This is a genomic window from Limnobaculum allomyrinae, from assembly GCF_016649425.1.
In the GTDB taxonomy this organism is placed as follows: domain Bacteria; phylum Pseudomonadota; class Gammaproteobacteria; order Enterobacterales; family Enterobacteriaceae; genus Limnobaculum; species Limnobaculum allomyrinae.
In genome coordinates this window covers 542,603-657,945 of record NZ_JADRCR010000002.1, presented here as the reverse complement: position 1 = coordinate 657,945, position 115,343 = coordinate 542,603, and the positions used below count along the sequence as shown (strand labels likewise).

The window sequence follows — 115,343 nt, the reverse complement described above, 5'->3', positions numbered from 1 at the left end:
TCATCATCCATAATTTCTCGCTCCATCGTTTACATACTCACCGATATTCCCGGATAGATTAGAGCCAAAATACTCATGCGGTATTTGGTGTGTAAACTCCGATTTATCAACGGCATTGACCTGTTTTTCTCTGGCCTCAAAGTACTGAGGATGTAATTGTATTAAAGGGGAGAGTACTTGTGACCCATTATGCCGCACCTTTATTGCTTATTTTAATAAGATTGCAATGCATCTAAATCACCTTCCAATACCCCGCCTTTGTCGAACCTACCCGTTCAAGCAATTTCAACTGTTGCAAGGTCTTAATATGACGCTCAACTGTTCTGGTGCTAACTTGCAATTTTTCTGCGACCATCGGTACCGTCATCGTTGGGTTTTGTTCTAATACGTAAAAGATCTGACCAGCGACTTTATGTAGAGCAATCGGCTCATTTTCTCCCGACATTTCTCCCGACACTTCTCCCGACACTTCTCCCGACATTTTGTCACTATTACTATTAATCCCCTCTTTCAATGCCCCAGCCATCACCCTTAACATGAAATCAATAAAGCAGGTACAGTCACTGGCCTTGTCAGCCTCACCCAATACGCGATAGTAGTCATTTTGTTGTTTTTGAATCAGCGTCTCAACGGGCAACCATGCCAACTCTGGTCGCCATTCACTCAGTATTACCGTTTGCCATAGCCTACCCATTCGGCCATTGCCATCCGAGAATGGATGAATAAATTCAAGCTCATAGTGAAAAATGCAACTTTTAATCAGCGGATGAATATCTGCGCTTGTTAACCAATCAAAAAGAGAGGTCATTAATCTGGGTATCTGGCTAGCCGGTGGCGCCATATGAATTAACTGCTTGTCACGATAAATACCCACATTGCCGTTACGCCATTGGCCTGAATAATCAACTAATCCTTGCATAAGCAATTTATGCGCTTCGAGAAAGTGTTCAATCTGGCCACTATGCCAGTAGGGCAACCGTTCATAGGCAAGAATTGCATTACGTACTTCCTGAATATCTTTAGCAGGGCCTAATACCTGTTTCCCATCCATAATGGCCGTTACCTGTTCAGTAGACAGGCTATTATGTTCAATAGCTAACGATGCCTGAATGGTACGAATACGATTTTCTCTACGCAGTTGTGGAGAGACAAGTTTGTCTTTGGCTGACCAATAACCTAATAACTCACTAATTTCCGCTACCGAGTTAAGTACTGGGGATGTGATTGTATAAAGGGGAGAGTACTTCTGGCCCATTATGCCGCACCTTTATTGCTTATTTTAATAAGATTGCAATACATTCAAATCACCTCTCCATTTTTGCAATAATTATGAGTACTTCTGACATACTTAATATAAATAGCCATTTCCCTTGGTATGCCTCGAAATTACTGGTGTCCTACATTAATGTATTGCCTTGTACGAATAGTACGACTCAAATCATAAGGCGTCCAGTTGGGTATACCAGGCACTTATCTCGTTTCACATGAATTCAACTCTATAGGCTTATTTTTTAAATAACCTGAGCCTTAGTCATTGCTATTACAAGTGAATTTTGCGGGAAGCTTCCAATTATTAGCTGTATGCGTTTGCTCATAACTGGGCTAGTATAGCGGCAGGAAATTTTTGACGTCGGTAGCCCACAAGAAACTCGTAGTCCTGTATTCTCACCTGCACTTTATGGGATTAAATGATTTTTAGTGAAACCATAATCGATATTAAATTCAATAGATTAAACAGACCAATCATATGAGTAATAGTGCAAATTTAGATTCCCATACTCCCATGATGCATTGGTGTGTAAGTATTGATTATTAATGATTTTTATAAAAATAAATTAAAAACCTATAATTCAACCTACACTTATATAGTTGATTGATTTGTATCCTGTTATTGTTCCGCTGTATTTTGAGAATCCAAATTAACCGTTCTATAAAATATTACATAGCCACATACAAAGTGACTGTATAGTAAAAATCACAAACCAGCCTATACATCAACTAAGTTTCAATCGAGATAAACATGATCTATCTCGCAGAATTGGCTTCTCCTATAATGGTTCGAAAGTATCTAGATTAGCCTAGGAGGCTTGTTCCCTGCTAAGTAACAACATGAAAATGGCAGTGATGAGGCTAAAAACTTGGTGGCTGATATTGCTATAAAACCGTATCTGGCAAGAAGTAAAGTTGAATCAGACTATGATATACCAACGCTCACTGTTAATAATATTAGGACACAAAAACATAATTCTAAGTTAGACATTTATACATGTGCAGCTGATATCAAGTTTACATATGCAATAAAGTCAATGTTCAACAAGGTTCGGCACATCACATATACCATTCAGAAAACGGATGATGGTAATAGCGAGTTTTATATTAACGTTTATGGTTTGTAGTTCCAACAAGTAGGCCAATGACTGCTATCATCGACACTAGCTTATATCATTATTTATGGCTAATGAATATATGAATCACATCGCCCCTTGATGTAAGTAAATATTATTTTATTTAAATAGGTGGCCAGAAAAATTTGATACATGAGTGTTATTTTCAATAATTTTTAGCCATTTTCACCTAAATAATCTAGATATTATTAATATGTTTTCCAACTATTTTTTAAATAATACAGACTTACTTAACAAACTAGTTCGCTCAGAAGAACTGAACTAAAGTTCAGTTCTTTTTTGCTAACAATTATGGGAAAATCGCCATGAAAATACTTAATTGAAAATAAATAACATTAATCATTAAAAACAATAAATTATAAAAAGAAAGACAGGAGATGTCATTCAATAAATTAGAGTACACACACTGAACAATTTACGTCTTTATTAAAAATTTAAAAATAAAAAGAGTATGAAATATGAAAATAGTGAGTTTTACAGGAAAAGGAGTTTATGAATTTCTTGATTTCAACATTACATTTAATCAAGATATGAATTTTCTTGTTGGAGGAAATGGCTCAGGAAAAACGACAGCACTTATGTTAATTAATGCATTAACATCCCCAAACATTAAAGATCTTTGTTTAACCGAATTTGAAAACATCACTTTAACCTTAGAGAATTCTCAGAGTAAAATTTCTATTAGTTGTTATGAAGTAAAAAATGAAAACAATATAAAAGAAAAAAGATTAAGAGTGAATAAAGTATCAAAACTAACCATATCACCACCCAAAATTACAATAGATGATTCGTTAGAAATAAATTTACCAAAAGTCCCTAAAGATTATGATTTTTCAGAAAATGAATTTGAATCAAAGTTTACTAATAAAATTTTTGAAAGTTACCTAATTGAAAATAATGATTCAGACGTACTAACAATTATAAGATCTCTCCCAAAATTTATATTTTTAGGGTTAGAAAGAAGAGCTTTTTTATACGACAATTATTTTGATAACGCTTATAACGAAAGAAGTAGATATATCCATCACTCAAAGAGGAAACCAATAAGTGGAAATTTAGGTGTTAGTCTTATGGAGGCCGAATTACTAGTTCAGGAGTCTTATAGACGAGCAAGGAATATTGAAGCTAGATATATTGAAAAATTAAAAGACAACATTCTTACTTCCGCATTTAGATATATACCTTTTCATGAAAATATTACTCTGCACACTCATGGTGAAGCAATTGAAGAAAAAGGCATTTTACTTGATCGCGAACAAGAAATTCGTGATGCACTAAGTAAGCTAGGTGTTGAAAATAAAGCACTGCAAACTAACATTGAAAATTTCTTTAAAAATCTAAGAGAACTTTTTAATAAAAAAGGTACCATTGATAATACACTATTCAATATTGAACTATTAATTAATAGTAACCAGATTGCTTTTATTGAAGAACTAGTAAAAATAATTGACTCACATAAAGAAAAGATAGATAAACTATTTTTTGATATGCAAAACTTCACTAAAACCCTAAACGGATTTTATTCAGAAACAAAGAAGTCTTTATCATTAGATACTGTGGGGCATATGGAAATATCTAAGCCTAATGGCTCTAAGACATCTATTGAAGCATTATCCTCTGGTGAACGACAACTATTAATAATTTTCGCTAGTGTGTTCTTTAACAAAAACAAATCATCCGCACCAGTATTCATTATTGATGAACCTGAACTATCACTACATTTAAGGTGGCAATTAATGCTTACTAAACTCTTAAATGAATCAAATAATAGCGTTCAGTTTATTTTAGCAACTCACTCACCCGAAATAATTGGTGATTTAAAAGATAAATCAATTAAGTGCAGATGATAATTATGGATATCGAGACCTTAGATTTAGATTTACCGACAAGAAGTAGTGCAGCCAAACTAGCTATGTCTGTTTTTTTTGAAGAGTTTAATGATATTGATATTTTTATAGAAGATACGGAAAGAGGTTATGAAAAGATATTTTATGAAATTATCAGCCGAGTATTTGAAGGGGAATATTTTATATCAAAAATATTCCCACTGGGAGGTCGAAAATCAGTAATTGATGCATGCGCCAAATCAAATAAAATAGAAAAAAACAGAAAAGAGCTATACATCATTGATGGTGACTTATATCTAATGTGTGGAGAACATGAAGATATAAATATCAAAGGGCTCTTCACACTACCTTTTTATTGCATAGAAAATATTTTAATTGATATTGAGTCTATATATAATATTCTTAATATGGAGTGCCCTAATTGCCTCAAAGACGAACTAATAGAAAAATTCTCATATAACAACTGGTTTAAAAATAACATACCTTTATTAACTGAATTATTTATTGAGTATGCCATATCATTTAAACTTAACCCAGCGCAGCAGACTGTATCTAATAAGGTACGTTGTTTTGTATCGGGAAATGATGGAAATTTAGATAAAGAGAAAGTAAAATTAAAAATAGAAGAAATAAAAAAATCAACCATTAATCAAACCTCTATAGATATTTATAATAACACGAAGGACGTTATAGAGAAAAAACTAACGGGTAATCATCATCACGACATTAACTTTATTTCTGCTAAAGATTATTTAATCCCATTAATTTTCATGAGAATTAAAATGATTACAGATTCTAAACGAGATAATATAAGACTAAAACTAGCCCTTGCAACTCAATGTAATATTGATTCAATAAAGCATTGTAAAGATTATATCCTCAACGCATAGCTGAATGTTAAACTACTATTTTACATTATTTTCAACTACTATCGGAAGCCATGTAAAACGATCCAACTGGTGTATACAGATTTATAAAACAATAAGCATGTATACATCAAACATAAAGATATGATACGCACTTCTATTGCTCAATCCACATTTGATGCTATTGATATAATATAGATACCACTGTGTCGCTAGCCACTGATACAAGAATGAATTAAGCAAGAATAAATCCATTTTCTCGATCAACGGTAAAACTTCCGCTATGACAATTAGGTAATTACAAATTGAAAAATAGCGATAATGAAAGGTCTTTATGCCCTAAACTACGAATATTGAATTCACTTTCACAGCTTAGCTCAAATCATTCTACAATCACTGTAATAAACATTCGATGCAGAGCTACTTATCCCTAATTAATTAGAAAGCGACAACGTAGCCAGATGAAAATAGATTCAGAGACAGACCATAACATCAAACAAGACAACCATCCAAATAATCCGCCCACTTCTGCAACCACTTCTTGCACTCAGCGTCATAGCTATACAAATCATATGTGCCTTCAATTCCCTTTCTTGAATGGCCTAAAACTGCCTCTGCAACTTCACTTGGGCATTGTAAGCGTGATAACCCTGTACGAACCGTTCGACGTAAATCATGCGGAGACCAATGAGCTATATCCAACATTTGCCCTGTTTGACGTAGCCGCCATGCATTCTCGGTAAGATATTTTTGCTGAATAGGTAGTTTAGATGCCTGTGATTCAAATAAGTACTTACCAGAAGATAAACGCAACGCTGTCAAAAATGCTATTGTCTGACTGGGCAACTGAACATAACGCTCCATTCCATTCTTAGTTTCTTTCAGGTGAATAGTGCCCTTCTCAAGATCAACATCTTCCCATGCCATATTACACACTTCACCCGTTCGGCAACCGGTCCATAATGTTAAGCGCAATACATTTTTGATCGTTGTTGTATACTCTGAACCCGGCAACCATTTAAGAAATACCGTCAATTCTTTTTCATTTAGAACCCGAATACCACGCTGGCTCGTAACCCTAATTTTTGGTTTGACTCAGACTAGATTTAGCTAATAATGCGGGATTAGCAAAGCTATCATCAAAGTAACCTAAACCAATAGCAAACTCATAGGCAGATGAAAACTCCTTCAGCAGATTTCCCGCTTGTACATTAGCCCCTCGTTCAATTACTCCCATCACTAAATCAACGACATCCTTACGAGTAATTTGAGACGCAACTCTATGCCTTAGCTTTTCCCCTGCATCGTTTTGAAGTGTACGGCGAACCTCTGATTGCCCCTTCCTTTTACGTGCACTAGGGATAATTTTGCCATCATTGCTTTTGCGGTCTTCAATACGCTGAGTCAAATAAAGCTCAATGAGATCTTTTACTGTAAAAATAGGTTCCTGTGATATTTTATTTTCATCTAATCGTTGCTGTTTTTCAGCTTTTCGTTCAGTTGATGGACAACGCCCCTCTCGCCTTGCGTTTTTCAGTTCATGTAGCTTAGTCATTGCTATTACAAGTGAATTTTGCGGGAAGCTTCCAATTATTAGCTGTATGCGTTTGCTCATAACTGGGCTAGTATAGCGGCAGGAAATTTTTGACGTCGGTAGCCCACAAGAAACTCGTAGTCCTGTATTCTCACCTGCACTTTATGGGATTAAATGATTTTTAGTGAAACCATAATCGATATTAAATTCAATAGATTAAACAGACCAATCATATGAGTAATAGTGCAAATTTAGATTCCCACACTCCCATGATGCAACAGTATCTGAAGCTGAAAGCTCAGCACCCTCAGATTTTACTGTTCTATCGTATGGGGGACTTTTACGAGCTGTTTTATGATGATGCCAAGCGTGCCTCCCAGCTGTTAGATATTTCGCTGACCAAACGGGGAGCGTCTGCCGGTGAGCCAATTCCTATGGCGGGCGTACCTCATCATGCGGTAGAAAACTATCTGGCGAAGCTGGTACAGTTAGGTGAGTCGGTTGCTATCTGTGAACAGATCGGTGATCCGGCCACCAGCAAAGGGCCGGTAGAACGTAAAGTGGTACGTATTGTTACTCCGGGTACCGTGAGTGATGAAGCACTGTTGCAGGAACGTCAGGATAATCTGTTAGCTGCTATCTGGCAGGAAGGCGCACAGTTTGGCTATGCCACTCTGGACATCAGCTCAGGGCGCTTTCAGGTTTCCGAACCCGTGGATAAAGAAACCATGGCGGCAGAAATTCAGCGCACCAACCCGGCGGAATTACTTTACCCGGAAGATTTTGCCTCCATGGAGCTTATCGACCAGCGCCATGGCCTGCGCCGTCGACCGCTGTGGGAGTTTGAATTAGATACAGCTCGCCAGCAGCTTAATCTGCAGTTTGGTACCAAAGACTTGAATGGTTTTGGCGTAGAGAAATCAATACGCGCCCTGCGTGCAGCTGGTTGCCTGCTGCAGTATGTAAAAGATACTCAACGCACTTCTCTGCCCCATATTCGCGGTATAACACTGGAGCGCCAGCAGGATGGCATCATTCTTGATGCGGCTACTCGCCGCAATCTGGAACTGACAATTAATCTGTCAGGTGGTACAGAAAATACGCTGGCAGCCATTCTTGACCATGCGGTAACACCAATGGGCAGCCGGATGCTTAAACGTTGGATTCATGCACCAACGCGCAATATTGAACTACTGCGTAACCGTCAGTCGGCTATCAATGAATTACAAGGTTACTACACCGATATTCAACCTTACTTGCGTAATATTGGCGATTTAGAACGTATTCTGGCTCGTCTGGCACTGCGTACCGCCCGCCCACGCGATCTGGCTCGTATGCGCTATGCATTTCAACAATTGCCGGATATCCATCATGTTCTGGCACCGCTGGACTCCGGCTATATTCAGACGCTAAAAAATCAAATTAGCCAGTTCGATGAGTTACAGGCATTATTAGAACGCGCCATTATCGAATCACCTCCGGTATTAATCCGTGACGGTGGCGTCATTGCTCCCGGTTACCATGCCGAGCTGGATGAATGGCGAGCTTTAGCCGATGGCGCAACTGATTACCTCGATCGTCTGGAGATTCGCGAACGGGAAAAACTTGGGCTGGATACGCTAAAAGTTGGCTTTAATGCGGTTCACGGCTATTACATTCAGGTTAGCCGCGGTCAGAGTCATTTAGTACCAATTAATTACGTTCGTCGCCAGACACTAAAAAATGCCGAGCGTTATATCATCCCTGAGCTCAAAGAGTACGAAGACAAAGTACTGACTTCTAAGGGCAAATCGCTGGCCTTAGAAAAGAGCCTGTATGATGAACTGTTCGATCTGCTGTTACCACACCTTGAAGCACTACAACAAAGTGCTTCTGCGCTGGCCGAATTGGACGTGCTGTGTAACCTGTCTGAACGTGCTTATAGCCTTAACTACGTATGTCCACAGTTAACCGATAAACCGGGTATCTCCATCACCGGTGGCCGCCACCCGGTGGTTGAACAGGTGCTAAACGAGCCCTTTATTGCTAACCCGCTACAGTTATCACCACAGCGTAGAATGCTGATAGTTACCGGCCCCAATATGGGCGGTAAAAGCACCTATATGCGTCAGGCAGCATTGATTGTGTTGATGGCCCATATTGGCAGTTTTGTTCCCGCAGAAAGTGCCACCATTGGCCCGGTCGATCGTATCTTTACGCGTATTGGTGCCGCTGACGATCTGGCTTCTGGCCGTTCAACCTTTATGGTTGAAATGACAGAAACGGCTAATATTCTGCATAACGCAACGGAACAAAGCCTGATTCTGATGGATGAAATCGGTCGTGGTACCTCCACTTACGATGGTCTTTCGCTGGCATGGAGCTGTGCTGAAAATCTGGCAAATAAAATCAAGGCCATGACCCTGTTCGCCACCCACTATTTTGAACTGACTACTCTGCCTGAACGTATGGAAGGGGTGGAAAACATTCATCTGGATGCGGTTGAACATGGCGACACCATCGCCTTTATGCACAGCGTACAGCCTGGCGCCGCCAGTAAAAGTTACGGGCTGGCGGTTGCCGCGCTGGCAGGTGTTCCGAAAGATGTGATTAAACGTGCCAGACAAAAGCTGAAAGAACTGGAGTCGCTGTCAATTAACGCGGCTAACAGCACCGCGGAAGGCTCACAGATGGCGCTGATTACCGTTGAAGAAACATCACCGGCGGTAGAAGCACTGGAAAATCTGGATCCGGATACTCTATCGCCTAAACAGGCGCTGGAATGGATCTACCGGTTAAAAGATCTGGTCTGATACTTCCCTTCCTGAACGTAAAAAGCCGGTCAATATCTCCATTGACCGGCTTATGCATCACAGCCAATACCACTATTTACTTCACCGTCTCACGCCCTGTATGAAACTGTATAATCTCATCAAGCGTCGGCGCTTTATCCTTATTGGTTTGGCTTTCGCTATCCCATAATTTCGCCAGGCTGATAGCCTGACCGCAGTGAATAAATGCCTCTTCAATATCAACCACAATCACACATTTCACTTTTTTACCGGTATCAGTAAAAAACTCACACAGAGAAGGATCAATAGAAATTGTCGCTTTACCATTAACACGAAATGTTTCGTTATAGCCTGGCACTAAAAATGTTAAGCCAACCTGTGGATTCTCAATAATATTTTGCAGGCCGTCTAAACGGTTATTACCGGCATAGTCAGGGATTAATAGCGTTTTCTCCCCTACGGTTTTTACAAAGCCCGGATATCCACCTTTAGGTGATGCATCCACACCGTTTTTACCCACCGTAGCCAGCACAAAAAACGGTGACATGGCGATCAGTTTCTGACCATAAGGCGCCAGAAAATCAATCTGCTTTTTCACCACAATTTCATGTGGCATATCGTAGTGTTCACGCAGTTGCTGCTGAGAAGAGACCACGTGTTCAGGTTTTATATACATAATACTATCTCTGCAAAGTAAGCCAGTAAGTCCCGGTTAACTTAACGGGAAGAAACCGTTGATTCATTTCATCCATAGTTTGTTGCGGATCGATATCCTGATATAGCTCTGGCTGGATCCATTTTGCCATCACTTCGGCGCCAACAATGTTAAACGGTGAACCGGAAAAATAGTTCCAGAAGCCATGTACCCGACCATTTTTAACCGCATCAAAAGTATTAATTCCTTTCTGCTCCACCAGCGCTTTTAACTGACGCTGGCTTAATGCCATGTCCACACTGGTACCCAATGGCAGAGCTTTTTCAGGGTCGACAGCTGAATGACCGGTCGCAATATAGACCTGCGGATTTTTCTGGATTAGATACTCAAGACTCAGTAACCCACCATTAGCGGTTGGAAACTTATCGGCGCCCACGTTTTCGCCTTTAAACAGCGAAATATATTCACCAAGTCCACCGGAACCACTACTCCAACAACACTCCCACATACCGGGATAAGCATGAAGCAGCACTCGCGGGTGCTGTAGCTGAGCGCTATCAAGACGGGAAGTTAATTGCTCCATATGGCTTTGATAGAAGGTTATCAATTCTTCAGCTTTCGCTTCGCGATCTAACACCTGCCCCAACACACGCATAGAAGGAACCGTATTTTTTAGCGGTGACTGGTAGTAATCGATAAACACTACCGGAATGTTGCTTTTATTTAACAGTGCTATCAGAGATTGAGAACGTGGAGCCTGCCATGCTTCGAAAATGACTAAATCCGGAGATAACGACAAAATAGTTTCTAAAGACAGTTCATCACCGCTGCCGCTACCAATAGTCTTCAACGTGGAAAGTTTGGGAAATGTCTTCTGAAAAAGTTGGTAAGTGGCAATATCAAATTTCTTCAGTTCACTTCCCCAGCCAACCAAAAATGACGTTGGATCTTCATGGGCAAATGATAAAGCAACAAAACTATAGCCTGATGCCAGAACCACACGTTGTGGCTTTTTATTGATAACGACCTGATTACCTAACACATCAGTCACTGTTTTTGGCCACTCTGCTGCGCTGACCGTCGAAATACTGAAAATCAGTACTAACATCAGCTTTAACAAGCTTTTGCTCATCGAATTCTAAAACCTTTTATATCAAAAATAACAACGGTTAATAGCCTAACCCATTTGAAAACCGGTCGATCATACCACCGCCAATAACTATAGCTCAGAAATAATGATAACTATTCGCAATATATTAGCTTAATGCGCGTTATATCACTGGTTTAAAACTATTCATCCCGCTTCTTATGGTTTCAATTGACATAAACACACAAAAGAAAAGAGAATACGCATGATAAGTATTCTCATTTTAAAAAACATGCATCAGGATACCCCATCTATGAACAACTCGGTTGCACCGAATAGCCCGGCTTACAAGCCATTGGCTTATGCTATTTTACTTAGTCTGGCGGCGGTTTCTCCTGCTATGGCTGAAGAAACTACGAATAAAAAAGAGACTGACGGTAATGAAACTCTGGTTGTCACCGGCAGTAATACAGCGATGAAAATGGATACCCCCGCGGCTGAAACGCCAAGGTCGGTATCAGAAGTCACAGAACAAGATATTAAAGACCGTAGCGCAAAAAAAATTGATGAAGCACTACGCTATAGCGCAGGTATCCAAACCGGTCAGTATGGCGCGGATAATCGTACCGACTGGTTAATCATTCGGGGCTTCGAATGGGCACCTTATCAAAATGGCCTGGCGAGCATTTATAATGAAGCGGGATTCTACTCCTGGCATCAGGAAACCTACGGTATAGAGCGCATAGATGCTCTTAAAGGCCCAGCCTCAATGTTGTATGGTCAAAACCCACCGGGCGGTTTGGTAAACATCATCACCAAACACCCTACCCGTTTAAAGCAGGGTGAAATTGACGTTGCCTACGGTTCAGACGATTACCGCCACTTTGGCATCGATACTTCAGGCCCCGTCAACGACGAAGGTAACGTACTTTATCGCTTTGTTGGCTTTGCCAAGAAAGATAATGGTCCGGTAGATGGCGCATCCAGCGAGCGTTACTACTTCGCGCCAAGCATGTCGATTGATTTCAACGATAAAACAAGCCTGACCCTGCTTACCAGCTATATGAAAGATAACACCAACCCAACGAGCGGCTTTAAGCTGCCATACGGTACGTTGCAAAACACGCCGTTCGGTAAGGTGGATAAAGATACCAGTTTTGGTGAGCCGGGCTACAGCGTTGGCGACTCAGAACAGTTCAACATCAGCTATGAACTAAGTCACATGTTCAACGATACCTGGACATTTAAGCAAAACGGCTCTTACAGCTATCTTAACCTGCTGTTACGTAACGTTTACGGTTCCTATATGCTTGATGACCGTAACGTTCAACGCGGCCTGACCTATCGTGACGGTAGCGCGCAAAACTATGCTATCGACAACCGGTTAGTGGGTAACTGGACGTCAGATCGTTTTGAAAATACCTTGCTGCTGGGTACTGACTACTCAACCATTAACTCACGCGGTACCGATGGTAATATCTATAGTTTCGGCAGTCCGCTGGATGTCTTTAACCCGGTTTACGGTAACTACACGCCTGCCAGCGATGACGAACTGTTTGGTCACCACACCAAGCGCTTTCAGACGGGGCTATATGTTCAAAACCAGCTGAAGTTTGATGACAAATGGCTATTACTGCTTGGCGGTCGTTATGATAAAGCGCGTTCCAGCGATATCATCTCAAACGCTGGCGCAAACAGTAATACGGTTGATAGCCGCATCGATATGGATGACCATAAGTACACCAAAAGTGCGGGTTTGATGTATCTGTCTGACAATGGCCTAAACCCGTACATCAGCTACTCAGAATCTTTCCAACCGCTGTCCGGACGTGATGGCCGAAACAAGCCTTATGAACCGCAAACGGGACAACAAACCGAAATCGGTGTTAAGTATGTACCGGCAGGTTTCAACGGCTACTTTAATGCGGCCGCGTTTGAAATGTATCAAAAGAACATTTTGACGACCTCAAACGACCCAACCATTAACTATGCTCAGGTTCAAACAGGAATGGCGCGTTCTCGCGGTCTGGAACTGGAAGCCGTGGGTTACGTCACCGATTCCCTTCAGCTTCACGCCAACTATACGCTAAACCGTGTAGAAACCATTCGTTCCGGCGATAGCGATGAGATTGGTAATCGCCTGCCGTTAACACCGCTGCACATGGCTTCCCTGTGGGCAAACTACTCCTTTAATGGAAAACTTGAAGGATTAACCATAGGTTCAGGCGTTCGCTATATTGGCAGTACTTACGGCGATAAGACCAACGATAAAGATCTGAAAGTTCCGGCTTACACGCTGTGGGATGCCATGGTTCGCTATGACATCAATAAAGAGTGGCAAGTACAGGTTAACGCCAGCAACCTGACGGATACCAATTATGTGAGTGGTTGTAACTACTGGTGTTACTACGGTGAAGGCCGTAACGTTACCGCTAAAGTTAACTACCACTGGTAATTACGGGTATTTATCAATGCAAAATGGCCCTGAGTTTTAAATCAGGGCCATTTTTTTATTCAATTTCATCAGCCATCAAGGGGCTACTGCTTCCGCACACTTAGCTCTCGATTCAATAATCTGGCATTCGACTGCTACCCCATAATAATTCGACTTCATGGAAGGACTTCCATCAGCCGGGGAAATTTTCGGTGCAAATGTCTTTAAGTAATTAACCAATACCACATCATCAAAATTGGCACAGCTTTCAACTTGTTTAACGAATGTATTTATCTTTATGCTGTCTACCACTGAGCCAACAACCCGCTCTGAAACGTATTTAGTGAAAAAACCATCAAATAGCTTATCCGTGCACTCTTGAATGTCTGTTTCTGCCATTTTGACTTCTTGCCCACGGATAACCGCACCCTGCTTAATTAACCTGTCGCGAAGACTTCCCTGACTCCGACCCAGCGCAGAAACACCGAGATCATCTTTAAGGTTAATATCAGCCCCTAATCGTATTAGTGCCTCAACATTTTCAGGCTTTTTCGCTTCTACTGCTGACATCAGCGGTGTTTTGCCACGCGGAGTCTGATAGTTAATTTCAGCACCATGATGAATCAATAGCTCAATAGTGTCAGGAGTGGCATCACGAGCAGCGACAAATAATGGCGGCTCTCCACCTTTATGGGTGCTATTAACGTTAGCCCCATGTGAAATAAGCAATCGGGTATAGTCAATATTTTGATTATAAAAAGAGTGAATAAGCGGGGTTGTACCATACCCTGTCGGTGCATTAACATCAGCTCCGGCATTCATCAGGAGCGTCATAATATTGGTGTCATATTCCCGGGTAATGGCATAGTCCAGCGCAGTGCTGCCTTCATGATCTTTGATATCAACTTTAGCGTTGGCATCAAGCAGAACCTTAACTGCGTTAATATCCGGCTTCGGATATAGACTATAGTTACCGTCGGATACCAGCATTTCACTCTCATCCGACAATGGCTTGGTTCGCAGGCTTTCGATAGTTTTACGATCTTCTAAAATAGCGTTATGGCTTCCAAGCGCTATCATCAATGGTGTACTGCCATCAGGACACTGAAGGTTTACGTCACTTTTAGCTGCAATCAACATCTTAAGTAGCTCAGGTTGATTATCTACGCCAATCCCCAGCATCAGTGCCGTTACCCCGGAAGTCGTTTTTTGATGAGGATTAGCTTTGCGGTCTAACAGCAGTTTCACCACATCTTCTCGTCTCGCCTGAGCCGCTATCATTAAGCAGCTAATACCTTGAGGTGAAACACTATTGATTTTAATTCCCTGATCCAGAGCGGCTGAAATTTCGCTCAGTTGTCCGTTCAGACACTGTGATAAAAAATGATGAGTTTGTTGAGGGGTCTGTTGCTCATCGCAGCCACTAAGTAGCAACAATCCGGTTGAGATACAGAAAAGACGAATACGATTCAACATATAAGCACCCTATCCATGGTGATAATTTGTCTGAAGGGAATCAATATTGATCAGTCTAACCGATCCAGATAAAAAAACACCCGTGTATAAACACAGGTGTTGTTTCGAGATTTAGCAACGATTATTCCTGAAACAGAGCCTCAATATTCAGACCTTGTTTCACCAGAATCTCACGCAGTTGGCTCAGCCCTTCTACCTGAATTTGACGAACGCGTTCACGGGTTAACCCAATTTCTGCGCCGACATCTTCCAGAGTAGCCGCTTCATAACCTAACAGGCCGAAACGACGCGCTAATACTTCCCGCTGCTTTGGATTCAGTTCAAATAACCATTTAACGATGCTCTGCTTAATATCATTATCCTGAGTGGTATATTCAGGATCATTGTTATTTTCATCCGGTAGGATGTCTAACAATGCGCTATCTGATTCACCATTTAATGGAGAATCCACAGAAGTCACACGTTCATTAAGACGTAGCACCCGACTAACATCACCTACTGATTTATCCAGTTGAAGTGCAATATCTTCCGCACGCGGCTCGTGATCCAGCTTTTGGGAAAGTTCACGGGCAGTACGCAAATAGACGTTCAGCTCTTTAACAATATGAATCGGCAAGCGGATAGTTCTGGTCTGATTCATGATGGCACGTTCAATAGTCTGACGAATCCACCAGGTTGCATAAGTAGAGAAACGGAATCCTCTTTCAGGATCAAACTTTTCTACCGCACGAATAAGACCCAGATTGCCCTCTTCGATAAGATCAAGCAGTGCAAGACCGCGATTGTTATACCGACGAGCAATTTTGACAACCAAACGCAGGTTACTTTCTATCATACGACTGCGGGCTGCGGCATCGCCACGTAATGCCCGCCGTGCAAAATAGACTTCTTCCTGAGCGGTTAATAAAGGTGAAAAACCAATTTCTCCGAGATACAGCTGTGTCGCATCCAGCACATGTTGAGTCACATCTTGTGAAAGCAGTATGTCATCCGTGGAGCTATCTTCTTCGACGCTATCCAGTTGAGCTTTTTCGTCGAACTCCGTGGGTTCATTTTCATCGAAATCGGCATTTTCAGGCCATTCGTTGACTTTCAGCGTATTGGAACTCATTTTTGTTTTCCTACCTGTAAATTGCGACAATCAGGCAGGAAAACATCTCCTGCCCAGTTAACGCTGCGGCAAATGCTGCAGCGGGTTGACGGACTTGCCCTTATAGCGGATTTCGAAGTGCAATCTCACAGAGCTGGTGCCCGTACTCCCCATTGTTGCTATTTTTTGACCTGCTTTGACCTCTTGTTGCTCAGCCACGAGCATTGAGTCATTGTGTGCATACGCACTCAGATAGTCATCATTATGTTTGATGATGATCAAATTGCCATATCCACGTAGTGCATTGCCTGCATAGACAACTCGCCCATCGGCGGCTGCCAGTACCGACTGACCACGAGACCCTGCAATATCGATCCCTTTGTTACCCCCTTCTGAAGTGGAAAAGTTCTCTATCACTTTTCCTTCAGTCGGCCAACGCCAGCGAACATTTGAGGTACTGCTACTACTTGCCGTTGCCGGAGTCGTTGCTGTACTGGTCGCTGCCGTCGTCGTCCCTGCCGTTGTCGCAGTTGGTAACGTTTTATCAACATTTTGTTTACTACTTGAGGCAGTGTACGCGCCTGAATTTGTAGAATCAACACTTGTTGTAGGATTTTGATTAGAAGTCACAGATGAGACGGACGCCCCATTATTGCTGGTTCCAGCCAATGTTCCGCCAGTATTGATGCCACCGCCAACGTTTAAGGTCTGACCAGCTGATAAAGCATAAGGTTCTGAAATGTTATTTTTTTGTGCCAGTTCACGATAATCATTACCGGTAATCCAGGCGATATAGAATAAAGTATCTCCACGAGAGACAGTATAGGTTGGCCCCCCGTTATAAGAACCTTTTGGAATATCTGAGTAGCTACGGTTATAAACAATACGATCGCCGGAAGTAGCAACCTGATTGCTGGCGGCCTTGTTCTGATTAAACGGATTGCCGCTACCCTGAGCAGAGGTATTTGCCGTAGATGTTGCCGGAGCCAGTTCCTGTCCTTCAGTATAAACAATATTAGGACGGCTGGTATCCATTGCCATTGTCGTCGCTGACCCAGAGGTTTTTGCTGGCGTTGAGGTGGAAGCGGTAGAATAGGTTCCGCTGCTATTATTAATAGAAGTAATTGGAGCAGGTTTTGTTGGCTCACTACTACAACCAATCAGTAACATACTTATTGCTGCGCCTATTGTTATACGCCGATACATCATCATCGGGCTTCCTTTATTCATGCTTCCCCCACCGTGTAGCAGAATCAAAACTGATAATATCCATGATTACTCCGTTAATAGCGGAATAAACCTGCCATAAATATGGCGACTTAAAATTAGGTAAATCTGACACTGCCATTGCTGAAAACCATCAGGATCGCAGCAGATAACGTCACTTTTATGCGACTTATACTACTAACAACTCTCGAATAAAGACAGATAGTTATAAATTGGACACTAAATTGATATCTAACGTCAAACAAGAATAGATAAATTTACCTATCTCTACATATGGTTCAGGCCAGTTCCCCTTTAACCATAGGAACAAAACGCACCATTTCAATAGTATCAACCATAAACTTATCACCATAGCGTTGAACCAGTTGCAACAGTTGAGACTGACGCTGTTCCCCCACAGGCAACACCAATCGACCACCGTCAGCCAGCTGTGTCATCAGGGATGGCGGAATTTCATCCGGGGCAGCGGTAACAATAATCGCTTCAAAAGGCCCACGAATCGGCCAGCCTTCCCAGCCATCACCGTGACGGGTTGATACATTATGCAGATCCAACTGTTTCAGGCGCCGCTTCGCCTGCCATTGCAGGCTCTTAATACGCTCAACGGAATAGACATGTTGTGCCAGATTGGCCAACACTGCCGTCTGATAGCCTGAACCCGTGCCAATCTCCAGCACTTTAGAATTTGCGGTTAATTTCAGCAATTCAGTCATTTTAGCCACCATATAGGGCTGAGATATCGTCTGCCCGGCACCTATTGGTAGTGCGGTATTGTCATAAGCCTGATGAGACAGCGCTTCATCAATAAACAGTTCGCGCGGAACGGATGCTATGGCCTGCAGAACCCGTTCATCACGGATCCCTTGCCCGACAAGCTGCTTCAGCAATGTCTGCATACGTTTACTAGGCATTCTCAGGTAACCTTGGTTTGCAATAGCCATTGATTAATTACATCTTGTGCTGCATATGCGGTTAAATCAACCTGCAATGGTGTAATGGATACATACCCCTGTTCAACCGCTGCAAAATCGGTGTCAGCCCCCGCATCATCCTTCTCTCCCGGTGGACCAATCCAGTAAATATCATGTCCTCTGGGATCCTGCTGACAGATAACTTGATCTGCCGGATGGCGCTTACCACAGCGCGTGACTTTAAATCCTTTGATATCACTCAGGGGTAAATCCGGCACATTAACATTCAAAATACGATTAGTACGCAACGGCTCTTGTTCCAACATCCGCAATAATCTGCAGGTCATTATTGCTGCGGTTTCAAAATGTTGGTTTCCCACCAGAGAAACTGCTAACGCCGGTAGTCCTAAATGACGCCCTTCCATAGCTGCCGCTACCGTTCCGGAGTAAATGACATCATCGCCGAGGTTTGCTCCTGAGTTGATGCCAGATACCACGATATCCGGACGCGGTACCATTAACGCATTAACCCCCAGATAGACACAGTCGGTGGGTGTACCTCGAACCGAGATATCCCCCTGTGACTGAGTATGAATGCGTATCGGTAATTCCAGCGTTAACGCATTGGAAGAGCCGCTACAGTTACGATCTGGCGCAACAACCTGTACCTGAGCAAACTGCCGCAGATGTTCAGCTAATATCTGTATGCCTGGCGCAGAAATGCCGTCGTCATTGCTCAGAAGTATTCTCATTATCAATGCTGCCCACAGCCCTTAAATCAATATGAGTGATAGATATTCCGTCGCTCAATGCGCCAGAAACCATGTATCACCATTAACACAAGTTTGATTATAACCACTTCTGCATGCACAGGAAAACCTGACAACCCCATTCAATCACGCTTTCTTTCGACATTCGTCTCAGGATGGCGATAAATCATGCAAACTATCATCAATGAAACAATTAACTGTTATCCAGTCTGAACTAAACTATAACCACAATATCCAAATGGCTGCCATTTCTTATTATCACCTTGTCAGACAATCTGACGGAGCAACGCTATGAGTATTGTCAGTAAGTTACGCTGCCGTGGGCTTACCTTTGTTTTGATAACCACGCTGTTTTTTACTCTGTTGCAAAACGCTCTGGCATTAACTGCATTCTGGCATGCTATTGCTGAGACCGGGCGCCAACACTGGCTATTTATGGCAACGGTTCCGGTTACGCTATTTTGCGCATTAAATATTGTATTTAGCTTACTGCTGCTCCCCTGGCTACGTAAGCCACTGGTTATCATCCTGCTATTGGGTGGAGCCTACGTTAATTACGTCATGTACAGCTTTAATGTCGTTATCGATCGCAATATGATGCAAAACGCTTTAGAGACCGATTATCAAGAGATCATGGCGCTGATAACCCCCAAGATGATGCTATGGATATTGCTGTTGGGTGTATTGCCTTCGGTTTTAGTCATCGCGGTAAAAATTCAGCCAGCACAACATTGGCTAAAGGCCGCAGGAAAAAGATTGGCGAATATTGCTCTTTCACTGCTGGTCATTTTGATTATCGCTTTCTTTTTCTATAAAGACTATGCGCCCTTAATTCGTAATCATCCTCATCTGGTCAAGATGCTGGTACCCACCAACTACATTTCCGGCTTAACCAGCGCTCTCAAACGGGAAGTAGAAAGTCGTCAGCCCTTAGTTGATATCGGTATGGATGCACGAGAAGGTTCAGTGATTAAGCAAGAACCTAAAAAAACGCTGGTCATTCTGGTGGTGGGGGAAACGGCCCGGGCTGCTAATTTTTCATTAGGTGGTTATTCGCGAGAGACCAATCCTAAGTTAAAGCAAAATAATATTATCTATTTCCCTCACACCACCTCTTGCGGTACAGAGACAGCGGTTTCCGTACCCTGCATGTTTTCCGATATGACCCGCAAAGAGTATGACGCGGTAAAAGCAGCCCATCAGGAAGGGTTAATGGATATTGTTGCCAGAGCCAAAGTGAGCGTATTGTGGCGGGAAAACGATGGTGGGTGTAAAGGAGCTTGTGACCGTATTCCCCATCAGGATATGACCCAGCTAAAACCAGATGGCCTATGCCACAATGGCAGCTGTTATGATGATGCACTCCTGAGCAAATTGGATAACTATATTAACGGCCTGACAAACGATGGGCTGATTGTACTACATCAAATGGGCAGCCATGGCCCGGCCTATTTCGAGCGCTATCCCGCGGAATATCGGCAATTCACGCCAACCTGTGACAGCAATCAGATACAGGATTGCGACCATCAGTCGCTGATTAATACCTACGACAACACTCTGCTCTATACTGATGCCATGCTGGATAAAACCCTCAGCCTGCTTAAAAGTCACCAGCAGAAATTCGCTACCGCACTGGTTTATCTTTCCGATCATGGCGAATCATTGGGTGAAAAAGGCTTATATTTGCATGGAACGCCTTACTTACTGGCTCCCGATGAACAAACTCATATCCCCTTTTTGATGTGGATGTCAGATGACTATAAAAAAGATTACCAAATAGACAGCGGTTGTCTGGAAAATAAAGCACAGCAGCAGGCGTTTTCACAGGATAATTTATTCCACACTATCCTGGGAATGCTGGATATTAAGACTCAGGAATATAAATCTGAACTGGATATTTTACAGGGATGTAGAGCGAGGGAATAAAAAAGCCATCGGGATCGCCTCGCGATGGCTACCTATATTATTCTTCCGGTATATCTTCACTGGCCACGGTTAACATCAGTTCTCGCACCACGCTGGTAGCAAAGCTACCAGCCGGTAACCAAAAGCTGACCGATACCGTAGCGTCATCCAGCCATTGCCATGCCATTTGCTGAGGTTGAACCAGAATCGCCCGGCGAGCAGGTTCAACCCGTTCGCGTTTCACCAGTGAAAACAACGTCTGGTCATCAACCAATACCTGTTGTTCAAAAGTCTGCGCTTCCAACTGAGTTCCCAGTTCCCCATCACCGGGCAATGGAGCCGTCACTCTCAACTCACCAACATTTAACCGCTGTTGTAAAGATTCAAGCTCTTCAGGTTGAGCCACAAACCAGCTTCCCCGACCTGCCAGTTGCATGGCATCACCAGGCATCACTTGCCGATGTAAAGATTGTGCAATTCGTTGACTGGCTACGTGGTTAAACATTGCACTGCGCGCTGCTGAAAGATAAAAGCTACGTTTATTACGCTCTTTTACGCTAATTTCATTGTTAGACCAGCGCTCAGCCATCACTAAATTATTACCCTGACGACCAAAGCGTTGTTCACCAAAATAGTTGGCAGCACCGGACTGCTGGATTTTTTGTAAACGGGATTCAACATCATCTTTCAGACTGATATCCCGTAAAACTAATTGAAAGAAGTTTCCTTTAAGGGTACCAATGCGGAGCTTGCGACGATGGCGCGTCACTTTCAGGACTTCACAGCCTTCCAGAGCAAAAGCATTAAAATCAGGCGTATCTTTACCCGGCATTTGCAGGCAGAACCACTGTTCGGTTACCGCATGACGATCTTTAAGCCCTGCATAACTCACCACCCGACCTGATACTTTCGCAAAACGCGCCAGATTATCAGCCACGAATTGAGTGTTACAGCCGGTTTTCCGCAGATAGACCAGTACATGCTCACCGTCACCATCGGGCTCAAACCCCAGATCTTCTCTCACGCAAAAGTCCTGTGGTGACTTTTTGAGTACGCCGGTTGCTGATGGTTCGCCGTATAACCAGGATAATGACATCATTCCACTGCTCACGCCTTAACCAACAGCGCTACCGCTTCACAGGCTATACCCTCTTTACGACCGGTGAAACCGAGTTGTTCTGTGGTGGTTGCTTTGACGTTAACCTGCTCCATATGGCAACCTAAATCTTCGGCAATATTCACACGCATTTGTGGAATATGAGGCGCCATTTTAGGCGACTGAGCAATAATAGTGACATCAACATTACCAATCACATATCCCTTCGCCTTAACCTGACGAAAAGCTTCCCGCAGTAGCTCTCGACTATCAGCACCTTTATAAGCTTGATCGGTATCAGGAAACAGTTTGCCAATATCCCCCAGCGCCGCGGCGCCCAACAGAGCATCCGTCAATGCGTGCAGTGCCACATCACCATCAGAATGAGCCAGTAAACCAAACTCATAAGGGATGCGAACCCCACCAATAATCAGCGGGCCTTCGCCGCCAAATTTATGTACGTCAAAACCATGACCAATACGCATCAGCCACTCTCCTGTCTATTATTGGTGTGTAAGATAGAATGTTGCCAGCGCCAGATCTTCAGGGCGGGTAACTTTAATATTGTCTGAACGGCCCGATACCAGCAGTGGATGAAAACCACAATGCTCTAAAGCCGAAGCCTCGTCGGTTAATACTGCGCCTTCTTGCTGTGCCCGAACCATGCATTCAAACAGCAGCTCCAGCGGGAACATTTGTGGCGTTAAAGCATGCCAAAGGCCGTTACGATCTACTGTATTAGCAATGGCAGTTTTATCAACCACCGCGCGTTTCATGGTATCTCTAACCGGCATGGCTAAAATACCGCCCTGTTTTACTGGCAATACTGATTGAATCAGCTTATCTAAATCGTCGTAGCTCAGGCATGGGCGAGCGGCATCATGTACCAAAACCCAATCCGCCTGTAAAGTTTTAGCCTGAGTCAAACCAGCTAATACCGAATCAGAACGCTCTGCCCCACCAACCACCACTAAAACTCGTGGATCTTGCGCTACCGGTAGCTGAGCAAAGGTATTATCGTTAGGATTTAACGCCACAATCACCTGACGGATAGCGGCATGGGATAACAAGGTATGAATAGCGTATTCGATGATCGTCTGTTGACCGATAGTAAGATACTGTTTAGGGCAATCAGCCTGCATACGACTGCCGATACCCGCAGCAGGCAGTATGGCAACAATATCCGGATAACATGACGTGGAGGAAGAATGAGCCTGCGTCACTACTTTTTACCGCCTTGCGCTGGCTGAGACTGTTCAGGAATAATTCGGTAGAAACTCTCCCCCGGTTTAATCATTCCCAGTTCATTACGGGCACGTTCTTCAATGGCCTCCTGGCCACCTTTCAGATCGTTAATCTCTGCAAATAACCGCGCATTACGAGACTTTAATTTGGCATTATTATCTTGTTGTACTGCCAAGTCTTCTTCTACACGGGCATGATCGTGCATGCCGTTTTTACCCAGCCACAGGGAGTACTGCAACCAGCCAATAAGTACAATTAATAACAGCGTAAGTTTTTTCATCCCGCCCCCTAAAAACCGGCTAATCATCCCATAACTCAAGGCCAGACTCCATACAGAAATGGGATAAAACTGAACTTATCGCGTTCCCGGCTTTAACATTCCCTGTGTTGAAAGAAAGTGTTGTAACTGATTTTGATTCGGTAATGCCGCCCACGCTCCCTTATGGGTGGTCGACAACGCCCCGCAGGCGCTGGCCTGACTGATAATCTGGCTCAGCGTTTCAGGAGACTCGTTTTTTTGCCCCGGAATGCCAAAGCGGGCGATACCCGCCAGTAGTCCAGCCATAAAAGCATCGCCGGCTCCGGTAGTATCCACACTCGTTACTGCATAGCTGTTAAATAGGTGAATAGTATTTTGGCATAAAACCAGACACCCCTGTTTGCCTCGGGTAATTACCACTAACGCTGCGGGAAAATCCTTTAATCGTCCTAATGCCTCAGGCCAGTTATCGTCAGCACACTGAGTTAACCAAAACAGTTCTTCCTCTGACAACTTAAGTACATCAGTCTTAGTGCAATATTCAGCAATAATCTGGTGCATTTCCTGTTTATCCGCCCACATCTGAGCGCGCAGATTAAGGTCAAAACTCACTATGCCACCCTGCTGTTTAACCTGCCGTGTGATGTTTAGCAGAGAATCCCGACAGACTTTTCCCGTCAGGGCTAATGAGCAGGTATGTAAAATGGCAGCAGACGTATCGGGTAAGGTGTTTAAAGAGAGAAATTGATCTGCCGAAGGGCTAACTAAAAAAGTAAAACTACGCTCACCGCTGGCAGCTAAATCGACAATAACTGTACTGGTTTTATAACGGTCATCCTGCTCAATACACTGACAATCAACCCCTTCCCGCGCCAGCGATTCAGCCATAAAACGCCCAAATGGATCCTTCCCTATCCGCCCGATAAAGCCTGATGGATACCCTAAACGAGCAATCCCTACCGCCACATTCGCCGGAGCACCGCCAGCACAGGCCTGATATTGCATATTTTCCAGCGGTAACAGATCCACGACTACGTCACCTAATGACCAGATTTTTATCATATTGAATATTGATTGTTATAAATAGCTGGGGGTAGTTTAACTGAAATTTAGTTTCGAGTAAGTTTCGTCCACTAACAGTGTAGTGTCTGAATTAATAATCGTGCGAATGGCCGAGCAGAGCCGGAATACTCGCCTCATCCGTGAGGTTCGACCCTTTGGGCCAGCACTTCGTGCTGTTCAACATTGCTCCTGCAAGTTTGTCCTACGTCGCTGCGCTTCGCCAAACATCCATGTTTGGCATGCTACCCTCTTTCAGTTGTCAGCTGAATTCCAGTGCTCAATGAGTGAGAAGGTCAAGAAACAAAACAGCATCGTTCCCTATTCGTATAGTAGACGAAACTTACTCCACGGCAGAGATAAAACACACCCTCAACTAAACAGACAAAACCTTGCTTAAGAACGCCTTGGTTCTGTCATTCGATGGTGCCGTAAACAATTTCTCCGGAACGTCTTCTTCCTGAATAATCCCCTGATCGATAAAGATAACCCGGTCAGCAACATCTCTGGCAAATCCCATCTCGTGGGTCACCACTACCATGGTCATACCTTCGTGAGCCAGCGTTTTCATTACCGCCAACACTTCACCCACCAGCTCGGGGTCGAGCGCTGAAGTAGGTTCATCGAATAGCATCACTTTTGGTTCCATTGCCAGCGCACGGGCGATGGCTACACGCTGCTGCTGTCCACCGGATAACTGGCTTGGATAAGCATCAATTTTATCGATCAATCCGACTTTCTGTAGCAGCTGTTCTGCGCGTTTTATTGCTTCTGCTTTGGATAATTTTTTCACATCCATCGGCGCCAGAATCAAATTCTCCAGTACCGTCATATGAGGGAACAGGTTAAAACGCTGAAACACCATACCTACGCTTTCACGCAGTTTATTTAAATCGGTTTTACGGTCATGAACCTCATAGCCATCAATAGTAATTTCGCCACCGCTCATCTCTTCCAACGCGTTCATACAGCGCAGAAAAGTACTTTTACCTGAACCTGAAGGGCCAATGATACAAACCACTTCATTGGCAGCAATATCACAGGAGATACCGCGTAAAACATGTGTTTTATCAAATTGTTTTTGTAAATTACGAATCTTAATCACTTCGGCCTAACCTCTTTTCCATATGCCTTACCATCAGGGAAAGTAAGAATGTAATCACCCAATAAACAACCGAGATTGTCAGATAGGGTTCCCAGTAGCTGGCGTAGGCACCAGAAACAGTACGGGCGGCATAGGCCAGATCGGCAAGTCCGATGGCGGATGCCAGAGAAGAGTCTTTAACAATAGCAATGGCGTTGTTACCCAACGGTGGCAGCATACGGCGAAATGCCTGCGGCAGAATAATCTTGCGCATGGTTTTGCCATAGCTCATCCCCAGCGAACGGGCCGCCTCCATCTGTCCGCGATCGATAGACTGAATACCGGCACGGAAAATTTCGGAAACATAAGCACCGGCATTAAGGGTAATCGCCACTACGCAAGAGAGAAACGCACCGTATTCCGACCGTAACATGCGGGCGAAATCCACTGACATGATGCCACTGCTAACCAGTAAACCATCGCGAGGATTGATCAGCAGAGGGATCAAGGCAAAGTGCACCACCATGATCTGAACAAACAGCGGAGTCCCTCGAAAAGCACTGACATAAATTTTAACTGGCCACTGCACGAAAATATGCAACAGGCGATTCAAACCGCGATTGCGGGGCGCCTGTGCCGTACCGCCTAACCCGAGAATTAATCCCCAGGTTACACCGAGTATCACACAGATAATGGTACACTTGATGGTCATCCATGCGCCCTCAGCAAACAGCGGGGCATACTCCTGGATTATCTCCCAGCGAAATCCTGACATAAAAATGAATCCGTTATAGAAAAACATTCAGGGCGAATAATCGCCCTGAACGGAATATCTGTGAAAAAATTACTCGGCAGGTAATACCGGTACGTTGCTGTCAAACCACTTCTGATAGATGGTAGCGTAAGTGCCATCAGCAATGATTTTCTTCAGACCAGAATTGATCTTATTGCGTAACTCTTCGTTGCCTTTCGCCACGGCAATACCAAAGAATTGACGTTCAAATTTGTCATCAGCAACCAGAGCGAACTCTTTTTCCGGGTGATTTTTGATATAGAACTTGGCAACACCCACATCACCTACTGCGGCATCAATACCATCTTCATACAGTTCTTGCAGCATCAGTGGGGTATTGTCAAAACGCTTAATCGAAGTGCTGTTCTTACCCAATACTTCTGATACCACAATATCGCCGGTACTGGAGTTAACTACGCCTACCTTCAGTGGCTTCAGTTCAGCAATAGACTTAATATCTTTACCTTTTGGTATCACGATAGCCTGTTCAGCAGGAAAGTATGGTGCTGAAAAATCAACCATTTGCTTACGCTTATCGGTAATCGTGATACCCGAAATAATAATGTCACGATCGCCACTGCCTAACGTAGCGAAAATCCCTTCCCACGGTGTATTCACCAGCTTGATATTGAAATTCTCGGCTTTAGCAATTGCACTGATGATATCGATATCAAATCCTTCCAGCTCTTTTTTACTATTTTCGAATTCGAAAGGACGATAAGTACCACCAGAACCTACAACGTAAGTTGGCTCTGCTGCATTGGCAACAGGCAGTGTACACAGGGCTGCCGCCAGGCATACACCAAAAATAGAAAGACGTTTAAACATTTGCGCATCCTTTATTATTGCATGGGGAACTGTGAAATTATGCATGAAAAGCGCATAAAAATACACTGGATATACAATGGTTATGTAAATAAATAAGATTTACGTCTATTTTCCTGATATGGCAGAAAATTCCGCTAAATATCATTAATAATTTAACAAAAAAATCACATCACAATCCGCATAACTAATTATTTTGTATAACATTTAATCAAGTATTCGATATAGAACCATATTAATACCAGAAGCGTGATCTCAAGCAGCTATGTTATTTGATCAAAGTCAAATGTTGATAAAACAGAATTAATAGATAATCGGGAACTATTTACCACCATCATTATTTCTTAATGGAAGCATTAATATGTCTAATGAACAGTCACTTTCAGAACAGCCGGAGCAAGAAAAGCCGGAGCAATTTAAAGTAGGCATTGGCGCCTATATTTCACTGATTTTCGCCATGGTGTTCTTCTCTGGCCTGCTGGGAGGAAAAGAATGGTGGTCGGTATTTGATTTCACTACTCTTAATGGTGCTTTTGGTAAAGTTGCGTCTAACGTAACTGAAGCTGATGGTGCATTAAATGTCGCAAAAAGTACCTTCCGTGGTACTGGCGGTGGCGGCGCAATGGATGGATTTTTATTCGCTTTTGGCCTGATTCCATCCGTCATGTTTGCATTAGGCATGATCAACGTGCTGGAACACTACGGTGCTTTGGACGCTGCCCGTAAACTGTTAACGCCGCTATTACGCCCTCTGTTAGGTATTCCTGGCTCTACTGGCCTGGCTATTATTGGTAGCCTGCAAAGTACTGACGTTGGTGCGTCATTAACGCGTTCTCTGGTTGATGAAGGTCAACTTAACGAAAAAGAGAAAGACCTGATTACCATGTTCCAGTTTTCTGCTGGCGCAATGATTACCAACTTCTTCTCATCAGGCGCCGTATTATTCACCCTGATGAATGCTGATAACACACCGGCAGTACCGGCATCTATCGGTCTGTGTATTTGTGTCATGTTCGTTATGAAAATTGTTGGAGCCAATATCTTCCGACTCTATCTCGCGCTGACCACCAAAAAAGAAACCGCAGCCGCTAACTAATAACGAATACAGCTCAAATTTTAAGGATATCAATATTATGTCAAACGTAAGCAAACCGATGATTACCGATGTATTTGTTGCCGGCGCACGTAAAGGTTGGGGCATTGCAACTTCCAGTACCCTGCCAAACGTATTAATGGCATTCGTGATTATTAAAGCGCTGGAGATTACCGGCGCTCTGAAAGGATTAGGTTATATCTTCGCGCCACTGATGAACCTGTTTGGTCTACCTGGCGAAGCAGCTGCCGTGTTAATTGGTGGTTGGATGTCAATGGGCGGCGGTATTGGTGTTGCCGTTAGTCTGTATGCTAATGGTACGTTAAGCGGTGAACATCTGGCGATTCTGGCTCCGGCAATTTATCTGATGGGTTCTCAAATCCAGTATGCAGGCCGTATTCTTGGGGTTATTGGTACTAAAGCCAGTAAGATCCCTGTGATGATTATTATTTCTGTCATCAACGCCTTTATCGCTATGTTCCTGATGAAATTATTTATTGCCTGATTCTAACCCTTCACGCCCCTTTTTCGGGGTAAGACCAGACGCAGCGCGCTCTGAGAAATAAGGATGCACCATGCAGTTAAACCAATATTTAGATGAATTACGTCCGCTGGTTAATATTGATTGTGGAACGCAAACCACCGACGGTGTTGCTGTTGTAGCCGGTCTGATGGAGAAAAAATATAAGGATTTAGGCTGGCATGCAGAAATTGTTGATTTAGGTAAAGCGGTTGGCCCGGGTGTATTTGCGACGAATAAACCAGGTGCCACTCAGTTTGATGTATTGTTGATTGGTCATATGGACACGGTATTCCCACCGGGAACTGCGGCTGAACGTCCAATGTCTACGGATGCTACTCGTTTATATGGCCCGGGTGCGGCAGATATGAAATCAGGCCTGCTAAATATTCTGTGGGCTATTCGCGCATTAGATGACAAGGATGTGGAAAGGTTATCCATTGCCGTGGCGATGAATCCCGATGAAGAAACCGGTTCTGTATATTCCCACGAATGGCTGGGTAAATATGCTAAACAGAGTCGCTATGTGCTGGTTGCCGAGGCAGCACGCGCTGATGGCTCTCTGGTTAAAGCCCGCAAAGGTATGGCACGTTACAACATTGATTTCCACGGGCGTGCAGCTCACGCAGGTAATGCACCGGAAAAAGGTCGTTCAGCCATTACCGAATTGGCTAACTGGATTTTAGCAATTAACCAATTAGGTAATGCAGAAGCCGGTACCACACTCAACGTAGGTATCGTTAAAGGTGGTGATGCAGCCAATATCGTTCCGGATAAAGCTCAGGCGGTAATTGATGTGCGTTTCTGGGATAACAATGAGTATCACCGCATTGATAAAGCTATCAATGAGATGAGCAAAAAAGCCTATGTCGCAGACGTTACCTCCACCGTTACCGAAATGGCTCATACTCCGGCAATGTCTCCTTCTGCAGAAACAGAAAAACTGATGACATTAGTTGAACGTTGCGGTGAGGAAGAAGGTATTCCGGTGAAATGGCAGGCTGTGGGCGGTGGCTCTGATGCTAACCATACGGCAGCATTAGGCGTTCCTTCGCTGGATGGTTTTGGCCCTATCGGTGCCGACTTCCATAGCCCGGCGGAATATGTTGAGTTAGAGAGTATTATTCCGCGGATCAAGTTGCTGAGTCGCATTATTAAGTCACTGTGATAGTTTCTTCGCTTTGATCCTAAAACCGCCCTTTGGGTAACACCGTTCACTTAAGATGTTTTGAGTGAACGGGATACTGGTTTTTTGATATTCGAACGGTCCTTTCTTTGGGCCGTTTTCTTTTTCCGGCAAGATAAATGGTTTCATGTTCTTCCTCATTTTTCTCGACTTCATCGGGATTGCTCCCGGTTTGTCCAATGAGCACCAGATTAATTCATCCTGTATGAGCCGCATCGCCATCACGCAGTTTAACCTTCCGGCGTGGTTTTGCGAGGCGCATTCCAGATCCATATTACGCCGTGCTTACTACAGCAAAACCGCTTGCCGTTCATTATCGATAGCGGTATCTTTCCCCCGCGCCTGCAAAATCAGGCGTCAGGGTTAGCCTCCTGAAATCCTTCATCGACGACACAAGGCGCGTCTGCGCTTTTTTTGTGTCGTGCGCACGGCCATACCTCAATGGCGGGCCGGGCGGGGGCGTCGCAAGACGCGCCGGTGTCGATGAGGCCGGTAAGGCTAACCCCGCCCGGTTCCACCACCCGTGAGATTAGCCTCTCCGCTGGCGGTAATAAATATTACTCATCGGAGGTTGTCCTATGGCTACAACGCTCACCCAAACATCCCCCCTCTCCAAAACCCAGCGCCGCTACACAATAGGCTATGTACCCAATCGAGGCGATGCCAGTACACCCTTGCTTAATCTTAGCGGAAAATGGCTAAGAGAAGCCGGATTCAATACCGACACCAGTGTCACCGTGAAAATCACCGAAGGCTGCATTGTGCTTATTCCTGATAATGACGAAGTGAAGGAACTGCGAGAACAACTGAAGCAAGTCAAACTGGCTGTGAAGGTGATGAAGCAGGAACTGGTGTAGCAGGTTTGAGTTTTCCCCAAAAAGCAACATGATCCATATTACCTTTGTGCTCAGTCGGAAAACCATCTGTACCTGAGTTCAGAGTACGTCGGACCTAAACTCCCCAGAGGCCGTTATGAAACATCTTACGGTGTTTCACCCTTCGATTAACTTCTATAAATGATACAGCCGCCCTTTGGGCGGCTGTATGTTAAACATCTTCTATTAGCTATATGTCGGCAATATATTAAACGTCGATAGTATATGCGCCAGCATGGTGATCACCCCAAAGACGATTACGACATATATTAATGGAGTTCCACCCCAGGTGCGGAACATTGGGTTACCGAACTTCTCGCGCGAAGCTTTCGCCAGCAGGCCGGGAACGATGATAGCCCATACCGCAAACGCCAGTCCCGCATAACCGATGGCATACAAGAAGCCGTTTGGATAGATGGAACACAGTAGCGCCGGAGGAACATAGGTAACTAATGCTGTCTTCGCTCTGCCGCCGTTGTCATCCTTAAACTTACACAGGTCAGCAATGTAGTCGAACAGACCCAGCGTTGCGCCCAGCATAGAACTGGCAACCGCAAAGTTAGCAAAGAATGTCAGGATCACATCCATCGATGCACTGTTAAGAATCGCCCCCATGGCAGTGATAAAGACGTCAATGTTTCCACCCTGAGCAATAATGGGTCTAAAGTCTGCCCGGGAGATATTTCCCATGGTGCAATATAACCAGAAGACATACAGAAACAGCGCAAATAAGGTTCCGATTAATATGCAGGAAACAATGCGTTTTGGATCTTTACCATAGTGTTTTACCAGGCTGGGTACGTTGCCGTGGAAGCCAAATGAAACAATACAGAAAGGCAATGTCATTAACAGGAAAGGTAAATAGCTGGTTCCTTCCGGCGCCATAACGTCCATCAGGTTATCGACCTGAACATAACCCAGCAGGCTGGCGAACGTCATAAAGAAAGCGATAAATTTACCTAACAGCAAGATAGTGGTAATACGCCCTACCGCCGTTGAGCTCCACCAGACAATAAATGCCACAATAATGGTAAATATCACACCGGTAATACGGGAAGAGATTCCAATGGTGAAATACTGAGTTAATGTTTGGGATATAACCGCAGCACTTCCTGAAATATAGGCGTAGGCAAGAATATATAAAACGAAAGCAAAAGTAATGTTGGTTGCAATATTCCAGAATCGACCTAATAGATCTTTTGTTAATGTGTCGAAACTGGCACCAATATGATAATTAAGGTTGGCTTCTAACAGCATAAAGCCAGCCATTATCATAATAAAACAGGTAACGGCAAGGATACCAATTGACCAGGAGAACCAAACCCCGGACATGGCTACAGGTAAAGAGAACATTCCGGCACCAACAACGGTCGCCGTGGTGATCATCGCTCCACCAATAACCGACTTCTTTTTAACCTGAGCAGACCCCTGAGCCTCTACGCTGACCGTCATAATTGATTCCTTTAATTAAAATTCTAAGTGGGAAAAACATATTAATGACCTGTGACTGATCCAGACTTTTAGAGTCTTTCATTCCGCAGAATGAAAGACTCTTTGATGGTTAATTTATGATTTGCTCAATAAGAACCTTATTTGAGAGGCTCAAATCTTGCGGTAAAGAAGCGCAGGAACTTCGGCTCGTATACCATATCCAATCCTTTGATCTTCTCTCTGTTTTTGTACAGATGAATCACAGAATCAGCGACCACATCCAGGTGAGCGTAGGTATAAACGCGGCGAGGAATAGTCAGACGCACCAGCTCCAGCTTAGGTGTATGGTTCTTACCGGTTTTCTTATCGCGTCCCGCAGAGATAATCCCGCGTTCCATACTGCGTACGCCGGAGTCAATGTACAGTTCAGCCGCTAAAGACTGAGCCGGGAACTGATCCTGAGGTACATGTGGCAGGAAAGCTTTTGCATCCAGGAACACCGCGTGACCACCAACTGGTTTTACAATGGGTACACCGGCGGCTTCCAGCTTGTCTGCCAGATAGCGACACTGAGCAATGCGGTGATGAATGTACGCATAATCAACAGACTCAACGATACCGCGAGCCATCGCTTCCATATCACGACCAGCCAGACCACCGTAAGAAGGCATACCTTCATACAGAACAACCAGTTCGCTGGCTTTCTGATACAAGGTGTCATCGTTCATACATAAGAAGCCACCGATGTTCACCAGACAGTCTTTTTTACCGCTCATGGTACAACCGTCAGAGTAGCTCATCATCTCTTTCAGGATGGCGGCAATAGTGACGTCTTTATATTCTGGCTCACGATCTTTGATGAAATAAGCGTTTTCAACGCAACGTGTCGCATCATACATCACCAGAATTTTGTTTTTACGGCACAGCTTACTCACTTCACGCATGTTAGCCATACTGACCGGCTGACCACCCGCCAGATTTACAGTGACCGCCAGACAAACATAAGGGATGCGGTCTGCACCAACTTCGTTAATCAGTTTTTCCAGTTTGGAGATATCAATGTTGCCTTTAAACGGCAGCTCTTTTTGAGAGTCATGCGCTTCATCAATAATGATATCAACGAAAGTCGCGCCGTTTCTCTCCTGATGAGCACGGGTAGTGGTGAAATACATGTTACCCGGTACATAATCTCCCTCTTTAATCAACAGAGATGAAAGCAGGTTTTCTGCACCACGCCCCTGGTGAGTAGGTACCACGTGCTTGTAACCGTAATATTCACTGACAACGTCTTGCAGATGATAGAAGTTTGCACTGCCTGAGTAGGCTTCATCACCTAACATCATACCGGCCCACTGATTATCACTCATGGCAGTGGTGCCGCTATCGGTTAACAGGTCGATATAAGTCTGTTTGGATTGAAGTAAAAATGTATTATATCCTGCATCTTTAATATATTGAATTCGCTGTTCGCGAGTAGTCATTGCAATTGGTTCAACAACTTTAATTTTATAAGGTTCAGCTGGGTATGACATTATACTTTCCTCATTTGTGATTTTATTAATTCAGGCTTTTTCGGACTCCTTCATTCTTACTTTTAAATATCTTTTTGCAATACCAGCACCCGATTGATAAAAATCATCATCTGTAATCTTATTATTACGAGTGTTATATTTATTACACTCATCGTTTAATCAGGCATACAATTTAATTCGTAGCCTGAACAAACTCATTAATGTGACAGGACTCAAGTTTTATATTCAAGATCTATGTTGAATTACATTCTGAACATCGAAGTGGAGCGAATAATCAGATGTACATTTATATTTACAGCTCAACTTAATTTAATTGATTTTAAATTATCATTTAAAATCAATAAGAAAAAATAACATAACTATCATTATTAAAAGATGAGACTCAGGTCAATTGACTTATCAGATCTAACGTGATTATCTCGCGGGGCGAAATCTTTATACTGGTAAATATGGAACAAAGAAAATAAAAACACGCTTATAGCAATATGAAAATAAAAAACAAACCTTTCATAAAGTTAAATAGAAGAAGGTATTAATTATGAATAATAAATATAAACAGAGAAGCTGCCTTGATTTATTTAATAACAAAAACCTAACATTCATTTTTAAAGCAGAAAGAAAGGTCGTTTTAAAAAAGAACCGACAATAATAAAAAAATTAACCGCGTTAAATTTAGCCAGAGTAAATATAATGTTTTAATGTCAAAAACAATGAGGGTTATCTGCTATCAGTCACTTAAAAGAATTGGATACATTCAGAGATTACCTCACCATGGCAACCTACCCCGCTTTTTAGTAATATATCGCCGAAATTATTATCAGAGGCGATTATGGTAACCACATTATTTAAAGACTTTACTTTTGAAGCCGCACATCGGTTGCCAAATGTTCCCGAAGGCCATAAGTGTTCCCGTCTGCACGGGCACTCTTTTGTGGTCAGGATAGAAGTTACCGGTGAAGTTAACCCAATTACCGGTTGGGTAATGGACTTTTCTGAAATCAAAGCCGCTTTTAAGCCCATACTGGACCGTTTAGATCACTACTACCTGAACGATATCCCCGGACTGGAAAACCCCACCAGCGAAGTTTTAGCCCACTGGATTTGGCAACAGCTTAAACCAGGGCTTCCGTTGTTGAGTGGGGTTAGGGTGAAGGAGACCTGTAGTGCTGGGTGTGTGTATAAAGGGGAGTGATCCTCTATTCAGGCAACCCGTTTGATTCAGATTAAGTGATGTTGAATTTAAAGTGCTATTGAGTTTGGAGTATGTTTCGGCCATATCAGTATCGTGTTTGAATTGACATTTGTGATCGGCCGAGCAGGGGCATTATGGCGAATGCCCCTGCACCCCGCGCCTTTCGCACAGGAATTCAGGTCGCTTAGGCGACTTCCTTCCTCCTTCGTTTGGCCTTAACGCACCGGCACAGAGCCGCTCCCGGCGTCGCTGTGCCTCGCCCCGCATCCATGCGGGGCGTGCTGGCCTCTCTCAGTCGTCAGCTGAATTCAAGTGCTCATAGGAAAGATCAAGACCAAGGGCAGGAACTAACTATTATTCAATCCCTAAATATTTATGTGTCTGCATCGACAACCGCCAGTTGCGTTCAATACAGGTCTTAATACAAAGCTCGGTCGCCCTCGGGTTTTGACTAATCGGCTGTAGCGCTATCACTCGTTTCTTATCATCTGACAGCGTGGCTAACAGCTCATCTAACTGTTCAATGTCCCGCTCGCGAGCCACCGGATGTTTTATTTCATCTGCCCTTATCAAGGCCTGAGGTATAACATTCAATCCACCACGCATATCAACTTTAGGGGAAACCGTTACCCAGGTATTCGTCGAACACATCACCGGTTGAGTGCCGCTGGTTTCAATCTGACACTGAAAACCATGCTGCTCCAGTAAACTGGTAAGTGGTAGTAAATCATAAAGGCAGGGTTCACCACCGGTAATCACTACGTGGCGTGCCGTATAATACGGCTGCTGCAAAATCGACAGCAGTTGTGAAACACTGGCTTCTCCCCAACTATCGCTTTCCTGAGTTTTTGCCAGGATGTCATTCATTGATTGCTGACGATCGGCAATCTTCTCCCATGTGTGTTTAGTATCACACCAGCTACAGCCAACCGGACAGGCCTGCAAACGAATAAAAATAGCGGGAACGCCGGTGAAGAACCCCTCACCCTGTAAGGTTTGAAATAACTCATTAACGGGATATGACATTTTTCTCTCGAAGACTTTCTTTCAGACGGTACAACTAAAAACAAAAATCCCGTATTGATATCAACCAATACGGGACTTCATTAAGCTACAGGAGGATTAAAAATTAACCCTGACCTTTCACTTCTTTTAAGCCGTGGAACGGAGCACGGTCACCCAGCGCTTCTTCGATACGGATTAATTGGTTGTACTTAGCAACACGGTCAGAACGGCTCATAGAACCCGTTTTGATTTGACCAGCAGCAGTACCTACCGCTAAATCAGCGATAGTTGCATCTTCAGTTTCGCCTGAACGGTGAGAAATAACCGCAGTATAACCCGCATCTTTAGCCATTTTGATAGCAGCTAAAGTTTCGGTCAGAGAACCGATTTGGTTAAATTTGATCAGGATAGAGTTAGCGATACCTTTCTCGATACCCTCTTTCAGGATCTTGGTGTTAGTTACGAACAGATCGTCACCAACCAGTTGGATTTTGTCACCCATCACTTTAGTCTGGTAAGCAAAGCCGTCCCAGTCTGATTCGTCTAAACCATCTTCGATAGAAACGATTGGATATTGCTTAGTCAGCTCTTCCAGATAGTGAGTGAACTCTTGAGAAGTGAAGGTTTTACCTTCGCCTTTCAGCTCATAGTTGCCAGTTTCTTTGTTATAGAACTCAGAAGCTGCACAGTCCATCGCCAAAGTCACATCTTTACCCAGTACATAACCTGCTTGTTCTACGGCTTCTTTAATTGCAGCCAGTGCAGCAGCATTAGACTCCAGGTTAGGCGCATAACCACCTTCGTCACCAACTGCAGTGCTCATGCCTTTAGACTTCAGAACTTTCGCCAGGTTGTGGAATACTTCAGAACCGATACGTACCGCTTCTTTCAGAGTTTTAGCGCCGATTGGCTGAATCATAAACTCTTGAATATCAACGTTGTTATCAGCGTGCTCACCACCGTTGATGATGTTCATCATTGGTAATGGCATAGAGAATTTGCCCGGGGTACCGTTCAGTTCAGCAATGTGCTCAAATAAAGGCATGCCTTTTGATGCTGCCGCTGTTTTAGCAGCTGCTAAAGAAACTGCCAGAATCGCGTTAGCACCGAATTTAGATTTGTTTTCAGTGCCATCTAAGTCGATCATGATCTTATCGATGTTAGCCTGATCTTTTGCATCTTTACCAATAACAGCTTGTGCAATTGGGCCGTTTACTGCAGCAACAGCTTTCAGTACACCTTTACCCATATAACGTGCTTTATCGCCGTCACGCAGTTCCAGAGCTTCGCGGGAACCTGTAGAAGCACCTGATGGCGCAGCAGCCAGACCTACAAAACCGCCTTCTAAATGAACTTCAGCTTCAACAGTGGGATTGCCACGAGAGTCGATAATTTCACGACCGAGCACTTTAACGATTTTGGACATTCGGTTTTCCTCAGTACAAGTTGATTAAACTACAAACTGTAGATTGCGACACCTCATTGCGTCGCACACTCTGGCCTGATGTATCGATAAACGCATGTCTGAACATGTTGCGTTTACAACCCGTAATCAGGCCGGGCTTACTGAATACTTTTAATACTATTACTGACCGCTTAGTCTGCCTGACGCTTCTGGTACTCACCAGCCGCCTTCACAAAACCGGCAAACAGTGGGTGGCCATCACGCGGAGTTGATGTGAACTCCGGGTGGAACTGACTGGCAACAAACCATGGATGATCAGGCAGTTCAATAATTTCCACCAGTTTATGGTCAGCGGAACGCCCTGCTACAAGTAACCCTGCTGCTTCAATCTGCGGCAGCAGCATATTGTTCACTTCATAGCGATGGCGATGACGTTCTGTAATTGTTGGTGAACCGTACAGTTCACGTACCAGGCTGCCTTCAGTTAAATGACATAACTGGCTGCCTAAACGCATGGTTCCACCTAAATCGCTCTCTTCTGTGCGAACTTCAACATTCCCCTCTTCATCACGCCATTCAGTGATCAGCGCAATAACCGGGTACTTACAGTCTGGCACAAATTCGGTCGAGTTAGCATCGGGCATGCCAACAACATTACGTGCAAACTCCATCAACGCTACCTGCATGCCTAAACAGATACCCAGATAAGGGATCTTATTCTCACGAGCATAGCGGGCGGCAGTGATTTTGCCTTCCACACCGCGGTAGCCGAAACCACCGGGAACCAGAATCGCATCAAGACCAGACAGAACTTCTTCACCTCTGACCTCAACATCCTGCGAATCGATTAGCTTTATATTAACGCTGAATCGATTCTTCAGTCCACCATGCTTTAATGCTTCGATGACAGATTTATAAGCATCCGGCAATTCTACGTACTTACCGACCATGCCAATAGTGACTTCGCGGGTAGGATTCGACTCTTCATAAATCACCTGTTCCCACTCAGATAAGTTGGCTTCAGGAAGATCGAAACGGAAGCGTTTACAGATGAATTCATCCAGCCCTTGCGATTTCAACAACGCAGGGATTTTATAAATAGAATCAACATCTTTTAGAGAGATAACGGCCTTTTCAGGCACGTTACAGAACAGGGCTATTTTAGCCCGCTCGTTGGCAGGAACAGCGCGATCGGAACGACATACCAGAATGTCTGGTTGAATACCGATAGAGAGTAATTCTTTTACTGAATGCTGGGTTGGTTTAGTTTTCACTTCACCTGAAGCCGCCATGTATGGCACCAGTGTCAAATGCATAAACAGTGTGTGCTCACGACCCACTTCAACCGCTAACTGGCGAATAGCTTCCAGGAACGGTAGTGATTCAATATCACCAACGGTGCCGCCCACTTCAACCAAAGCCACATCATGGCCTTCTGCACCCGCAATAACGCGTTCTTTAATTGCATTAGTGATATGAGGAATAACCTGAACGGTTGCTCCCAGATAGTCACCACGACGCTCTTTGCGTAATACATCGGAATAAATACGACCGGTCGTAAAGTTATTACGGCGGGTCATTTTAGTGCGGATAAAACGTTCGTAATGGCCCAAATCCAGATCGGTTTCTGCGCCGTCTTCGGTGACAAATACTTCACCGTGTTGAATTGGGCTCATGGTACCCGGATCGAGGTTAATGTAAGGATCCAGCTTCATCATAGTGACGTTTAAGCCACGAGCTTCAAGGATAGCGGCCAGAGAGGCTGCTGCAATACCTTTACCGAGTGAGGATACAACCCCGCCTGTCACAAATATATAATTAGTTGTCATGCTGAACCTGAAGGTTAGGTTTAAAAGACTAAAATGGAGGTACTAGGACGGGAAAGTAGTATACCAGACCCTTTCCCTCACAACAAACGCTGAAATCAGATAGTGAAAATTAATCTATTTCTCTGTCTGATTTTCCAGGCTTTTTACCTGTTGCCATGCTGCTTCCATTTCATCCAGCGATGCTTGCTCCATCGATTTTCCAGATTGAGCAACCAATTGTTCTACCTGACGGAAACGACGTTCAAATTTACGGTTAGCCGCCTGCAGGGCGCTTTCTGCTTTATGACCCAAGTGACGACTTAAGTTAACGGTGGCAAAAAATAAATCGCCTAACTCCTCTTCCAGTTTAGACTGGTCGATGACAACTTGCTTAGCTTCATGCATCACTTCGTCGATCTCTTCATATACCTTATCCAACACCGGGCCTAAGGTTGTCCAATCAAATCCTACTGAAGCACAGCGCTTTTGAATTTTATGGGCACGCATCAATGCGGGTAACACTTCCGGAATATCATCTAACACAGAGAACTGTGCCTTCTGCGCCCGCTCTTCGCCTTTACGCTTTTCCCAACCGGCAATCACTTCCTGACTGTCATGTTGAGTTTGAGTGTCAAAAACATGAGGATGACGGCGCTCCAGTTTATCGCTAATGCTGTTACAGATATCATCAAAATCAAACCGGTTTTGCTCATCCGCCATACGCGCATAAAACACCACCTGAAACAGCAAATCCCCCAACTCCTCACGCAAATCGCCAAAATCTGAACGCCGGATCGCATCCAGCACTTCATAAGTCTCTTCCAGCGTATAAGGCGCAATAGTCTCAAAGGTCTGCTGCTTATCCCAGGGACATCCATTTTCCGGGTCACGTAACCGGTTCATAATATTCAGCAACCGCTGAATAGGCGTAATCTGATCCATTATTTATCTTCTGATTGGTGAAAATACATTTAAAATTATAAATGTATAAAGGGGCTTTAATTGATCTTTTGAGACTACTAACAATCCTAATAAATCGGCATCAATGGACATTCCGGTCGTAAAATCTAATATGCTTATATTGACTTGGTGCTCGACCGGAAGACCACCAATACTTAGCTTCAGTGTATGTCGAGCCTGGCCTCCCGACAATTGACTCTTTTAAAACACAAAACTGAGCAAATTAATGATACTAATCGAGCTAAACGACGGGAGGGATTGCCGTTGGGGTCGTAGCAGCTTTAGCTGCCGGAGCGCCCCTAGGGAATCCAGGCCCGTCGCACTCCGCAGCTAAGTACAAATTGTTTTCCGGCCGAGCACAAAGGCAATATAAGCACTTTATAATTACGGCCGGAACATCCACAACAGCCAATAATACAACCTCAACAAAAAAGGTTACTTAACTCCCAACCGCTTAGCCTCAATAATATCCGGCAACTGATTGATCCGCGACAGCACCCGATCCAACACCTGCAAATTATACAGCTCGATCTCCATATCAATAGTTGCCATCTGCTTTTTCACATCGCTGCGGCTGGAGACGCTAAGTACATTTACTTTTTCATTGGCCAAAATAGTGGTGATATCGCGCAGCAACCCGCTGCGATCGTTGGCAACCACACGCACCACCAGCGAATAACCGCTGGAGTAACAGTCACCCCATACCGCTTCCACCAGACGCTCTGGCGCATGGTTTTTCAGCTCATTTAACTGATCGCAATCGGAACGATGAATAGAAATACCACGCCCCTGAGTGATAAAGCCGACAATATCATCCCCCGGAATTGGTTGGCAGCAGCGTGCGATATGGTGCATCAGGTTACCGACCCCTTCTACCACAATCTGGCTGTTATTCTTTGCATTACGCTGTTGAGCATTTGCCGTTTTTTGATTCAACTGACGCAGCGCTTCGCGATCCGCTTCTTCTGCCGTTGGTTGGTTAAACTTGCTTTGCAGGAAGTTCACCAACTGATTGAGGCGAATATCACCACCGCCAATACCGGCCAACACTTCATCAAAAGAGTGCACGTTATAACGCGGCACCAGCAGTTTTTCTGCATCTTTAAAGCTGATACTCAAACGCTCCAGCTCATCATCAAGAATCTGGCGACCGGCAAGAATATTCTTATCCCGATCCTGCTTCTTAAACCACGCCTGAATTTTGGCACGTGCTCTGCTGCTGTTAACGAACCCCAGATTTGGGTTCAACCAATCCCGACTTGGGTTAGGTTGTTTTTGGGTAATGATTTCAATCTGATCGCCCATCTGTAATTGATAGGTGAAAGGAACGATACGCCCACCAATTTTGGCACCGATACAACGGTGTCCTACATCGCTGTGGATGTGATAGGCAAAATCCAACGGTGTGGAACCGGTTGGCAAATCAATGACATCGCCTTTCGGGGTAAATACATATACCCGATCGTCAAATACCTGACTTCTGACCTCGTCCAGCATTTCACCGCTGTCAGACATCTCTTCCTGCCAGGCGATCAATTTACGTAACCAGGCAATACGCTCTTCATAACCGGAACGGCCAGAAACCGTACTGCCTTCTTTATATTTCCAGTGAGCTGCAACCCCCAGCTCCGCATCTTCATGCATCTGACGGGTACGAATTTGAATCTCTACTGCATGTCCTTTCGGGCCAAACACCACCGTATGAATCGACTGATAGCCATTAGGTTTTGGGTTAGCCACATAGTCATCAAACTCGCTGGGCAGATGACGGAAATGGGTATGCACAATACCCAACGCCGCATAGCAATCCTGCAAACGTTCGACGACGATCCGCACGGCGCGCACGTCATATAGCTCTTCAAAGGCCAGTGCCTTCTTCTGCATTTTGCGCCAGATACTGTAAATATGCTTTGGTCGGCCATAGATCTCCCCCTGAATGCCTTGCTCTTTCATCGAGTCACGCAGGGTTTGCACAAAAGTATCAATATACACTTCGCGATCGATACGGCGTTCGTGCAGCAAATTAGCTATCTGTTTATATTCGGCAGGATGCAAATAGCGGAAGCAGAAATCTTCCATTTCCCACTTTAACTGGCCAATCCCTAAACGATTAGCCAGCGGAGCATAGATGTTAAAACACTCTTTAGCCGCCAGAACGCGGACTTCTTCTGCTTCATCTTTGACTTCACGCAGATGAGCAATACGCTCAGCCAGCTTGATAACCACGCAGCGAAAATCTTCCACCATCGCTAACAGCATGCGACGAACGTTATCTACCTGTATGGACGTGTTAGAACCATTGTGTGTTGCATTAAGCTGACGGATAGCATCCATATCCAGTACGCCATGTACCAGATTGGCAACCTCACTACCAAACTGCTCTTTTACCGTCTCTTCATCAATAATTTTGGCGTCAGCTAATGGAAACAGTAGCGCTGCGCGCATACTCTCGTTGTCCATACTGAGGGTAGCTAAAATTTCCACTACCTCCAACCCACGCCATAACAGGAGGGAAGCATCCGGATTGCCCTGAACCTGCTGCTCACAATACCGCCAGGTGTCTGCCAAACGTTCGCATAATTCCGGGCTGCTAATGCCCAGACTACCGATCCATTTATCCAGCTCAAACTCTCCGGCTGTATTTAAATGCGCACTTCTTACCGCAACCATAAAGCTTCCTCATTACTGACTATCAGGATTCTTACTTCTTAATAAATAGCGCCATTGACTCAATATGCCCCGTTTGCGGAAACATATCCAGCATACGTAATTGGTTTAACTGGTATCCGCCTGACAACAGAACTTTACTGTCTTCCACCAGTGTCAATGGATTACAGGAGACATACACAATGCGCTCAGGGTTTAAGCTGACGATTTGCGACATGGCTTCCGCTGCTCCTGCTCTGGCAGGATCTAACAACACTTTATCAAAACCTTCGCTCGCCCACGACTGTTGACTGACATCCTGTTCTAAATTGTGGTGCAAAAACTCAACATTTAATAAGCCATTTATGCGAGCATTTTGTTGCCCTCTGGTTACCAAAGCCTCTACACCTTCCACTCCAGTAACCCGTAAAGCACGCTTAGCGATAGGCAACGTAAAGTTTCCCATGCCGCAAAATAGATCCAATACCCGATCGGTCGGCTGTAGTTCCAACCAGTCGAGTGCCTGCTGAATCATTAACTGATTAACACCAGCATTAACCTGAATAAAATCTCGTGGATTAAAGCCAAGGGTTAAATCATCCACCCGATAATCAGGCTCTTCACCCATTAATCGCTCCAGTGAATCACTCTCACTCGCCAGATAAATCGCTATCTGATGCTGTTCAGCAAACTGGAGCAAATGTTGGCGATCGCTTTCTGGCAATGGCACTAAATGACGCAGTACCAACAGCGGCCCGTTATCTGCCATTACCAGCTCGGCATGCCCCAGTTTTTTTACTACCGAGAGCGCACTCAGGCAATCTCTCAAAGGAACCAGTAATTGTTCCAGTTCAGAAACCAGAATCGGACATTCCGTCATTTCCACTAAATCATTAGAAGCACGCTGACGAAAGCCCATCTGTAAATGTTGCTGCTTCACCTGATACTGCAACCCCAAGCGGGCACGGCGGCGATAATGATATCCCTGAGCAAAAATCACGCTCCCCTGAACAGGATTTAACCCAGTTTCTCGTTTAAACAGCTGGCTGAGCGCTTTAGATTTGCTACTATGCTGCAAATCTGTGGAAACATGTTGCTGATTACAGCCTCCGCAAATACCATAATGTGAGCAAAGCGGTGTCATTCGCTGCGGGCTCGGCGATAAAATACGGATCGTTTTGGCTTTAGAATAATTTCGTTTATTCTCGTAAATCTGCGCTTCAACCTGCTCCTGAGGAAGCGCGCCAGAAATAAAGATCGTTTTTCCGTTATCGCGAGCAACCCCTTGCCCTTGAGTATCAAGGTCATGGGGAATAATATTGATAGTTTGTTGTGCCGCCTTGCGGCGACCGGGCGAGTAAAATTGCGCCATAATATTTGAATAAAGATTTCCGTAGTTTATTACTATCTATACAATCGGGTATGTCACTAAGTCGCTAATTGTCACATATTGTCGTCCCATATTGGAACCTTATGACCAAATACAGCCTTCGGGCCCGCATGATGATACTGATCCTTGCCCCAACCCTGTTAATCGGGCTTCTGATCAGTACCTTTTTCGTGGTTCACCGCTATAACGAGCTACAGGACCAGCTAGTTGATTCTGGCTCCAGCATCATTGAACCTCTTGCCATTGCCAGTGAATATGGCATGACGTTCAGTAACCGCGAAGGCGTTCGTCAATTGGTCAGTATGTTACACCGACGCCACTCAAATATCGTGCGTTCTATTGCTGTTTTTGACACGCAAAATCACTTATTAGTGACTTCTAACTTCCATCAAAATTATACCTTATTACAGCTGCCCAAGGGGGCGGCAATTCCGGATGATTTAACCGTTACTACTAAAGGGGATTCATTAATTCTCAGAACGCCTATTGTCTCGGAAAATCAGCTACCGGATATGGATGTCAGTTTGGAACCCGGCCATAGCACGCTGGGCTATATTGCCATCGAGCTGGATTTACGTACCGTTCGATTGCAGCAATATAAAGAAATTTTCGTCGCTACTTTATTGCTTAGCCTCTGTTTATGTATTGCCATGCTGTTTGCCTATCGCCTGATGCGCGATGTGACCGGCCCAATCCGCAACATGGTTAACACCGTAGACCGTATTCGTCGTGGTCAGCTCGATAGCCGGGTTGAAGGCTATATGCTGGGCGAATTGGACATGTTGAAAAACGGGATAAACTCGATGGCCATGTCCCTTGCCGCTTATCATGAAGAGATGCAGCAAAATATCGATCAGGCCACTTCTGATCTGCGGGAAACACTGGAGCAGATGGAGATCCAGAACGTAGAGCTGGATCTGGCCAAAAAACGCGCTCAGGAAGCGGCCAGAATTAAATCAGAGTTCCTGGCCAACATGTCCCATGAGTTACGAACACCGCTTAATGGTGTGATTGGCTTCACTCGTCAAACGCTGAAAACATCGTTGACGCCAACGCAAACTGATTATCTGCAAACCATTGAGCGCTCGGCTAACAACCTGCTAAACATCATCAATGATGTGCTGGATTTCTCCAAGCTGGAAGCCGGTAAACTGGTGTTAGAACACATTCCGTTCTCACTGAGGGATACCGTCGATGAAACGGCAATCCTGCTGGCTCATAGTGCTCATGAGAAATCGCTGGAACTGACGCTAAACATTAATAATGATGTGCCGGATAACATCGTAGGTGACCCATTACGCTTACAGCAAGTGATCATGAACTTGCTGGGAAATGCCATCAAGTTCACTGAACAGGGCAATATTGATATCAATATCGAACTACGTATGCTGCATGAAAACAGTGCCGATATTGAGATTCAGGTTCACGACACCGGTATCGGTATTTCTGAACGCCAGCAGTCACAGCTGTTCCAGGCCTTCCGTCAGGCAGACGCGAGTATTTCCCGTCGTCATGGTGGTACCGGCTTGGGTCTGGTGATCACTCAGCGTTTAGTGAAGGAAATGGGTGGTGATATCTGTTTCCACAGTCAGTTGCATAAAGGTTCAACCTTCTGGTTCCATATTAATCTGGAGCTAAGTGACCGCTCTATTCTGGGTGATGGCCGCCATCTGACCAAGCTGTCTGGTCAACGAATTCTGTATGTGGAAGCTAATCCAGCCGCAACCCAGGCTACGCTAAATATCTTCCAGTCAGAGCCGGTAGAAGTTATTCATTATGATAATTTCGATCAGATTCCAGAGAAGCATCAGCAATACGATATCGTTTTGCATGGTGTCCCCATTGCTACCGATGATATTGATAAATACACCAACGGCGCAATGAAGCAGGCGCTATCGCTTTCTGAACGTTTGATTCTGGCGATTCCAAATCAACCTCATATGGATGCGGAAACCCTGAAGCAAGCCGGAGCTCAGGCCTGTCTGTTTAAGCCACTTTCGCGTAATCGACTGTTTAATGCTTTACTGGCAGCGCAGTCATCGCCTGAACCACAGGTAATAGAAAAAACGCATCATCTGCCACTGACCGTCATGGCCGTTGATGATAATCCGGCAAACCTGAAACTGATTGGCGTATTACTTGAAGATCTGGTTTCCAGCGTGATTCTGTGCCACAGCGGAGAAGAAGCGATCGCTCAGGCGAAAAAACACGATCTGGATATTATCCTGATGGATATTCAAATGCCGGAAATTGACGGTATTAAAGCCGCTGAGCTGATTCGTAAGTTACCAAACCATATCACTACGCCAATTGTTGCGGTCACTGCTCACGCTGCGATTGGCGAGCGAGAACGTCTGATGAATGCGGGAATGGACGACTATCTGGCTAAACCTATAAACGAAGATATGCTGTTTAATGTGCTAAAAGCCCAGTGCCGCATTCCATTAAGCATTCAGACTAAAGAGCCGCTTATTCCGGCAAGTCGCATGGAAACCAGACCCGCTACCGTAGCATCGACATCGCTGGATTGGGAACTGGCACTACGTCAGGCGGCAAATAAAGAAGATTTGGCTCGTGATTTGCTAAAAATATTGGTCGATTTCTTGTCTGAAGTTGAAGAACGGGTTCAGGCCGTATTGGATGGCAATAAAGATGATGACATCATAAATATCATTCATAAGCTGCATGGAAGCTGTAGTTACAGCGGTGTACCACGCTTGAAGCAACTGTGTCAGTATCTGGAGAGCCAGCTGCGTAATGGAACCGCACCGGAAGATCTGGAACCTGAATGGATGGAGCTGTTAGATGAATTCGAAAATGTCAGAAGAGAAGCGATTGATTTTATCGAAACAGAGTAAATGATAATTTAAAAGCTACTTAGTGATTCTGTCTCTGTCGCCCCGCTAATCGCGGGGCGATGTCGTTCTGATAGCAACTAAAATAACATTACTTTCTTGCCGCCAGCATCAATGCCTTCATATCCGCCACTGCTGCATGTAATCCTGACATTACTGCCCTGCCAATAATAGCGTGCCCAATATTCAGCTCATAAATTTCAGGCAACGCGGCAATTGCCTGAACGTTATGGTAAGTCAATCCGTGTCCGGCATTCACATGCAAACCTTTACCGGCTGCATAAGTAGCCGCCTGAGCAATACGCAGCAGTTCAGCTTCACGCTCCAGCTCATTTTCTGCATCGGCATAACGACCGGTATGGATTTCAATAAAAGTGGCGCCAACCGCTACGGCTGCATCAATTTGACGATGGTCTGCATCTATAAATAAGGATACGGAAATACCTGCTTCCACCAGACGCCCGACCGCTACCGTCATTTTATCGATTTGACCGGCCACATCTAACCCACCCTCAGTGGTCACTTCCTGGCGTTTTTCCGGAACCAGACAGCAGAATGCTGGTTTTATTTCACAGGCAATACCCACCATCTCATCGGTTACCGCCATTTCCAGATTCATACGGGTCTGAATGGTCTGGCTAAGCAATTTAACATCCCGATCGGTAATGTGGCGGCGATCTTCCCGTAGATGGATAGTAATACCATCCGCCCCCGCCTGTTCGGCAATAAACGCTGCCTGAACCGGATCGGGATACTGGGTACCACGAGCATTACGTAAAGTTGCAATATGGTCGATATTAACGCCTAACAATAAATCCGACATGACTCCACCTTAAAAGTTAATGAATGCCTTTCCAACGCCAGAGGCTGACATTTTTCATTTTCCAATCGTTTTAACCACAATCCGGTGTGATATAACGCCTGATATTCAGAATGGACTAAAAAATCTGCTCCATTCTTTTACCGGATTTAATCAGAAAAGAAAATCAAATCAGAAATTTTAACTGCTGAACAAGGTGTAAACCTTTAATGATTACGGTTCATCAACGGGCAACGCCGAGTCTGAGGAGGGTTTCTTAATGGTAAACTGGCGGAACAGCTCACGACTTTTCAGCGGCTTGCCCCCTAAATAGGGTTTCAGTGCGATGCGGGTAAAACGTTTGGCGGCTTTAAGCGTATCAACATCGGGAAACTCCCGATTGGCCAAAGCCTGTAAATCACGGCCGGTAAAAGAGAAGTGGTCTACCACCAGACTGGCAATAAACCCTTTTTCTGCCCGATAGCGGTAAGTCATCTGATCGGTGACTGGTTCACCGCTGCCAGCACAGTGTAGAAAATCGATGCCATATCCCAAGTGGCTCAGCAAAGCGAGTTCAAAACGACGAAGGATGCGCTCAGGCGAACCAGAAACACCAGCAAGCGATTGAATACATTCTAAATAATCGAAAAACAGCGAGGAGTATGGCGTTTCGGCTTCCAGTACTCTGTCCAGCACTTCATTCACGTAAAGGCCGCTATACAGGGTCAGGCCAGAGAGTGGTAACGAAAGGGAAACGGCTTCCGCGGCGCGTAACGTTTTAACTCCACCTTTCCCGCCCCAGCGAACCAAAAGAGGCGTAAAGGGCTGCAAGCAGCCCTTTAAGTGTGAGCGACGACCGCGGGCACCTTTGGCTAATAACTTTATTCTACCGTGACTTTCTGTAAACAGATCCAGTAGTAAACTGGTTTCACTGTAAGGTCGTCCGTGCAGAACAAAAGCCCGTTGCCAGCCGTCAATCATGCTTACCTTCAGAGGTCGTCGGTATATCCCAGACTGCGCAATGCTCGTTCATCATCCGCCCAGCCTGATTTCACTTTCACCCAAAGCTCCAGATGAACTTTGGCTTCGAACATCTCTTCCATATCGTGACGGGCTTCAATACCGATAGTTTTGATTTTTTGACCTTTGTTACCAATAACCATCTTCTTCTGGCCTTCACGCTCGACCAGAATCAAACCATTAATGTCATAGCCACCGCGCTCGTTAGTCACGAAGCGTTCAATTTCCACCGTAACTGAATAAGGCAGTTCTTCCCCCAGAAAACGCATCAGCTTCTCACGAATAATTTCAGAAGCCATAAAGCGCTGAGAGCGATCGGTAATGTAATCTTCAGGGAAGTGGTGCTCCGCTTCCGGTAGCAGTTTACGCACGATACCGGCGATAGTATCAAGATTCATGTTCTTCTCTGCGGAGATAGGAACAATATCCATAAAGTTCATCTGCTGGCTTAAGAAAGCCATGTGTGGCAGTAACGCTTCTTTATCCGTAACGTTATCCACTTTGTTGATAGCCAGAATAACCGGGCATTTTAAGCTGCGCAGCTTATTTACGACCATTTCATCATCAGGTGTCCAGTGGGTACCTTCCACCACAAAGATCACCAGCTCGACATCACCAATCGAGCTGCTGGCAGCCCGGTTCATCAGGCGGTTGATGGCGCGTTTTTCTTCAATATGTAACCCCGGGGTATCCACATAAATTGCCTGATAAGGCCCTTCGGTGTGAATTCCCATAATACGGTGACGAGTGGTTTGCGCTTTACGTGAAGTAATCGATACCTTCTGACCTAAAAGCTGGTTCAGCAATGTTGATTTACCAACGTTAGGGCGGCCCACGATAGCAATAAAGCCACAGTATTGCTTATCCGTATCGGTTAATTGATTATCTGTTGTCATTCCAATCCTAAATATAACGAATTATTTATTCATTAAAATCAATCAATTAATTTTTATGAGTTGATTTTAATGTATTTGCTAATAAGCAGGCGTGAGCGTGGTTGATCTTTGCTCAGCGGTTTTCGTTGTGAATGTGGGTAATATTAGCATTGATTGGGGTGGTTTGATATCACTGGCTGGGATGAGAGAAGTGATTAAGTCATGGGCTCAAATAGAAAGATCAAAAGAAAAAAGCTAAGGAATAATTACCACTTTATTCACTACAATCGCCCAAGGCTGGCTGCCAGCATGGCAATAAGTCCAACCAACGTTAAACCGCTGCCGATAATGATAACAGGAACCAGTGCACCGAATACGATTGGGCGAGTGTAAGGGGCGACTTCTAATTTAAATTCGGGGCGAATCTTCTCTGGAGTGGTACAGGCCACCTGATATTTTCCGGGTCTGTCGCACTGGAAATAACCTAAAGGAAGTGACATGTTACCACGCATATCTGTTCGCCGTACGGTAAACAGGTTAAAGCGGCTAAAGGATGTGTATTCGATACTTTGTGCGGAATTGATTTCTTTAACAGAAAATTTAGCTGAAAAATGAGCAACCCCAACAATAAACTTTAATGGGGGTATAACTACCGAAATCACATATCGTCCAGATTCCGGAAGGTCGACCTCTTGTTCAGACTCTGGCGTGGCCGGAAAAACATAGCGCGTGTTGGGAGAAATTATTTTCCGTGCTCGTAAAATAGCAATAACCAGAATTGCACTACCGGCAATAAAACAGAAAGGAGCAAGAAAATAAAGAAATGGGAGTAGTATGCTCATCGATTATCAATCCGTTGATAAAACACCGGCAAAGACATTTAGCTAATGCGCTCACCCGATTAAAATGAGCGCACTGTATTGATTATTCCAGACCTAAATGTTTCAGCGCCTGCTCTGCTGCAGCTTGTTCTGCCTTACGGCGACTGGAACCAATACCGATAATGGCATCGTTGATACCACTCACCTGACAGTGAATAGTAAACTCCTGATCGTGGGCTTCCCCTTTCACTTGAGTTACCAAATAGCTGGGTAATGGCAAATGACGACCCTGTAAAAACTCTTGCAGACGAGTTTTTGGATCTTTTTGTTTATCACCCGGGCTGATCTCATCTAAACGACTTTGATACCAGGCCAAAATCAATTGCTGAACACGATGAATATCACTATCAAGATAAACCGCACCGATTAATGCTTCTACCGTATCAGCTAAAATAGATTCACGGCGGAAACCACCGCTTTTCAATTCACCCGGCCCCAGACGCAGACATTCACCTAAATCGAACTCACGTCCCATTTCAGCCAGCGTGTTGCCTCTCACCAGCGTCGCGCGCATACGGCTCATGTCGCCTTCATCTACGCGAGGAAAGCGCTGATAAAGTGCATCAGCAATAACAAAACTCAGGATAGAATCGCCCAAAAACTCCAGACGTTCATTATGTTTACTGCTGGCACTTCGATGTGTCAGAGCTTGCTGTAAAAGCGATTGCTGTTGAAACGTATAACCCAGCTTTCGCTGTAGCCTCTCAATGATGATGGGGTTCATGCATTACCAACAAATTGTTCCAAACGAGAAAAAATAACGGCCTAGCTTAACGGTTATCCAGCTAAAGCACTACTATGTTATGGCGAGATAATAAAAAAATCCGGATCTAAGGGGTTATAAATCCGGACTATTCACATCTGAGACAGTATAACTTAGAACGAATTAGTGAATTCCGCCAATACGACTAAAACGTATACCGGTTGGCCACTCACCTTCTTGTTTTTCAAAGCTCATCCAGATCCCTGTTGCTTTACCAACAAAGTTCTCTTCCGGTACAAAACCCCAGAAACGGCTATCCGCACTATTGTCGCGGTTATCACCCATCATGAAGTATTTGCCTTCCGGCACAATCCAGGTATTAACCGGAGCACCAGGTTGTTGATAATAATCACCCGCGCTGTTTGCCACACCAGGAATCATTAACGTCTGATGGAACTCATCGCCCAGTTTTTCGTTACGTTCAACCATATACACACCGCGTAAACCTTCAGCGCGTTCTGCTTCAGTTTTAGTATCAATGAAGCGCGTGGTCATCTGATTAGCACCACCGGCAGAGGGCTCAAAGCCAATAAACCAGCTGCTTTTCTCCAACTCAGAATACTCCAGCTCAGACGCCGGTTTACACTCTTTAGCGGTAGGACAGGCTGGAGTGATAGTTAACTTTTTCGACGTTGGATCAAAATGAACGGTATCTCCCGGCAACCCTACTACACGCTTGATATAATCGATATTCTTATCCAGAGGATATTTAAATACCGCAATATCACCACGCTGTGGAGTACCTGTTTTAATCAGTGTTGTCTGGGTAATAGGATCTTTAATGCCATAGGCATACTTCTCTACCAGAATAAAATCACCGATCAGCAGCGTTGGCATCATGGAACCGGATGGAATTTGAAAAGGCTCATATAAAAAAGAGCGCAGAACAAACACAACCGCCAATACGGGAAACACAGAAACACAGCTTTCAATCCAGCCTGGCTGCCTGGCCACCCTGGCCAGCGCTTTACCATCAATCTTTCCGTCGGTCTCAACCCTGAGAGCTTCGATCTTAATGCGTCGCGCAGGCGCCCACTTAAAGCGGTCCAGACACCAGATGATTCCCGTCACCAGCGTGGCCACAGCTAAAATTAAGGCAAACATATTCGCCATGCGAACTCCTTATTACTTATTTACCAACGTGAAGAATAGCCAGGAACGCTTCCTGAGGAACTTCGACGTTCCCCACTTGCTTCATGCGCTTCTTACCATCTTTCTGTTTCTGCAATAGCTTTTTCTTACGGCTCACGTCGCCGCCGTAACATTTGGCCAATACGTTTTTGCGTAATTGTTTAACCGTGGAGCGGGCAATCACGTGGTTACCAATAGCGGCCTGAATCGCAATATCAAACTGCTGACGCGGAATAAGTTCACGCATTTTTTCTACCAGATCGCGACCGCGGTTTTGTGAATTATCCCGGTGAGTGATCAATGCCAGGGCATCTACCCGATCGCCGTTAATCAGTACATCTACCCGTACCATGTCAGAGGTCTGGAAGCGTTTAAAACCATAATCCAGTGAGGCATAACCACGAGAGGTTGACTTCAATCGGTCAAAGAAGTCCAGAACCACTTCCGCCATCGGAATATCATAACTCAGGGCAACCTGATTGCCGTGATACACCATATTGGTCTGCACACCACGCTTCTCAATACACAGCGTGATGACATTACCCAGAAATTCCTGCGGCAATAACATATGGCACTCCGCGATAGGTTCGCGCAGCTCTTCGATATTGTTCAACGGCGGCAGCTTAGACGGGCTGTCGACATAAACCGTCTCACCCGTGGTAGTGATCACCTCGTATACCACCGTTGGTGCGGTAGTGATCAGATCAAGATCATATTCACGTTCCAGACGTTCCTGAATAATCTCCATATGTAGCAGACCCAGGAAGCCACAGCGGAAGCCAAAGCCCAGCGCCGTTGAGTTTTCTGGTTCATAAAACAGAGAGGCGTCATTCAGGCTTAATTTGCCCAATGCATCACGGAATGCTTCATAATCATCAGAACTGATGGGGAACAGACCCGCATAGACCTGAGGTTTGACTTTTTTAAAGCCCGGCAGCGCTTTTTCTGCTGGCTTATGCGCATTGGTCAGGGTATCCCCCACCGGTGCACCGAGAATATCTTTGATGGCACAAACCACCCAGCCTACTTCGCCGCAGCCTAAGGCTTCGGTATCTATCCGCTTCGGTGTAAAAATACCTAAACGATCCACGCCGTAAGTTTGGCCAGTGCTCATCACTTTAATCTTATCGTTTTTACGCAGTACGCCATTTTTAATTCGTACTAACGACACAACGCCAAGATAGTTATCAAACCATGAATCGATTATCAGCGCCTGTAACGGCTCATCGGCTGAACCTGATGGAGGTGGAATATCGCGAACTAAGCGTTCCAGCACATCAGGTACACCCATACCGGTTTTGGCCGAACAGCGAACAGCATCGGTAGCGTCGATTCCGACAATGTCTTCGATTTCCTGTGCAGCACGATCGGGGTCCGCTGCCGGTAAATCGATCTTATTCAGAACCGGAACCACTTCCAGATCCATTTCAATAGCGGTGTAGCAGTTTGCCAGCGTTTGGGCTTCCACCCCTTGTCCGGCATCAACGACCAGCAGCGCACCTTCACAAGCCGCCAATGAACGTGACACTTCATAAGAGAAGTCAACGTGCCCCGGAGTATCGATAAAGTTCAACTGATAGGTTTGACCATCCTGTGACTTATAATCCAGCGTCACGCTTTGCGCTTTAATGGTAATGCCACGCTCCCGCTCCAGATCCATAGAATCCAGAACCTGTGCCGCCATTTCACGATCGCTCAACCCGCCACAAATTTGAATAATACGGTCGGACAACGTCGACTTACCGTGGTCAATGTGGGCGATGATCGAAAAGTTTCTTATATTCTTATTTGCTATACTTTTATTATCAGTCATTTACCTAGATCCGGCTGATACAGAAACCCACTGATGCAAGGAATATATTGTAAATCCCCACACAGCAAAAATTCACTTAATCTCTAAACTGGCGGACATTCTACACGTCACCATGACTAAAACATAGCAACATACGCTATCAGCTAACCAGTTAACTGCTATCGCGACTCTTTTTTTCCTGACGAATTATCGCTGAAATCAGTCATCGCGTTAAATTACAAAAAATGAAACTTCAAGCATTGAACATCATCTTTCTAAATATTCAAATAAATTGAACAAGTAAATCAATTCTCTCCGCTATTCATTCGGGTCAGTTCATCTAGAATGTGTGTTACCGAAAGACAACAATCTTTCAACATTTTAATTAACTGGAGTTATCTACCATGAAAAGCATCAAATTTATTGCAACTGCCGCTATCCTTACCACATTATCTTTCAGCACTCTTGCTGCTGAACAAGTGACTCGTACTCAAGCAGAAAATTTGGATAAGATTGGCACCGTTTCTGCCAGCGATGCACGCTCTTTATCTGCATTAGAAAGTAAACTGGCAGCTAAAGCCGAAGCGATGGGTGCAAGCCACTATTATGTTAACTCTGCATCTACCAGCGAAAATATCCACGGTACTGCGATCATTTATAAATAAGTCATCTACACTATCGCGTTCTTTTTAACGCTTTCATCATCCCGACTTCCTGAATCAATCACTCCGCCCTGCGGGGTGATTTTTCTATTGTGTTATTGAGAATAGATAAAAACGGGAAGAACGCAGGAATTCTATGAAATTTAATTCCCGGTTTGGCTTACAGAAGGAATGCCAATCTGCAATATGATCGGGTGAACTGATGCATTAGTAGCAAATTTCGCAGCATAAAAACGGGCAATAGCAAAACCAACAACGCCCCCAATAACAGCCCCAATAACTGCGGCAATATCGCTTTCCAGCCAATAATAGAACAGCCCAGAACAGAGCAGTATGCCCAACAGGGGAACCATATACACCAGCAATGCAGATAACAGCACGCCGGACTCAGGGATCCCCAACTCAACGCGCTGTCCTGGTGATAAGGGTTGCTCAACCGGAATTTGCAGATCGTGAATAACCTGAGGCCCGAGCTTGTTTAGTACACGTGTACCACAGGAAGCTTTTGACTGACAGCTACTGCAACCCGCTTGCTGTTCACAGCGTAACGTCGCAATACCCTGCTGCCAGTCGATAACGGTCGCCCACTCACGTAACATTTATCAGCCTTAATTTACCACAACACTGGTAGCTACGCGTTTAGCCGTGGCCGGAGGTAATTCACCAATGACGGTAATTTCTACATTATTGCGGGTTTCAGTATGAATAGTCCGACGTCCCTGACGCAGTGAATGTTCACTTGTCGGTCCCTGATAACTGTTAGGAGATACATTCAGTGAGAAACTGAATAACCCATCGGAATAGAGTCGAGATTCCACCACGCTATTCTTCGAATCAGAAACCGTGTGACGACTGCGTGAGAATTCAGAAAAACCTTGAGGTAACCAACCGGCACTCCAGCGCATGGTTAGTTTATCGCCGGGAGGAACGGCTAACAACGGCGGCATAACCGGCATCGAAAAGTCGGCCATCTTGGCTTTTACACTATCACCATCGCTAAAGGCCACTACGCGAAACTGTTCCAGCGTATCACCATCCCGATCGAGTAAATCGGTACGCAAAGGCAATTTAGTTTCAGTATCTAACCAAACCACGTAGCTATAACGTAATCCATCGCGCGGCACGACCCGTACAACATCACAAATACGATTAGCAATACGTGAACGCCCCACCGGAACAAAATCATAGTTTTGCTCTAAGCGATCAATATCGGCAAACACCAGAGAGGGTAATGAATCAACAATATGGTCACCGCGAATGCTAAAAGGCTCCATGCCCGGTTCAAAGTAACTCACTTCGATACCGCGCAATATTGCCTCCCGCTGAGGTCCGTCCATATTGATTAGCTGAACCAGCGGTTTACCATTTTGTATAGAATGCCTGTACTGCAAAGATTCAATGCCAACTTTGCTAACGTTCACATAAGAGAACTCATAGCTTAAAGTTTGGCTGGCATTGGTCATTTGCTGCAATAAAACTTCTGTAGGGTTTGGTGCGGAAACCGCAGCCAGGGGGAGCCCCCCCAGCAAACTACAAACAATAAACGCGATTGGTTTCATCGACTACTGAGTTAACCCTGTTGACGCAGAATTACTGGTTTTTGCACTGGTATCAGCCCTTGGTGCGATTTTCAGCTGTTCCGCGTGTAAACGTCGTTGTAATTCGTAGTCCTGCAGCATAGCGTTAATACGTTTACGCTGCTCCAGAACCTGTTGATTAGTATTCTGAGCGCCTTCAGTTGCCACATCAAAACTGACCGGGGATGCCTGTCCGCCTAACGGAATGGTATTAAATACCGGAGAATCTGGCGTACTGTCAGTGCCCTGTTGGTTGTACTGCTGAACACCAACAATCACCGCCAAAGATACACAGGCTGCCACACCAATTTGCCCAACCTGAGCAAACCATGGGCGAACTTTATGCCAGAATGGCATCTTCTGCCAGGTTGCCGGATGAGGCTGTGATACCACCGGTTTAGCAACGCCAGATAGTGTTGGCTCCAGCGCCAGTGCAGCTGAGACTTTGTCTGCTATATCGAAATGAACCACTTCGCCAATATCTCCACGTAGAGTATCGCGAATCAGGTGGTAGCGATGCCAACTTTGCTGAAGCGTTCTATCTTGGGACAGTCCATTGATAACTTCATTATCAATGCTTTCTCCATCCATCAGAGCGGAAAGCTTTTCTCTTTGCATGCCTAATACCCTTTCTCTTACAACATCCTGGAAGTCAGATACAAATACTATCGCTGTATCAGTGGTTGTACTTTATTATCAATTGCTTCACGGGCCCGGAATATTCTTGATCTTACTGTTCCTACCGGACAATCCATGATTTCTGCAATTTCTTCATAACTCAAACCATCGATTTCACGCAGGGTGATTGCCATCTTTAAGTCCTCAGGCAATGACTCGATAGTTCCAAAAACGATGCGTCTCAGTTCTTCAGACAACATTAAGTTCTCAGGGTTCGAAATTTCTTTTAATGCACCTGCATTTTCGAAGTTTTCTGCATCACCGGCATCCACATCACTTGAGGGAGGACGGCGCCCCTGAGCCACTAAATAATTTTTCGCGGTATTTACTGCTATTCGGTATAACCAGGTATAAAAAGCGCTGTCACCACGAAAAGACTCCAACGCTCTGTAGGCCTTAATAAAGGATTCCTGCGCCACATCAGCGACATCCGCCTGTGGTACATAGCGGGAAACAAGACCCGCAACTTTATTCTGGTAGCGAACAACCAGAATATTAAATGCGTTTTTATCGCCCTTTTGGACCCGTTCAACCAACACCTGGTCGGTTAACTGCTCGCTCATTCGAGGTAAAGTCTCCTCAACTATCTCGATGCGTTTCGTGCTGCCAAACTTATTTGTTGTCCTAATTTGAGCAAGCAACTTCTTAGAGACGCTGTTGAATGATTAGTTCCCAACATCTCACGCGTAATGATATCGTTAGCTGGTTTTTCAACCAATCTGCCTGTTATTTTGTCGTTCCGGAGCTCCCATCAGGTGCATGGCATCAGGATATTCAGCCAATACGCTTCTGTTTCCGGCCTGATTCGGTGTAGGCTACCATGATTTTCCATTTTCAGCCTCACTCTATACAAAAGATTGCATTAATTCATCACGCAATTTTTATATATTTTTCAGAGAGCAAGATAAAAATCTTTGGCTAACTGTTTAAATGCTTCGGTGTAATCTTTTCTTCCTGGTTGATGCGTCACCAACTTTTGTTCATCACAAATCAGTGGGATTTTGGATAACTCAAGTAGCACTATATAAGGTGCTTTATCTGGTACATCACATACCCATGTGCGACGAGCAACAAACCATCCCATATCCAACGCCTGTTTTTCCAACTGCTCGCCAGAGGCACAGGGTAACATCACTGAGAATCTCCCCTGCGGCGCTAACAGTTTATCAACGTACATCAATAAATTCTGATGACTAAGAATATGGGTATAACGCGCTTTAGCTCTGGACTCGTCACGGCAATCCGTACCCTCCGGAAAATAGGGAGGATTGCTAATGATTAAATCATAGCCGTTATCCGCTATTTCAGCATAATCAGCAATATCCTGATGAAATACCCGAATACGCTGATGCCATGGCGAAGCCTGAACATTCTCTTGCGCCTGCTGGCAAGCAGCCAGATCGATCTCAACTGCATCAATCATAGCCTGCGATTCACTGCGCTGTGCCAACATTAATGCTAATAATCCGGTGCCAGTACCAATATCCAGAATACGCTGACATGAACCCACATTAGTCCAGGTTCCTAAAATAACACCGTCTGTCGTGACCTTCATTCCACATCGGTCGTGACCAACAAAGAATTGCTTAAATGTGAAACCGCCGCGGCGAAGTAAAGGTTTATCCTTGCCCTGTTTCATCGTAACCTGCATAAATAGCCCATACGCTTTTACGGCTAATACGGAGAGTTAGTCTGTATTTTGCCAATAATTTCACCCATCAATAATGTCAGATAAATTCTAACTGAAAACGAAGATAAATGCCTGATGTCAACAATAACAGATGAAGATCCCGCTCAATACATCTATAATCGGCGCCCCAAGCAGAGGTAGACCATGACAGTATTAGACTTTTCCGCACTCGATCTCGACCAGCCGTTGCTGGATGCATTAAGTGATAAGGGCTATGAGCGCCCAACCGCCATTCAAGCCGCGGCTATTCCGGCAGCAATGGATGGACGTGATGTACTGGGTTCCGCACCGACGGGAACCGGTAAAACTGCGGCATTCCTGCTGCCCGCACTTCAGCACCTGCTCGATTATCCGCGCAAAAAGTCCGGCCCTCCGCGCATTCTGATCCTGACACCAACCCGAGAGTTGGCCATGCAGGTAGCAGAACAAGCGCGTGAACTGGCGGCTCATACTCATCTGGACATTGCGACGATTACCGGCGGTGTCGCTTATATGAATCACGCTGAAGTTTTCAGCGAGAATCAAGATATCGTGGTCGCGACTACCGGTCGCCTGCTGCAATATATTAAAGAAGAGAATTTTGACTGTCGTGCGGTAGAAACGCTGATCCTTGATGAAGCAGACCGTATGTTAGATATGGGTTTTGCACAGGACATCGAACGCATTGCCGCCGAAACCCGCTGGCGTAAACAAACTCTGCTGTTTTCCGCAACCCTGGAAGGGGAAGCTATTCGTGATTTCGCCGAGCGTCTGTTAAACGATCCGGTAGAAATTGAAGCTGACCCTTCCCGCCGCGAACGTAAAAAAATTCACCAGTGGTATTATCGTGCTGATGATATTAAACATAAAACCGCCCTGCTTTGTCATTTGCTAAAACAGCCCGATGTACATAAAGCCATTATCTTCGTACGTAAGCGTGAACGTTTACATGAGCTGGTAACCTGGCTCCGTGATGCCGGTATCACCTGTTTCTATCTTGAAGGTGAAATGGTACAGGCAAAACGTAATGAAGCGATTAAACGCCTGCAGGATGGAACTGTTAACGTACTGGTAGCCACCGACGTTGCCGCACGCGGTCTGGATATACTGGACATCAGTCACGTATTCAACTTTGACTTACCGCGTACAGCGGACACCTATCTGCACCGCATTGGCCGTACTGGCCGTGCTGGTAAAAAAGGTATCGCTATTTCTCTGGTGGAATCTCACGACCATCTGTTGCTGGGCAAAATAGAGCGCTATCTTCAGGAACCGCTGAAAATACGCGTAATAGATGAATTACGCCCGACCAGCAAAGCACCGGGCCCAACCAACGGTCGTAAACAATCCAAGAAAGCCAAAGAAAAAGCGGCAGAAAAGAAAAAAGAGAAGAATAAAGAAAAGGTCAAAGTAAAAGTCCGCCATCGGGACAGCAAAAATGTAGGTAAACGACGTAAGCCTGCCAATGAGGCTGCATCTCCGGATACACCTACTGATAAAGCATAATGATATAACGGCTCCCTTCGGAGCCGTTATCTTTTGAAGCCCTTAGCCCTTAGCCCTTAGCCCTTAGCCCTTAGCCCTTAGCCCTTAGCCCTTAGCCCTTAGCCCTTAGCCCTTAGCCCTTAGCCCTTAGCCCTTAGCCCTTAGCCCTTAGCCCTTAGCCCTTCAGGTTAAAGCATCCGAATGTTGCCGAAGGAAACAAAAAAATAGCACGACCCGCAAGGATGCGGGTCGAGGCGCAGCGACGTCGGACAAAATTGCAGGAGCAATTTTGAACAGCACGAAGTGCTGACCCAAAGGGTCGAGCCTCATGGATGAGGCGAGTACTCCGGCTCTGCGCCGGTGCGTCATTTTTTTGCTGACTGAGGTTGCCGCCGCAACGCGGCGGTCAACAGTCGGCTGCGCAGGCGCGGGGAGTGCAGAGGGCCATTCGCCCCAACGCCCCTTTGCTCAACGCAAGCTCCACAGCCAAGACAGACACAACACTTAAAGCGGCGAAACTTACACTGAACCAAACATTCAAACAGCAAGACTATGCAGAGGGCCGTTCGCCCCAATGCACGACACAAACACCACCGCCGAAATAAACACAGCACCCAAAGCGGCAAAACTTACACTGTAACTACCCGCTCAAAAACAATAAAAAAAAGCCGCTGTTTCCAGCGGCCCTTCCAAAAAACAACTACCTACTACAGACTTTCAGTGAAAGTACGAGTAATAACATCACGCTGTTGTTCCGAAGTCAGTGAGTTAAAACGCACTGCATAGCCAGATACACGAATAGTCAGCTGTGGATATTTTTCCGGATTCTTAACGGCATCTTCCAGGGTATCACGGCTCAGTACGTTAACGTTCAGGTGTTGGCCACCTTCAACACGTACAGTTGGTTTAACTTCCATTGGAACTTCACGGTATTCGATTTTGCCCAATTGGCTAACCGGTACAACCTGGTCTTCTGAATAATCAGCTTTTGCACAAACACAACGTGCTTCAGCGGTTTCATCATCCAGCAACCAGAAAGAGTTCAGTAACGTAGAGTTATCAGCTTTAGTAATTTGGATACCAGTAATCATTTGGTGCCTCCATCAGTATTTAAATTTAAGTTCCCCCTAATCTTTTGGGGTAACAATATCGAATTCATTCAGTCGTAACATTAGCGATACAAAACTAACATTATTTTTCATCTTATATATCAGTGATACCGTTGAGATTCTTTGATTAAAATCAATTTTAAAACCACACTCAAAATTACGTTTTGGTCACCTTTTTGTTTTATATCAATTTTTATCGGTTTTTAACATTTAATTATTTTTGTAAATTTTCAACTTTTTTTATAACCGTCGCCAATTCACCATCCAAAAGTGCGATTAAAAGATCATAATCGTCGTCACCTTGCTGTATTATTCAGCGATAACTTTTTCTTAGCGCTTGCTATACCCCTCAAAAGAAAGGAGATCCTTCATGAGCGACAAACTGACATGGCATGATGTTATTGGTCAGGAAAAGCAGCAGCCTTACTTTCAAGACACTCTCAAATTTGTTGCTTGTGAAAGAGCGGCTGGAAAGGTGATCTACCCGCCCCAAAAAGATGTTTTTAATGCGTTCAGCTCAACCGAACTGGCAGACATCAAAGTAGTGATACTGGGTCAGGATCCTTATCATGGCCCCAATCAGGCACACGGCCTGTCGTTTTCGGTATTACCGGGTATTCAACCACCACCATCGCTGGTCAATATGTATAAAGAACTTATGACCGATATTCCCGGTTTTCAACGTCCGAACCATGGTTATTTACAAAGCTGGGCAGAGCAAGGTGTGATGCTGCTCAATACCGTACTCACCGTTGAAGCTGGTAAAGCGCACTCCCATGCCAGTTTGGGCTGGGAAACGTTCACCGATAAGGTGATTGCATCTATCAACGAACATCGTGATGGTGTTGTCTTTATGCTATGGGGTTCTCACGCTCAGAAGAAAGGACGTATTATCGATCGTAAGCGCCATCACGTATTAACTGCGCCTCATCCATCTCCTTTGTCTGCTCATCGTGGTTTTCTTGGCTGTAAACACTTCTCTCAGGCAAATACATTGCTGGAACAACAAGGCCTGACGCCTATCCGCTGGCAATTGGATAACCTCTGATTCTCCATTCGACAGACAAAAAATAACCGCGCTATTTAGCGCGGTTATACATTGTACCTTCAGTCAATATTAAAGCTTGGTCGGTTGGTCCAGCTTATATTCACCGGTTGTAGACTTCAGGAACTCAACGATGTCGTCTACATCTTTCTCTGGCAGATTAACTTCTAACTGATACTTAAGCATCATTTCAACCGCCCCTTTCAGGGTGTCCATACTGCCATCATGCAGATATGGCGCCGTCAGTTCGATGTTTCTCAGCGTTGGTACTTTAAAGCGGTTGCGGTCACGTTCAAAGGTAGTGAAGTTGAAACGACCCTGATCCACTTCAGTAATGCTACCACGAGCAGCGAAGTAGTCTTCTTTCAGACCCATCATTTCAAACGACTGACCACCCAGGTTTTTACCAACGTGACAGGTTCCACACTTGTTATCTTTAAACAGTTGGAAGCCGCGCTTCTGCTGAGCAGTCAATGCACTATCATCACCCTTCATAAAGCGGTCAAATGCACTGTTTGGCGTTACCAGCGTCTTTTCAAACTCTGCAATAGCGTCAGTAATCGTATCAGCAGTGAAACCTTGCGGATAAACTTCGGTAAACGCCGCCGTCAATGCAGGATCCTGAGATAGTTTACCAATGATTTGATCCCAGGATTCTGAGCCCATCTCAATTGGGTTAAGCGGTGGACCACCAGCCTGTTCTTGCAGGTTTTTCGCACGGCCATCCCAGAACTGCTCAACGTTATATACCGAGTTAAATACGGTTGGTGCGTTGATTGGTCCAATTGAACCATTAATCCCTTTTGAGGTAATCAGGTTATCAACACCACCGCCATCCAACTTATGACAAGTTTCACATGAAAGTGAGTTGTCACCGGATAAACGATTATCATGATAAAGGATAGAACCCATTGCCACTTTCTTCGGATCGGTTGGCATAGGTTCTGGTAATGGTTGAACGACTTCGTTCTTAAAGGCCGGACTTACACCTTCAGTCACGTAGTATTTAGAACGCTGCTCTTGTGCCCACGCCAGAATAGCTGCTTTATCTTCTGCCGTTACGCCACCACTCCAGTGCACCGCAGTATAGCGGCCCGGAGGCATGATCTCGTCCTGAATTGCACGTTCAATCTTAGCTAAGTCAGATTCAGGTGCCGCTGTATTATTAACCAGGCTATCCATCGTAGCTTCCAGATTAAAGTGTACATAGCCCATCTTTACATCATATTCCATCAACTGCTTAGCAATCGGGAATGATGCATAGAAAGGCATCTCGGCATTAGCGGTATGACAATATTCACAACCGCGCTGATAGAAAATTTCCCTTACGTGTGCATCACCTTTCGGCGCTGCGGTAGCAATTAAACGCTCGCTTCGCTTAGCGTCATAATTGTAAATATAGGCTGCCGTCCCCAGATAACCGACTATGCCTAAAGCACAAGCTCCTACGATTAGCTTCTTTATCATAGTTCCCTCACATTCTTCTCTGTCTTATTGGAATGTCATGAGAAAATCCTACCTCATGATGAAAATCGCTTGGATTATCTCTGGTAAGGGAAATATCAAATTGATACGGATCAAGTATCACGGGCGGTCTTACCTATCGTTAGAATAGGCTCTAGCTATTAATGGTTATTTGGCAGGAAATATCTGATGAGAAAACAAAAAAGAAGGTAAGAAATAAAACGTAACTCAATGAATAATATAGTAAATATATAAATGTGAGATAAGGTGTAATTTAGACGCTTATCTCACATTAATCATAACGCTAATTATTATCAAGCCTCATTAGCATTAATTTTTATGCTGACTATTTAGAAACAGCCACCATTGCCGGGCGAATCAGACGACCATTTAGGGTATACCCTTTTTGCATCACCATCATTACGTGGTTTGGTGCATGATCGGCAGATTCCATCATCGTCATTGCCTGATGCAACTCAGGGTTGAAAGGAACGTTAACCTCTTCCACCACTTCGACGCCAAATTTACGTACCGCATTCAACAGTGATTTCAGGGTCAGATCCACACCTTCCAACAGCGCAGCAAAGTCCGGATTCTCTTTATCGGCAGAAGCCAGAGCACGTTCCAGGTTATCAATCACCGGAAGCAACTCAATAGAGAATTTTTCCAGAGCAAACTTATGCGCTTTTTCCACATCTTGCTCTGCGCGACGACGCACGTTTTCAACTTCAGCACGAACGCGTAAAATATTCTCACGCTCCTGCTGCTGAGCCTGAGCCAGTTGAGCTTCCAGGTTAGCAATTTGCTCAAAAAATTGCGTGTTTACGACTGACTCTGCGGCTTGTTCTGCGCCTTCCACTTGCTGGTGCTCGTTTAATGTCTCATCCAAGACTTGCTCATTAGGGGTGTTTTGTTCTTTACTACTCATGTAAATCTCCGCAGTTTGGCATTACGCTCACTTGTTCGCTTATATTATGGGGATGAAAATTGACGAATCAAGGAAGTCATTCATATTGTATGGATGCTATTGTCGCATCTGACAGGAAAAATTAAATGAATAATAACAAGTTCAGTTGCATTGGGTTAGTTGGACACCCTCGTCATCCTTCAGCACTCGCGACACACAAGACACTATACCATTGGCTAAAGAGCAACGGTTATACTGTTATTGTAGAGCAACAAATAGCAAACGATCTGAAGTTGGAAGATATGACCACCGGTAGTCTGTCAGAAATCGGGCAACAGGCCGATCTGGCCGTGGTGATCGGCGGTGATGGAAATATGCTAGGAGCTGCCCGGGTTCTCTCTCGCTATGATATTAAAGTCATTGGCGTTAACCGCGGCAATCTCGGTTTTCTTACTGACCTCAATCCGGATAACCTGCATCAGCAACTTTCTGAAGTGCTTGCCGGAGAGTACATCACCGAAAAACGCTTTTTACTGGAAGCACAATTGCATCGTGCCGGTCAGCCAACCCGCCTTAGCACCGCGATTAACGAAGTGGTGCTGCATCCGGGTAAAGTGGCCCATATGATTGAGTTTGAAGTGTATATTGACAACAATTTTGCCTTCTCTCAACGCTCCGATGGCCTGATTATTTCAACGCCTACCGGTTCAACAGCTTACTCGCTGTCCGCCGGAGGCCCTATTTTGACGCCAACGCTGGATGCGATTGCTCTGGTACCGATGTTCCCACACACTCTGACTTCCAGACCGCTGGTTATCAGCAGTAACAGCGTTATTCATCTGAAGTTCTCTCACTACAGTCGTGACCTGGAAATCAGTTGTGACAGCCAGATAGCACTGCCGATTCAAAAAGATGAAGAAGTGATCATCAAACGCAGTGAGGCACATCTGAATCTTATTCACCCTAAAAATTATAGTTACTACAATACATTAAGTACAAAATTGGGGTGGTCAAAAAAATTATTCTGAAAAAACAGTTATCCCTCTTTACTGTATATAAAACCATATTATACTGTATGTAACTACAGTTGTTGAGTTATACAGGAAGATAATCATGCTGGCACAGTTAACCATTAGTAATTTTGCCATTGTTCGCGAACTGGAAATTGATTTTCAGTCAGGTATGACTGCCATTACCGGTGAAACCGGTGCCGGTAAATCTATTGCTATCGATGCATTGGGTTTATGTCTGGGTAGCCGTTCTGAAGCGGCAATGGTACGCAATGGCGCCAATCGGGCCGATATCTGTGCCCGCTTCTCCCTGAAAGATACTCCGGCAGCCCGACAGTGGCTGGAAGATAATCAGTTAGACGATCAGCAAGAGTGCCTGCTGCGCCGGGTAATCAGCGCCGATGGCCGTTCCCGTGGCTTTATTAACGGTACCGCCGTTCCCGTTTCCCAACTGCGTGAACTGGGTCAGCTGTTAATTCAAATTCATGGTCAACATGCTCACCAGCTACTGCTAAAACCTGAACACCAAAAACACTTGCTTGATGCCTATATGCATCAGACTGAACTGGCTAATGAGATGCAACGGGCATATCAATGTTGGCATCAGAGCTGTGCTCAGTTGGCACAATTTCAGCAACAAAGCCTTGAACATGAATCTCGTCAGCAATTATTGCAGTATCAACTGAAAGAATTAAACGAATTTGCCCCTCAGGCTGGCGAATACGAACAAATTGATGAAGAGTACAAACGTCTGGCTAACAGCGGTCAGTTGCTCTCTCTGAGTCAGGATACCTTACAAGTATTGGCTGAAAATGAAGAACAAAACGTACTCAGCCTGCTGAACCACGCTAAACATAGCCTGCAAGAGCTTTCTGCTATTGATGATAAAATGGCCGGCCTGTTGACCATGTTGGAAGAAGCGTCTATTCAGGTTAGCGAAACCAGCGAAGAGCTTCGACACTATGCAGAGCGAATGGATATGGATCCGGTACGTTTGTACGAACTGGAACAGCGCCTGTCCCGTCAATTAGCTTTAGCACGTAAACACCATATTGCACCGGAGCAGTTGCCCGAACTTCACCAGCAACTGTTGGATGAACAGCAACAAATCAACCGTCAGGGCGATGACTACGAAGCGTTGACCGAAGCGGTTGCACAGCATCATAAACAGGCTCTGGAAGTGGCTAAACGCCTGCATGTACAACGTGCTCACTACGCGGCTGAGCTTTCTACCATGATCACTGACAGTATGCACTCACTGGCCATGCCACACGGTCAATTGGTTATTGATGTGGAATGGCAGCCAGAGCATCTGAATATGGAAGGCGCGGATCGGGTTGATTTCCGGGTCAGTACTAACCCGGGGCAACCGCTACAAGGTTTATCTAAAGTGGCTTCCGGCGGTGAACTGTCACGTATTGCTCTGGCGGTTCAAGTGATCACCGCACAGAAAATGGATACTCCGGCGTTAATATTCGATGAAGTGGATGTCGGTATCAGCGGACCAACCGCCGCTATCGTTGGCAAACTGCTGCGTCAGTTAGGTGAATCTACTCAGGTTATGTGCGTCACGCACTTACCGCAGGTTGCCGGTAATGGTCACCAGCACTTCTATGTCAGCAAGCAAACCGATGGGGAAGAGACTGAAACTCAAATGCTACTGCTGGACAAAAACGCCCGTTTACAAGAGTTGGCTCGTTTATTGGGCGGTAGTGAAATCACCCGTAACACTCTGGCCAACGCCAAAGAACTTCTGGCCGCCTGATAGCAATCAGATGGTTGAATAATCGTTAAGTGATAGTAAGCACCGATAAAAAGAGCCGCATTAACAACAAAAGTTTTAATGCGGCTCAACTTTTTGTGATAATTGAGGTCGAATCAACACATATCTGAAGCATAAGAACAGATTTGCAGATAAAATTTTACTAAATGACCTCGATAAACAACCAGTAAAGGTTTCCAAATGTCGCAAGGTCTATTATCATCGACAGCCTATGTTCTAAAGGAAAGTACTATTATGCGCTGCAAATTGCTGACTGCCGCTGTGGTGGCTCTTGGGATTCTGGTAACCGGTTGTTCTACATTACAAAAAGTAGTTTACCGTCCGGATATCAATCAGGGTAATTTCTTAACGCCAGCTGACGTCTCCAAACTGCAAAAAGGCATGACCAAGCAGCAGGTGGCTTATATTTTAGGCACACCAATGTTGCAGGATCCATTTGGTTCCGACACTTGGTTCTATGTCTTCCGCCAGCAGCCAGGACACCAGGACGTGACACAACAAACGTTAACACTCACGTTTGACGGTGGCGGTTCACTAAGCGGTATCAATAACGATACTTCAATGATGAAGCAAGAAAACTAAGTAACACCAAACAGTTACTGGTACGAATGACATAAATAAGACGCCGAATGGCGTCTTATTTTTTTGATCGTTCCGCCCGCATCCGACGCAACTCTTTAGGATCGGCAATTAACGGACGATAAATTTCTACCCGATCGCCATCATGAACCGGATCGCTTAATTTAGCTCCACGGCTAAAAATACCCACCTTATTAACCTTCAGGTCGATCTCTTTACGCATTTCCAGAATGCCAGAGGCGATAATAGCCTGCTCTACGCTACTTCCTTCCGCTATAGTCAGATTTTTAACGTACTGTTGCTCAGGTAAGGCATAGACCACTTCAATATGAATGTCAGACACCGTAGACCTCTTTAGCTCTACGGGTGAATGCCTGCACCATATTTTGCGCTAAATCCTGAAAAATTCGGCCAAAAGCAATTTCAATCAGCTTACTGCTAAATTCAAACTCAAGATTAAACTCAATGCGACAGGCATCATCACCTAAAGGCGTAAACAACCAGCCCCCTTGCAGGGTACGAAATGGCCCATCCACCAGCTTCATATCAATAATGGAGTTTTCTACCATTTGATTACTGGTGGTAAAGGTTTTACGAATTCCCACTTTGGCGACATCTATCGATGCCGTCATGGTATTTTCCGTCTGCTCAAGTATGCGGCTGCTCACACAACCCGGTAAAAACTTCGGGTAAGAAAGCACATCGTTAGCCAGTTTATACATTTGCCCGGCGCTATAATTGACCAGTGCCGAACGTTTGATACGCTGCATAACATTTCCTAATCAATGGGTCTGAAAAGCGAGAAAAATTTTAACGGCGCAAATCATATCATCTAACCGGATTGTGACCAAAAACCTTATCGCCCCTCTCTATTCCTTAGAAAAAAATAAACCACAGACAACCATTCAGCCAATACACCGATATAATAGAACCGGATGGAAGAAAATTACCCGAGCAAAGGGCTTAGGGGATATCTTTCAAATCTGCATTAAGTATAATAAAAACATTATGACAAAGAAAAAAGCATACAAACCCGGTTCCGCAACCATTGCGATGAACAAACGAGCACGCCACGAATACTTCATCGAAGAAGAGATCGAGGCGGGTTTAGCCCTGCAAGGTTGGGAAGTAAAATCCATGCGTGCGGGCAAAGCCAATATCAGCGATAGCTATGTGGTATTCCGTGACGGTGAAGCCTATCTGTTTGGTGCCACCATTATTCCGCTTAACGTTGCCTCCTCACATATTGTTTGTGACCCAACCCGTACCCGTAAACTTCTGTTAAACAGAAAAGAGCTGGATAAGTTGTTTGGTCTGGCAAACCGCGATGGTTACACCATTGTTGCCCTTTCCATGTACTGGAAAAACGCCTGGAGCAAAATCAAAATCGGCGTGGCAAAAGGTAAGCAACTGCACGATAAGCGTACTGATATTAAAGATCGTGAATGGCAGTTAAATAAAGCGCGGATTATGAAGAACGCCAACCGCTAAGGGTTGGCGATGTTTTGTTAATGCAGCTTTCACCAACAGGATAAACATATAAGTGTGTATCCTGTTGGCAAATCACTTTCTGATCCTATTTACTTTCCTTTCCATACCGGATCACGTTTCTCAGCAAAGGCTTTTGGCCCTTCCAGCGCATCTTCTGAATGAAGAACTGACGGATAATTTTTCAGCTTGCCACTACGTATATGGCGATACCCCTCTTCCACCGACATTTCTCCGGTTTCACGATAGATCTCCTTAATCGCCGCCACGGCCAAAGGCGCACTGAGAGCCAGCTGATGAGCCAGCTCGCGAGCCGCCTCCATTAACTGTCCACTCTCTACTACCCGATTAACAATCCCCCAACGCAAGGCTTCCTCGGCATTCATCTGACGTCCGGTCATCATCATTTCGTTGGCAATGGCTGGTGGCAGTATTTTCGGCAGGCGCAGCATACCGCCGCTGTCGGGAACAATACCCAGTTTAGTTTCAGGAACCGCGAAACTGGCATTTTGAGAACAAATAATCATATCTGCCGCCAGCGCCAACTCAAAACCACCACCAAAAGCATAGCCATTTACCGCGGCGATCACCGGCTTATCCAGATTGAAAAGCTCCGTCAGCCCTGCAAATCCGCCTGGGCCGAAATCAGCATCGGGGGCTTCCCCTTCCGCGGCGGCTTTTAAGTCCCAGCCGGCAGAGAAGAAACGCTCACCGGCACCGGCAATAATTGCCACCCGCAGCTCAGGATCGTCACGAAACTGAATAAATACATCACCCATTTCAAAACTGGTTTTAGCATCGATGGCGTTAGCTTTAGGTCTGTCTAAAATAATCTCCAGAATGTGTCCATTCCGGCTTACGTGTAACGATTCGCTCATGTTAATACTCCATTGACTGGCAATTAATAACTTCACTGAGCTGATAATGGAGCGCAGCAAACCCAGACGACCTCAGAATAAATAGTCGTGTCGCCTGTACGCTCTGTTTATTATTTATTCAACACACTCAGTGCAGACCTTTTTTAATAATTTTTCCCGAGCAGCTTCTTGGTAAACTCTTCCTTATCTCCAGAAAGGATGGCACTTTAAATTTGGCCATATGACTTTCACAAAACGAGAAGAACTCCTCTTCTGTTATGGTTGCCCCTTCATTGAGCACCACGAATGCTTTAATCGCCTCATCCCGAATCGAATCCTTCAGGCCAATTACCGTGACATCCATGATTTTGGGATGAGTGGAAATAATATTCTCCAGCTCGACACAGGAAATATTTTCACCACTACGCTTAATCATGTTGCAGCTACGCTCAACGAAGTAGAAGAAACCTTCGTTATCGACATAGCCATAATCACCGGTACGCAGCCAGCCATCAGCACTCAGCGCTTTAGCTGTCTCTTCAGGCATACGGTAGTACTCTTTAAACAGGGTTTTGCCAGGAATGCCTTTAATGCAAATTTCCCCGGTAACATTAGCCCCCAGCAGCGTTCCATCCCGATCGCGGATCTGCACTTGATAGGCAAACCCGGCGCGACCAATGGATGGCCAGCGGCGTTTATCTCCCGGACGGTCACCAATGGCGCCAACGATAGTCTCTGTCATACCGTAAGAGGTGAATAGCCGAACGCCAAAACGCTGAACAAAAGCGTCTTTTTCCCGATCGGATATATTGAGATAAAACAGCACTTCACGCAGGCAGTGCTGCTTTTCCCATGGCATCTGCGGCTGCATCATCATGGTTTTGATCATCAGCGGTATACATTCGGTCACCGTCGCCCGGTACTTGCAGACCTGAGCCCAAAACGTACGCGCGCTGAATTTCTCCAGCAGTACAAAGGTCGCACCGGCGGAGAAAGCGGCCATCGCCGCGGTACACTGACAATCGATATGAAAGGCAGGCATTGGCGTCAGATAGACGTCATCCTGACGCAAAGCACACTGCCAGGAGGTATAGTAACCGGCAAACCTCAGGTTATAGTGAGTGATCACTACCCCCTTGGGACGAGAAGTTGTACCGGAGGTAAACAAGATTTCCGCCGTATCTTCAACATCGAGATCTTCCCAATGCATCAAATGAAGGGGCTGAACCTGCTGTAGATGATGAAAGTCCAGCACGTCGGATGAAGAGCGATCTTCTTCTACCGGATCAATCAACATCAGCCGCTGTATTGGCGCCAGCACCTCCTGCTGTATCTCCTGATACATGGTAATAAACTCGCTGCTGGTTACCACCATCGAAGCTTCACACTGATTAACGATATAGGCACTCTCATTTTTTAACAGGTTAGCGTTCACCGGCACCATCACCGCGCCGATTTTCGCCAACCCAAACCAGCAAAAGAAAAATTCAGCGCAATTATTGAGATGCAGAGCTATTTTGTCGCCTTTAGCTACCCCCAGCGAATGAAAGAGATTGGCGGTACGATTAATCTCCTCATTTAACTTCCGGTAGCTATATTCCAGCGCCAGCCCCTGAAGATTCTCTACAATCAATGCGGTCACCGTGCAGTTCCGCAAGGTCGTCCCACATTTGACGTAAATCTTGTCTACCTACTATATCCATTCCATACCTACCCAATATTGCTGCACGGTTGGTGGGGGTGCAATGACGGCAAAACTTTATTCAATGAATAACTAAAGGGGTTACCCCACCTTGGCCAGACCTTTAGTTACCAGTTGCTGAATGTCCGCCTCACTGTAGCCAACGTTGGCTAAAATGGCGGCAGTATCCATTCCCAGGGTTGGCATACCGCGCCAAATTTGCCCCGGATTATTCTTAAACTTCGGCATAACGTTTGGCCCTTTACAGTCCTGGCCATCAATGGTTTGCCAGTGGGTGATAGACTCACGGGCAACATACTGCGGATTGTCTTCTAACTCAGGAATGGTCAGCACTTTAGTCGAGGCGATTTTCAGTTCGGCAAAGCGAGCCAACACCTGAGCAATTGGTCTTTCGGCCAAAAACTCATCCAGTTTATCTTCAACAAACTGGCCTTTAGGGCATTCGATACGATGTATCAGTTGAGTATCTTCCGGGATTTCAGGCGTTCCCCACAGGTAATCAATACCCATATCCTTAAACATTTCCTGAATCTGGTTCACACCCACCAGCTCCATCACTATGTAGCCATCCTGGCATTTATACAGGCCACAGCCGGTATAATAAGGGTCTTTCCCTTTGGTCATACGCGGACAAATTTCGCCGCCGTTAAAGTAATCCATCATGAAGTACTGACCCATGCGCAACATAACTTCATACATTGCCACGTCGATACTTTCACCAACGCCAGTTTCACGCACCTTATGCAATGCGGCCAAGGTTGCCGTGGTTACCGTCATACCAGAGAAATAGTCCGCCGTATAAGGGAAAGCCGGCATCGGTTGATCTTTATCACCATTTTGAATCAGATAGCCGCTAAAAGCCTGCGCAATGGTGTTATAAGCAGCAAGATTGGTGTACTCCGGCGTACCGTACTGACCAAAACCGGAGAGGTGAGCAATCACCAGCTTTTCGTTATGTTCCCACAATACTTCATCCGTAATACCGCGACGGGCAAAAGCGGGCCCTTTACTGGCTTCAATGAAGATATCGGTGGTTTCAATTAGCTTCAAAAAAGCTTCCCGCCCTTCATCTTTAAAGATATTCAGTGACAGCGCGTGCAGGTTACGCCTTGAAAGCTGAGGGTAATTAGGTTGAATACGAATAGTATCGCCGTAGGTGACGTTTTCGATCCAGATAACTTCAGCCCCCCACTCGGCAAACATTTGTCCGGCAAAGGGACCGGCAATCTCAATTCCGGAAAAAACTACCCGTAAACCGGAAAGTGGGCCGAATGTGGGCATGGATAACCGTTCAGACATAATTATTAGCCTTTTGTATGGCACCAGTTCAGGAATGCTTCAGGTCAGCACTTCACCAAAAGCATCCCTGTTGTCTGGTGAAAGTGATTAACGATACTTTTTCAGTTCGGCACGGCCCAGAGTCAGAATCTGCATTTCATCTGAACCACCGGAAATACGGTCAACCCGCAGGTCACGCCAGAAGCGAGTGACCCGATGGTCTCCGGCAATACCAATACCACCCAGCACCTGCATGGCAGAATCCACCACTTCAAAGGCGGCGTTCGCACAATAGAATTTACACATTGCCGCATCGCCAGAGGTCATCAGGCCGTTATCGCTTTTCCAGGCTGATTCAAACAGCATATTTTTCATGGCGTTCAGTTTGATTGCCATATGAGCAAATTTTTCCTGAATCAGTTGGAAACGACCAATGGTTTCACCAAATTGCACCCGCTGGTTAGCGTACTTCGCCGCATCTTCATAGGCGCAGTAAGCGGTACCATAGTTGGTTAAAGCCACAATAAAACGTTCATGGTCGAACTCTTCTTTCACCCGGTTAAAACCGTTGCCTTCACGGCCAAACATGTCCTTCTCTTCCAGCTCGACGTTATCGAATACGATTTCGCAGCAGCTATCCATTCTCAACCCCAGCTTTTCCAGCTTGGAGGCTTTAACACCCGGCTTGCTCATATCAACAAACCATTCGGAATAAATTGGTTTATCCGGTGAGGCAGCATCCCGGGCCATCACCACGATATAAGGGGTGTAGGCGCTACTGGTGATAAAGCATTTGCTGCCGTTAAGGTACACTTTGCCATTCTTACGGATGTAGTTAGTTTGCAGACTGCCTACGTCAGAACCGGCGCCCGGTTCAGTAATGGCTGAGTTCCACATTTGTTTACCGGTACCCTGAAACGCCATAATCTTATCGATTTGTTCCTGTGTACCTTCGCGTAAAACGGTATTAAAACCGCCCGGCAGTTGATACAGCACATAAGTCGGTGCGCCTAAACGCCCGAGCTCAGCCCAAACCGCCGCCAGCGTAACGAACCCGGCATCCAGCCCACCGTGCTCTTCCGCCAGCAGCAGGCTATCCAGCCCCATCTCTGCCAGCGCTCTGACAAAGCGCTCAGGATACTCACTGTTACGGTCGCATTCGGCAAAGTAGGCTTCCCAGTTTTCCTGCGCCATCAAATCTCGAATACCGGCAACAAACAGCTCCTGTTCATCGGTCAATGTAAAATCCATAGGTAAGGCCTCTTCTGTTTTCTGTGTTAAAAGATCAATATTTCCAATGAGTCGCTTTGGCGTCTTTCAGGAAAGAGATGGTTATCATTATGTTGACGAAGAACAGCGGACATCCCCCGGCAATAATCGCTGTCTGAATCGGCTTCAGACCACCTAATGCCAGCAGGATAATGCCGATAATGCCTACCAGCACCGACCAACCCACACGCACCCAAACTGGTGGTTCATCGTAGCCATTGGCTTCTTTACAGGTCGACATAGCCAGTGTGTAAGAGCAGGCGTTAATCAGAGTGACCGTGGCGATAAAGCAGAGAATAAAGAATGCCCACATGGTGATCGTACTTAACGGCAATGCAGCCCAGGTTTGGATAATGGCTCTCGCCACACCGTGCTGTTCAATGATTTGTGGAATATTGATGGTTTGGTTATTGATGAGAGACAGAGTATTACTGCCCAAGATGGTCCACAGCAGCCAGGTAGACGCCGTCAGTCCACCAACCATCCCCAAACACAGTTGACGTACGCTACGTCCTTTAGAGATACGCGCCAGGAAGATACACATCTGGATGCCATAAACGATCCACCACGCCCAGTAGAATACTGTCCAGCCCTGAGGGAACCCACTTTTGCTGATCGCATCGGTATAAAACAGCATCCGACCCACATTCATCAGCAATACCCCAACCGAATCGGTGAAGTAGTTCACCGTAAAGCTGGTTGCACCAATGATAAATACCCAGGCCAGAATGATAATGCTCAAATAGTTACGCACGTCACTGGCAATCTTGATCCCTTTTTGCAGACCAAACGCAACGCAAATGGCGTTAAATATAATCCAACAGCCAATGATTAATGCATCCAGTTCCAACGTATGTGGAATGCCAAATAAGTACTGAATACATTCAGTGACCAACGGCGTAGCCAAGCCAAGGCTGGTTCCCATCGCCAGAATCAGCGCCACCAGATAGAGGTTATCCACCATGGTACCGATAATCCCTTTACAGCGTTTTTCTCCCAGTAGTGGTACTAAGGTTCCGCTTGGGCGCATCACATTGATTTTTCTTACAAACATGAAGTAGCCAAACGCGACTGCCAGGAAGCTATAGGTTGCCCACGGCAATGGCCCCCAGTGGAACAAACTATAAGCCAGACCAAGTTCTTTCGCCGGAGTAGAGAATGGTTCCAGACCAAATGGCGGAGAAGAAACGTAGTAATAAATCTCAATGGAGCCCCAAAACAGTACTGCGGCAGAAGTACAGGAGGCAAACATCATAAAAATCCAGCTCAGGGTACTGAACTCTGGCTTTTCATCCCCCAAAGTACGATGAGCGAATGGTCCAAAAATTAGCCAGAACCAGCCGCCGAACATCACTACCATGTACCATTCAAATGCCCATCCCCATTCATAGGTGATGTAGTTAAATACTGAGTTAATAACCGCGTTTGACGCTTCCAGATCGCGAACCGTCAAATAGCAAAGTATTGCTACAATAATTAGCGAAGGGAAAAAGACTTTGGGTTCTATACCCGTTTTCTTTTTTCCTGCTTCATTTTCAGTTTTCATTTTTGTATCTGCCCCATGAAATATTCTCCTCACAATGGCAATATTGAGAGCTACGTTTCTAAACAGAAACTATCCATGTCACCTTAAATAGGTGAACACACCCCGGCATAAATTTATCTTTTTAATTAAACTTCAGAATCAGAAACTCAAAACACAACACATTAAATATATAAATAGAATTCAGAGCATATTCCTTAATGCAGAAAGGTTAGATAATTAACATGGGGTTTATAATGAAATTTGAACGCTGAATAATCCGTGATCTTAATCAAGTTATGTCCCTGATTTCATTTCACCACAGACACTACCCGGAGATATTACACGATCGAAAAACAAAAAATACCATTTAAAATCAATCAAATAAAAAACAAAACCTCTACTTAAAAAGAGTTACATACCGAGGTGACACTTTCAATATTGGTGATCTACGTATTATTTTGACCCGATGAATCATGGTATTTCTATTGTCATCAGGATAATTTGATGCTGAGGAATGGATAAATAGAATATTAATTAATCATATTAGGTCTGGTGAACTATTTTACCGTTAATAACCACGTAAATTTTTAAACGGCCTCAAACATGCCGTTATATTATATTTTCCTTAATTTATATTTAGTTTCTAATTTGGGAAATACTTCACAATATTGAAAATTATATTGTCTAATCGGAGAAGTGATGAAAATAATTGCATGCTATAAACTCATTCCCGAGGAGCAGGATATTACCGTTAACGGTGATGGCACACTGAACCTCAGTAAAACAGATGCAAAAATCAGCCAATTCGACCTTAACGCTATTGAAGCTGCCTGCGCGCTAAAACAACAAAATAGCGATATTCATATTGTTGCCATGAGCACCGGCGGTGAAGCATTGGCAAATCCTAAAGGGCGTAAAGATGTTTTGTCACGCGGCCCGGATGAGCTGATTGTTGTCTCTGAGCCAGGGCTGGAGAATGCTCTGCCCCATCAAACCGCGGCCATTCTGGCTGCGGCAGCACAAAAATCGGGCTTCGATCTGATTCTGTGCGGCGATGGCTCTGCTGACCTTTATGCTCAACAGGTTGGCCTGCTGCTGGGTGAAGCGTTGGGTGTTAGCGCGATTAATGGCGTCAGCCGCATTATCAGCCTGTCCGATACGCAAATTCAGGTGGAACGCACGCTGGAGGATGAAGTAGAAACCTTAACGCTCAATCTGCCAGCGGTGGTTGCCGTCTCTACCGATATTAACGCACCACAAATTCCTTCCATGAAGGCGATCCTTGGCGCGGCAAAAAAACCGGTTCAGGCCTGGCAAACTACAGATTTAGGAATGAGTGATGTGAGCTCTTACACCACATTACTCAGCGTACTGGCTCCTCAACAGAAAGCGCGTGCTCGCGTGATCATTGAAGGCGATGGCGAAGAACAAATCGCCGAATTTGCAGAACACCTGCGTAAAGTAATCGGTTAATGAGGGGATGACATGAGCAAATTTTCAACTGTTTGGGTATTTAGCGATGCGGCATCCCGCCTGCCAGAATTGATGGGCGCAGCCCGTCAGCTTGGTGAAGACGTTCGCGTCATTGTTCAGGGCAATGAGCAGTCAGCTCAGGCTTTTCGCCTTGGCGCAGATGCCGCTTATGATTTAGCCGCCATCCCGGCAGATCGCATTATCGAAGACTATGCCGACACATTAGTACAAACCATTAAAAATCACGGTGCGGGCGCTCTGGTGCTGCTACCCGCTACCCGACGCTGCAAAGCGCTGGCGGCTCGGCTGGGTGCCCGTCTGGCTGCCGGTGTGGTTAATGACGCCAACGAACTGGTGTTGCAGGATGGTCACTTAGTGGCAACCCACATGGTGTATGGCGGGTTGGCGTTTGGTAAAGAACAAATTACCACACCTTATGCGGTAACCACGTTGAACAGCGGTGTGTTTGACGCTGCGCAGGAAGATGCATCCCGCAGTGGTAATGCTACACCGCTGGAGTTTGTCGCACCGAAAAATCCAATCATCTGCGTCTCCCGTAAGGTGAAGCAAAGTAACAGCGTCGATCTTGGTAAAGCACGTCTGGTGGTTAGCGTTGGTCGCGGTATCGGTAATCAGGCCAATATCTCTATTGCTGAAGCCCTCAGCCATGCCATGGGTGCCGAACTGGGCTGTTCACGTCCGGTGGCAGAAAACGAGAAGTGGATGGAACGGGAACGCTATGTCGGTATCTCCGGCATTATGATCAAGCCAGAGCTCTATCTGGCACTAGGTATTTCCGGTCAAATCCAACATATGGTTGGTGCTAATGGCGCTCAAATCATCATGGCGATCAACAAAGATAAAAACGCACCGATATTCCAGTATGCCGATTATGGTCTGGTCGGCGACCTGATGAAGATCGTTCCTGCGCTAACTGAGGCGTTAAAACGTTAACCAAAAAGCGCGGCCATTCAGCGCTGCGCTTTTTGTCGTCTACCTGGAGACACTATGTCCGAAGATATCTTTGATACCATTATCGTCGGTGCGGGGCTGGCAGGCTGCGTTTGCGCACTGGTGCTGGCGCGCGAAGGCGCTAACGTATTAGTTATTGAGCGCGGCAACTATGCCGGCGCCAAAAACGTTACCGGCGGTCGGCTGTATACCCACAGTCTGGAGCGCATTATTCCAGGCTTTGCCGAACAGGCTCCCGTTGAACGTCGGATTACTCACGAAAAGATCTCATTTCTTACCGATGACAGCGCCGTAACCCTTGATTACCATCGCGCCAGCGATGCCACACCGTTAAAAGACTCCTATTCTGTATTGCGTGCTCAATTCGACCCCTGGTTAATGGCTCAGGCAGAAGAAGCGGGAGCGCAGTTTATCTGTGGTATTCGCGTCGATAAGCTGGTTCAACGTGATGGTAAAGTGATTGGTGTTGAGGCGGATGGCGACGTGCTGGAAGCCCACACTGTCATCCTGGCTGAAGGGGTTAACGCTATTCTGGCTGAGCAAATTGGCATGGCGAAGCCGGTATCTCCTGCTTCCGTTGCCGTTGGCGTCAAAGAGCTGATTGAACTGCCGCAAGATCTGCTGGAAGCGCGCTTTAATCTGGAGAGTAATCAGGGGGCTGCATGGCTGTTTGCCGGTACCCCTTCCGATGGTCAAATGGGCGGAGGTTTCCTGTATACCAACCGCAATACTATCTCGCTGGGGCTGGTATATGGTTTGCACCACATTGAACAGGCAAACAAATCCGTACCGCAAATGCTGGAAGATTTTAAACATCACCCGGCAGTTCGACCGCTGATTGCTGGCGGCAAAACCATTGAGTATGCAGCGCATGTAGTACCGGAAGCAGGTATCAATATGATGCCAAAACTAATTGGTGATGGCGTTTTGATTGCCGGTGATACCGCAGGTATGTGCCTCAACCTTGGGTTTACTATTCGCGGTATGGATCTGGCTATCGCCTCCGGTGAAGCCGCTGCCCGTGCAGTGCTGGATGCCAAGGCTAAAAACGACTTTAGCGCACAAGGGCTAAGCAGCTATACCCAACATCTGGAAAACCTGTCGGTAATGCAAGATCTGCGTCACTACCGCAAGGTGCCAGCCATGATGGATAACCCACGTATGTTCACCCAGTACCCTCAAATGGCGGCCAACGTCATGGCGGATCTGTTCACCATTGACGGACAGCCACCACAACCGTTACGCAAAAAAATCATGCGCCATGCTAAAGAGGTTGGCTACCTGAACCTGTTTAAGGACGGTATTAAAGGAGTAACTGCGCTATGAGTGAACCAGTCAATATTGACGTAAAGCTGGGCATTAATAAGTTTCATGTGGACGAGGGTCATCCACACATCATTATTCGTGAACACCCAGATATGGCAGCATTTCGAACCCTGACCCTCGCCTGCCCTGCCGGGTTGTATAAACAGCTGGAAGATGGCTCGCTTCGTTTTGATTATGCCGGTTGTCTGGAATGTGGAACCTGCCGCATTCTATGTCGCCATTCCGTTTTGGAAGAGTGGACCTATCCGCGCGGTACCTTTGGGGTTGAATATCGTTACGGTTAAGGCCAATGCGGGGATGGATAGTATATCCATTTCCGCTCCTTATAAAATAAGAGATGAATAACGCTAAGTTTTAATCAGTTTTCAGAGGATATTCCGCCGGTAAAAACATCTTGCTTCAATTAACAGACTATCGGCTGGAATACCCTTTGTACTTAATATTGAAAAGCGTTGGGTCAGGCTTGCCCACCGGATTAAGGCGTCATCAATCTCAATAGCCTTTTAGTTATCAGTACATACTAAAACGCATAACAAAATGGCCTGATATTTTATGGAACAATATAAAAAATTCGATGACATTAGTTTTTCACCGATACACCGCAAAATTATGTTGTGGGGTAGCGGAGGCCCTTTTCTTGATGGCTATGTTCTGGTCATCATCGGTATTTCACTGGAACAACTTACCCCGGTTTTAAAACTGGACGCTAACTGGATAGGTTTAATCGGTGCCGCTACGCTGGTTGGCCTGTTTATTGGCACCGCCCTGTTCGGCTATATTGCCGATCTGGTTGGTCGCCGCCTGATGTTTTTAATTGATATTCTGGCCATCGGTTTGATTTCCGTAGCGACCATGTTTGTCTCATCGCCGCTGGAACTGGTGATAATGCGCTTTTTGATTGGCATTGTCATTGGGGCTGACTACCCCATAGCCACCTCAATGATTGCAGAATTCTCCAGCACCAAACAGCGCGCCTTTACCATGGGATTTATTGCCGCCATGTGGTATATCGGCGCGACGGCTGCCGATCTGGTGGGATATTTGCTCTACGATATGGAAAACGGCTGGCGCTGGATGTTAGGCAGCGCGGCCATTCCCTGCATTATCATTTTGTTAGGTCGCTTTGAACTGCCGGAATCACCCCGCTGGCTGATTCGCAAAGGCCGGGTGAAAGAGTGCCGGGAACTGATGTTTAAGCTGTTTGGCGAGCATGTGGTTTTCGAAGAGGAACAGGAACCAGAAACCCGCTACCGTCAGATTTTTACCCGCCGCCATTTCACGTCGTTACTGTTTGTCGCCATTATCTGGACTTGTCAGGTAATCCCAATGTTTGCCATTTATACCTTTGGCCCACAGATTATTACTCAGTTGGGTCTTAGCGAAGGGAAAGACGCGGTATTGGGCAATGTCGTCATCAGCCTGTTTTTTATGCTTGGCTGCCTCCCGGCCATGTACTGGCTAAACAGTATTGGCCGCAGGCCGTTACTGATTGGCAGTTTTACCATGATGACCATCGCACTGGCGCTGTTGGGTTTTGTTTCAGAACCCGGTATTCTGTTTATTATTATTGCCTTTGCCACTTATGCCTTTTTCTCCGGCGGCCCCGGGATCCTGCAATGGCTGTATCCTAATGAGTTATTTCCCACCGCTATTCGTGCCTCGGCGGTTGGTGCGGCCATGTCCCTGAGCCGCATCGGTACTATGATTTCCATCTATGGATTACCGCTGTTTATGCAACAGTATGGTATTTCTGCCACCATGCTGGTTGGTGCCGGCGTATCGTTGTTTGGTCTACTGGTGTCCGTAGTACTGGCTCCGGAAACTCGCGGCATGTCGCTGGAACAAACCAGCCAGATGAAACTTTACTAAGATATCCTGATGAGGTTGCCCAAACGGGCAACCTTCCGGAGACAGACTAATCGAGATGGCGACAAAAGTAGCCCGCGCCATCACGCAAAGCCTGATCGGCACTCTTCATCATGCGGGAATAGTGTAAAAAGGCGTGAAGGGTTCCGGCATACATCTGGTAGCAACAAGGTTGTTGATGTTCACGTAATGTTTGGTACAACGTTCGGCTATCATCAATTAACGGATCGAACTCTGCCCCAACAATAAAGCAAGGCGGAATATTTCGAGTTAAATCATTATTAAATATGCAGTAATAAGGTGATTCCTTATCCTGTTCAGTAGCCAGATAGGCCTGTTCATACTCTTCTAAATCTTTCTGAGTTAAGCCATCCCAACTGCCACCGTACAGGCGGCGGGTCATGGAGTCGCGTAAACCATACAGCCCATAGTAGAGCAGCACACCAGCAACACGACCACAATCGATAGCGCGATCCCGCAGCCACAGCGTAGTGGCGAATGACAACATCGCACCAGCAGAATCACCCGCAAAGCCGATCTGCTGCATGTTTAACTGATAATCCTCCGCGTGAGCATGAAAATATTGGCAAACGGCAACCGTTTCTTCAATCGCCTGCGGAAAACGCGCCTCGGGAGAAAGTGAATAATCGACTCCGATCACCGCACAGCCGGTGTAGTGCGCTAACAGACGCATAATGCGATCGTGAGTATCAAGATTACCGACAATAAAGCCACCACCGTGTAAATAAAACAGCGTGGCTCGAGTTGTGTGTTGTGGATAATATATTCGCGTTCCGGTTTCACCATATTTCGTAGCTATTTTTACTGATTGTGTTTCGACCATTTCTGGCCCTTCACTATTCCAATATTTACGCTCTTCAATATAACCCTGGCGAATAGTTCCATAATCTGAATTAGCGGGTTGAGGTTTGGCATTTTGTAATTGAAATTGCAATACATCGCGCATTTCCTGAGAAATACACTCAAGAACATTTATTTTATTTTCCGGCTTCATTTTATCCTCCAGGCAGATATTGATTAATTTTATTCGTTATCTGAAACCGAACTAAGATCCACCGCACAAAAAAAGTAATTTACTGAAATTTAAAATAAAATAAATTTTAAAGACCCTTAATTGATTTACATCCCACAGCCAAAAAAGCAAAAATCATTATTCTTTATCAATAAATGATAACGATCAAAAAATGTAGCCTGATCTTATTTTAATGTCACAAATAATCATTTTAAATTACGACCAAGACACCTTATTGAAACAATGAATTAACATTGTCAATTAATTGATATTTTTATAAAAAATAGCATAAAAACACATAGTTCTTTGAGGCATGATTAGGTATATTCAGAGAGATTGATAATTAAAAAGTTAAATATCAATACATCGTCGTGACATCTATTTATTGCACTAAAAAATAGATAAATGCTGGCAATATTATAGGTTAGTAGTCCTGATGAAATAGGTGAGAATATGTACAGACAGTATGTTCAAGAACCTTTATATCTTTCCGTCGCTCGCTGGGTAATGCAGCAAAGCCGCTGGATTAGCGCCACAGAAATTGCAGAGCACTTCGAGCTGACTCCGTGTAAAGCTATCAATACCGTGTCCTATATTCTTTCTGCGGTTGATGAGATAACCTGCAAAACCAAAAGCGTACCGAACCAACTGGAAGGTCGTGGCTGTCAGTGTCAGCGCCTGATTCAGGTGAGCCACATTGATGAAGTGATCACTACCCGCATCAAGAACGCGGTCAATAACGAAGCTGATAACGATCCGGTATCACGTTTAGATCCATCCTTACGCGTTCCCCCTCCGGAACTGAACCGGGAACAAAAATGGCAATGGATGCTCTCTAAAGGGCAGCGCAAGTAATCCTCCCTACTAATGGCCTGACGCTCATTTCCAATATGCTGTCAGGCCCCTCAGCTCAACCACTCTGCCTATAAAACCGGCAAACAGTTAAGTCGCTGGTGTGTGCAGGGATAAATCTGTTATAATCGTTCAATCAACTTGGGGCTGATTCTGGATTCGACGGGATTTGCGAAACCCAAGGTGCATGCCGAGGTGCGGTAGGCCTCGTTAATAAACCGCAAAAAAATAGTCGCAAACGACGAAAACTACGCACTAGCAGCTTAATAACCTGCTCAGAGCCCTCTCTCCCTAGCCTCCGCTCTTAGGACGGGGATCAAGAGAGGTCAAAACCAAAAGAGATCGTGTGGATGCCTTGCTTGGGGTTGAAGCATTAAAATTAATCAAGCTAGTCTGGTAGTGGCGTGTCTGTCCGCAGCTGCCAGGCGAATGTAAAGACCAGACTAAGCATGTAGTACCGACGGTGTAGAAATTTCGGACGCGGGTTCAACTCCCGCCAGCTCCACCAAATCTTGACTTAGTGACACGCACTAAACCCTAAAAAAGCTTTCAGAATCAACGCTAAAAGCTTTTTTTATGGCTTGTGATGTATAGTTATATTCGCTGACAATCATTGTTTTTAGTTATATAATTAGTTATATGCACACCATATAACTAAAGGACGTATAACTATGGCGCGTACAACTATACCGTTAACTGACACAAAAATTAAAACAGCCAAACCCACAGACAAAGAGTACACCCTACAAGACGGCAACGGCCTGTACTTGCTGATAAAACCTACTGGCTCCAAGATATGGCGATTTAACTACTATCGGCCAATCACCAAGAGGAGAACCCTTGTTAGTTTTGGTCGTTACCCCGCAGTAAGCCTCGCAGATGCCCGACAAAAAAGAGAAAACGCTAAAGAACTCCTCGCCAAAGGCATCGACCCGCAAGAACATAAGCAAGCCGAAGAACAACGACTCTTTGAAGAAAAAAACAATACTTTTGAAAAAATAGCCAGCGACTGGTTTAAAGTAAAATCCAAATCAAACCTGCAAGAAACCACCCTGAAAGATATCTGGCGATCCCTCGAACTACACGTCTTCCCTACCGTTGGCAATACCGCTATCACTGAACTTAAAGCACGTCACTTTATCACCGCATTGGAGCCATTAAAGGCACAGGGCAAGCTTGAATCAGTTAAGCGTGTAGCCCAACGTATTAATGAGATCATGTACTACGCGGTTAACGTTGGTTTCCTTGACGCTAACCCAGCGGCCAAAATCACTGCTGCATTTGAAAATCCAGTCGTCAAAAATCTACCAGCCTTACGACCTGAACAGCTACCAGAGCTAATGTCAGCCTTACAGGGCGTCAACATTGAGCGCCAGACTTATTGCTTACTACAATGGCAACTACTAACTATGACCCGCCCAGCAGAAGCTGCCGAAGTAACATGGGATGAAATAGACATCGATGATAAGCTTTGGACTATTCCCGCATCACGCATGAAAATGAAACGGGAACACATGATCCCGCTATCACCGCAGGCATTAACTATCCTTGAAATTATGAAGCCTATCAGTGGACACAGGGAGCACGTGTTTCCAAGCATGAAATCCCCCTACACCAAGCCAATGAACAGCCAGACGGTTAATGCTGCCATTAAGCGCGTAGGCTTTGCTGGGCGTTTAGTGGCTCACGGTTTCCGATCCATTGCATCAACAGCGTTAAACGAGAAAGGCTTTCTACCTGATGTGATTGAAGCAGCCCTAGCCCATATTGATAGCAATGAAGTTCGACGTGCTTATAACAGGGCTATCTACTTGGAACAGCGGCGTGAAATGATGGATTGGTGGGGGGAGTTTGTGGAAAAGGCTTCTTAGGAAAGCAATTAACAACAATTAGTTATAGCTAGACTCAAAAAGTAATATTCGATATTCTCAGAGGTTAAATCAATATAATAACCTCTGGCAAAAAACCACATGAAACCTAAATTTTGGAAATTATCTCAAGGATACGGAGTATTCAACTTCGAAGATCTACTTACGTCGATGAAGAACGTTTAGTCTACGTACATCGAGATACCGCCGCAAAAGGACGCTCTGATACTCCTCAAGGGGAAAACTTTATCAACGCAAACATTGGTGATTATTTTTATTTAACTCATGGCAATGTTGGTGGTATATATCTTCTTGGTCAATTTACAGGCCCAGCTAACTATTTTTCATATGAACCAGGCTGGATAGACAGGCCCTTTCGAATCATTGCACGTGCGAGCCATCAAAACCCTTATGCTGGGCCTGAAAAGTGGTGGACACCAAACCATAATTCAACTTTTGTACAAATTCCTCAAGATGAAATGGCTCTTTTCGAAGAAACAATCCTACAACCATATTTTGAGATTAGTCTTGAAGAATATAGGCTTTAAACCTTGGTACTGTTTCTAAACTAGCTTTATTTAGAGCATTATCTTTTCGTAGAATTAGCACAATATTTCTGAAGGAATTTATAATTTTCTTCAAACTTAGGAAGGTCTTTCCCAACAGTTAACTGCTTAGGTAACATTCCTGTAGCATCATTAACCACTTCAAATGTTATGGATTTATGCTTACGATCTTCATCAACTAGTTTCAGTGTTGCTACAACAGGGCTTTTATCTATAGAACCATTAACAAGTTGCCTAATGTAAAAATTTCTAGAAAAAACAAAATCTTTAAGGGATGGGCTATTACTAGTCAGAGATATATGCCACGTAAATGGCATGGCATCACATAATGTTTCAGAGATGATTTCCCCATCAATAGAGCCATCCTCATCAACAACCAATTGTATTGTCACAATTGGTTGTGATTTGTCTAGTCCAAGATCTCGGCTATTAATTACGTACTCTGCATCAGTAGACCATTTCCCTGTTAGAAATTCCTTTTGATAAAGAGCTTCGTTCAACTCGCTCCTGTAAGGAAGATAGAGTCCTACAGCTGCGATTATCACACCTAATATTGTACATAATGCAGTGATACGTTTTGCCATTTATCTTTTCCTCTATTTATCCATTTATTTTTAAAAAGCTATATTTTCCTTATAGCTTTACCAAGTAATCACCCACAGCAACAGTTCAAAGCGTTCAAGCCGTAAAGCGAAAACTTTGTCATATTCGCTCAATTTCGCCGACATCAAACCATTTGTTACGAATTGCAGCAGCGATCAGAGCGTCAGGATTTTCAGTATAAGCGACCAGAGCTAAGCTTTTTTCTGCGCGAGTACAAGTGACATACAAAAGGCGACGTGTGCGAGCAACACCGCCATCCGTAGCATCATAAAGATGCTTACGGTCTACATCCGACAGAGGCTTGGCTTCGAAGAGCTTATCGTATGAAAACAAAAATCCACGCGCATCGCTGTCATCTAGAATGACTAAAACACGCTCAAACTCAAGGCCTTTCACCCCCTGATGTGTCCCGAACGCTCCACGATCACTGACATACTCTGAGAATGAGGTTGTTTGGTTGTAAGGTGTTTCTAAAAATGCTCTCCAAGCTTCAAGGCTAGCGGGTGATTTTTCTATTGACTCATCACTACCCGATTCGTCGTCATCAATTACCAGCCCGTTCTCTGCCATCATAGGTTCACTGAGAACAAATGGATGCAGTGCCGTTGGAATCTCAAAAAGTTGATGCTCTGCTACACATTTCAATACTGAGAGAAAAGTGGTGGTGGATTGCTCAGGGTTGAGAGCAAGTAATGCATCCACTCCGAAGCGTATGGACTGTAACGGATCTTCCGGGGTCGAAGTGTGGATAATAGCTGACCGCTTAAGAAGCGGAGAGGTTGCCCGCAAATGAGCCATAACTGCAAACTTGTCTCCTGCACGCGCCATTGCTATGAGTGGGGCAACCCGCTCCGTGAACAGTCTCAGGCCTGCAAGCTCTCCGGTTCGTAGCCCCGTAGACAAGCGTGAATCCCGAGCCAATGCTTGGAACATATCAAGGAAGCCACATCTAGATGCCGCCATATGATGTTCAAGAGTGAGCGCTTTGATCATTGCTTCGTTGCGCCAATCAGAGTCGCTACATATATCGGCCATTCGCTCACAGACACGTTGCTCAAATCCTGGTTTATCGGAGATATTATTAGGTGCGACGAAAAGGCGGACGAAACCAACCTCGCTGTCGTCACGCGCAATTTGGTTTTGGCTATCAATAGATGCTCGCAACACATTACCGAGTGCGATGACACGCTGAGGCGAGCGATGATTTAGCCGCTTGACTGGACGAGCCCAATCGACTGGAACGAGACGTTCCAGCTCAGGGTGTCCATCAAGGTAAATACGCTGCATAGTGTCACCAAACAGCCCTATACCAAATTTGCCATTGTTCATAGCCTCTAGTCTAAAGAATGCTTCAAGTAATTCTTTGTTCGTATCTTGGCTCTCGTCGATGAGCAGAAAAGGATATTTGTTGACGAGAACAGCCTGCATTGATGGCTTCGTCTCAATGAATGAAGCCGTAATCTTCAGAACCTCGGAATGGGACAGTGAGTCCTTCCCATAGTTGTCACCATTAGGGTTATAGGTGAAACGCCTTGGGACACTAAGCCATTCGAGACGTCGCATTGTTGAGGCAATGGCACGTTCACGATCTATCGCCGCCTTGGTGTTGGCGCGTCCTTTCGCTTGCTTCTCGTGCAGTTCAGCGAGATCAGCCGGAAGTGTGTCGAGCAACCACGCTTGGATATCATTATGGTAAGTTTCGATATGCCGCCAACAGAAACTATGGATCGTCGAAATCGGAAACAGGGGATCTTCTCCAACACGCTCAGCGATTTCATCAGCTGCCGCATTCGTATACGTGATCACCGCGATTTTCTTGCCCAAGCGTCGGAACAACGCCCCATGTTCTGCACGAAATGTATCAAGCGCATTTTTCAGTGAACGTGTTTTTCCTGAGCCAGCACTCGCATACAGAAAAAAGCTTCTAGGGGTTGAGGGATTCAGGCAGGCGCGAATTTGTGCATCAGCGCCGTCATCAAAGTTAGATGGTGCTGTCTCAATCTTCATCATGAACAGCTTCCTCCTTGATTTCACTATCCGCGATGTCTTTGCCAACGGCTCTTTCAAACCATTTAAGGCCGTCTGCGATATAGCTTGGAGGCATCAATGTTTTAGGATCTTCAAGCATCAAACAATCGAGCGCAAACGCTGCTTTTTCGGCTGTCTTTAGCAAATCGAATAGTTCATCTTCAAGATCGTCGCTCGAAAGGTTCTGCGCAACAATATCACGGATATTGGCTGATGTGACTGAACCTTCGACCTTTGCCATAGTGACAAGATTTTCTATGATCAGAGCATCTTCAAATGTCCGAGGTATAATCATAGCATTGCCATTACGCGGGTCTTTAACTGGCTTTTGGTAGGCAACATAGAGTTCATAGTCACCGCCTGCCGAGGAGGAATGCGCTTCTGGCGGCAGAGTAATTAACTCGTCGATTAGCTCCTTCTGAGGGTGCCACTTTTTAAGCACTGAGTTCGCTGTTTTTTGCTCTTTACCTTGTTCAGGACGAGTTGACTTCCAACGCGTCGTTTCATTGCCATTCTTATCGGTTAATTTGGTCAAAATCGTCGCGTCAAGATCGCTTATAATTAACGTAGCAATCCCAAGTACATCAACTAGGTCGCGAAAACTATGTGCGTGGCTACCACCTAGTTCAAGTAATGTGACATAACGCCGTGACAGCTCAGGGAAGTGATGGCGGATGAAATGAGGCACGAGAATGCGCTCAGCCTGCCCCTCAACGAATATAACCCCATCCGCGAAAAAGAGGTCACAGTGCGTAGCCTTAAGGTATCGCTTCACGAAGCGCTTCGTATCGTCGCCATCACCGAAAATATATGAAAGATTGGCAACCGTTGTTGTCGGTGTTTCTCCCTTATTCGCAGCCAAGCGACGACGGAAATACCGCAAGTTGGCAAAATCTGCTTCATGCGCGACATGGCTAGAATGAGTGCTGACAATCAGTTGGGTACAATAGGTATTCTTGTCACCAAGGTCGTTGTGTTTCCTGAGAAGATTGTACGCTTTGTTGATGAAAACCTGCTGAACCTGTGCATGAAGGTGCGCCTCCGGTTCTTCGACAAATACGAGATGTAAAGGCTGAATCTCATGCGATACGTCAGTACCTTCTATAATGCCAGCTTTTTCAACTCGCATCCATTCGTCACGAAATCCCATCAGCATGAATACCATAGCAATCAAGTTTTGATAGCCAAGGCCGGAATAGTCTTCTGGAAGCTTAAGAGTCTTGGTGCCATCGCCGGAAGGGTCAGCGACTTGATACTGCACTGAAGAACCATGTTTTAGTCCGTCCGTAGCACGAAGAAGCGTTGAAATTTTGAGCTTAGGATTGTTCATGCCGGGATACCCCAGATCTTCAAGCTCTTCAAAAGCAGCAGAGAATCCGGCTTCTAGGCGAGCATCAAAGCTTCGTTCGGCTGCCTGAATTGCTCCCAAAGCCTCATAATCCTTTTCCGAAGGTGTTTTCGATGGATCGAGATGGCGATCATAATAAGAGCGGAGCTGGTCAGAAAGTCGGCGTTTGAACCGGCGAGTTGCAGCCTCATTTTTATTTTCGTCATAATCATTTCCTCCTGCATCGGCGAAGTCACGTTGTGCGGCAATTTCATCAATTTTAATGAGATTCTTAAATGGAGGATGGTCGAACGCAAGCACACCTACAGGTAGCGTTTGTGGCGTAGCAAGGCCATCCTTGCTTGGCCGAGTGACAGAGCAGGGATCAAGAGGGTAAGCTAAGAGTTCAAGATGTGTCCGTAACCGACGTTCTAGAAAGTCAGTCAGACTACCCGGCCACAACGCGATCTTGATTCTTTCACCATTTGGACCGGAAATCGAAGCATCCCGTGCAGCTGCACGCTGTGTAAGATACTCGGCCTTAAGTTTATCGAGGTCTTTGATTCGAAAAGAAAGTCGCACACCTAACAAACCACCGGACCAATCCAGTGTTGGAAGAATATGAACAACATGCTGAATTTCGCTGATAGGAACATCGAGCCACACATCAAGTGAAGGAAGAAGTGCATTAAGATCTACAGTTGGTTCTCTATCAACCTCCCACTCATCACCTAAGAGGTCAATTTTTGTCCAGTTGGCAATTGTTATATCACGTAGGGCTAGACGGCTTGGAGAAAGTAGAAAAATGCGTAGCGCCAACATTGCCGAAGTTTTGCCACTATTGTTTGCACCAACAAGAATTGTCGTCTTCTTGTCAAAGTCTAAATGCATAGACTTTAGCTTTCGAAAATTTGTAATTTCGACAAATTTTATTCGCATACAACCCCCTCCTTAGCACATACTCAACCATTAAAAATATCGGATATTGAACTCTTAAATCTGAGCCGACGATCAATCCAGAACAGCAAAGACGTCAGATTAAGCACGAATCAATGCCACTAATGTAAAAAATCACTCATCTTTATTTATCATCCAAACGACCATTACAATAGATAATATTAAAGCTCCTGAAATGCCAAATGACAAAATTGGCGTTACTACCTTACTCAATTTTGGCCATATTTCCTGAATAAAAGGATGAACAACAAATTCGGCCAAAGTTGCAGCACCTACTAAGCCAAAAACAAAAGTTAGCCAGCGATCTCTACGATTTCGAATTGAGTCAGACTTATACCTTAGTTCCTCAAGATGATACCTAGCAGCTTCTTTTGCTGAAGGAATTAAACTTGCTGTACCAAATTCATTAATGATATATGAAAGGGCCGCCGACACCTCACCAGCTTGGCTACTATGGTGAGTCAGTCTTTCTGAGTTTACGAGTGTTTCATAAGCATGAAATAAATGAATATCTGATAGAGGGTCATGCGCCCAAGAACATGCTCGAGCAATCCGCATATTATAGTATTCTATTTGTTCTGCTCTTGCCTGATTTTCAAATATTTTCCCACGAGTATGAGGTTCATCCCATACATTGTCAGAATCACCATCAGATCTTAACCATGTCCAAAGAAGAGCTGACCTTTGAGCATGCAAACAATAATCGTCAAACATTCTTAAATCTATCGGTAAGTCAGGAGTTTGCCCTCTGAAATTGGCTCTAAGCAAAATTTTTGACATTGAGGATGAAAATTGTTTAATGAGATCATTTTTATTTTGTGGCTGATTATCAAAACGAAGTAAGCATATAGATGGACGTCCCTCCCACATATATTTTCTAAAATCATTATTTTTAGACCTTTGCCCAAAAACCAAAATATTACTAACAGCATTACTGTATATTGAACGGCATAAATCTAATGTAGATTCCCAAGAGTCATCATTTTTTGAACCAGCGATTTCATGCAATGACCAATCGTTACCGCCAAGATGGAATTTTTTACCATCAATTTGGAAAGCATCATTAATTACTCTTTGACTGTCTTTCTTCATCTCTTTTATTGTTTTTTTTACTTCCTTATTCTTGATATATTCCCCAGCAACTGAAAATGTGTCTTCAAATGCATTTATCAACACGACATCTGCATCTAATGTCTGAATTTTTGAATCAACCCATATAGATTTAAAATATATTTGAAAAATATTTACAACGCGGGCTATAAATTCGTTTTCATCTATTCCCTCCCAAGTAGCATCAAATTGAAAACTAAGTATCGCAATTCCACTTTTATAAATTTTTACTGAAGAAAATAAAGATATTTCATTATCTTCATCCTCCAATACTAAAGGAGGCAGTGATGCTCGCAGGTATAAATCATTATTAAGTGAAATTCTATTTTCATGAAATAAAACCTCGAAAAAACCAATTGCATCTGCTGCAACAGATCGAGGCATTTTCTGATTAAATTCTAACTCCCAACTCGAATCCCATTGTCTACCCTCTGGCTTTAAAAACTCTACTTGTGTATTACCCAAATCATCAAGGTATACACATTTAAAATCCGAAAAGAAAACTGACTTAGCAATACCTGTTTTCAATAGCTTTCCAGCTGTTTTCAATAAATCAATATTTGATGATTCGAATCCTAAGGTGTAGTTATAAAATACATTTGACTGGTTGATCTTTAATTCTTTCGAAGGCTTATTAAATTTTAATAAATTCAATAACATAGAAACCCATCCTACAAGTACCAGAAAATTTTAATCATACTGAGGAAAGTGATAGTAACCAGTAAAATCATTAGCACTCATTTCCAAAAAGTGCCAGTTAATTGACTGGCACTAGATAGCATATAATCGATTATATTATATACATTTTTTCACAAAACAATACCTCCGCCCCACTCCCTTACGTACTGCACGAGTATTCTTTCCCGTAGCATCACGCAACAACATTCCTTGTGCTGCTAAATGCTCCAACAACAGCCTACGTTGCAGGCGATTAGGCTCAATCTCTTTTAAAACATCACTTTTTAAAGCTAATACACTCACACCATCAATTTTCTTCTTAAAGACGGCAAGTTCATCAATTTCATCACTAGAAAGAGACTTATCTTTATCCAAATCCACCACATCAACCGTAGAAAGAAGGTGTAGCAGCTTATCAGGTATGCGAACAACCTTTGGAACGGGTTTAATATCCCCCTCGTCCAAATAAGCACAGGCATCCTGATAGCAACGAGAAATTCCTTTCATGATGTCTTTCTTATCAAACGGCAATACCTTGTATTTAGAGGCCAAAGCCCCCGCTGCATATGCCAAAGCAAAACGTTTAGCCGTGCGTATTTCCACTCCATTGTTTTTATCAACATTATGCATTTTCAGAAAGAACTCAATACGTTGATTCAAGTACTGTTTCATTTTTTCAGGATTAGCCTTACGTTGACTAACATATTTCTTCAAAAATGCATATTGGGCTGTACCGTGATACTGATTGCACAACACCGCTATGTTTTGTACTAATTCGCTAGAAGAACCCACTTCCATTGGAATTGTTTCAAAAATACCGTGACCACTTCCTGTATCCGCAGGAATATCGATAGCACGGGCCTCTTCTCCCTCGAGACGAGAGATTCCACCATCAGCAGCGTGTTGTTTTAAACTACGTTCTCCTGCACTTAGAAAAATAACACGCCACTCATCGCTTCCCCTCTGCTTTTCATAATTCTTTGAGTATTTAGTCCCGCGGCCACTCGCTAAGACATAAGTGACTCCCTGAGTTTTTTCCGCAGCTTTTTTAGGATTAGAGTCCGCGAGTTTCAATTCATCAAGACACAATAAAGCGTCATTATGGGCTTGAGCCAACTCTTGCCCTGCCTTGTCAGTAAACTTCATCGTATTGACATATTCAGGGCTACCATAGGCTGAGGCACTAAAGAGTAAAACAGTGCTTTTCCCCACGGAACTCATTCCAAAAAAATGAAAACCGCCACTTTCTATTCCCGAGTCTTTTAACAAAAAAGCAGAAAAAGCCGAACATAAACCAAGCATCAAACGTGAACTATAAATAGCATAGACAGCTAAATTATCCTGCCAGTTCTGGAGGCTATCCTTTTTACTGACCGCTGGTAGATTATTTTGATACTCAGGCTGAATTATTGGACCATACTTATCATCGCTTCCCCATATTTTTCCACACGGTGAAATATAAGAATCACCAATAAATCCTGGCTTTTTGGTTAGAATAAATGTGTTGTCACAATGTTCGCATAGCTTATCAATTAGCTGCTTACGCACATTTTTAGCTACATTGGCAGGAAATCCTTTAGAGATTAACAAGCTAAAAAACTCACGAGGCTTATCTAATAAATTAGTATGGATAATTAGCTTTGTCATACCCAAATCAAGACTAAAATATTCAATTAATAAAAACGATTCATCAGCACTGCTTTTCATAACAGAACGAGCTAATAGCTTAACTACCGGCTTAAATTTTTTCATAAGAAAATCCATTATACGATAACATGTTCAGGAGAACGTGATAGGTGGTCTGCATCACCTATCACGTAATCACCCATCAAAAATCAATTACATAAATATGAATGTAGCTATAGCCATAAACTGATCAGTGTTGGAGGATGAGATCTGTCTAACCATAGAGTTGTTGCATCTATGGGGGCTATAGCCATAGTTTTGAGGCTATTTAGTATTACGTTTTAATGACAATCCAAATTTAGAACGTGTAATGCCATACATAAACCTCAGCCCAGATAGACCTACCTTATCTAATTTAATGAGAGCTTGAATGAACTGTTTTTTACGTAAGCGATAATCTTTGGTACGACGCTGTCCATCGCATCCCTGATAAAGTTCGATACGTTTCCATTGAGTTTTAAAAATATAAGTAATCTGTTTCTCTGGATTACGTAACATCCCTACATGCATAGGGCGATTCTTAACACCATCCCGTGCATTCATATTTTTAGGACGTTTCATAAAATTGCGTAATTTTGTGAATGCCTCAGCGTCATATTCCATCAATAGATGAAAATGAAGTATCCAGCGCTTACTATCTGCATGAAAATCAGCTTCAAGCGAACCAATTGCAATACCGTTATAGCCAATCCGTTGAAGCTTTTTATAGAACTTATTAATTAGATTATTAATGTCATATTTTAATAATTCTCCATCTTCTAATGAATCACATAAAAATACTAAAGTGACAAAGCGTATATCGTTAAATTGCTCTAAATTTGCCACAATATCTTTTGCCATTGCTGTTTTGTTTATATGACAACAAATAGGACAGGCAGCACTTTTACAATAAATTCCAATATCACAGTTGGCTAACTTATTTGCTAATTTATTTGCCTTCTTACTTTTACTGTTAGATAAGTAATTATGACGAGTTTCTAATTCTTTAAGGCAATCTACTAATTGCTTTTTATTTTTAAAATATGAACATTCTTTCAATATTGATTGAATATAAGAATGACGAATATCATTATGAATAAAACTCATATTGTTTTCCTTTTAGGATAATTAGTTTTTATTGAAATCCAGACAAAGAAATCCCATACAGAAATAATTAATTATTTCCGTTGCTTATGCTTCATCTGGATATCGGTGGTGTATTACATAGATTACATAGTCCGAGACTGTAACCACTGTTGAATTGCCTCAAAGTCGTAACCAACACGGCGAATACCGATCTTAATACGAGGCGGGAAATTAGCCTTAGCTTCTAAATAATAAATAGAATTGCGCGTTTTATAATTTAACATTTCCATTACTTCACTCATGGTGACAATCTTAATTGTGTTCTTAACGTTCATTTTGCTTAGTCCTCTTTGTTGTTGAGTGACACTAATTATCCACCGGCTAAAACTAAATATTGGAAATTTCCAAAATTAGCTGGAAATTTCTAAGGAAAACCATGTATGTGATTGATTTTTATTGAATATAAAAATCATAGAAATCCTCGTTCAGCCATCGATACCGAGCTATCACCCGCCACAACAAAGTGATCCAGCACTCTGACATCCACCAGTTCAAGCGCATATTTCAGCTTTAACGTAATATGCTTATCAGCCTGACTAGGTTCAGGGTCACCACTTGGGTGGTTGTGTACAAAAATGATAGCGGCGGCATTCAACGATAATGCTCGTTTAATGACTTCTCGGGGATAGATTGAGGTCTCGTTAATTGTGCCCCGAAACAACTCTTCAAACGCTAACACTTGATTTTGATTGTTGAGAAACATGCAGCAAAACACTTCATACTCATAGCGTGCAAGCTTCAATTTGAAGTATTCACGAGTTTGATTGGGTGAGATGATCTTAGTACGTCGTTTAAATCGTCTGGCTAACAGCGTATTGGCAATATCTAAAATTTCTTGTTCAGTAACAGGCTTGTTGATGGTGTAATAGCCCTTTTCTTTAGTTGATTGAAATAACATAGCTAACCCTACCTAAAACGGCCTTTCAATAAAATAGATAGCTGAGGAAAATAGTGTGTGGCGTGTTTTTTTGGGAATTAACGAGAAGGAGTTCTGTTGTGCTTTTACATTGCCACTACTATCAAAAAAGTAGAAATACTTTTTATCCGCACCAATAATAATTGACCAGTGTTCTTGTGTTCCAAGTAATATCACTCGTTGATAGAGATTATCTTTGTGATTAATAAAAGTAGATATATCTTTTATTATATTTTTAGTGCGGAGGTTAACTTGGTGTTGGTAAGGTTTTTTTATTATTAGAGGGTGGTGCTTAAGATAATATCCCTGCTGAAGAGTTGATTGAATTAGATAGTCCATTTCATCGTCGTCTAATCCATTTGTCACTAAATCATAAATGTCATAATGATATTTATATTCCCGCAGTAATGTATTAATTAAAGGTTTTCTTTTTACCCGGCCATCATATAAATAAGCCAGTGTATTAACTAAACTATATATGCCACACAAACAGTCTAAGTGGCCTTGTTGGGACGCACGTAACCCTCTATTAAATCTCAATAGATAATACCTTTGCTTGATTTTGAATATATTTTTTTGGCTAGTGGTAATAAACTCAATATATTATTGCCACTTTTGGCATTATATCAAACTCAACACACAAACACAAATAATTCTTATTATCAATTAGTTAGCTTGTCGAGAAGCACAATAAAAGCACTTTGCTGTTCACTAGAAAGTTTCGTCCATAACAGGTCTAGTTGAGCTTTTAATTCTTCGGTTTTTACACTCTGGTATACCTTTTCAGATTCTTGTTTGTTTTCTACGTCATGACTAATAAAAAACCAGCTAATTGGTGTGTCGAGATAAGCCGCAATATCAATTAAGTGAGTCACGTTAATCTTATTGGTTCCCCTCTCATAGCGAGAGAGCTGCTGCTGTGAAACTCCGATTTTTTCAGAGAGGCTAGCCGCCGTTAGCTTTTTCTCCTTACGTCGCTGCTGAATACGCTTTCCGATCAGTTTATCGGCTTCTGTTACCGTGAGTTTTGACATTGAACCACCTACCTTAGCGTTACGCTTTACCTAGTAAGTGGAATTTTCGTCTACGTTTACACTTGTATAAACATCCCTATAAGTGTAATAATATTAATAAATACTCGCTTACGGACATTTAATTCAAAAAGGTATCTTTAAAAGGAAGGAAAGACTTTGACTAAGTGTAAATATTGCGGCTCAACCGCTAATGCAGGCCAGCCCTGTAAGAAAAGTCCCACAACCTACCATGTTGTTGATAATGGGAATAGAAAGTGTATCTACTGTGGTGCCACAGCATCAGTAGGGCAACCATGTAAAAAAAGCCCGACTAAGCATCATGTTAACGGCAGCTAGTGCTCTGCACTTTATTCATTCCCGAACCATTAAACGGATTTGATTCAATATGGCGACCACGATTAAGAGTGTAGTTGAAAGCTTTGAATACCTGTTTGACTCACTCTATAGGCAGGAATTTGTTAAAACACTACGCCTGAATGAATGCAACGAACGAGAACTTCTGCCTTTGGTGAGGTGCTACCTTTTGGGCTGGTTTGGCGACACCCTGACGCCAGAAGTACAAGCACAACTACCGGGTACGTTGACGGGCAATGGCTACCTAGATTTTATTATCGATGATGTTGCCGTTGAGTTTGCTGTCAGACGACCTGACGCCCCTAAAGCAACGCTATCAGCCTACGTAAACTCAACGGAAATGAAAAAGCTGATGAAGTACGACGGCAAGGCTCTGCTGGTACTGTTTGACTTCTCAAGCACACCATTTACTGAGCAACAGATTGATGCCTTTCGCGATTGGCCTTCATTAGGTCAAGGAAACCATAAGAAATCCGCTTTTAACGTTGTTTACTTCTATGTAAAGAAACAGCGACCGCTGACACTAGGGAAAATCACCAAGAACATTCGCATTAATTGAATGTTGCTTAAAAGGAAAATCAATGAAAAGGTTATACTTAATTTCTGTTATATTATTAACAGCATGTTCTGATGACAATCAAATTATTAAAGACTTTGAAAACCAACTACACCATGATCGTGATTATAATTGCTCCTCATTAAATGTGAGTACATTTAAAATACATAATATTTCACCTGACACCTATCAACTAAAAGGAGAGCTAACTTTTACAGAGGATACATATAGTAGTATAACCAGTATTGGTACAAGATTTATAGATGAAGACAGACCTCTTCTTTTTATAAAAAAGACCGGTCATAGAGGTGATAAAATACCATTCGCTGCACAAATAACTAAAGGTGTAAAAAAATATCATATTCAAGCATTAAGAAAATACGATCCTCAATCAGATACTTATTCAGCAAGTGTGAATTCTGCTTGCGGCATGCCACTACGCTTATACAGTGAAGGTGATTATCAGATTTACATTCTTAATAGTGATGATTATCACTCCAAAATAAAAAGTATAAATTCATACTTGGATAATATTAAGAATGAAATAAAGTCAGCTCAGGATATTCAAAAAACCAAGGATGACCAGTACGTTAAGGATAATAAGGATGTACGATATGAGGGTGACCTAAATAAGTACGAATTAGCTTTACAGGAACAAAAAGTGCTAACGGATAAGTATTTTGAGCTAAAAAGAGAGAATGAAAACCACATAGGCGAACTTAGATATAAAACTGAAGTTATCAATAGGGCTTTAGATTTTTTAAAATCCAAGTCAGATGAATAACATGCCGGGGCAAAATGTAAATCATCTAATAATGATTCATCTGGATAAATAAATTAAACTTCAAATTAGGAGTGAATTATGCATGACCTTACTGAAACCATGAGAAAGCATAATCAGCAAGATTTTTTAATGCAACCAACTAGGGAATGGATAACTCAAAACCAGTTTATCAATATCTCTATATCTAAAATACAACGACATTTTCGTATTGGTTATAATCGTGCTGCAATTATTCTTAAAATGCTTGAAGCAGAAGCAATTATTAAAAACAGTCATGAATAAAATACTTCATATTAATTAATAGAAATCCCACCGCTTACTATTCATATCCGGAGCCTCGAGAAAGAATTGAAGCACTTTAAGGTATCTTAATGCTTTGACATATGCTTTTGGTTTGTAAAAGTGGGTTAATACGTCTATTTTCCAGCCATATATAAACTATAAATGTGAAGTAAATCACAAACACCTATACCGATTTACAAGATAAAATAAACGAACATATTTTCATTGTAATCACAGAGAAAAACATATGGCACTACCTACCAGACTCTATTATCCACTAGACCTTGCAGCTAAAGAAATAGGATGTGATATTAATGAGTTACTTCACTTTGCATCTATTGGCGTATTAGAGATTTGTATCGCAGCTCCTGAACCACCTGACGGATGGGATGATGATGATAAGCTAGATGACAATCCTTTTGAACCACGGCTATATGTTAATAAATTAAAGCTAAATAAAACTAAATCTATAGTGAAACTTAACTATGAAACCATGAATACAAAAATATCCGCTTCATATAATTTCAAAACTAGATCCTACGCTCACCTTGACATATCTGGATTGATTGCAATCCCATTCCTTTACATAAAGAATTTTGATTGCTTCGGCAACGATACAATTACTGTTAACCACTTTAATTTGCCAAGAACTGAAACAAAGATTGAAATCAGTGAAAACTTAACAATTAAGAAAATAAGTACTGATGATTATAAAGTGAATGTAAAGAGTTTCACTATCAGTGCTGAAGAGCTAACACTATTAAAGAATGGAGGTAAGTATCTTGAAAAAATACAATTCCCTATAGAAATAAATAATGAAACCTTGCTAACGCAAGAAAAACCCAAACGAAGAGCAAATGAAAATAAGCAAGCATTATTTATTAAAGGGCTAATAGCTGTGTGTTTTGATAATGGAGAACAAATACTGGAAAATCCAACGACCCCAATAGATACGGGCATTATAAAGCGAAAGTTTGATAGTGCAGGTTTAGAGACAGGTGTTTGTGGGAAAACCGTTACTGATTGGCTTGAGAATGTTGAGCTGAAGCGTACCGCACCATCTGAAAAATCTAAGTCCAAGATAGTAAAAAATTAGTTATTCTTGTCTATACATTATTTTTAATTAATAGTGTGTAATAAAAGGTAAAGTTAATTGAATATTCAAAAAATAATTTCAGATTGTAAAAATAAAAACCTCAATTATGATTATAATGATGTCCGTAAAATTTTAAGAATTCAGATTCCCAAAGCTAGAAATGATTCTAATATCATTTTAACTTCAGATATAGTAGACATCATAGCTGAACGCAATATTAACTTACTTGACTATAAGTATATTGAAGGATATGAGGCTATTTGGTCAATTGAGCAGGATATTATTGAATGTGAAGTTGAGTTACCTCAGAGACATTTTTCTTTTGAACGCTATTTCAGAAATAATTCAATCTGCAAGGAAGAAAAGAAAATACTGATTGAAACACATCTTGAAGGTATTGTCGCGGAACTTTCAGAGATTAGTAATGAATTCCATATATTAGAAATATGCAAGGATATTGGGCGTCCAATAGGAATTATGGGGAGCTATAATATTGAGAGGTTTGATAGACGGAAAAGTTCATCTACATCACTAAAAATATCTGGACTTAATATTTCAACTCATGAACAAGCATTGAATATTATTAAAACCATATTTGCATCAATTTGTTTTCAGTTTGATTGTAAAACAAACATTCCATTAATGTTAGCCATAGCGAGAAATTACTCTCGAGCCAGATTGTCACATACATCATTAGATGATTTAGAACTAACTCGTGTAAATCAACACTATGATAATGAGGCATTATCTTTATATTGGTATGCTCAGTCTGCCTTGGGTATGCCATTATTACAATACCTAGCTTTATATCAAGTAGTCGAGTTTTATTACCCTATTTATTCTGAACTTGCAGCTCAAAAGAAAGTGGCTAATGCATTAAAAGATCCAAGTTTTAATAGTCATAATACAAAAGATATAGCAAGAATATTTAATATTGTTAAAACAGCATCCTCTACTCGTTCAGAATTATCTCAACTTGAAGCCACCCTTAAGGAGTGTGTGGAGATTAGCTTACTTCGCGATTGGCTCAAATCTGATAGTAAAAGAGATGAATATTTTCGTTCAAAAAATGCAGTAAAGCTTTCTGAGTATAAGATAAACTCCCATGTTACTGAAGATGATGAACTTCTAAGACAAGTATTACAAAGGTTTTATAATATAAGATGCCGTATAGTACATACAAAAGGTGTAGATGCAGAATTAGAGGTTTTGCATCCACAAAGTAAAGAAGTTAAATACTTAGAGTATGATATTGAATTAGCAAACTTTTTAGCTCACCGAGTATTAATTTCATCAAGTAAGCCAATGTAATTAATATAATAATACGTTAAGGATTGTGTTATATACTTGATACAAATAATAGTACATTTTTTAACCAACCAGATCAGTAACAATACGCAATAGTTATACGTTTAGTTATACAATAAAAGTTGAATTTAAAAACATGAAATAATATCAATTAGTTAAAATAAAGATTCAACTTACGCCAGCGAAAACCGTATCTTCTCAAGGAGATACGTTTTTTTTTGTCCAGACCAGTCCGTACACATCCTTACCCTTGTATGAAAAATAGACCCGGGACGTTTTTGCTCAAATATTCTGGGCTCATTATTTTTTCAAATATCTACACTGAAAAAACACTGCCATCACGTTATTAGCCTATTTTCTATATGACTTGTAGTAACATTAACCACAACGCCAATTATGTTTTATCCATAGTCCGGAAAGAGTATATAAGGATTTATTATGGTTGATACGCTGTCACTAAAACAAGCCAGGAAAATCGTGTTACTGAGCCAGGCGCTTCCTAAATCGATTTCTCATAAAAGTGCCGAGAAGGCGACGATAGCAGCTATCAATCAACTTGGTTATATACAGATTGATACGATTTCTCGTATTGAACGGGCCCACCATCACACGCTATGGAATCGCGTTAGCGGCTATAAACCCGATATTTTAGATTCTCTTCAACAACAACGTAAAGTATTCGAATATTGGGCACATGCGGCTGCATATCTGCCAATAGAAGACTTCCGTTATTGCCGCATTAAAATGCGTCATATAACGGAACATGAAAAGCCGTGGCATCCTCAGGCCAATAAGATTAAGGCTGAAGTGCTTGCCCGCATTAAAGCTGAAGGCCCGTTACAATCAAAAAACTTCGAAGATAAAAGCCACAAGAATGGCCCCTGGTGGGATTGGAAGCCTGCCAAATCGGCTCTGGAGCTGTTGTTTCTACAGGGTGAACTGATGATTGAACGGCGTATTGGATTTCAAAAAGTGTTCAATTTGACCGAACGGGTATTACCTAACCATATTGATACAACCCTACCTACCCAGGCTGAATATGCTCAATATCTGATTAAACGTTATTTACAGGCTAACGGTTTAGGTAGTGAATCTGAGTTTAGCTATTTACGTCAGGGTATGCAGCGGGCCATCCGGCAGGAGTTATTACACATGCTTGAGGCTGGGGAGATCATCAAATTACGGTTGGGCGAAAGCGATTATTATGCTGACAAAGAAGCACTACAATTGCTTAATAAAAACCTGCCCAAAGCCGATGTAAAGATTCTTTCACCCTTTGATAATCTGGTCATCCAGCGTAAACGCCTCAAAAATCTGTTTGATTATGATTATCAACTTGAATGTTACCTAAAGCCTCAAGATAGAAAATTTGGTTATTTTTGCCTACCTATTCTATGGCAGGGTGAATTTGTCGGGCGAATGGATGCTAAAGCCGACCGACAAAATCGTACGCTTATTATCTATAATCTATTTACTGAAAAGCGATTCAACAAATCTGACACATTTGTTCTTTCTCTAATATCTGCACTCAATAGTTTTAGTCACTTTAATCAATGCCAACGTTGGGAAATTCAACAATGCAACGATCGCAAAATAGCAGAGATGATTTGTGCTCATCATGCACACTATCAACGTAATGATTAATTGAATAATAAAAAACGGCGGCACAAAACATGGCCGCCATTTCGTTGTTATAAAACCTTAATAAAACAGACCGATAATCAGTGTATGAACCACCAATCCAACCAACAGTGGTACTGAGGTTCTTTTTACCACCTCGAACGGCTGCAACTTAGCACCGCTGGCAACGGCGATCACGACGCCGGATACCGGCGACATAGCCCGCCCCATGTGGGATGCTTGTTGCATTGGTAGGATCATCGCCGTCGCGCTAGCCCCCATCGATTCGGCAATCTTAGGAATAAGCTCGACAAAGGCCAGGAACGGCGCATTACCAGAGCCCATAATGATTGCCGCAGCCAACGTAACGATAGCAAATACAATTGCCATAGCAAATGGCGGTAATCCAACCGCTTCTGCCATGAGAATCATTTGATCGATAGCGCCAATACTCATGATTCCATGAGCAAAAGCCCCGGCGGCGACCAACAGGCCGACCACATTCGCAAAAGCACTGCCCATTCCGCCGAGAAACTTATTAAAACCGGCGCTAACTTGTTTAAAATCCCGTAATCGCAGTAGCTCGATTATCATGCAGATAAACATGGCGATCAGTACGATAGTCACTACATGCAACTTGACGCCGGAGACAAAAATTGGCGAGAACCCCACTGCCATAATGATCGGTAACATCGGCAAGAGAGCATAAAAGCCCGGAGCACTCTTACCTGCCTGTTCTTCAACATTGGGTAAATTGGCAACCAATCCCTGCTTGCTATCGCAATAGCGCTGCCAAAACACGTGGGTGGTACCAACAACCAGTACCGTTGCTACTGCCGCAGGCCCCTGATAATTTAATACATATTGTACGACTTCCATCCCCGCCGCCTGTGAGCCACGAATAGCATCAATCGCGGTTGGCGTATAGGCAATACCTAATGAAGTGGCGATAACTCCTGCCGCCGAAGCGGAAGACAGCCCAAGGCCCAACATAATCGGAAACATTGTGCCCATCAGCAATACCGCCAAACCCGTAGCGGATGGAATTGCCAACTGTAATACGCTGGCTAACAAATAAGAGAAAAACAGTAAAATATAAGGTGAACGCAGCTTGCGCAATGGCCTGGTAGCAACCCTGACTACCGCATCATTGGCACCAATATGGTCCATATAATGGGCAAAACCCATCAACGCCATAATCATCAGGCCCAAATCGGCAGCTCGGGTACTGAACAGCCACTTAGTGACCTCAAAAGGATCAAACCAGCTGATGCCGGTACTTTTTACCGATTTAGGTAACAGCTCACCCCAACCGGTCACAAGCGTACAAAACATCAGCAGCAGACCAGCGGCCAACAATACTGGCTCTGCTTTATAGCCTTTTAAAATTAACCGGGCGACTACAACGATGACCAGTAACGCAATAATAATCTGAATCATTGAGCACTTCCTTGAGCAAAACGGTTATGGGTTTGCTTAATGACTTCGATCACCACCTTGCTTGCAGCCTGTAATGATTTCACCGGCAGATATTCATAGATGGAGTGAAAGTTATGCGCCCCGGTAAACAGATTTGGGCAAGGTAGACCTTTTTGCGATAGTGCCGCGCCGTCATAACCGCCGCGCATTGGGATGACTTTCGGTTCAATACCACAAGACTGATAGGCTGCCAGAGCGATATCAATTGGGAAACGGTTTTCTCCCTGTAGGCTGTTATAAACGTTAGCGTAACGATCTGCCAGATTGCAAACTACACTACCCTCTCCCCATAATTCTGCGCAGTTTTCCGCCAGTTTACCGAGAAACTCCATGCGCTGACGGTAACCTTGCTCAGTGAAGTCGCGGACGTCCATCTTCAATACAGTCCTGGCGCTATTGCCCTGCATTTGCTTAACCCAGTAGTAACCCTCACGACCTTCGGTATACTCCGGTGCTTCGCCTCCTGGCAGCATGGCAATAAACTTATGGGCCATCAGCAGCGAATTCTTCAGTTTTCCCTTGGCGGACATCGGGTGTGCTGACTGACCATTAAAAATAATTTCCGCATCACCAGCGTTCCAGTTCTCATAAACCAGTTCACCAATGCCACAGCAATCAAGCGTGTAAGCAAAATCTGCACCGAATGCCTGTACATCAAAGGCTTTAGCACCACGCAGTCCCTGTTCTTCATCGGGAACAAAGCCTACCTTTACCGGTCCGTGTTTGATCTCAGGGTGTTCAATCAGATATTGAACCGCATTAACAATCGATGCTATAGCCGCTTTATCGTCAGCACCCAGCAAGCTGGTACCGTCGGTAACAATCAGATCATCACCGATATAGTTCGCCAGCTCAGGAAATTCGCTCTGACGCAGAAAAATATTTTTCTCTTTATTCAAACAGAGATCGCCGCCTGAATAAGGCAAAATCTGAGCATGAGTATCGCCAGAGTGTTCGGCGCTAGTATCCAGATGTCCAAAAAACGCTACCGTTGGTAGCGAATAATCAACATTAGAAGGCAATAGTGCGGTAACAATCGCCCGCTCGTTGACCTGAACCTTCTCCATGCCTAATGTCCGTAATTCTTCCGCTACCTTCTGCGCTAATACCATCTGCCCGTCGGAAGAGGGCATAATACCTGCGGCACCCTTTTCACGATTGGTTGTAGTATTAATTTTCGTATACGCAATAAAACGGTCGATGATATTCATTAAACAACTCCTATTAGAAATCAAAAATAAAGTTGGTTATAAATACTCTAAGTTTTACTCAAAAATTCTCTACCAAATCAATAATTAACAAAAAAAACATTGTTTGATGGATTTTTATTTCTTTACAAAAGAATTAAATGGATGATGATTTCATTTCACTTTCAAGAGATATTTAATCAAAAATATCGGCTAAACCAATACATGTGATATTAAAAATAATTAATTGAAGGATATTACTCCAAGCGCTAATTAACATAGAATTAGATTAAGAATATGATTGATAAAACAAGAATTATTTAGTTTATTGAACCAACAATGGTCTTGTTGGAAGCTATCAACGATATATACGATTAAAGGTCAAACTTATGATGTGACACTGGTCGTTATGACAAAGAATCACACATGCGAACTACAAACAATGTTGCCAAACGCCAAGTATCTTAATTCCAACCCTATCGAAAGAGCAAAGCTCACGTAGATCAAATAAAGTTTTCATGTGACAGTTTTATGTCGCAATGGGTCGTCTAAAGCGCCTGCGGTGTTTAGCTTATTATCTGAGTTTGGCTTGAGTTCAACGTCTAAAAAGGCTTCTGTTCAACTCCCGAATAGATTAAATTTTATACTTCAATTTTGTTGTGAAAATAGCCAGACTCCTGTTTCGACTATAAAGTTGAATTGTGTTATTTAGGTTAGTATATGAAATATTCGGCCTAAAACGATATTAAGAATATTATATTATTCAATTAAAACAATTTGTTATGTATGAGCTGGACTTTCGACCAATATTCACAAAATAAATAGTGCTGAAGACACTACGTACTAATTGGTACTCATGCAAAAATATATAATCAATTGATATTTAATGTAAATGTTAGTTGTACTTAAAAATTTCAAAATCCTTAATGTTTAAGGTATAGTGTACAATTACCACATAAACATTATATATTTATATATGAAATTCAAAGTGTTAGATTTATTTTCTGGTGCGGGAGGAATGTCTGAGGGATTTTTGCAGGCGGGATTTTCTGTGCCTTATGCGAGTGATAGAAGTCAACAGGCCGCAGAGACATACATCAACAGACATAAACAACTAGGTTTTGATTTAAAATACTACTGTGGTGATGTTGAGGAACTTGCTAATGAATCGATTCTTTATAATTTTTTAGATAAGAACTTTAACCAAATTGATGTTATTTGTGGTGGTCCTCCTTGCCAGGGATTTAGCCTAGCAGGTAAGCGTAATCCTAATGACAACAGGAATAAGCTTGTAAAAAGCTATATTAAAATTCTTTCACAAGTAAAACCTAAATATTTTGTCATGGAAAATGTTTTAGGTATTTTATCTGCAAAATTTGTCGAGTATGAAGGATTACAGAATAACTATAAAAATAGCAAAGTTATTGATGTACTGTTGGCAGAATTTGATTCTATAGGTTACTCTAATATACAAATAAAGATGCTAGATGCTAGTGATTACGGAGTTCCTCAAAAAAGAAATCGTGTTATTTTTCTTGGTACTCGCAATGATATTAATATAAAAGTTTTCCACCCTAAACCAACAGTAAAGAATAAAATATCGGCACAAGAAGCTATCGATGATTTAAGTGAAATAGAAAATGGTTCTACTATTTATGAGTATAATAAACCTATAAATACAGATTATCAAAAAAAATCAAGAGAAGGGAGAACTTTAACTAAAGATTGTACGTTATTAACATCTGAAATATTAAGTAATCATCAAACAAGTGTACATACAGAATTAGTTAGGGAACGATTTAGCTTACTAAAATCGGGTGAAAAGCTTCATTCTTTATTAAATCGTTTATCTACAGAAGATTATAAGCGTTTTAAAACTAAAAAACAAAATTGCAAAAAAATTATTGCTGATCAACCTTCGCCAACAGTTCTAACATTACCAGATGATTTAGTTCATTACTCTAAAAACAGAATTCTTACCGTACGCGAAATGGCTAGATTACAATCATTCGATGATAGTTTTGAGTTTCTAGGAAAAAGAACAACAGGAGGGGGATTAAGAAAGAATGAGACTCCTCAATACACATTAGTTGGAAATGCGGTTCCACCACTATTAGCAAAAGCAATTGCTAGTCAGATTATGGAAGCATTAAAAAAATTGGAGGAGTAATTTTGGAAAAATTACACTTTAAAACAAGTTCTGGAATAAAAAGTATTGTTGGAAGAGATCTAATAACAGATAAATTCGTTGCTATATTTGAACTTGTAAAAAATAGTTATGATGCTGGAGCATCAAATGTTATTGTTTCCTTTAATAATCTTAATAATTCATCAATAACTACTGACACATCCCCTCTCTCTTTAATTGACACTCAAAAACCTCATATTGTAATTGCCGATAATGGTCATGGCATGAATAAAGATGCCTTAATAAATAAATGGCTCTATTTAGCTTATTCAGATAAGCAAGAAGGCCACAAAAACAATGAACGTGTATTTGTAGGCTCAAAAGGAGTAGGACGCTTTTCATGTGATACACTAGGCGAAATATTAAATATTAGAACAAAAAAATCGAATGAAAATATTGAGCACCATCTATTAATAGATTGGTCAAATTTCGATAGAAACTTACATAATGAATTTGAAAATATTGATGTAATATATAACTCAAAAGTTGTTGAAAGCGACGAGCAATACACTATTTTAACAATAGGTACATTAAGACATACTACATGGAAAGATGAGAATGAGCAAAAGCGAGCTAAACAAAGTTTAAGTCGTCTAAAAAATCCTTTTGTTGAAGATAATTTATTTAACATCTTCTTAGGTGAGGATATATCCATTAATGCCCCCCTACCTAAATATAAAATTACTAATAATATAACATCAATACTAAAAGGAAAAACAACCACAATAGAAGCTTGCATTGATGAAAATATTAGTATCAATCTCTATGATCGTGGGGAGTTAATTTATAGCGCTTCAAAACCAAATCAAACCCTACTAAAACAAGTCTCCATAAACATATCAATAAACTATTTAAACACCTCAGCTAAAAGCATGTTTACTAGACGAATGGGAATTCAACCAATTCGTTACGGTAATATATTTATTTATAGAAATGATTTTAGAGTGATGCCATACGGTGAGGAAAATTATGATTTATTTGGATTAAATCTTAGGAAACCTCAAGGATATAATAGATATTTAGGTACTCGTGAAGTTATTGGTTATATTTCAATAAACGATAAACAGCATATATTTAAAGAAACCTCATCACGCAATAATGGATTCATTGAAAACATATACTTCAAGTCATTAGAAGAAATATATATTTATGATATTCATATGCTTTTAGAACGCTATATAAACCTTATAAAATGGGGAGAGGACTCCGAAACAAAGGAAGAACTATATTTTGACAACTCCGTAAATAAAAACGAAGTAAATAAGTTTAAGAATTATATTACCAGAACTAAAAAATACAATATTACTTACTTCAAAGATAATTTTGAAGTAGAAAATAACAACCCTGAAAAACAACTTGATGCAATCATTGAAGTAATTGAAGATAAAAATTTTCAAGAAAAAATAAAGGAAGTTAAAGATAAATTTTCTCAATTAAAATATGATAACAAAGAGAAAGAAAGAGAAATCGAAAATAAAGAAAAAGAAATAACTTATCTTTATAAACAAAATGAGAACTTACAAAAAAATAGAGAGCCCTCATCCTATTCTGAACAGATTAGCCATCACTTTAAAACAATGACAGAAGATTTATATTATGCCACAGAAGATCTTATTAATATAATAAATGAAATTAAAGATGAAGAGTTACAAAGAAAAGCACTTATTGAAATTGGAAAAATTAGAGGTACACAAAAAGAACTAAGTGCATTTAGAGACCTTTTAATTAACAGCAACTTAGACTTACGCTCAAAACAACGCGTTAATTGGTATGAACAAACTCTATTATACGTAGCTAATAGGAATAAGCAATCTTATGGTTTAAAATTAAGTTGCAATATAACAAATGAAAACTTCACTCCTAATTGGGAAAAAAATTGTGACATATTACAACTTCATATTTCATTAGATAATTTCTATCAAAATGCAAGGGAACATAAAGCACAATTTCTAGATATTTTATTTGAAGAAAATAGAATAGTATTTTCAAGTAATTCAAAAAAAATCGATGACATACATTTGAAAAATATTTTTAATCTTGGTTATTCTACAAAACCTAATGGTACAGGTATTGGATTGCATCAAATAAAAACCTTTTTTGAAAAAAATGAATGCGACATTATTGTTGAACAACCCAATGATTTGGTTAACTTTATAGTCAATAGAAGGAATTAAACACATGCGACTAAATTTTAATATAGTTATTGTTGACGATGATTTTGAGGATTTTAGAAGTAATAAGTGTCGTTCCATAAATAGACTAATCGAAGATGTCTCACAACACATTGAAAAAAAAGGCTTTACTCCTATTTTTTTTAAATATACAAATGTAGATGCTTGTCTAAATGATGAGAGCATTGATGGGAATAAACATCAAAATAGAATAGATTTTTATTTAAGTGATAACAATTTAGATGGTGATGAAAATAAAAATGGCATAGACTTATATTTAAAATTGAAAGATTCAATAGATAAAAAAGTATTATGTGACTTTGTTCTTTATACACGTTCAGAAATTGATGAAATAATAGAAAAATTATCAAAGAAACTGAATACTGAAAAAGATCCTAATTTATTTACACGATTTACATTTATAAGCAGACCAAATGAGGCCTCTGATACAGACTGGCATGATAGAATAAAATCAGTTTTGGACTATATAATTACACAAAGAGAAGAAATTAATCACCTCAGGGGCTTATTTGCGCAAATCACAGCCAGAATGCATAATATATTAAAAGAAAAACTAAACAATGATAATCTCACATTTAAAGATGCTATAGATACAGCATATAACAATAAATTTATCAAGTTATCGTTGAGGAGAAAATTACATACACAAAGAAATAGGCGAAATGGAATCATACATAACGATGAAGAGTTTGATCCTAAACTAAAAGAATTTAAAATAAAATGTAGTGATACTGAAGATAGCTCTAGAGGAAAACCCTATGGACATTCAGAATTTCAAAAACTCAGAGAATATTTAAAGTCAACTGAGAATGAACTATTAGAACAAGTAAAATAGAATCAATCTAGCAATAATACAGTTATGTCTGATGAGTTAGAAAATGGATCAATTAAGAAATTTTGCTGATAATCGGCTTATTAATGGCTGTATATATTGCGGAGGGCCTGAAGATACTCGTGAGCATGTCCCCTCTAAAGTATTTCTTGATCCTCCATTTCCTGATAACCTCCCTATCGTAGCGGCATGTAAAACTTGTAATAATAGCTTTTCACTTGATGAAGAGTATTTCGCTTGCCTTATGGAAGTTATGATTGCTGGCTCAACGAATCCTGACCATGTTAACCGCCCAAAAATTGCAAATATTCTTCGACGTTCTCCTCAACTAAAATCCAGATTAGAATCAGCCAAATATGTAAAAGACTCTCAAACATACTTTAAGATAGAAGCTCATCGTATTGAAAATATTATTCTAAAATTAGCTAAGGGACATGCAGCGTTTGAACTCAGCCAATGTTGTTATAATCAACCTGACTCTATATGGTGGTATCCGCTTAATTTATTGAGTGATAAACAAAGAGAACCTTTTGAGTCATGCCATTTCGTTGAGATTTTAGGCGAGATCGGTTCTCGGTGGATACAAAGACTATTAGTTACAGAGTTCATAATTGAATCATCATCAGGTGATATAACAATGCATAATGCAGTGATCAATGATTGGATTGATGTCCAAGACGGACGCTATCGTTACCTCACAATCCATGACGACGAGGGTATAAAAATATATATTGTTATTAGTGAATTTTTGGCCTGTCAAGTAATCTGGACCCCCTGAAAGGTTTAAAAAACTTTGAAATTACAATATACAGAATCACATACAAATCGACGTTTCAATTTGGTGAAAGGCGCATTAAGCGCCTTTCACCAACTCCAAGCCACTCGCTACCCCACCAGCAAGCAGCCCATCAATCAAAACTGATAAACAACCGCCACCGACACAATATCATCCGTTGATATTCCAGCCTTCTCAGTGAAAGTGCTGCTATCCAGCATATTGATCTTATAGTCGACTTTAGCGGTGAAATTGCTGTTGAAGTGGTAGTTGGCACCAACATCAATATAGTTAACCAGCTCTTCGCTATTGTATGTTTTGCTGCCTGTGTCATGACCCAGATCTTTACCTTTGGAGTAAACCCACGCCAGCGACGGTTGCAGGCCATTCTCGAACTGATACTGAGCCACCAGCTCTACGTTCTGTGTTTTGTTAGCAACGAAATCATCACCATACAGGTTCATATTGTAGGTTTGACCATAGATGGCTGCCAGATACAGGTCGTTTGCATCATATTTGATACCTGCACTCACACCGTCAGCACGATCGCCAAGATGGTCTTGCGATTGGTCATAAGTACGGTCAGATGAAGCATAAGCAGCGCCCACAGAAAGCCCCATGCCTAAATCATAGGTGGTGGACATACCCCAGCCATCGCCATTGCGATCGCTTTTGTTACGGTCGCCGGAGTCATTGCGGCCCTGATACTGAACCGCAAAGTCCAGGCCATCAACCGCGCCAAAGAAGTTTTTATTACGATAGGTTGCCAGATTACCGGCACGTTGAGTCATAAAGACATCTGTCTGCTGATAAGAGTCACCACCAAACTCTGGCAAAACGTCAGTCCAGCCGCCAATGTCATACAGGATGCCGTCGTTACGACCGTAGTCAAAAGAGCCAGCATCACCAAACTTAATACCGGCAAAGGCATAACGGGTGGTAGAACCGTTATCGTCACCGTTTTCACTGGAGCTGGCGGTAAGTTCGGTTTGATAGTAGCCGTAACCAATAATTTGTTCAGTAACCTGTGTTTCACCACGAATACCAAAGCGAACGAAGCTGTTGTCGCCGTCTTCGCCTTTGTCATCAGAGATATAGTGATTACCTTCGATTTGTCCTGAGAAGTCTAACTTGTTGCCGTCTTTGTTATACAGTTCGGCCGCATTTGCTGCACCCGCCACCATCATAATGGGTAACAGCCCTGCCAACAGTTTGTTGTTTTTCATTATTCGTTTCCTTGATTGATCCTGCCTAAATATCAACTGTTACGCTGCCGAAGATACCAAACGTTAGATATGCGTCTTTATCCTCCGCATCGCGTTTTATTGAATCAAACAATAGGTTAAGAAACAACATAAATGATAATTATTTTCATTATCGTTTGTGTTGTAAATATGAAATCTTATGAAGGAAGGTTTACAGGCAGGAATATTGATACGCTAAATACAGTGAAAGGGCTTTCGCCCCTTCACTAAAATCATGATTAATAATGACCAATCAATCGTCTTTACGATCGTCTGGCTTTACATCAGAACGGTGTTTGTCACCTTTGGCTTTGCGCTCACCTTGCTTGCCATCAGAACGTTTTTTATCGCCCTTCGCTTTACGATCTTCAGAAGCGTTTTTGTCGCCCTTCACTTTGCGATCTTCCGGCTTTACGTCAGAGCGTTGCTTATCACCCTTCTCTTTACCGTCTTCTGATTTAGTATCAGGACGTTGTTTATCACCTTTGTTTTTGCGATCTTCTGAATTTCTTTCCGGGCGATCGCCTTTCTCTTTACGCTCATCCTTTTTAGCATCAGAACGTCTGTTATCGCGCTTATCTTTACCATCGTTCGACTGACCATCAGAATGCCTTTCGCTGTGCTGCGCATCCTGAGGTTGCGGTGCATTATCTGGCTCAGCAAATGCGCTGAAACTGCCGGTTAATAATGCTGCGCTAAATAGTCCGATAACAATAGCTTTTGATTTCATCATATTTCCTTATTAGTGAGAAAATGCCCTCTACGCGGTTCAAAATATACCAAGGCATTTCTCCGTCAATGCGCTTTACACATCCTTGACACTATTTTCAGTTTCTTATCGCTTGATAGATAAAAATAATTTACCCGGGAAATGATAAAGCGGGAATAATAGTTATGATGGTTTTCAGCATAAGATTTAAACCATAAGTTATCCTAATCTCCGAGTAAAAAGTTTAATTACCCATATGCCGATAATATCTCTATCCTGCTGGCGATTAAGGAGAATATCTATGCAACCCATTAAACAACTCAGCACACTGCTCTCTTCTATGTCACCCGCATTAAGCAGTGAAACTTATGTGTTTTGTACTCTCAAAGAAGAATTTACCGAACAGCTTTTCAGGTTCAAACCTAAAGGTTTGTTTGTGGAAGAGGAAGGAATAACCCTGATTATTTCCCAACAAACAGCGTTAGATCATCAGCTGGATTTTAGTGGTATCTTCCGCCAGCTTACCTTAACCGTTCATTCAAGCCTTGAAGCGGTGGGCTTAACTGCCGCGGTGTCTAAAGCCTTAGCGGATAACAATATCAGTGTCAACGTTGTAGCGGCTTATTACCACGACCATATATTTGTGCCTGAACAAGATGCCGAACGAGCACTGAAAACGTTAATCGAATTGCAGCAGCACCATGCAAAGTTAAATTAGTCTGCCTTCCTGAT

General features: G+C 43.3%; 101 protein-coding genes, 1 other RNA gene and 1 pseudogene (1 of these 103 cut by a window edge). 38 read left to right on the top strand and 65 right to left on the bottom strand.

The window, feature by feature from the left end:
- On the bottom strand, positions 1 to 11 hold the 5' portion of the coding sequence (locus I2494_RS07180; protein ID WP_218466396.1) for a DUF6896 domain-containing protein. It extends 388 nt beyond the left edge of the window; the window shows 11 of its 399 coding nt (coding positions 1-11); it begins with the start codon at positions 9 to 11; its stop codon lies off the left edge, out of view.
- A 221-nt stretch (positions 12 to 232) separates the two neighbouring features.
- The gene (locus I2494_RS07175) at positions 233 to 1,255 is read right to left on the bottom strand and encodes a Fic family protein (protein ID WP_218466395.1); all 1,023 of its coding nucleotides are present in this window, start codon (positions 1,253 to 1,255) and stop codon (positions 233 to 235) included.
- Between the two features lie 1,608 nt (positions 1,256 to 2,863).
- On the opposite strand from I2494_RS07175, the gene I2494_RS07170 reads away from it, so the two are divergent.
- Complete coding sequence (locus tag I2494_RS07170) at positions 2,864 to 4,252, top strand: AAA family ATPase (RefSeq protein ID WP_218466394.1); 1,389 nt, start codon at positions 2,864 to 2,866, stop codon at positions 4,250 to 4,252.
- A gap of 5 nt (positions 4,253 to 4,257) precedes the next feature.
- Entirely contained in the window at positions 4,258 to 5,142 is an 885-nt protein-coding gene (locus tag I2494_RS07165) for a DUF4435 domain-containing protein (protein ID WP_218466393.1), read from the top strand.
- 468 nt (positions 5,143 to 5,610) lie between these two features.
- Here I2494_RS07165 and I2494_RS20605 read toward each other — a convergent pair whose 3' ends face one another.
- Together I2494_RS20605 and I2494_RS20600 are read right to left on the bottom strand one after the other, a co-directional pair.
- On the bottom strand, positions 5,611 to 6,132 hold the full coding sequence (locus I2494_RS20605; RefSeq protein WP_321206107.1) for a tyrosine-type recombinase/integrase: 522 nt from the start codon (positions 6,130 to 6,132) through the stop codon (positions 5,611 to 5,613).
- Positions 6,133 to 6,196: 64 nt separating this feature from the next.
- Positions 6,197 to 6,673, bottom strand: coding sequence for a hypothetical protein (locus I2494_RS20600; RefSeq protein WP_321206105.1), 477 nt, complete (start codon positions 6,671 to 6,673; stop codon positions 6,197 to 6,199).
- 212 nt (positions 6,674 to 6,885) lie between these two features.
- Between I2494_RS20600 and mutS the strand changes: the two genes are divergently transcribed.
- A complete protein-coding gene (gene mutS, locus I2494_RS07155) occupies positions 6,886 to 9,444 on the top strand; it encodes a DNA mismatch repair protein MutS (RefSeq protein WP_218466392.1) in 2,559 nt (852 codons plus the stop codon).
- A gap of 76 nt (positions 9,445 to 9,520) precedes the next feature.
- Here the strand turns inward: mutS and I2494_RS07150 are convergent, their stop codons facing one another.
- Positions 9,521 to 10,099 carry an MSMEG_1061 family FMN-dependent PPOX-type flavoprotein gene (locus I2494_RS07150; protein ID WP_218466391.1) on the bottom strand — a complete coding sequence of 193 codons (579 nt, stop codon included), beginning with the start codon at positions 10,097 to 10,099 and terminating at the stop codon, positions 9,521 to 9,523.
- Between the two features lie 4 nt (positions 10,100 to 10,103).
- A complete protein-coding gene (locus tag I2494_RS07145; RefSeq protein ID WP_218466390.1) occupies positions 10,104 to 11,210 on the bottom strand; it encodes an ABC transporter substrate-binding protein in 1,107 nt (368 codons plus the stop codon).
- A gap of 268 nt (positions 11,211 to 11,478) precedes the next feature.
- Here I2494_RS07145 and I2494_RS07140 point away from each other — a divergent pair, with 268 nt between their 5' ends.
- Positions 11,479 to 13,620, top strand: a complete 2,142-nt coding sequence (locus tag I2494_RS07140; protein WP_228350864.1) for a TonB-dependent siderophore receptor — start codon at positions 11,479 to 11,481, stop codon at positions 13,618 to 13,620.
- Positions 13,621 to 13,695: 75 nt separating this feature from the next.
- Here the strand turns inward: I2494_RS07140 and I2494_RS07135 are convergent, their stop codons facing one another.
- The 5 genes from I2494_RS07135 to surE form a co-directional block, all read right to left on the bottom strand.
- The gene (locus tag I2494_RS07135) at positions 13,696 to 15,075 is read right to left on the bottom strand and encodes an ankyrin repeat domain-containing protein (RefSeq protein WP_218466388.1); all 1,380 of its coding nucleotides are present in this window, start codon (positions 15,073 to 15,075) and stop codon (positions 13,696 to 13,698) included.
- Positions 15,076 to 15,196: 121 nt separating this feature from the next.
- Positions 15,197 to 16,186 carry an RNA polymerase sigma factor RpoS gene (gene rpoS / locus I2494_RS07130; RefSeq protein ID WP_228350863.1) on the bottom strand — a complete coding sequence of 330 codons (990 nt, stop codon included), beginning with the start codon at positions 16,184 to 16,186 and terminating at the stop codon, positions 15,197 to 15,199.
- Between the two features lie 57 nt (positions 16,187 to 16,243).
- A complete protein-coding gene (gene nlpD, locus I2494_RS07125) occupies positions 16,244 to 17,395 on the bottom strand; it encodes a murein hydrolase activator NlpD (protein WP_218466386.1) in 1,152 nt (383 codons plus the stop codon).
- Positions 17,396 to 17,670: 275 nt separating this feature from the next.
- Positions 17,671 to 18,303 (bottom strand): protein-L-isoaspartate(D-aspartate) O-methyltransferase, encoded by a 633-nt coding sequence (locus I2494_RS07120; protein ID WP_218466385.1) that lies wholly within the window; start codon positions 18,301 to 18,303, stop codon positions 17,671 to 17,673.
- 2 nt (positions 18,304 to 18,305) lie between these two features.
- Positions 18,306 to 19,055 (bottom strand): 5'/3'-nucleotidase SurE, encoded by a 750-nt coding sequence (gene surE, locus I2494_RS07115; RefSeq protein WP_218466384.1) that lies wholly within the window; start codon positions 19,053 to 19,055, stop codon positions 18,306 to 18,308.
- Positions 19,056 to 19,364: 309 nt separating this feature from the next.
- On the opposite strand from surE, the gene eptA reads away from it, so the two are divergent.
- On the top strand, positions 19,365 to 20,999 hold the full coding sequence (eptA, locus tag I2494_RS07110; protein WP_218466383.1) for a phosphoethanolamine transferase EptA: 1,635 nt from the start codon (positions 19,365 to 19,367) through the stop codon (positions 20,997 to 20,999).
- Between the two features lie 37 nt (positions 21,000 to 21,036).
- Here eptA and truD read toward each other — a convergent pair whose 3' ends face one another.
- The 8 genes from truD to I2494_RS07070 form a co-directional block, all read right to left on the bottom strand.
- Positions 21,037 to 22,077 carry a tRNA pseudouridine(13) synthase TruD gene (gene truD / locus I2494_RS07105; RefSeq protein WP_218466382.1) on the bottom strand — a complete coding sequence of 347 codons (1,041 nt, stop codon included), beginning with the start codon at positions 22,075 to 22,077 and terminating at the stop codon, positions 21,037 to 21,039.
- 8 nt (positions 22,078 to 22,085) lie between these two features.
- Entirely contained in the window at positions 22,086 to 22,559 is a 474-nt protein-coding gene (gene ispF / locus I2494_RS07100) for a 2-C-methyl-D-erythritol 2,4-cyclodiphosphate synthase (protein WP_218466381.1), read from the bottom strand.
- Positions 22,560 to 22,577: 18 nt separating this feature from the next.
- Positions 22,578 to 23,297, bottom strand: a complete 720-nt coding sequence (gene ispD / locus I2494_RS07095; RefSeq protein ID WP_321206104.1) for a 2-C-methyl-D-erythritol 4-phosphate cytidylyltransferase — start codon at positions 23,295 to 23,297, stop codon at positions 22,578 to 22,580.
- Complete coding sequence (gene ftsB, locus I2494_RS07090; RefSeq protein ID WP_218466380.1) at positions 23,297 to 23,599, bottom strand: cell division protein FtsB; 303 nt, start codon at positions 23,597 to 23,599, stop codon at positions 23,297 to 23,299. Before ftsB ends, ispD begins: the two co-directional genes overlap by 1 nt.
- Before the next feature lie 75 nt (positions 23,600 to 23,674).
- On the bottom strand, positions 23,675 to 24,637 hold the full coding sequence (locus I2494_RS07085) for an aminoimidazole riboside kinase (protein WP_218466502.1): 963 nt from the start codon (positions 24,635 to 24,637) through the stop codon (positions 23,675 to 23,677).
- Positions 24,638 to 25,013: 376 nt separating this feature from the next.
- Positions 25,014 to 25,742 (bottom strand): amino acid ABC transporter ATP-binding protein, encoded by a 729-nt coding sequence (locus I2494_RS07080; RefSeq protein ID WP_218466379.1) that lies wholly within the window; start codon positions 25,740 to 25,742, stop codon positions 25,014 to 25,016.
- The gene (locus I2494_RS07075; protein WP_218466378.1) at positions 25,735 to 26,496 is read right to left on the bottom strand and encodes an amino acid ABC transporter permease; all 762 of its coding nucleotides are present in this window, start codon (positions 26,494 to 26,496) and stop codon (positions 25,735 to 25,737) included. The genes I2494_RS07080 and I2494_RS07075 overlap by 8 nt, the downstream gene beginning before the upstream one ends.
- A gap of 69 nt (positions 26,497 to 26,565) precedes the next feature.
- Positions 26,566 to 27,342, bottom strand: coding sequence for a basic amino acid ABC transporter substrate-binding protein (locus I2494_RS07070; RefSeq protein ID WP_218466377.1), 777 nt, complete (start codon positions 27,340 to 27,342; stop codon positions 26,566 to 26,568).
- A gap of 358 nt (positions 27,343 to 27,700) precedes the next feature.
- On the opposite strand from I2494_RS07070, the gene I2494_RS07065 reads away from it, so the two are divergent.
- The 3 genes from I2494_RS07065 (at position 27,701) to I2494_RS07055 (ending at position 30,120) form a co-directional block, all read left to right on the top strand.
- Positions 27,701 to 28,435 carry a nucleoside recognition domain-containing protein gene (locus I2494_RS07065; RefSeq protein WP_218466376.1) on the top strand — a complete coding sequence of 245 codons (735 nt, stop codon included), beginning with the start codon at positions 27,701 to 27,703 and terminating at the stop codon, positions 28,433 to 28,435.
- A gap of 37 nt (positions 28,436 to 28,472) precedes the next feature.
- Complete coding sequence (locus tag I2494_RS07060; RefSeq protein WP_218466375.1) at positions 28,473 to 28,937, top strand: YjiG family protein; 465 nt, start codon at positions 28,473 to 28,475, stop codon at positions 28,935 to 28,937.
- Positions 28,938 to 29,007: 70 nt separating this feature from the next.
- Positions 29,008 to 30,120, top strand: a complete 1,113-nt coding sequence (locus tag I2494_RS07055) for a M20 family metallopeptidase (protein ID WP_218466374.1) — start codon at positions 29,008 to 29,010, stop codon at positions 30,118 to 30,120.
- A gap of 46 nt (positions 30,121 to 30,166) precedes the next feature.
- On the opposite strand, the pseudogene I2494_RS07050 reads toward I2494_RS07055, so the two are convergent.
- Positions 30,167 to 30,375 (bottom strand): annotated as a pseudogene (locus tag I2494_RS07050) (IS4 family transposase); the annotation flags it as partial.
- 341 nt (positions 30,376 to 30,716) lie between these two features.
- On the opposite strand from I2494_RS07050, the gene I2494_RS07045 reads away from it, so the two are divergent.
- Positions 30,717 to 30,995: a SymE family type I addiction module toxin gene (locus I2494_RS07045; protein WP_218466372.1), complete on the top strand. Its 279-nt coding sequence runs from the start codon at positions 30,717 to 30,719 to the stop codon at positions 30,993 to 30,995.
- Positions 30,996 to 31,199: 204 nt separating this feature from the next.
- Here I2494_RS07045 and mtr read toward each other — a convergent pair whose 3' ends face one another.
- Positions 31,200 to 32,465 (bottom strand): tryptophan permease, encoded by a 1,266-nt coding sequence (gene mtr / locus I2494_RS07040; protein ID WP_218466371.1) that lies wholly within the window; start codon positions 32,463 to 32,465, stop codon positions 31,200 to 31,202.
- Positions 32,466 to 32,602: 137 nt separating this feature from the next.
- Entirely contained in the window at positions 32,603 to 33,976 is a 1,374-nt protein-coding gene (locus I2494_RS07035; RefSeq protein ID WP_218466370.1) for a tyrosine phenol-lyase, read from the bottom strand.
- 826 nt (positions 33,977 to 34,802) lie between these two features.
- On the opposite strand from I2494_RS07035, the gene queD reads away from it, so the two are divergent.
- The gene (gene queD / locus I2494_RS07030; RefSeq protein ID WP_218466501.1) at positions 34,803 to 35,168 is read left to right on the top strand and encodes a 6-carboxytetrahydropterin synthase QueD; all 366 of its coding nucleotides are present in this window, start codon (positions 34,803 to 34,805) and stop codon (positions 35,166 to 35,168) included.
- A gap of 354 nt (positions 35,169 to 35,522) precedes the next feature.
- Here queD and queE read toward each other — a convergent pair whose 3' ends face one another.
- From queE to rlmD, 6 genes are all read right to left on the bottom strand, one after another.
- Positions 35,523 to 36,194, bottom strand: coding sequence for a 7-carboxy-7-deazaguanine synthase QueE (gene queE, locus I2494_RS07025; protein WP_218466369.1), 672 nt, complete (start codon positions 36,192 to 36,194; stop codon positions 35,523 to 35,525).
- Between the two features lie 103 nt (positions 36,195 to 36,297).
- Positions 36,298 to 37,599, bottom strand: a complete 1,302-nt coding sequence (gene eno, locus I2494_RS07020) for a phosphopyruvate hydratase (RefSeq protein WP_218466368.1) — start codon at positions 37,597 to 37,599, stop codon at positions 36,298 to 36,300.
- Between the two features lie 170 nt (positions 37,600 to 37,769).
- Positions 37,770 to 39,407, bottom strand: a complete 1,638-nt coding sequence (gene pyrG / locus I2494_RS07015) for a glutamine hydrolyzing CTP synthase (protein WP_218466367.1) — start codon at positions 39,405 to 39,407, stop codon at positions 37,770 to 37,772.
- A gap of 114 nt (positions 39,408 to 39,521) precedes the next feature.
- The gene (gene mazG / locus I2494_RS07010) at positions 39,522 to 40,328 is read right to left on the bottom strand and encodes a nucleoside triphosphate pyrophosphohydrolase (RefSeq protein ID WP_218466366.1); all 807 of its coding nucleotides are present in this window, start codon (positions 40,326 to 40,328) and stop codon (positions 39,522 to 39,524) included.
- Positions 40,329 to 40,781: 453 nt separating this feature from the next.
- Positions 40,782 to 43,016 (bottom strand): GTP diphosphokinase, encoded by a 2,235-nt coding sequence (gene relA, locus I2494_RS07005; RefSeq protein ID WP_218466365.1) that lies wholly within the window; start codon positions 43,014 to 43,016, stop codon positions 40,782 to 40,784.
- Positions 43,017 to 43,047: 31 nt separating this feature from the next.
- Positions 43,048 to 44,364, bottom strand: a complete 1,317-nt coding sequence (gene rlmD / locus I2494_RS07000) for a 23S rRNA (uracil(1939)-C(5))-methyltransferase RlmD (protein WP_218466364.1) — start codon at positions 44,362 to 44,364, stop codon at positions 43,048 to 43,050.
- A 101-nt stretch (positions 44,365 to 44,465) separates the two neighbouring features.
- On the opposite strand from rlmD, the gene barA reads away from it, so the two are divergent.
- The gene (gene barA / locus I2494_RS06995; protein WP_218466363.1) at positions 44,466 to 47,240 is read left to right on the top strand and encodes a two-component sensor histidine kinase BarA; all 2,775 of its coding nucleotides are present in this window, start codon (positions 44,466 to 44,468) and stop codon (positions 47,238 to 47,240) included.
- An 88-nt stretch (positions 47,241 to 47,328) separates the two neighbouring features.
- Here barA and pdxJ read toward each other — a convergent pair whose 3' ends face one another.
- From pdxJ to lepA, 7 genes are all read right to left on the bottom strand, one after another.
- Positions 47,329 to 48,060 (bottom strand): pyridoxine 5'-phosphate synthase, encoded by a 732-nt coding sequence (gene pdxJ, locus I2494_RS06990; protein ID WP_218466362.1) that lies wholly within the window; start codon positions 48,058 to 48,060, stop codon positions 47,329 to 47,331.
- Between the two features lie 210 nt (positions 48,061 to 48,270).
- Positions 48,271 to 49,014, bottom strand: coding sequence for a DNA repair protein RecO (gene recO, locus I2494_RS06985; RefSeq protein ID WP_218466500.1), 744 nt, complete (start codon positions 49,012 to 49,014; stop codon positions 48,271 to 48,273).
- An 11-nt stretch (positions 49,015 to 49,025) separates the two neighbouring features.
- Entirely contained in the window at positions 49,026 to 49,952 is a 927-nt protein-coding gene (era, locus tag I2494_RS06980) for a GTPase Era (protein ID WP_130592054.1), read from the bottom strand.
- Between the two features lie 260 nt (positions 49,953 to 50,212).
- Positions 50,213 to 50,773, bottom strand: coding sequence for a hypothetical protein (locus I2494_RS06975; RefSeq protein WP_218466361.1), 561 nt, complete (start codon positions 50,771 to 50,773; stop codon positions 50,213 to 50,215).
- An 82-nt stretch (positions 50,774 to 50,855) separates the two neighbouring features.
- Positions 50,856 to 51,536 (bottom strand): ribonuclease III, encoded by a 681-nt coding sequence (gene rnc / locus I2494_RS06970; protein ID WP_218466360.1) that lies wholly within the window; start codon positions 51,534 to 51,536, stop codon positions 50,856 to 50,858.
- A 162-nt stretch (positions 51,537 to 51,698) separates the two neighbouring features.
- The gene (gene lepB / locus I2494_RS06965; RefSeq protein WP_218466359.1) at positions 51,699 to 52,688 is read right to left on the bottom strand and encodes a signal peptidase I; all 990 of its coding nucleotides are present in this window, start codon (positions 52,686 to 52,688) and stop codon (positions 51,699 to 51,701) included.
- 16 nt (positions 52,689 to 52,704) lie between these two features.
- Positions 52,705 to 54,519 carry a translation elongation factor 4 gene (gene lepA, locus I2494_RS06960; RefSeq protein ID WP_218466358.1) on the bottom strand — a complete coding sequence of 605 codons (1,815 nt, stop codon included), beginning with the start codon at positions 54,517 to 54,519 and terminating at the stop codon, positions 52,705 to 52,707.
- Positions 54,520 to 54,902: 383 nt separating this feature from the next.
- Here lepA and bhsA point away from each other — a divergent pair, with 383 nt between their 5' ends.
- The gene (gene bhsA / locus I2494_RS06955; RefSeq protein WP_218466357.1) at positions 54,903 to 55,163 is read left to right on the top strand and encodes a multiple stress resistance protein BhsA; all 261 of its coding nucleotides are present in this window, start codon (positions 54,903 to 54,905) and stop codon (positions 55,161 to 55,163) included.
- 140 nt (positions 55,164 to 55,303) lie between these two features.
- Here bhsA and rseC read toward each other — a convergent pair whose 3' ends face one another.
- The 5 genes from rseC to I2494_RS06930 form a co-directional block, all read right to left on the bottom strand.
- Positions 55,304 to 55,759 carry a SoxR-reducing system protein RseC gene (gene rseC, locus I2494_RS06950; protein ID WP_218466356.1) on the bottom strand — a complete coding sequence of 152 codons (456 nt, stop codon included), beginning with the start codon at positions 55,757 to 55,759 and terminating at the stop codon, positions 55,304 to 55,306.
- Positions 55,760 to 55,768: 9 nt separating this feature from the next.
- A complete protein-coding gene (gene rseB / locus I2494_RS06945) occupies positions 55,769 to 56,719 on the bottom strand; it encodes a sigma-E factor regulatory protein RseB (RefSeq protein ID WP_218466355.1) in 951 nt (316 codons plus the stop codon).
- A 3-nt stretch (positions 56,720 to 56,722) separates the two neighbouring features.
- Positions 56,723 to 57,355 carry an anti-sigma-E factor RseA gene (gene rseA / locus I2494_RS06940; RefSeq protein ID WP_218466354.1) on the bottom strand — a complete coding sequence of 211 codons (633 nt, stop codon included), beginning with the start codon at positions 57,353 to 57,355 and terminating at the stop codon, positions 56,723 to 56,725.
- Positions 57,356 to 57,402: 47 nt separating this feature from the next.
- Positions 57,403 to 57,978 (bottom strand): RNA polymerase sigma factor RpoE, encoded by a 576-nt coding sequence (rpoE, locus tag I2494_RS06935; protein WP_108900045.1) that lies wholly within the window; start codon positions 57,976 to 57,978, stop codon positions 57,403 to 57,405.
- Between the two features lie 329 nt (positions 57,979 to 58,307).
- Positions 58,308 to 59,054 carry a tRNA1(Val) (adenine(37)-N6)-methyltransferase gene (locus tag I2494_RS06930; protein WP_218466353.1) on the bottom strand — a complete coding sequence of 249 codons (747 nt, stop codon included), beginning with the start codon at positions 59,052 to 59,054 and terminating at the stop codon, positions 58,308 to 58,310.
- A 195-nt stretch (positions 59,055 to 59,249) separates the two neighbouring features.
- Here I2494_RS06930 and srmB point away from each other — a divergent pair, with 195 nt between their 5' ends.
- Complete coding sequence (gene srmB, locus I2494_RS06925; protein WP_218466352.1) at positions 59,250 to 60,590, top strand: ATP-dependent RNA helicase SrmB; 1,341 nt, start codon at positions 59,250 to 59,252, stop codon at positions 60,588 to 60,590.
- Positions 60,591 to 61,276: 686 nt separating this feature from the next.
- Here srmB and grcA read toward each other — a convergent pair.
- On the bottom strand, positions 61,277 to 61,660 hold the full coding sequence (gene grcA / locus I2494_RS06920; protein WP_218466351.1) for an autonomous glycyl radical cofactor GrcA: 384 nt from the start codon (positions 61,658 to 61,660) through the stop codon (positions 61,277 to 61,279).
- A gap of 388 nt (positions 61,661 to 62,048) precedes the next feature.
- On the opposite strand from grcA, the gene ung reads away from it, so the two are divergent.
- Positions 62,049 to 62,726: a uracil-DNA glycosylase gene (gene ung / locus I2494_RS06915; protein ID WP_218466350.1), complete on the top strand. Its 678-nt coding sequence runs from the start codon at positions 62,049 to 62,051 to the stop codon at positions 62,724 to 62,726.
- Positions 62,727 to 62,795: 69 nt separating this feature from the next.
- On the opposite strand, the gene I2494_RS06910 is transcribed toward ung, so the two are convergent.
- Both I2494_RS06910 and grpE read right to left on the bottom strand, forming a co-directional pair.
- Positions 62,796 to 64,190, bottom strand: coding sequence for a cytochrome c peroxidase (locus I2494_RS06910; protein WP_218466349.1), 1,395 nt, complete (start codon positions 64,188 to 64,190; stop codon positions 62,796 to 62,798).
- Between the two features lie 343 nt (positions 64,191 to 64,533).
- Complete coding sequence (gene grpE / locus I2494_RS06905; protein ID WP_218466348.1) at positions 64,534 to 65,115, bottom strand: nucleotide exchange factor GrpE; 582 nt, start codon at positions 65,113 to 65,115, stop codon at positions 64,534 to 64,536.
- Positions 65,116 to 65,240: 125 nt separating this feature from the next.
- Here grpE and nadK point away from each other — a divergent pair, with 125 nt between their 5' ends.
- The 3 genes from nadK (at position 65,241) to bamE (ending at position 68,469) form a co-directional block, all read left to right on the top strand.
- Positions 65,241 to 66,122: an NAD(+) kinase gene (nadK, locus tag I2494_RS06900; RefSeq protein WP_130592069.1), complete on the top strand. Its 882-nt coding sequence runs from the start codon at positions 65,241 to 65,243 to the stop codon at positions 66,120 to 66,122.
- A gap of 85 nt (positions 66,123 to 66,207) precedes the next feature.
- Positions 66,208 to 67,869 carry a DNA repair protein RecN gene (recN, locus tag I2494_RS06895; protein ID WP_218466347.1) on the top strand — a complete coding sequence of 554 codons (1,662 nt, stop codon included), beginning with the start codon at positions 66,208 to 66,210 and terminating at the stop codon, positions 67,867 to 67,869.
- Positions 67,870 to 68,121: 252 nt separating this feature from the next.
- Positions 68,122 to 68,469: an outer membrane protein assembly factor BamE gene (gene bamE, locus I2494_RS06890; RefSeq protein WP_218466346.1), complete on the top strand. Its 348-nt coding sequence runs from the start codon at positions 68,122 to 68,124 to the stop codon at positions 68,467 to 68,469.
- 55 nt (positions 68,470 to 68,524) lie between these two features.
- On the opposite strand, the gene I2494_RS06885 is transcribed toward bamE, so the two are convergent.
- Positions 68,525 to 68,809: an RnfH family protein gene (locus tag I2494_RS06885; RefSeq protein ID WP_218466345.1), complete on the bottom strand. Its 285-nt coding sequence runs from the start codon at positions 68,807 to 68,809 to the stop codon at positions 68,525 to 68,527.
- Positions 68,802 to 69,236: an SRPBCC family protein gene (locus I2494_RS06880; RefSeq protein ID WP_130592073.1), complete on the bottom strand. Its 435-nt coding sequence runs from the start codon at positions 69,234 to 69,236 to the stop codon at positions 68,802 to 68,804. The genes I2494_RS06885 and I2494_RS06880 overlap by 8 nt, the downstream gene beginning before the upstream one ends.
- Positions 69,237 to 69,474: 238 nt before the next feature.
- Here I2494_RS06880 and smpB point away from each other — a divergent pair, with 238 nt between their 5' ends.
- Positions 69,475 to 69,957, top strand: coding sequence for an SsrA-binding protein SmpB (gene smpB / locus I2494_RS06875; protein WP_108900056.1), 483 nt, complete (start codon positions 69,475 to 69,477; stop codon positions 69,955 to 69,957).
- 89 nt (positions 69,958 to 70,046) lie between these two features.
- Here the strand turns inward: smpB and caiD are convergent, their stop codons facing one another.
- From caiD to caiT, 5 genes are all read right to left on the bottom strand, one after another.
- Positions 70,047 to 70,832 (bottom strand): crotonobetainyl-CoA hydratase, encoded by a 786-nt coding sequence (caiD, locus tag I2494_RS06870; RefSeq protein WP_218466344.1) that lies wholly within the window; start codon positions 70,830 to 70,832, stop codon positions 70,047 to 70,049.
- A gap of 127 nt (positions 70,833 to 70,959) precedes the next feature.
- Positions 70,960 to 72,453 carry a crotonobetaine/carnitine-CoA ligase gene (gene caiC, locus I2494_RS06865; protein WP_407657873.1) on the bottom strand — a complete coding sequence of 498 codons (1,494 nt, stop codon included), beginning with the start codon at positions 72,451 to 72,453 and terminating at the stop codon, positions 70,960 to 70,962.
- A gap of 141 nt (positions 72,454 to 72,594) precedes the next feature.
- Positions 72,595 to 73,812 carry an L-carnitine CoA-transferase gene (gene caiB, locus I2494_RS06860; RefSeq protein WP_218466343.1) on the bottom strand — a complete coding sequence of 406 codons (1,218 nt, stop codon included), beginning with the start codon at positions 73,810 to 73,812 and terminating at the stop codon, positions 72,595 to 72,597.
- A gap of 87 nt (positions 73,813 to 73,899) precedes the next feature.
- Positions 73,900 to 75,042: a crotonobetainyl-CoA dehydrogenase gene (gene caiA / locus I2494_RS06855; protein WP_218466342.1), complete on the bottom strand. Its 1,143-nt coding sequence runs from the start codon at positions 75,040 to 75,042 to the stop codon at positions 73,900 to 73,902.
- A 34-nt stretch (positions 75,043 to 75,076) separates the two neighbouring features.
- Positions 75,077 to 76,606: an L-carnitine/gamma-butyrobetaine antiporter gene (gene caiT, locus I2494_RS06850; protein WP_218466341.1), complete on the bottom strand. Its 1,530-nt coding sequence runs from the start codon at positions 76,604 to 76,606 to the stop codon at positions 75,077 to 75,079.
- 678 nt (positions 76,607 to 77,284) lie between these two features.
- On the opposite strand from caiT, the gene fixA reads away from it, so the two are divergent.
- The 5 genes from fixA (at position 77,285) to I2494_RS06825 (ending at position 82,225) form a co-directional block, all read left to right on the top strand.
- On the top strand, positions 77,285 to 78,058 hold the full coding sequence (fixA, locus tag I2494_RS06845) for a putative electron transfer flavoprotein FixA (RefSeq protein WP_218466340.1): 774 nt from the start codon (positions 77,285 to 77,287) through the stop codon (positions 78,056 to 78,058).
- A 12-nt stretch (positions 78,059 to 78,070) separates the two neighbouring features.
- Positions 78,071 to 79,012 (top strand): FAD-binding protein, encoded by a 942-nt coding sequence (locus I2494_RS06840; RefSeq protein WP_218466339.1) that lies wholly within the window; start codon positions 78,071 to 78,073, stop codon positions 79,010 to 79,012.
- Positions 79,013 to 79,066: 54 nt separating this feature from the next.
- Complete coding sequence (gene fixC, locus I2494_RS06835) at positions 79,067 to 80,356, top strand: FAD-dependent oxidoreductase FixC (protein WP_218466338.1); 1,290 nt, start codon at positions 79,067 to 79,069, stop codon at positions 80,354 to 80,356.
- Complete coding sequence (locus tag I2494_RS06830; protein WP_218466337.1) at positions 80,353 to 80,640, top strand: 4Fe-4S dicluster domain-containing protein; 288 nt, start codon at positions 80,353 to 80,355, stop codon at positions 80,638 to 80,640. Before fixC ends, I2494_RS06830 begins: the two co-directional genes overlap by 4 nt.
- A gap of 268 nt (positions 80,641 to 80,908) precedes the next feature.
- The gene (locus I2494_RS06825) at positions 80,909 to 82,225 is read left to right on the top strand and encodes an MFS transporter (RefSeq protein WP_218466336.1); all 1,317 of its coding nucleotides are present in this window, start codon (positions 80,909 to 80,911) and stop codon (positions 82,223 to 82,225) included.
- A gap of 46 nt (positions 82,226 to 82,271) precedes the next feature.
- On the opposite strand, the gene aes is transcribed toward I2494_RS06825, so the two are convergent.
- A complete protein-coding gene (gene aes, locus I2494_RS06820; RefSeq protein ID WP_218466335.1) occupies positions 82,272 to 83,237 on the bottom strand; it encodes an acetyl esterase in 966 nt (321 codons plus the stop codon).
- A gap of 471 nt (positions 83,238 to 83,708) precedes the next feature.
- Here aes and caiF point away from each other — a divergent pair, with 471 nt between their 5' ends.
- From caiF to I2494_RS06800, 4 genes are all read left to right on the top strand, one after another.
- Complete coding sequence (gene caiF / locus I2494_RS06815) at positions 83,709 to 84,110, top strand: carnitine metabolism transcriptional regulator CaiF (RefSeq protein ID WP_130592083.1); 402 nt, start codon at positions 83,709 to 83,711, stop codon at positions 84,108 to 84,110.
- A 140-nt stretch (positions 84,111 to 84,250) separates the two neighbouring features.
- Positions 84,251 to 84,615, top strand: a transfer-messenger RNA (tmRNA) gene (gene ssrA, locus I2494_RS06810).
- Between the two features lie 163 nt (positions 84,616 to 84,778).
- Positions 84,779 to 85,978 (top strand): integrase domain-containing protein, encoded by a 1,200-nt coding sequence (locus I2494_RS06805; protein WP_218466334.1) that lies wholly within the window; start codon positions 84,779 to 84,781, stop codon positions 85,976 to 85,978.
- 113 nt (positions 85,979 to 86,091) lie between these two features.
- A complete protein-coding gene (locus tag I2494_RS06800; RefSeq protein ID WP_228350862.1) occupies positions 86,092 to 86,523 on the top strand; it encodes a hypothetical protein in 432 nt (143 codons plus the stop codon).
- Positions 86,524 to 86,561: 38 nt separating this feature from the next.
- On the opposite strand, the gene I2494_RS06795 is transcribed toward I2494_RS06800, so the two are convergent.
- From I2494_RS06795 to I2494_RS20595, 10 genes are all read right to left on the bottom strand, one after another.
- Complete coding sequence (locus I2494_RS06795) at positions 86,562 to 87,125, bottom strand: hypothetical protein (RefSeq protein ID WP_218466333.1); 564 nt, start codon at positions 87,123 to 87,125, stop codon at positions 86,562 to 86,564.
- Between the two features lie 118 nt (positions 87,126 to 87,243).
- The gene (locus I2494_RS06790; RefSeq protein ID WP_218466332.1) at positions 87,244 to 89,154 is read right to left on the bottom strand and encodes a UvrD-helicase domain-containing protein; all 1,911 of its coding nucleotides are present in this window, start codon (positions 89,152 to 89,154) and stop codon (positions 87,244 to 87,246) included.
- A complete protein-coding gene (locus I2494_RS06785; RefSeq protein WP_218466331.1) occupies positions 89,141 to 91,438 on the bottom strand; it encodes an AAA family ATPase in 2,298 nt (765 codons plus the stop codon). Before I2494_RS06785 ends, I2494_RS06790 begins: the two co-directional genes overlap by 14 nt.
- 132 nt (positions 91,439 to 91,570) lie before the next feature.
- Positions 91,571 to 93,226: a hypothetical protein gene (locus I2494_RS06780; RefSeq protein ID WP_218466330.1), complete on the bottom strand. Its 1,656-nt coding sequence runs from the start codon at positions 93,224 to 93,226 to the stop codon at positions 91,571 to 91,573.
- Positions 93,227 to 93,361: 135 nt separating this feature from the next.
- Positions 93,362 to 94,996 (bottom strand): DUF927 domain-containing protein, encoded by a 1,635-nt coding sequence (locus I2494_RS06775; protein WP_218466329.1) that lies wholly within the window; start codon positions 94,994 to 94,996, stop codon positions 93,362 to 93,364.
- 198 nt (positions 94,997 to 95,194) lie between these two features.
- The gene (locus I2494_RS06770) at positions 95,195 to 96,016 is read right to left on the bottom strand and encodes a hypothetical protein (RefSeq protein WP_218466328.1); all 822 of its coding nucleotides are present in this window, start codon (positions 96,014 to 96,016) and stop codon (positions 95,195 to 95,197) included.
- Positions 96,017 to 96,138: 122 nt separating this feature from the next.
- Complete coding sequence (locus I2494_RS06765; protein ID WP_228350861.1) at positions 96,139 to 96,297, bottom strand: helix-turn-helix transcriptional regulator; 159 nt, start codon at positions 96,295 to 96,297, stop codon at positions 96,139 to 96,141.
- 167 nt (positions 96,298 to 96,464) lie between these two features.
- Entirely contained in the window at positions 96,465 to 96,953 is a 489-nt protein-coding gene (radC, locus tag I2494_RS06760) for a RadC family protein (protein WP_218466326.1), read from the bottom strand.
- Positions 96,954 to 96,965: 12 nt separating this feature from the next.
- A complete protein-coding gene (locus I2494_RS06755; RefSeq protein ID WP_218466325.1) occupies positions 96,966 to 97,511 on the bottom strand; it encodes a hypothetical protein in 546 nt (181 codons plus the stop codon).
- A 122-nt stretch (positions 97,512 to 97,633) separates the two neighbouring features.
- On the bottom strand, positions 97,634 to 98,005 hold the full coding sequence (locus tag I2494_RS20595; RefSeq protein WP_218466324.1) for a helix-turn-helix domain-containing protein: 372 nt from the start codon (positions 98,003 to 98,005) through the stop codon (positions 97,634 to 97,636).
- Between the two features lie 385 nt (positions 98,006 to 98,390).
- Between I2494_RS20595 and I2494_RS06745 the strand changes: the two genes are divergently transcribed.
- The 6 genes from I2494_RS06745 (at position 98,391) to I2494_RS06720 (ending at position 104,029) form a co-directional block, all read left to right on the top strand.
- On the top strand, positions 98,391 to 98,918 hold the full coding sequence (locus tag I2494_RS06745; RefSeq protein ID WP_218466323.1) for a hypothetical protein: 528 nt from the start codon (positions 98,391 to 98,393) through the stop codon (positions 98,916 to 98,918).
- Positions 98,919 to 98,940: 22 nt separating this feature from the next.
- A complete protein-coding gene (locus I2494_RS06740; protein ID WP_218466322.1) occupies positions 98,941 to 99,699 on the top strand; it encodes a hypothetical protein in 759 nt (252 codons plus the stop codon).
- A gap of 78 nt (positions 99,700 to 99,777) precedes the next feature.
- Positions 99,778 to 99,981, top strand: coding sequence for a DNA translocase FtsK (locus I2494_RS06735; protein ID WP_218466321.1), 204 nt, complete (start codon positions 99,778 to 99,780; stop codon positions 99,979 to 99,981).
- A 247-nt stretch (positions 99,982 to 100,228) separates the two neighbouring features.
- Entirely contained in the window at positions 100,229 to 101,077 is an 849-nt protein-coding gene (locus I2494_RS06730) for a hypothetical protein (protein WP_218466320.1), read from the top strand.
- Positions 101,078 to 101,134: 57 nt separating this feature from the next.
- Positions 101,135 to 102,388, top strand: a complete 1,254-nt coding sequence (locus I2494_RS06725; protein ID WP_218466319.1) for a hypothetical protein — start codon at positions 101,135 to 101,137, stop codon at positions 102,386 to 102,388.
- A 435-nt stretch (positions 102,389 to 102,823) separates the two neighbouring features.
- Positions 102,824 to 104,029 carry a winged helix-turn-helix domain-containing protein gene (locus tag I2494_RS06720; RefSeq protein WP_218466318.1) on the top strand — a complete coding sequence of 402 codons (1,206 nt, stop codon included), beginning with the start codon at positions 102,824 to 102,826 and terminating at the stop codon, positions 104,027 to 104,029.
- A gap of 57 nt (positions 104,030 to 104,086) precedes the next feature.
- Here I2494_RS06720 and dcuC read toward each other — a convergent pair whose 3' ends face one another.
- Together dcuC and pepT are read right to left on the bottom strand one after the other, a co-directional pair.
- Positions 104,087 to 105,445, bottom strand: coding sequence for a C4-dicarboxylate transporter DcuC (gene dcuC / locus I2494_RS06715; protein ID WP_218466317.1), 1,359 nt, complete (start codon positions 105,443 to 105,445; stop codon positions 104,087 to 104,089).
- Entirely contained in the window at positions 105,442 to 106,695 is a 1,254-nt protein-coding gene (gene pepT, locus I2494_RS06710; protein ID WP_218466316.1) for a peptidase T, read from the bottom strand. The genes dcuC and pepT overlap by 4 nt, the downstream gene beginning before the upstream one ends.
- A gap of 964 nt (positions 106,696 to 107,659) precedes the next feature.
- On the opposite strand from pepT, the gene I2494_RS06705 reads away from it, so the two are divergent.
- From I2494_RS06705 to I2494_RS06690, 4 genes are read left to right on the top strand one after another with little or no spacing between them, the layout of a single operon-like run.
- The gene (locus I2494_RS06705; protein ID WP_218466315.1) at positions 107,660 to 108,841 is read left to right on the top strand and encodes a DNA cytosine methyltransferase; all 1,182 of its coding nucleotides are present in this window, start codon (positions 107,660 to 107,662) and stop codon (positions 108,839 to 108,841) included.
- A 2-nt stretch (positions 108,842 to 108,843) separates the two neighbouring features.
- Positions 108,844 to 111,033 (top strand): ATP-binding protein, encoded by a 2,190-nt coding sequence (locus I2494_RS06700; protein WP_218466314.1) that lies wholly within the window; start codon positions 108,844 to 108,846, stop codon positions 111,031 to 111,033.
- Positions 111,034 to 111,037: 4 nt separating this feature from the next.
- Positions 111,038 to 111,886 (top strand): hypothetical protein, encoded by an 849-nt coding sequence (locus tag I2494_RS06695; protein WP_218466313.1) that lies wholly within the window; start codon positions 111,038 to 111,040, stop codon positions 111,884 to 111,886.
- 43 nt (positions 111,887 to 111,929) lie between these two features.
- Positions 111,930 to 112,661 (top strand): hypothetical protein, encoded by a 732-nt coding sequence (locus I2494_RS06690; RefSeq protein ID WP_218466312.1) that lies wholly within the window; start codon positions 111,930 to 111,932, stop codon positions 112,659 to 112,661.
- Positions 112,662 to 112,795: 134 nt separating this feature from the next.
- On the opposite strand, the gene I2494_RS06685 is transcribed toward I2494_RS06690, so the two are convergent.
- Entirely contained in the window at positions 112,796 to 113,884 is a 1,089-nt protein-coding gene (locus tag I2494_RS06685) for a porin (protein ID WP_218466311.1), read from the bottom strand.
- A 271-nt stretch (positions 113,885 to 114,155) separates the two neighbouring features.
- On the bottom strand, positions 114,156 to 114,632 hold the full coding sequence (locus I2494_RS06680; protein ID WP_228350859.1) for a hypothetical protein: 477 nt from the start codon (positions 114,630 to 114,632) through the stop codon (positions 114,156 to 114,158).
- A gap of 280 nt (positions 114,633 to 114,912) precedes the next feature.
- On the opposite strand from I2494_RS06680, the gene I2494_RS06675 reads away from it, so the two are divergent.
- Positions 114,913 to 115,329, top strand: a complete 417-nt coding sequence (locus tag I2494_RS06675; protein ID WP_218466309.1) for an ACT domain-containing protein — start codon at positions 114,913 to 114,915, stop codon at positions 115,327 to 115,329.
- Positions 115,330 to 115,343 lie beyond the last annotated feature (14 nt).

Excerpts from the sequence above, each read along its gene's own strand:
- I2494_RS07175 (WP_218466395.1), bottom strand. The coding sequence starts at position 1,255 with ATGGGCCAGAAGTACTCTCCCCTTTATACAATCACATCCCCAGTACTT.
- I2494_RS07170 (WP_218466394.1), top strand. The coding sequence starts at position 2,864 with ATGAAAATAGTGAGTTTTACAGGAAAAGGAGTTTATGAATTTCTTGAT.
- I2494_RS07165 (WP_218466393.1), top strand. The coding sequence starts at position 4,258 with ATGGATATCGAGACCTTAGATTTAGATTTACCGACAAGAAGTAGTGCA.
- I2494_RS20600 (WP_321206105.1), bottom strand. The coding sequence starts at position 6,673 with ATGACTAAGCTACATGAACTGAAAAACGCAAGGCGAGAGGGGCGTTGT.
- mutS (WP_218466392.1), top strand. The coding sequence starts at position 6,886 with ATGAGTAATAGTGCAAATTTAGATTCCCACACTCCCATGATGCAACAG.
- I2494_RS07150 (WP_218466391.1), bottom strand. The coding sequence starts at position 10,099 with ATGTATATAAAACCTGAACACGTGGTCTCTTCTCAGCAGCAACTGCGT.
- I2494_RS07145 (WP_218466390.1), bottom strand. The coding sequence starts at position 11,210 with ATGAGCAAAAGCTTGTTAAAGCTGATGTTAGTACTGATTTTCAGTATT.
- I2494_RS07140 (WP_228350864.1), top strand. The coding sequence starts at position 11,479 with ATGAACAACTCGGTTGCACCGAATAGCCCGGCTTACAAGCCATTGGCT.
- I2494_RS07135 (WP_218466388.1), bottom strand. The coding sequence starts at position 15,075 with ATGTTGAATCGTATTCGTCTTTTCTGTATCTCAACCGGATTGTTGCTA.
- rpoS (WP_228350863.1), bottom strand. The coding sequence starts at position 16,186 with ATGAGTTCCAATACGCTGAAAGTCAACGAATGGCCTGAAAATGCCGAT.
- nlpD (WP_218466386.1), bottom strand. The coding sequence starts at position 17,395 with ATGAATAAAGGAAGCCCGATGATGATGTATCGGCGTATAACAATAGGC.
- I2494_RS07120 (WP_218466385.1), bottom strand. The coding sequence starts at position 18,303 with ATGCCTAGTAAACGTATGCAGACATTGCTGAAGCAGCTTGTCGGGCAA.
- surE (WP_218466384.1), bottom strand. The coding sequence starts at position 19,055 with ATGAGAATACTTCTGAGCAATGACGACGGCATTTCTGCGCCAGGCATA.
- eptA (WP_218466383.1), top strand. The coding sequence starts at position 19,365 with ATGAGTATTGTCAGTAAGTTACGCTGCCGTGGGCTTACCTTTGTTTTG.
- truD (WP_218466382.1), bottom strand. The coding sequence starts at position 22,077 with ATGATGTCATTATCCTGGTTATACGGCGAACCATCAGCAACCGGCGTA.
- ispF (WP_218466381.1), bottom strand. The coding sequence starts at position 22,559 with ATGCGTATTGGTCATGGTTTTGACGTACATAAATTTGGCGGCGAAGGC.
- ftsB (WP_218466380.1), bottom strand. The coding sequence starts at position 23,599 with ATGAAAAAACTTACGCTGTTATTAATTGTACTTATTGGCTGGTTGCAG.
- I2494_RS07075 (WP_218466378.1), bottom strand. The coding sequence starts at position 26,496 with ATGTCAGGATTTCGCTGGGAGATAATCCAGGAGTATGCCCCGCTGTTT.
- I2494_RS07070 (WP_218466377.1), bottom strand. The coding sequence starts at position 27,342 with ATGTTTAAACGTCTTTCTATTTTTGGTGTATGCCTGGCGGCAGCCCTG.
- I2494_RS07065 (WP_218466376.1), top strand. The coding sequence starts at position 27,701 with ATGTCTAATGAACAGTCACTTTCAGAACAGCCGGAGCAAGAAAAGCCG.
- I2494_RS07060 (WP_218466375.1), top strand. The coding sequence starts at position 28,473 with ATGTCAAACGTAAGCAAACCGATGATTACCGATGTATTTGTTGCCGGC.
- I2494_RS07055 (WP_218466374.1), top strand. The coding sequence starts at position 29,008 with ATGCAGTTAAACCAATATTTAGATGAATTACGTCCGCTGGTTAATATT.
- I2494_RS07045 (WP_218466372.1), top strand. The coding sequence starts at position 30,717 with ATGGCTACAACGCTCACCCAAACATCCCCCCTCTCCAAAACCCAGCGC.
- mtr (WP_218466371.1), bottom strand. The coding sequence starts at position 32,465 with ATGACGGTCAGCGTAGAGGCTCAGGGGTCTGCTCAGGTTAAAAAGAAG.
- I2494_RS07035 (WP_218466370.1), bottom strand. The coding sequence starts at position 33,976 with ATGTCATACCCAGCTGAACCTTATAAAATTAAAGTTGTTGAACCAATT.
- queE (WP_218466369.1), bottom strand. The coding sequence starts at position 36,194 with ATGTCATATCCCGTTAATGAGTTATTTCAAACCTTACAGGGTGAGGGG.
- eno (WP_218466368.1), bottom strand. The coding sequence starts at position 37,599 with ATGTCCAAAATCGTTAAAGTGCTCGGTCGTGAAATTATCGACTCTCGT.
- pyrG (WP_218466367.1), bottom strand. The coding sequence starts at position 39,407 with ATGACAACTAATTATATATTTGTGACAGGCGGGGTTGTATCCTCACTC.
- mazG (WP_218466366.1), bottom strand. The coding sequence starts at position 40,328 with ATGGATCAGATTACGCCTATTCAGCGGTTGCTGAATATTATGAACCGG.
- relA (WP_218466365.1), bottom strand. The coding sequence starts at position 43,016 with ATGGTTGCGGTAAGAAGTGCGCATTTAAATACAGCCGGAGAGTTTGAG.
- rlmD (WP_218466364.1), bottom strand. The coding sequence starts at position 44,364 with ATGGCGCAATTTTACTCGCCCGGTCGCCGCAAGGCGGCACAACAAACT.
- barA (WP_218466363.1), top strand. The coding sequence starts at position 44,466 with ATGACCAAATACAGCCTTCGGGCCCGCATGATGATACTGATCCTTGCC.
- pdxJ (WP_218466362.1), bottom strand. The coding sequence starts at position 48,060 with ATGTCGGATTTATTGTTAGGCGTTAATATCGACCATATTGCAACTTTA.
- era (WP_130592054.1), bottom strand. The coding sequence starts at position 49,952 with ATGACAACAGATAATCAATTAACCGATACGGATAAGCAATACTGTGGC.
- I2494_RS06975 (WP_218466361.1), bottom strand. The coding sequence starts at position 50,773 with ATGAGCATACTACTCCCATTTCTTTATTTTCTTGCTCCTTTCTGTTTT.
- rnc (WP_218466360.1), bottom strand. The coding sequence starts at position 51,536 with ATGAACCCCATCATCATTGAGAGGCTACAGCGAAAGCTGGGTTATACG.
- lepB (WP_218466359.1), bottom strand. The coding sequence starts at position 52,688 with ATGGCGAATATGTTTGCCTTAATTTTAGCTGTGGCCACGCTGGTGACG.
- lepA (WP_218466358.1), bottom strand. The coding sequence starts at position 54,519 with ATGACTGATAATAAAAGTATAGCAAATAAGAATATAAGAAACTTTTCG.
- bhsA (WP_218466357.1), top strand. The coding sequence starts at position 54,903 with ATGAAAAGCATCAAATTTATTGCAACTGCCGCTATCCTTACCACATTA.
- rseC (WP_218466356.1), bottom strand. The coding sequence starts at position 55,759 with ATGTTACGTGAGTGGGCGACCGTTATCGACTGGCAGCAGGGTATTGCG.
- rseB (WP_218466355.1), bottom strand. The coding sequence starts at position 56,719 with ATGAAACCAATCGCGTTTATTGTTTGTAGTTTGCTGGGGGGGCTCCCC.
- rseA (WP_218466354.1), bottom strand. The coding sequence starts at position 57,355 with ATGCAAAGAGAAAAGCTTTCCGCTCTGATGGATGGAGAAAGCATTGAT.
- rpoE (WP_108900045.1), bottom strand. The coding sequence starts at position 57,978 with ATGAGCGAGCAGTTAACCGACCAGGTGTTGGTTGAACGGGTCCAAAAG.
- I2494_RS06930 (WP_218466353.1), bottom strand. The coding sequence starts at position 59,054 with ATGAAACAGGGCAAGGATAAACCTTTACTTCGCCGCGGCGGTTTCACA.
- srmB (WP_218466352.1), top strand. The coding sequence starts at position 59,250 with ATGACAGTATTAGACTTTTCCGCACTCGATCTCGACCAGCCGTTGCTG.
- grcA (WP_218466351.1), bottom strand. The coding sequence starts at position 61,660 with ATGATTACTGGTATCCAAATTACTAAAGCTGATAACTCTACGTTACTG.
- ung (WP_218466350.1), top strand. The coding sequence starts at position 62,049 with ATGAGCGACAAACTGACATGGCATGATGTTATTGGTCAGGAAAAGCAG.
- I2494_RS06910 (WP_218466349.1), bottom strand. The coding sequence starts at position 64,190 with ATGATAAAGAAGCTAATCGTAGGAGCTTGTGCTTTAGGCATAGTCGGT.
- grpE (WP_218466348.1), bottom strand. The coding sequence starts at position 65,115 with ATGAGTAGTAAAGAACAAAACACCCCTAATGAGCAAGTCTTGGATGAG.
- nadK (WP_130592069.1), top strand. The coding sequence starts at position 65,241 with ATGAATAATAACAAGTTCAGTTGCATTGGGTTAGTTGGACACCCTCGT.
- recN (WP_218466347.1), top strand. The coding sequence starts at position 66,208 with ATGCTGGCACAGTTAACCATTAGTAATTTTGCCATTGTTCGCGAACTG.
- bamE (WP_218466346.1), top strand. The coding sequence starts at position 68,122 with ATGCGCTGCAAATTGCTGACTGCCGCTGTGGTGGCTCTTGGGATTCTG.
- I2494_RS06880 (WP_130592073.1), bottom strand. The coding sequence starts at position 69,236 with ATGCAGCGTATCAAACGTTCGGCACTGGTCAATTATAGCGCCGGGCAA.
- smpB (WP_108900056.1), top strand. The coding sequence starts at position 69,475 with ATGACAAAGAAAAAAGCATACAAACCCGGTTCCGCAACCATTGCGATG.
- caiD (WP_218466344.1), bottom strand. The coding sequence starts at position 70,832 with ATGAGCGAATCGTTACACGTAAGCCGGAATGGACACATTCTGGAGATT.
- caiB (WP_218466343.1), bottom strand. The coding sequence starts at position 73,812 with ATGTCTGAACGGTTATCCATGCCCACATTCGGCCCACTTTCCGGTTTA.
- caiA (WP_218466342.1), bottom strand. The coding sequence starts at position 75,042 with ATGGATTTTACATTGACCGATGAACAGGAGCTGTTTGTTGCCGGTATT.
- caiT (WP_218466341.1), bottom strand. The coding sequence starts at position 76,606 with ATGAAAACTGAAAATGAAGCAGGAAAAAAGAAAACGGGTATAGAACCC.
- fixA (WP_218466340.1), top strand. The coding sequence starts at position 77,285 with ATGAAAATAATTGCATGCTATAAACTCATTCCCGAGGAGCAGGATATT.
- I2494_RS06840 (WP_218466339.1), top strand. The coding sequence starts at position 78,071 with ATGAGCAAATTTTCAACTGTTTGGGTATTTAGCGATGCGGCATCCCGC.
- fixC (WP_218466338.1), top strand. The coding sequence starts at position 79,067 with ATGTCCGAAGATATCTTTGATACCATTATCGTCGGTGCGGGGCTGGCA.
- I2494_RS06830 (WP_218466337.1), top strand. The coding sequence starts at position 80,353 with ATGAGTGAACCAGTCAATATTGACGTAAAGCTGGGCATTAATAAGTTT.
- I2494_RS06825 (WP_218466336.1), top strand. The coding sequence starts at position 80,909 with ATGGAACAATATAAAAAATTCGATGACATTAGTTTTTCACCGATACAC.
- aes (WP_218466335.1), bottom strand. The coding sequence starts at position 83,237 with ATGAAGCCGGAAAATAAAATAAATGTTCTTGAGTGTATTTCTCAGGAA.
- caiF (WP_130592083.1), top strand. The coding sequence starts at position 83,709 with ATGTACAGACAGTATGTTCAAGAACCTTTATATCTTTCCGTCGCTCGC.
- I2494_RS06805 (WP_218466334.1), top strand. The coding sequence starts at position 84,779 with ATGGCGCGTACAACTATACCGTTAACTGACACAAAAATTAAAACAGCC.
- I2494_RS06795 (WP_218466333.1), bottom strand. The coding sequence starts at position 87,125 with ATGGCAAAACGTATCACTGCATTATGTACAATATTAGGTGTGATAATC.
- I2494_RS06790 (WP_218466332.1), bottom strand. The coding sequence starts at position 89,154 with ATGATGAAGATTGAGACAGCACCATCTAACTTTGATGACGGCGCTGAT.
- I2494_RS06785 (WP_218466331.1), bottom strand. The coding sequence starts at position 91,438 with ATGCGAATAAAATTTGTCGAAATTACAAATTTTCGAAAGCTAAAGTCT.
- I2494_RS06780 (WP_218466330.1), bottom strand. The coding sequence starts at position 93,226 with ATGTTATTGAATTTATTAAAATTTAATAAGCCTTCGAAAGAATTAAAG.
- I2494_RS06775 (WP_218466329.1), bottom strand. The coding sequence starts at position 94,996 with ATGAAAAAATTTAAGCCGGTAGTTAAGCTATTAGCTCGTTCTGTTATG.
- I2494_RS06770 (WP_218466328.1), bottom strand. The coding sequence starts at position 96,016 with ATGAGTTTTATTCATAATGATATTCGTCATTCTTATATTCAATCAATA.
- I2494_RS06765 (WP_228350861.1), bottom strand. The coding sequence starts at position 96,297 with ATGAGTGAAGTAATGGAAATGTTAAATTATAAAACGCGCAATTCTATT.
- radC (WP_218466326.1), bottom strand. The coding sequence starts at position 96,953 with ATGTTATTTCAATCAACTAAAGAAAAGGGCTATTACACCATCAACAAG.
- I2494_RS20595 (WP_218466324.1), bottom strand. The coding sequence starts at position 98,005 with ATGTCAAAACTCACGGTAACAGAAGCCGATAAACTGATCGGAAAGCGT.
- I2494_RS06745 (WP_218466323.1), top strand. The coding sequence starts at position 98,391 with ATGGCGACCACGATTAAGAGTGTAGTTGAAAGCTTTGAATACCTGTTT.
- I2494_RS06740 (WP_218466322.1), top strand. The coding sequence starts at position 98,941 with ATGAAAAGGTTATACTTAATTTCTGTTATATTATTAACAGCATGTTCT.
- I2494_RS06735 (WP_218466321.1), top strand. The coding sequence starts at position 99,778 with ATGCATGACCTTACTGAAACCATGAGAAAGCATAATCAGCAAGATTTT.
- I2494_RS06730 (WP_218466320.1), top strand. The coding sequence starts at position 100,229 with ATGGCACTACCTACCAGACTCTATTATCCACTAGACCTTGCAGCTAAA.
- I2494_RS06720 (WP_218466318.1), top strand. The coding sequence starts at position 102,824 with ATGGTTGATACGCTGTCACTAAAACAAGCCAGGAAAATCGTGTTACTG.
- dcuC (WP_218466317.1), bottom strand. The coding sequence starts at position 105,445 with ATGATTCAGATTATTATTGCGTTACTGGTCATCGTTGTAGTCGCCCGG.
- pepT (WP_218466316.1), bottom strand. The coding sequence starts at position 106,695 with ATGAATATCATCGACCGTTTTATTGCGTATACGAAAATTAATACTACA.
- I2494_RS06695 (WP_218466313.1), top strand. The coding sequence starts at position 111,038 with ATGCGACTAAATTTTAATATAGTTATTGTTGACGATGATTTTGAGGAT.
- I2494_RS06690 (WP_218466312.1), top strand. The coding sequence starts at position 111,930 with ATGGATCAATTAAGAAATTTTGCTGATAATCGGCTTATTAATGGCTGT.
- I2494_RS06685 (WP_218466311.1), bottom strand. The coding sequence starts at position 113,884 with ATGAAAAACAACAAACTGTTGGCAGGGCTGTTACCCATTATGATGGTG.
- I2494_RS06680 (WP_228350859.1), bottom strand. The coding sequence starts at position 114,632 with ATGAAATCAAAAGCTATTGTTATCGGACTATTTAGCGCAGCATTATTA.
- I2494_RS06675 (WP_218466309.1), top strand. The coding sequence starts at position 114,913 with ATGCAACCCATTAAACAACTCAGCACACTGCTCTCTTCTATGTCACCC.